We start from the raw sequence: 111,562 nt of genomic DNA, 5'->3' as shown, positions 1-111,562 counted from the left end.
ATGGATTTCGGTCTTTCGGAGGAGCAAAGGCTGATTGTCGAGACGACGCGGGCCTTTGTCGAAAACGAGCTTTACCCGCATGAAGCGGAAGTGGAGCGCACGGGTGTCCTGCGCAAGGAACTGGCGGACGAACTCAAGCAGAAGGCGATAGCAGCCGGTCTTTATGCGGCGAACATGCCGGAATCCGTCGGCGGCGCCGGTCTCGATACCGTGACATGGCTGCTGTACGAAAAGGAGCTTGGCCGCGCCAATTATGCGCTGCACTGGTCCTGTGTCGGCCGTCCGTCCAACATCCTGCTCGCCGGTACCGACGCGCAGAAGGAAAAATACCTCTATCCCTGCATTCGCGGCGAAAAATCCGATTGCCTCGCCATGACGGAACCGGGCGCCGGTTCCGATCTGCGCGGCATGAAGGCGACGGCCGTCGAAAAGGGCGGCGACTGGGTCGTCAACGGCACCAAGCATTTCATCAGCCACGCGCTGGAAGCGGATTTCGTCATCCTCTTCGTGGCGTCCGGTGAGGAAGACACGCCGCGCGGCAAGAAGAAGAAAATCACCGCCTTCTTCGTCGACAAGGGCCATCCTGGCATGACGATCCGCGAGGGGTATCGCAACGTCTCGCACCGGGGTTACACCAATGCCATCGTCGAATTCGACGATTGCCGGCTGCCTGCCGATGCCATTCTTGGCGAGGTGCACAAGGGTTTCGAGGTTGCCAATACCTGGCTCGGTGCCACACGGCTGCAGGTCGCGGCCACCTGTCTCGGTCGCGCCGAACGGGCGCTTGGCCATGCCATCGAATATGCGGCGCAGCGCGAACAGTTCGGCCAGCAGATCGGCAAGTTCCAGGGCGTCTCGTTCAAACTCGCCGACATGGCAACGGAGCTGAAGGCCGCCGATCTTCTGACCTTCGAGGCGGGCTGGAAGTTCGATCAGGGTACCGTCACCGATCAGGACATGGCCATGGCCAAGCTGAAGGCCACGGAAATGCTCGCCTTTGTCGCCGACGAGGCGATCCAGATACATGGCGGCATGGGCCTGATGGACGACCTGCCGCTTGAGCGCATCTGGCGCGATGCGCGGGTGGAACGCATCTGGGAAGGCACATCGGAAATCCAGCGGCATATCATCTCGCGCGCCCTGCTTCGCCCGCACGGAGCGTAAGTGATTATGCGGTCAGGTTTCACCCCCCTCTGTCCTGCCGGACATCTCCCCCACAAGGGGGGAGATCACATTGGCATGAATGCTTTCGCACAACAGGAAACGTTTCAAATTTCGCAGAAACGGCAATGCAGGCTGATCTCCCCCCTTGTGGGGGAGATGTCCGGCAGGACAGAGGGGGGTGTCTGACACATGCGCGCACTCGATCGTCTGCTCCGTCCCAAAACCATCGCTGTCTTCGGCGGTCTTCAGGCTGCCGAAGTCATCAAGCAATCCCAGAAAATGGGGTTCTCCGGCGAGATATGGCCGGTCCACCCGAAACATGACGAAGTGCTTGGCCTCAAGGCCTATCGCTCCGTTGCCGATCTGCCCGGCAGTCCCGATGCCGCCTTTGTCGGCGTCAACCGCTTTCTGACCCTCGATATCGTCAGGCAGTTGCGCGAACGCGGCGCGGGCGTTGCCGTCTGCTACGCCTCGGGGTTTCTTGAAGCTGGCGCCGACGACGCGGATGGCGCACGCCTGCAGGATGAACTGATCGCGGCGGCGGGCGACATGCCCATCATCGGTCCGAACTGCTATGGCCTGATCAATTACTGCGATGGCGCCCTGCTCTGGCCGGATCAGCATGGCGGGCGCAGGCTCGCCGCCGATGAGCGCGGTGTCGCCATCATCACCCAATCTTCCAACATCGCCATCAACATGACGATGCAGACGCGCGGCTTGCCGATTGCCCATGTCATGACGGCAGGCAACCAGGCGCAGACCGGCCTGCCCGACATGGCCATTGCCCTGCTCGAGGATGAACGGGTCACGGCGCTGGGCCTGCACATCGAGGCGTTTCAGTCGGCAGCAAAGTTTGAGGCATTGGCCAAACGGGCGCGGGAACTGAACAAGCCAATTGTCGCCATGAAGGTCGGACGCTCCGCGCAGGCGCGTGCCGCCACGGTGTCGCACACTGCCTCGCTGGCCGGATCGGATGCGGCATCGGATGCATTTTTGAAACGGCTCGGCATTGCCCGCGTCAATTCCATCGCCTCGTTCCTCGAAACCTTGAAACTGCTGCATGTGCATGGGCCGCTCGATGGCGATACGCTGTGTTCCATGAGCTGTTCCGGCGGCGAAGCCTCCGTCATGGCCGACAGTGCCGAGGGACGATCGATCCACTTTCCACCGCTTACACCGGAGCATCGCGCCAAGGTCAAATCCACGCTGGGGCCGCTGGTCGCCGTCGCCAACCCGCTGGATTACCACACGTTCATCTGGAACAACGAACCGGCGCTGACCGAGACGTTCACGGCCATGGTATCCGGCGGTTTTGCCCTGAGCTGTCTCGTGCTCGATTTTCCGCGCAAGGACCGCTGTTCCGATGTCGACTGGTGGTCGACGGTGCGCGGCCTTGAATCGGCCCTCAAAACCAACAGGGCCAAGGGCGCCATCGTCGCCTCGCTGCCGGAAAATATCCCGGAGGCGTACATGGCCGGGCTGATGGCGCAGGGCATTGCGCCGCTCTGCGGCATCACCGAGGCATTCGACGCGGCCGAGGCCGCCGCCTTCATCGGTAAGGCATGGAAGACACCCCTTGCCCAGCCGGTCGTCTCCCCGGAAATCCGTGACACGGACGAACAGGCGCCCGACGAAGCCGCCGCAAAGGCTCTTCTGGCGAAGCATGGCCTGCCCGTGCCCTTGGGCTGGCGCTGCCAGACGGTCGACGCCGCGATTGCGGCTGCGGAGGACCTGACGTTCCCGGTTGCGCTCAAGGCGCTCGGCGTTGCGCACAAATCCGAACACAATGCCGTGCGGCTCAATCTGCGCGATGCGGACGCCGTGCGCGCGGCGGCAACCGACCTGATTGCCATCGGCAGCGGCCTCTATGTCGAGCGCATGGTGACCGACGCCGTTGCGGAACTGATCGTCGGCATTGTCGATGATCCGCAGTTCGGGCCGCTGATGACCCTCGGAACCGGCGGCGTGCTGGTGGAACTGCTGCAGGACAGTGTCACGCTGCTGTTGCCCTCCAGCCGTGCGCAGATCGAAGCCGTCCTTCGCTCCCTGCGCATGTTTCCGCTGCTCGACGGTTATCGCGGCAAGCCGAAGGCTGATCTGGATGCGGCGCTGGATGCCATCCTTGGCATTGCCGGATTTGCGGTCAAGAATGCCGGCCGGATCGTTGAACTCGATATCAATCCGCTGCTTGTATGCCGCAGCGGCCAAGGCGCATGGATCGCCGATGCATTGTTGATCACCAGGGGAGAGCTGCATGAATGATGTTGTCAGGACGCGCCGCGAGGGCGGTATTCTTGAAGTCACGCTGGACCGTCCGAAGGCCAATGCCATTGACCTGAAGACCAGCCGCCTGCTCGGTGAAACGTTTCAAAAGTTCCGTGACGATCCGGAGCTTCGGGTCGCGATTGTGCAGACCGAAGGTGACAAGTTCTTCTGCGCCGGCTGGGACCTCAAGGCCGCCGCAGGCGGCGATGCCGTGGACGGCGATTACGGCGTCGGCGGCTTTGGTGGCCTGCAGGAACTGCGCGACTTCAACAAGCCTGTCATCGCGGCGGTCAATGGCATGGCGGTGGGCGGCGGGTTCGAACTCGCCCTCTCCTGCGACCTCATCTATGCCTCCGACCATTCGAGCTTTGCCCTGCCTGAGATTCGCGCGGGCACGCTGGCCGATGCCGCCACGGTGAAACTACCCAAGCGCATTCCCTACCACGTCGCCATGGACCTGCTTCTGACCGGCCGCTGGATGGATGTCGCCGAGGCGCACCGCTGGGGTCTCGTCAATGAGGTCCTGCCCAAGGACAAGCTGATGGAACGGGTGTGGGAGATCGCCCGGCTTCTGGAAAGCGGCCCGCCGCTGGTGTTCGCCGCCATCAAGGAAGTGGCGCGCGAAGCGGAAGACATGAGCTTCCAGGATGCCATGAACTGGATCACCAAGCGCAAATTCCGTACGGTTGACATGCTTTATGCTTCGGAAGACGGTCAGGAAGGCTTCAAAGCCTTTGCCGAAAAACGCGATCCCGTATGGAAGGGCAGATGAGCACGGATTATTCAGTCCTGATCGACGCGGAAACCTGGGCCTTCATCGAGCGGACGAACAGCTTTTATCCGCCCGATGCCGTCGACTATACCGTCGCGCAGCAGCGCGACGTCTACAACACCATGTGCAAGGCCTTTTTTGCCGGCTACCCCGCGGGCGTCTCGGCAATGGATCGTTTCATCGAGGCTGATGGCCGCAGGATTCCGGTGCGTCTCTACGACAAAGCAGGCACAAACCCGCAAGCGGTATGCCTCTATTTCCACGGCGGCGGTTTTGTCGTCGGCGGTCTCGACAGTCATGACGATGTCTGCGCCGAGATTTGCGAGAGCACCGGATTTCACCTCATCGCGGTCGACTATCGCCTTGCGCCGGAACATGCGCACCCCGCCTCGTTCGAGGATTGCCTTGCGGCATTCGAACACGTGGCGGCAACATCCAGCCTGCCGATTGTCCTGTGCGGCGACAGCGCCGGCGGCAATCTGGTGGCAGCCGTGTCGCACCATGTGCGCCATAGCGATCGCGCGCCGATCGGCCAGGTCATGGTCTATCCGGGACTGGGCGGCGCGCAGGACCAGGGGTCTTACCTCACCCAAGCGGAAGCACCGATGCTGACGACGCGCGACACCGCCTATTATGCGAAAATCCGAAGCGGCGGCCGCGACTGGTCGACCGACCCGCGCTTTGCCCCGCTGGCCGATACGGATTTTTCCGGCCTGCCCGATACTGTCGTGATCTCGGCCGAATGCGATCCGCTTTCCGACGATGGCAGGCAGTATTGTCAGCGCGTCACAGCGGCGGGCGGCAAGGCGATCTGGAACAATGAGCCCGGCCTCGTGCACGGCTATCTGCGTGCCCGCCACAGTGTTACGCGCGCGCGCTCCAGTTTCCGCCGCATCTGCACCGCCGTGCATCTGCTGGGTCAGGGGCGCTGGCCGGGTCAGCTTTAGAAGTTATCAGAAGTAATACATGCGTTCTGCTTATCTCCCCCTTTGTGGGGGAGATAAGACTACATCAGTTTCCCGCACTCGCCATACGCCGGTTCTTGACCGCACCTTCCAGCCAGCCCAGCTCCATTTCCGGAACCGATGACAGCAGCAGGTCGGTATAGGCATCGAAGGGCGGCTTCAGCACCTGCGTTTTCGGACCGTAGCGCACCACCTCGCCGCGATACATCACGGCGATGGCGTCGGCGATGGATTTCACCGTCGCAAGATCGTGGGTGATGAAGAGATAGGCGACATGTTCGTCCGCCTGCAGGTCGAGCAGCAGTTTCAGGATACCGTCGGCGACAAGCGGATCGAGTGCGCTGGTCACCTCGTCGCAGATGATCAGCTTCGGCTTGGCGGCGAGCGCCCGGGCGATGCAGACGCGCTGCTTCTGTCCGCCGGACAGTTCGGCGGGGTAGCGGTCGGCAAAGCCCTTGCCCATCTCGATCTTGTCGAGCAGTTCGGCAATGCGTGCGTCGCGCTCCTTGCCGCGCATGCCGAAATAGAATTCGAGCGGACGGCCGATGATCGTGCCGATGGTCTGGCGCGGGTTCATCGCCACGTCGGCCATCTGGTAGATCATCTGCAACTCACGCAGATCGTTGCGCGTGCGGTTGGCAAGGCGCGGCGAAAGCGTGCGCCCGTCAAAGGTGATCGTGCCTTCCATCGGCGGCAGCAGACCGGTGATGGCACGCGCCAGCGTGGATTTGCCCGAGCCGGATTCGCCGACAACCGCCAGTGTCTGGCCGAGATGCAGATCCACGGAGACGTTCTTCAATACCTTGACCAGCCCGCCGCCATAGGCCGCGGTGATGTTCTGCACCGACAGGATGGGTGTGTCAGCGCTCGTCTTTTCCTGATGCGGGATGTGATGCACCGACACCAGCTGGCGTGTATAGTCCTCGCGCGGTTCCTTGATGATCTGGCGCGTATCGCCATATTCCACCATCTTGCCGTGGCGCAGCACCATGATGTCGTCGGCCACCTGCGCCACCACAGCCAGATCGTGCGTGATGTAGAGCGCGGCTACGTTGGTGTCGCGGATGGCATCCTTGATCGAGGCAAGCACATCGATCTGCGTGGTCACGTCGAGCGCCGTTGTCGGCTCGTCGAACACGATCAGATCCGGCTCGGAACACAGTGCCATGGCGGTCATGGCCCGCTGCAATTGCCCGCCCGAGACCTGATGCGGAAAGCGCTGCCCGAAGGTTTCAGGGTTGGGCAGACCGAGCTTCTTGAACAGGCCGACGGCGCGTTTTTCCGCCTCGGCGCGCGTGGCGATCCTGTGCTGCAGCGCCGCTTCAACCACCTGGTCCATCAGCTTGCGCGCCGGATTGAAGGCAGCGGCGGCAGACTGCGCGACATAGCAGACCTCACGCCCGCGGATTTGCCGCAGGATGGTCGCACCGCCTTTGAGAATGTCGCGGCCGTTGAGCAACACCTCGCCGCCGGTGATGCGCACGCCGCCGCGGCCAAATCCCATGCCGGACAGGCCGATGGTGGATTTGCCGGCACCGGATTCGCCGATCAGGCCGAGCACCTTGCCGCGTTCAACCTTTACCGAGACATTGTCGACGATCACCACATTGCGCGGCGCTTCGCCGGGCGGATAGCTGGTGGCCTCGATCCGCAGATTGCGGATGTCGAGAAGCAGGCCGGTCTTGTCCTTCGCAGGCGCTTTAGCCATTGCCGCGTCCTCCCTTCAGGCTGGTGGTCCGGTTGAGAATCCAGTCGGCGACGAGATTGACCGAGATGGCGAGGATCGCGATGGCGGCCGCCGGGATCAGCGCGGCCGGAATGCCGAAGACGATGCCTTCCTTGTTTTCCTTGACCATGCCGCCCCAGTCCGCATCCGGCGGCTGGACGCCGAGGCCGAGGAAGGACAGCGCCGACAGGAACAGCACGGCAAAGATGAAACGCAGGCCAAGTTCGGCAACCAGCGGGGTCAGGGCGTTGGGCAGTATCTCGCGGAAAATGATCCAGATACGCCCCTCGCCGCGCAGCTTTGCCGCCTCGACGAAATCCATGACATTGATATCGACCGCCACGGCCCGCGCCAGCCGGTAGACGCGCGTGGCATCGAGCAGGCCCATGACGAGGATCAGCGTGGTGACATTGCCGGGCAGGACCGACAGCACCACAAGCGCGAAGATCAGCGTCGGGATCGCCATGATCAGATCGACGAAACGCGACATCAGCTGGTCGAACCAGCCGCCGATGACGGCGGCGGCAAAACCCAGCACCGAGCCGAGAATGAAGGACAGCGCCGTCGCCATGGCGGCGATGAAGATGGTGATGCGCGCGCCGTAGATCATGCGGGAAAGCAGGTCGCGGCCGAGATTGTCCGTGCCGAGCCAGTATTTCGCCGACATGGGCTCCCACACATCGCCAACGGTTTCGCCGACGGAATAAGGCGCAACCCACGGCGCAAAGATGGCCGCGAACAGGAAGACCGCCGTGATGATCAGGCCGATCCAGGCGCTGATGGGGATGTTCTTAACATTCAGCATGGCGCGGCCTCACTTGGGATGTCTGAGGCGGGGATTGGAAACAATCGCCACGATATCAGCAATGATGTTGAGGGTGATGTAAACAGCCGCGAAAACCAGTCCGCAGGCCTGCACGACCGGCACGTCGCGCTTGGCCACGTGATCGACCAGATACTGCCCCATGCCGGGATAGACGAAGATCACCTCGACCACGACGACACCGACGACAAGGAAGGCCAGGTTGAGCATCACCACATTGATGATCGGAGCAATGGCATTGGGGAACGCATGACGGGCGATGATCTGGAACGGCGTCAGCCCCTTCAGCTCAGCCGTTTCGATATAGGCCGACTGCATGACGTTGAGAATGGCCGCCCGGGTCATGCGCATCATATGCGCGAGAACGACGAGCGTCAGCACCGTCACCGGCAGGGCGATGGCGCTCAGCCTTTCGCCGAGCGGCATGCCGTCATAGACGGTCGAGACGCTCGGAAACCATTGCAGGCGCACGGCGACGAAGTAGATCAGAAGATAACCGGTAAAGAACTCCGGCAACGACGTCGATGCGAGGCCGAGGCCGGAGATGATCTTGTCCACCCAGCCGTTGCGGTAGCGCACGGCCAGCAAACCCAGTCCGATGGCGAGCGGAATGGAAACCACCGCCGCCCAGAAGGCGAGGAACAACGTGTTCCACAACCTCCCTTTGAGCGACGATGCGATGTCCTGCCCACTGGAAAGCGCCGTGCCGAGATCACCGGTCAATATGCCGCCGAGCCAATGCAGGTAGCGGATATAGGCCGGATCGTTCAGCCCCATGTCACGCCGCAGGTTTTCCAATGCCTCCGGTGTGGCCGACTGGCCGAGAATGGATTGCGCCACGTCTCCCGGCAATATCTGGGTGCCTGCAAAAATCAGCACCGAGACGGCAAGGAGAAGGAGAAGGCCCATCGCAATGCGCTGGGCCACCAGTTTGAGGACAGGACCGCTCATTCGCCCCGGCCTTAGGCGTTCAGCCAGCAGCGGGACAAGGCATAGCCGCCGCTCATTTCCTGATTGCCGTCCTTCACCCAGCCGCCAACCTTGGCGCTGGTGGCGTCGATGAAGTCGTTGAACATCGGCACGATGACACCGCCCTCGTCGCGCACCGTGACCGACATGTCACGGTACATCTGCTTGCGCTTGACGGGATCAAGTTCGGCGCGCGCTGCAATCAATGTCTTGTCGAACTTTTCATTGAAGAAGCGCGTGTCGTTCCAGTCGGCGGTGGACAGATAGGCGGTCGAATACATCTGGTCCTGTGTCGGACGGCCGCCCCAATAGGATGTCGAGAACGGCTGCTTGTTCCAGACTTCCGACCAGTAGCCGTCGCCCGGTTCACGCTTGACCTCGATCTTGATGCCGGCCTTGGCCGCGCTCTGCTGGTAGAGCTGCGCCGCATCGATGGCGCCGGGGAAGGCAACATCGGAGGTGCGCAGCAGTATGGCGCCGTCATGGCCGGATTTCTTGAAGTGGAAAGCCGCCTTGTCGGGATCGTAGGCGCGCTGCTCGATATCGTCCGAGAACAGCGGATAGGCCTTGTTGATCGGGAAATCATTGCCGATGGTGCCATAACCGCGCAGGATCTTCTGCACCATGTCTTCGCGGTTCATGGCGTATTTCAGCGCCAGACGCAGGTCATTGTTGTTGAACGGCGCCGTGTTGCAATGGGCGATGAAGACGTAGTGTCCCTTGCCCGCCGCGTTCTGGATGGTCACACCCGGCACGCGCTTGACCAGATCGACGATCTTCGGCTCGACGCGGTTGATCATGTGCACCTGGCCGGACTGCAGGGCAGCCGTGCGGGCGGTGGCATCGTTGATGACGATGATTTCGATCTGCGCCGCATGGCCGCGCTTGTCTCCATCCCAGTAATTGGCGAATTTTTCGCCGATGTGCCGTACGCCCGGCTCGTCCTTGACCACCTTGTACGGTCCGGTGCCGATACCGGCAGTGGGCTTGTCCTTGCCGCCGTTCGGCTGGATCATCAGATGGTAGTCATCCATCAGGAACGGCAGGTCGGCATTGGCTTCTTTCAATGTGAAAACAACGGTATCGCCGTCTTTCTTCACGCTTTCGATGCCCTTCATGACGCCAAGGGCGCCGGACTTCGAATTGGCGTCGGAGTGGCGCTCCATCGTGGCCACGACGTCATCGGCCGTCATGTCCTTGCCGTTGTGGAACTGCACGCCCTTGCGGATCTTGAAGGTCCAGACCTTGGCGTCGGGGGTTGATCCCCATTCGGTTGCCAGTTTTGGATTGAGCGTGCCGTCCGGCTGGATTTCGACAAGCTGCTCGCCCCACTGGCGGCCGAACTTGTACGGCACCTGGCTCTGCCATGTCGCGGGATCCATGCTGTCGGTCGAGGCACCGCCCTGCATGCCGGCTTTCAGCGTGCCGCCCTTGACCGGGCCTTCGGCGAGGGCCGCACTGGACAGAAGTGAATTGGCAAAAACGGTGGTGACACCGAGGGCTGCTGCACGGCCGAGAAAGTCACGCCGCGACAGATGTCCGCGGGCGACCTTGCGGCTCAGATAATCGAGTTCTCTTGACATACCCATTCCCCTTTTGTTGCTTGGAACGCATGGCGTCCAAATTCGGTTTTTGTGAATTATGCGACTTGATACCCGTAAATTTCAACCGTTAACGTGATTGTCTAACGTTCTCCTCCAGCAATCAGATGTATTGACGCGCGATCGTCTCGGCGAAATTCCGCTCGAAAACCAGTTCGTCATTTTCGTAGGCTTCGATCCGGCCGGTCAGATGAAAATTGGCCTTGTCCGACCGCATCGTGGTGAACGTTTCCGTGCGGACGCGCCATTCGTCGCGGCCGGACAGTTCCGTCCAATGCGTCTCGCCATAGGCGGACAGCGGATCGTCCGCATGGATTTCCCAGCGTTCGCGCGCCACGCTGCCGTGGACGAGCCCATGTTCCTTGTCCCGGGCTTCGCCAAAATCATCCTCGATCGACAGGATGATCCTGCCGTTGACCTGATCATGTTCGATCCGGCGGCTGTTCGTGCCCTTGCGCAGGATGTCGAGCTGCCAGGGCGATGCGGCCTCGGGCTCGGGAAAGGTCCATTCATCGCCGGTGGCGAGATCGCGCGACGGCAGGGCGAGCGCGCCCGCATGCAGCGTCAGGCTGACCGCTTCCGGCGATGGCCAGACCATCGGCCAATAGCTGGAGGAAACGGCGACGCGCAGGCGGTGCCCGGCGGGTACGCGATAAGCGATATCGTCGAGCTTGAAGCGGATTTTTACCGGTTCGCCCGGCGTGAGCGCTTGGGGTTTTTCATGGCTGTCGCGGTGACACAGGTTGAACACGCCATAGGTGATGCGCGTTGAAGCACCATCGGGATGCACGTCGCACAGGCGCACGGCAACCATGGCAACGGGCTTGTCGCTGGACACGGTCAGGCTGATTTCCGGCGCGCCGACAATATCGACTGCTTTTTCCAGGATATCGCCGTCATAGCAGACCGACAGCGCATCATCGCGGCGCTGGTCGCCGGGAAGCTCCGGCCCGAGCCAGATGGCGCAATATTCGCCGCCCATCATGCCGCAATCCTGCGGCGAGGCGACGAGATGGGAAAACGCCCCGCCCCGTCTGGCGCTCAGGGACTTGTCGGCACCGAGCTGAAGGATTTCACTGCGGATCGTTTTGGACGGCCATTGCGGCTCGGCAATCCAGTACCCCGGACGCTCCGTGTACCAGCTTTTCGGACGGACCGAATCCATGAGATAGCCGCGATAGGCCGGATCGTTCTCGACGTCCGTATCGATGTCCTTCAGCCAGCGGTCCCACCAGCGCAGTGCCTCCTGCAGGAAGCCGATGCGCGGTTCCGGCACGGCAAAATGCGGGTATTTGTGCACCCACGGCCCGACAATCCCTTTGACGGGCGCCTTTATGCCTTCCATCAGGCGCGGCACCGCGTTCTTATAGGCATCGCCCCAGCCGCCGACGGCCAGCGTGGCGGCCTTGATGGCGGAAAAATCCTCGCAGACCGAGCCGCGCTTCCAATAGGCGTCGCGCGTCTGGTGCGCCAGCCAGACGGCCGGCAGGAACGGTTCATGATCGAGCCGGTCCAGCCACATGCTGCGCCACTTGTCGCCGACCAGAGCCGGATCGGGCGAGCGGGAGGAATAGGCGAGCATGGTGGCGCCCCATCCCAGATTCTCGTTGAGCAGCAGCCCACCCTTGTAATGGATGTCATCGGCATAGCGGTCGTCAGTGGAGCAGAGCGTGATGATGGCCTTCAGCGCTTCCGGCTGCAGCGCGGCCACCTGCAACGAATTGAACCCGCCCCAGGAAATGCCCATCATGCCGACCTTGCCTGTTGACCAGGGCTGCGCCGCGATCCATTCGATCACCGCGCAGGCATCGTTCAGCTCCTGAACCGAATATTCATCCTCCATCAGACCTTCCGAATCGCCGTTGCCGCGCATGTCGACGCGCAGGCAGGCATAGCCATGCCCGGCGATATAGGGATGGGTGAGATTATCGCGCGCCGTCGTGCCGTCGCGCTTGCGATAGGGCAGAAATTCGAGAATCGCGGGAACCGGATTTTCCATGGCGTCCTCGGGCATCCAGACCCGGGCCGACAGGCGGCAGCCATCGGGCAAGACAATGCCCAGATCGGCGGTTTCTTTCACTTGGTGCTGAAATGTTTCGACTGTCCGCATTATCATCTTTCGTCCTCACAGCGGAGCTGAAAACAGATAACGCACACCGGGCAGAACACCCGGTGAAAACATCAATCCCATTTTCTCGTCTTTTGCGAGGTGTTCCTTTTTATCCTACTATGCGCATCTGTCCGGCTAAGCGGACCAAACACTTGCGACATATGTGCGGTCATTTGCGTCACGATGAAAAAGTCTCATCCGAGCCTCGATGGTATGAGCTTTTCCAGCCGCCGGAACAGGAAAACGATGATGCCGGTGATGACCAGATACCCGGCCGCCAGCAGCAGAAGCGGCTCATAGGTGATGTAGGTATCCTGCCTGACGCGCGAGGCCACGGAGTAGAGATCGACGACCGTAATCGTCGCCACCAGCGGCGTGGATTTCAGCTGCAGGACCGCCTCGCCCGCCAGTGTCGGCAAGGCTCGGTGAATGGCCTGCGGCAGCCAGATGCGGCGGAAAATCGTAAAGCGGCGCATGCCGAAGGCGCGTGCGGATTCGAGCTGTCCCTTGGGCACACCGGCGAAGGCGCCGCGCATGACTTCGCCCTCATAGCCCGCATAGGACAGGGACAGGGCGAGAACGGCATAGGGCCATGCCTGCCGCAGATAAGGCCAGAGTTCAGAACTGCGTATCCACGGATATTGCGGAAACAGCGAGCCCAGGCCGTAATAGAGCAGCCAGAGCTGCAGGAGCAGCGGCGTGCCGCGGATCACCGTGCAGAACACGCGTGCCGGCACCGCCACCACGGCGGGCCCGGCTGCCTGTGCCAGCCCAAGCGGAACCGCCAGCAGAAAGCCGATGATCACGGTGACGACCAGTATCCAGATCGTCCGCCACAGGCCCTGCAGGATCAGATCGCCGTAATTGGGCAGCCAGTCCCAGCGCATGAAGACGATAGCCGAGGCCACAAGCGCGAGGCCGATGAGGATGAGAACGATGCGGTGCGGCGGCAGTGCGCGCGCCTGACCGCTCGTGTCGCTGTCCTTGTGGATCGGGAATGTCTCGATCGGGGTTTCCAGCGGCGTCTCGGTCATTACCGCGCCTCCTTGACGGAAGGCATGCCGCGCCGCGCCCATTGCTCGACCTTGGCAAGGATGACATTGGAAAACAGCGTGATGGCGAGGTAGAGGATGCCGGCGGCGATGAAGAACAGGAAATACGCCTTTGTCGTGCCCGCCGCCTGCCGGGTGACGAGCGTCAACTCGCTGAAACCGACGACTGCCAGCAGCGCCGTATCCTTGGTCGAGATCAGCCAGAGATTGGCAAGGCCCGGCAGCGCATGCGGCAGCATGGCCGGCAGGGTGATGCGGCGCATCATCAGCGTCGGCGACATGCCATAGGCCCGCGCCGCCTCGATTTCCCCCTGCGGAATGGCCTTGATGGCACCGCGCAGCACCTCGGTTGCATAGGCGCCCTGCACGAAGCCGAGAACCACGATCCCCGCCACCAGTCCGCTGATGTCGACGCGCTGATAGCCGAGGCTTTCCAGCACCCGGTTGATCATGTCGGTACCGGCATAGTAGAGCAAAAGGATCAGCACCAGTTCCGGCACGGCACGGACGATGGTGGTGTAGATGGCGGCGATGTCGCGCACCAGCGGGCCGCCATAAAGCTTGCCATAGGCACCGACCGTGCCGATGAGCAATCCCATGCCAAAGGCGCCGACGGCGATCTGCAGCGAATTCGCCAGACCGCGCAGGAGGTTGCCGCCCCAACCCGGCGGATTGGGCGACAGAAGGTCGAACATGCCGGCTATTGCGGCGGGAGCAATCGATGCGTCGGCCAAGCGATCCTCGATTCAAAACAATGCGTTACCGTTCTCACAAGGCCCATGGTGCTGGTGCGTGGTTCGACAAGCTCACCATGAGGAAGAGTGAAGACTTCAGGGAGCCAAGTTCTGCAAGACCGTTCGGATTGCAATCTTTCCGGTTAGCCTTACAGCACCCCTCTCCCTCATGGTGAGCTTGTCGAACCACGCACCAGTACCGCGAACCACCATCAAGTGAGCGGCTTACCCCCCGTAAATATCGAAGTTGAAATATTTCTTCGAAATCTCGTCATACTTGCCGTTGGTGCGAATGTCCTTGATGGCCGCATTGATCTTGGTCTTCAGCTCCGTCTCGCCCTTGCGCAGACCGACACCGACACCCGGTCCAAGCACTTCCAGATCGGGCGCAACCTTGCCCTTGATTTCGCAGCAGGCCTTGCCCGCATCGGTCTGGGCAAAGGTCTCGAGCGCCAGCGAATCGGCCTGTGTGGCGTCGATGCGTCCGGCAGCCAGATCCTGATTGGCTTCGTCCTGTGTCTGGTATTCCTTGATCTCGGCGGCGGTCGCGGCGAAATGCTTCTTCGCATAGGCCTGGTGGATGGTCGACACCTGCACGCCGAGCACCTTGCCCTTCAGGCCTTCCGGCGAAGCGTCCATCTTGACGTCCTTCGAGCCGAGAATGACCGTTGGCGTGTTGTAATATTTGTCGGAGAAATCGATGGTCTTCTCGCGTTCCGGCGTGATCGACATGGAAGCGGCGATCATGTCGATCTTCTTGGTGGTCAGCGCCGGAATGATGCCGTCCCACGACACGGGCGTGATGACGCAATCAAGCTTGGCCTGCGCACAGATGGCAAGGGCGACATCGACTTCCCAGCCTTCCCACTTGCCCGAGGCATCCGGCGAGGCGAAGGGCGGATAGGGTTCGGCGGCAATGCCGACCTTGATCTGTTCAGCGCTGGCAACTCCCATTCCGGCAACCAGCACAGCGGCGGCAACCGCTGATTTCAAGAAAGCTTTCATTCCTATCTCCATTTCTCTTTATTGTTCCCCAGGATTATTCCCTGTATTTTTTCATGCGACTTATGAAACAGTACGGATAAACTGCTTCAAACGTTCGGATTTTGGTGATCCGAACAATTCTTCCGGCGGCCCCTCTTCTTCGACGATACCGTTGTGCAGATACATGACATGGCTCGCCACTTCGCGGGCGAATTTCATCTCATGCGTGACCAGGAGCATCGTCCGCCCCTCCTTGGCGAGGTCACCGATCACTTTCAGGACTTCTCCGACCAGTTCCGGATCGAGCGCGGAGGTCGGTTCGTCGAACAGCATGACGCGCGGCTGGATGGCGAGCGCGCGGGCAATGGCGCCGCGCTGCTGCTGGCCGCCGGAGAGAAAGGCGGGATAGACGTCGCGCTTGGCCGACAGCCCGACCCGCTCCAGCAATTGCTCGCCGATGGCCATGGCCTCGTCACGCTTCATCCCCAGCACGTGAACCGGCACTTCGATGACATTCTGGATCAGGGTCATGTGCTGCCAGAGATTGAAATTCTGGAACACCATGCCAAGCCGGCTGCGGATACGCTCGATCTGGCGCCGGTTGGCGGGGTACTGGCCGCCCTCGCCGTCGCTGACCATCTGCACGTCCTCGCCATTGATGCGGATGACGCCGCTCGTCGGGTTTTCGAGGAAATTGATGCAGCGCAGGAAGGTGGATTTGCCCGAGCCGCTGCCGCCGATCATGGCGACCACGTCGCCGTCCCTGGCTGTCAGCGAAACGCCCTTGAGAACCTCAAGGGCGCCGAACTTCTTGTGCAGGTTCCAGACGTGGATGGCTTCGGCCCGTTCGGCCGCACCGGGTTGGAGCGGGTCCGTGGCAACGGATGCGCGCAACGCCTCCGTCATTGCCGGGTTCCCATGGGTTGTCTTGCACCTGCTGTCATGACACCGTTCATTTCTGCCTGTTTTGTCAGCATGAGGCGAAACTGCCTAATTTAGGGCATCACACCACTTGCGCTCTAATTATGCAAGCGTATAAATACTCGCATATGCAATTTTTACGAGAGAGCAGTCGCATGAGCGCATTCGGTTCCCAGTCCATGGCCCTTCCCCTGAAACGCGTCATCATGCGCATGCCTGACCACGTCATGGCGGGCGCCGAACGCGACGTCTGGCATTACGGTCCGCAGTTCGATCCGCGCCGCGCCTCCGAACAGCACCGCGTCTTTGCCGGTCTCGTCGCCCAGTCGGGCGCCGACATCACCTGGATCAGGGACGGCAATGACGGATTGTCGGATTCCGTGTTCACGCACGATCCCTCCCTCGTCACCGACAAGGGTGCGATCCTGCTGCGCATGGGCAAATCCCTGCGCCTCGACGAGACGGACCTGCACCACGAAACCTACAGCCAGATGGATGTGCCGGTGCTCGGCCGCATCGTCGCGCCGGGCACCGTCGAAGGCGGCGACTGCGTCTGGGTCGACAGCAAGACGCTGGCCATCGGCCGCGGCGTGCGCACCAATCAGGCCGGTATCGAGCAGATGGCCGCCATCCTCGAGCCGCTTGGCGTCACCGTCCTCGGGTTCGACCTGCCGCTGTGGCAGGGCGAAGAGGCCTGCCTGCACCTGATGTCGATCATTTCGCCGCTGGCCGAAGACCTGGCGCTGGTGCACCTGCCGCTGCTGCCCGCCGCCTTCTACCAGCTGCTGAAGGAGCGTGGCATCCGCCTGATCGCCGCGCCGGAGGACGAATTTGCCGCCAGCAACGGCCTCAACCTCAACGTGCTGCCGACGGCGCCCTATGAAGTCATCGCCGTGGCGGGCTTCGAAAAGACCAAGGCCGCCATGGAAGCCGCCGGCTGCACCGTCACGACCTTCGAGGCGGATGCGCTGTGCATTGCCTGCGAGGGCGGCCCGACCTGCCTCACCCGTCCGGTTTTCCGGCAATGAACGCACAATCGGCTACACGCAAAACCTTTCGCCGTGAGGGCGAGGACAAGCGCCGCGAGGATCTGATCGCCGCGACGCTTGAATGTGTGGCCGAGCGCGGTCTTGCCGGTGCGACCGTGCGCGAAATCGCCCAGCGGGCCGATGTAACCGCCGGGCTGATCCGCTATTACTTCCCGACCAAGGACGACCTGATCGGCGCCGCCTACCGCGCCGTGATGAACCGCATGACCGTGCAGGCCAGCGATGCCTTGCAGAATGCCGCTGACGATCCGCGTTCGCGCCTGCAGGCGTTCGTTACCGCCAATCTCGGCGAACCGATCATGGACCCGCACAACCTCTCGCTGTGGGCGGGTTTCATTGCGCTCGTGCATGCCGACCCGGCCATGGCCTCCGCCCATCGCGACGGCTATCTCGGCTTTCGCGACGAGCTGGAAATCCTGATCCGCGAGGCGCTGCGCGCCGCCGGCAAACCGGCGGAACCGAACCATACCCGCCGCCACGCCATCGCCATCAACGCCATCATCGACGGATTATGGCTGGAAGGCTGTCTTGCCGGCGATATTTTCGACGATGGGGAATTGGCGGAAACCGGGGTTGCCGCTATTGAAGCCGTACTGGGAATTTCATTACAAGCTGAAGGAGGCGCCCAATGATGCGCTATGCGTCTGTGACCGGCCGTCTGGCCGGACTGGGATCGGATAAATGGGCCGTGCATATCCGTGCGCGCGAAATGAAGCGCGCCGGTCATGAGATCATTGAGCTCACCATCGGCGAACCGGATATTCCCACCCCCACCGACATGCTGGATGTGGCCGAACACGCCATGCGCTCCGGCCGCACCGGCTATTCCAACGGGCGGGGCGAACCCGGCGTTCTCGCGGCGCTTTCGGCAAAGTACACCGCACGCACCGGCCGGGCCATCGGTCCGGAACACATCCTGTGCTTTCCCGGTACGCAGACCGCGCTGTCGCTCGTCATGCTCGGCCTTGCCGAGGAAGGCGACGAGATCATCACGGGCGACCCGCTCTATGCCACTTATGACGGCGTCGTCCGCGCCACCGGCGCAACGCGCGTGTCCGTTCCGCTGCGGCCGGAAAACGGTTTCCGCATGCAGGCCGCCGATCTGGAAAAGGCGATCACGCCGAAATCCCGTGTCCTCCTCCTCAACACCCCGCACAACCCGACCGGGGCCGTGCTGAGCGCCAAGGAAGTGGCCGAGATCGGTGAAGTCTGCCGCAAACACAATCTGTGGATCGTCTCCGACGAGGTCTACGAACTGCTGATCTTTGACGGCAGTTTTGCCTCGCCGCTCGACCGGCCCGAACTCGCCGACCGGACGATTGCCGTTGCCTCCATTTCCAAATCCCATGCCGCACCGGGTTTCCGCAGCGGCTGGTGCGTCGGCCCGGCGGAGTTCACGCAGAAACTGCTGCCGCTGTCCGAATCCATGCTGTTCGGCGTCCAGCCCTTCATCGCCGACATGACCGCCTATGCCCTCGGCCAGCCATCGGCCGCTGCTGCGACGATGCGCGAGAGCTATTTCCGCCGCGCCCAGCTGATCTCCAAGCGGCTCGACGGCATTGCCGGCATCGGCGCCGACGTGCCGCAGGCGGGCATGTTCATTCTCGCCGACATCCGCGCCACCGGATTGAGCGGCAATGATTTCGCCATGCGTCTTCTCGAAGAGGAACACGTGGCCGTCATGCCCGGCGAATCCTTCGGCGACAATCTCGCCGGTTACCTGCGTCTCAGCCTCAGCGTCGCCGATGACAAGATCGATGCCGCCTGCGCCGGGATCGTCCGCCTCGCAACCCGCCTCCAGCAACGGAAATCCGCATGACCACGGTCGGTGAAGCCCTCGTCCATCTGCTTGAATCCTACGATGTCGATACCGTCTTCGGCATTCCCGGCGTCCACACCATCGAACTCTATCGCGGCCTTGCCGCATCGACGATACGCCACATCACGCCGCGCCACGAACAGGGCGCGGGCTTCATGGCCGACGGCTATGCCCGGGCAACCGGCAAGCCCGGCGTTGCGTTTGTCATCACCGGTCCCGGCATCACCAACACGATCACCGCGATGGGTCAGGCGCGCGCCGATTCCATTCCCATGCTGGTGATATCGGGTGTTAACCAGCGGGACTCGCTCGGCAAGGGCATGGGTTTCCTGCATGAACTGCCCAATCAGCGCGCCATGTTGCAGACGGTTGCGATGTTCTCGCATCGCATTGAAAAAGCGGACGAATTGCCCATCGTGCTCGCCCGCGCCTTTGCGCTGTTCGCCTCGCGGCGTCCCGGCCCCGTGCATATCGAGATACCGCTCGACGTGATGGCGCAGCCGCTGGATGGTGCGAGCCGCCAGTTGTCCGATGCGCCGATCCCGCAAGCATCGGCCGAAACCATGGCGGAACTCACCCGCCAGTGCCTTGCGGCGGAACGTCCGGTCATTCTCATCGGCGGCGGCGCCAAGGGCGCTGCGGCGGAACTCAAGGGTTTGGCGGAAAAACTGGATGCGCCCGTGGTGGCAACCACCAATGCACGCGGCATCCTGCACAATCACCCGCTGCTGATCCCGGCCAGCGCCAGCCTCACCGCCGTGCGCACTCTTCTTGCGGAAAGCGATCTTGTCCTCGCCATCGGCACGGAAATGGGACCGACCGATTATGACATGTATGGCGATGGCGGTTTTCCCGAGTTGAAACGCCTTGTGCGCATCGACATCGATGCCGGACAACTCGACCGGCGTCCCGCCTTCATGCCCATCGAGGCTTCGGCCAGGGAAACCGTCGAAGCGCTCGCTGCTACCTTGCCCGCGCGGCGCAACACGAAGTCCGGCGAAGACCGCGCCCTGGCAACACGCGATGCCGCATGGGCTGAGATCGGTCCGCGCACGCAAAGCCATGTGCGCTTTCTGAATATCCTGCGCGACACGCTGCCGGGCTCACTCATCGTCGGGGATTCCACGCAGGCCATCTATTCCGGCAATCTCTATTACGATCATGACCGCGTCGGCGGCTGGTTCAATGCGGCGACGGGCTTCGGCGCGCTCGGCTTCGGCCCGCCCGCCGCCATCGGTGCGGCCCTCGGCCAGCCCGAGACCTCGACGATCTGCATCGTGGGCGATGGCGGGTTTCAGTTCGTGCTGGGGGAACTCGGCGCTGCGGTCGACGAGAAAGTGCCTGTTATTTTCGTCGTCTGGAACAATCAGGGCTATCAGGAAATCGAGCGCGCCATGCGCGATGTCCACATCAATCCGGTGGGCGTGCGTCCCTCGGCACCCGATTACCTGAAAATCGCCGAGGCCTATGGCGTGGCTTCGCAGAAGCTGAAAACATTGGAGGAACTGCCCGCCGCCCTGTTGAAAGCCAACGCGAGCGGACAGTCCTATCTGATTGAAATCGATGAAACATTGATTGGTTGATGGCGTTTCGCCATCAACCATTTCTGCCCGTTACGGCCGATGGATGGTCTTGACCTCGAGAAAGTCTTCCAGCCCGAATTTTCCGCCCTCGCGGCCATTGCCGGACTGCTTGTAGCCGCCGAACGGGCTGCCATAGCGATGCGGGCCGCCATTGATATGCACCATGCCGGCTTTCAGCCTTGATGCCACGCGCTCCGCACGCTTGGCATCGCCCGTCTGCACATAGGCGGCAAGGCCGTAGGGCGTGTCATTGGCGATGGCGATGGCTTCTTCCTCCGTATCGAACGGAATGAGCGCGAGCACGGGCCCGAACACTTCTTCCCGCGCAATGCGCATATCGTTGCGCACATCGGCAAAAATGGTGGGGCGGACGAAATAACCGGTTTCATAGCCCGCTGGCTTGCCCGCACCGCCGACCAGCACCCGTGCGCCCTCGGAAATACCCGCTTCGATCAGGTTCTGCACCCGGCCATACTGGATATGGCTGACGAGCGGGCCGATATGATCGCCCTCCTCCTGCGGATCACCGACCTGTGCCTGCCTGCCGGTGGCTTCGGCGATTTTCACCGCCTTGTCATAGACCGAGCGCTGCACCAGCATGCGCGTCGGCGCATCGCAGGACTGGCCGCTGTTGTTGAAACATTCGAGCACACTGCCCGCGACGCGATCTTCCAGATCGGCATCCTCGAACACGATGTTCGGCGACTTGCCGCCCAGTTCCAGCGTGACGCGCTTGACCGTTTCGGCCGCATCCTTGCTGACGGCGATACCGGCGCGGGTGGAACCGGTGAACGACATCATGTCGACGTCCTTATGCTTGGACAAAGCCGCGCCCACCGTCGCACCATCGCCGTTGACGAGGTTGAACACGCCCGCTGGAAAGCCTGCCTCATGCACCATCTCCGCGTAAAGCAACGCATTGAGCGGCGTGAACTCGCTTGGCTTCAGCACGCAGGTGCTGCCGGTGGCCAGCACCGGGACGACCTTCAGCGCGATCTGGTTGATCGGCCAGTTCCACGGCGTGATCAGCCCGCACACGCCGATGGGCTCGCGCACCAGCAGATCGCCGTTCGGCAGTTCCTCGCGCATGTGCAGGGCTTTCAGCGCGTCGATAAAGCCCTGGAGATGGCCGACACCGACATCCGCCTGCTGCTGGGTGCTCATGGTGATCGGCGCGCCGAGCTCCAGCGTGATGGTTTGCGCCATCTCGTCATATCGGCGCTTGTAGATTTCAAGCAGCTTTTCCAGGAGCGCCAGCCGCTCCTCCACCGACGTCCGGCTGTAGGTCTGGAAGGCCGTTTTCGCCGCAGCCACGGCGCGGTCGATATCGGCTGCCGTGCCCATGGAGATGATGGCAATCGGCTTCTCCGTCGCCGGATTGATCACCTCGAGATCATTGGCCTTGAGAGGCGGCACCCACGCGCCATTGATGTAGAAATCCCGCTTGATGAGCATCGTCGCCTCCTTATGAATGCCGTTTGTCACGGAAATGGTATGGGGCTTTTCGCTTGGTTGCTAGAAGGAAAAACGACGGAAAGTTTATGTGGTGGCCGACTATCGCTATCACCCCCCTCTGTCCTGCCGGACATCTCCCCCACAAGGGGGGAGATCACATTGACATCAATGATTCCGTATCATTTTCAACGTTGAAGGTTGGCTGAAACCATTGTGAAAGCTGATCTCCCCCCTTGTGGGGGAGATGGGCGGCAGCCCAGAGGGGGGTAAAACCACTCTCACCCCGCCGAGCGCACCAGCGCCTGTGCCATGCAGTGAATGCCGCCGCCGGTTTTGGAAATCTCGCTCATATCCACCGCAGCCACCTCGAATCCGCGCGCGCGCAGCTTGTCGATCAGCGTCTTGCTCGACGACGGCGCGATGATCCGGTCCCTGCCCAGCGCCATGAAATTGCAGCCGAGATTCATCGTATCCTGAAACGGCACATCGATGATCTCGTGGCCCTTGGCTTTCAGCCAGTCGACAATGCCCGGCTCGGTGCAGGCGAGGCACACGGCGGTCAGTTTCGGCGCAATCGGCACCACCATCAGGTCGATATGCACGTAATACTCGTCGATGAAGGCAAGACGTGTCTCCCAGCCTTCCCGCCGGAACCATTCCTCCACCTGCCGCGCGCCCTCTTCCTGCGTGCGGGCACCGCCGCAGCCGATGAGGACGCAGCCCTCCTCGATCACGTTGAAATCACCGCCCTCGAAGGTGCCGGCGGTCACCATGTCATAGATCGGAATGCCAAGCTTTTCATAGGTGCGGATCGCGGCATAGTTTTCGCCGCGCCGCCACCAGTTGGCCATGGCGGTGATGATGGCGCCATAGGGCGTCATGACGCTGGAATCGCGGGAATAGACCTGCATCGGCAGTTCCGGTTCGGGCTCATGCCAGTGGATCTTCACACCGAAATGCTCATAGGCGGCGACCAGTTCCTTGTGCTGGGCCTGTGCGGTCTGAATGTTGCACGGCGCCTCGCGCAGATGCTTGCGTGACAGCGAGCTTGTCGCCATGTGGCGCAGAAAGGCAGGGGAGCCCAAAAGCACATCGGTCAGCGGGTCGGTTTCGTTGCGAAAGCCCCAGCCTTTCAGCGGTTGTGTACCGCCGTTCGGATTGCGGCGCTTCAGCGTGAAAGCATCATTGTCAAAGCCCTGTTCATGGCGTGTCATTGGTCCGTCTCCTTGTCAGGGGCGCGTGGGTATCCACCAGTCCCGCCCGCGTGCAGTGGTCACATATTCCGGCCAGCGGAAATGAATCGGCGGCTCGTAGTCGCATAGCGGTGCGATCCAGTTTGACCCGCCAATTCCGCCGCCGGTGCGCCGGATGAATTCGTCCTTTGCCTTGTCCCTCGCCTCGCCATCCTCAAGCAGGCGCAGGGCCGTCAGCGCCACCGTCCTGGCGGCTGTCAGCACCATCGGATCGATCGTTGCAGGGATACCGCCGAGCGCATTCATCACCCAGCCCGGATAGGCAAACCCTTTCGGTGCCTTCAAAGCGGGCCGCGCCACGTAGAACCGTACGGTCGGCGCGTGCCATGTCATGTCGGTATAATCGTCGGAGGTAGAATTGATCTGCGATGGTGGCAGGTCGCGGCGCAGGATCGCCTCAGCTTCCACAGGCGCGATCAATGCCTCGCATTCATCGAGAAACGGGTCCTGCATCGCATCGATCCCGGCATTCACCTGAATCTCCCGCGCAACCGCCTTTGCCGCCTCGTTCCAGCGCGGCGCACCGGCGGTCTGCAGGGCATCCCAGGTCACTTCAGCCATGGCATGGTTGGCAAGACCGGGCCGCGACTTGCACACCCAGTGCCGCTCCACCCGGCAGCCGGTCATGGCGGCAGCGTGCTCGGCGTTGCGGTCGAGCACGGCGGTGACGCGCTCGGCCATGGCGATGTCAGGCACGCGCATCATGTACTGGATTTCCGCAAGCCCGGCGGGAAGATTGTCGGCCGTCGCCTGCCCCGCCGTCAGGATCGCCTCGCTGATCGACCAGCCGCCCTGATGCGGCAGCATGGAATCGCGCAGCGCCTTCGAGGCCATGTACATCATCATCAGCGCATCGTTGGCGCCGGGGGCGCGCACCGCCGAGTGGGATTGCGGGATCGGCGCACCGTCGCTGAGCCCCCAACCCTCCGGCTGGTCGCAGACAAAGCGGTAGATCATCGAATAGGCAGCGCCGCAGTGGGTCTCCCAGCGCACCGTATTGCACAGCGGCAGCATGTAGAACGGATGGAACGAGATCATTCCGTCCAGCCCGTCATAGTAGCCCTTGGCGGCATGGATGGGTTTCGAGCCCCGCACTTTTTCGGCGGGTTCGCCGGTGAAGCGCAGCGTGCCCGCAATGCCGTGCTTCTGCATGGCGGCCTTTGTTGCCAGCAGCCCGCCGAGACTGGAAATGCCGAGCCCCGAATGCGGGTCCGTGTGGCCGCCCGCATGCTCGTTCAAGCCGGGTCTTGGCCGTTTGACCGTTGCCGCATCCTGGCAGTTGCCGGGGACGGCGTCATATTCCGCATACATGCCGATGACAGGGGATTTGCCTGTCATTCCAGCCCTGTTGGTCCAGTGCGCGCAGAATGCCGTGGGCATGCCGCCCGAGCCGACCTCGACGTCAAAACCCTCGCGGCGCAGCAGCGCCACATACCATTCCGCCGACTGATATTCGCGCCAGGCTGTTTCGCCGAAATCGAAAATGGTGCGCGTCCATGCCGACAGGTCGGCCTGATGCGCGTCGACAAAATCCAGCGCTGTGCTTCCTGCTGCCGTGATCACGATCCATCTCCCCGTTGCGGCGAGATAATCATCTGGAAGGCGGGACAAAAAGTGATATGTTTTTTCAAAACGTGCAAATTCTATTCACCTCATCAACCGGAATTCCATTCATGCGCATTCCTTCCACACAGGCCCTGCGGTCGCTCGAGAGTTTTGCCAGGCACGGCAGCGTCTGGCGTGCGGCGGAAGAGCTGCATCTCACCCGCAGCGCGGTCAGCCATCAGCTGCGCCTCTTGGAGCGCGATCTCGGCTTCGAACTCCTGCAACGTGACGGCAAGGGCGTTGCGCTCACGCCGCGCGGCCGCAAATATGCCAATGACGTGCGCAAGGCGCTGATCGTCATCGACGATGCCGGCGGCCGGCAGAGCCCGGCGGGTGTCGGCGGATCATTGTGCGTGAGTTCGACGGCGGGCTTCGCGTCGCTGTGGCTGTGCACCCATATCGCCGAGTTTCAGGAGAAATATCCCGATGTCGCGCTGCGCATCGTCACGCCGCGCAAGCTCGACGACGTGACTGATTCCACCGTCGATATTTTTATAGCCTTCGGTGACGGCAACTGGCCGAACCGCGCTGTGGAACTGCTGTGCGAGGTGGAATTCACGCCGCTGTGCAGCCCGGTGCTGCTCAACAAGATCGGCGGCATTGCCGAGCCAAGAGACCTGTTGCGCGCGCCGCTGCTGCATCTGGGCGATTTCGAGGACTGGACCCGCTGGATGGCGCTGGCCAATGTCGAGAACCCGGATTCGGAGCGCGGCATCATCTTTTCCGACATGAACCTTGTCTATTCCGCCGCCATCACGGCGCAGGGCGTTGCGATGGGCGATGAGCTCACCTGCCGCAAAGCCATGAAGGCAGGTCAACTCATCCGTCCGTTCGACCTCAGCATCAAGTCGCCGAAGTCGTATTTTCTCGTCACGGATTTCGCCAAGATCGAGCATCCGGCCCAGCTGGCGTTCACGGAATGGCTGAAATCGCGCCTGTCGCAAACGCGCAACGCATGAGGTCAGGAATAACATCTGCTCATGCTGGCGTGAATTTCATTCACGTATCGCGGCAATATATTTCAATTGTCGTCACCGGAGATTGTGCCTAGGCTTTCCCGAAAAGAAGGGGAAAGAGGTCAATCAATGCCTCAACGCATGCAACTGGGCGATGCGAAAGCCGCCGAGATCAAGGCTGTTTCCATTGGCAAGACGTTCGGTGCATTCCGTGCGCTGAAGGATTTGTCGCTCGACATCGGACGCGGCGAGTTTCTCACCCTTCTCGGTCCTTCCGGATCGGGAAAAACCACATTCCTGATGATTCTCGCCGGCTTTACCGCGCCGAGTGAAGGCCGCCTGATGATGGATGGCCGGGATATCACCGATGTGCCGGCCGAAGACCGCTCCTACGGCATGGTGTTCCAGGGTTATGCCCTGTTCCCGCACCTGACGGTTGAACAGAATATTGCCTTCCCGCTCAAGGTGCGCGGTCGCTCCGCCGCCGACATCAAGCGCTGCGTCGGCGAGATGGTCGAGCGGGTCGGCCTCATCGGGCACGAGAAAAAGCTGCCGACAAAACTCTCCGGCGGCCAGCAGCAGCGTGTTGCTCTTGCGCGGGCGCTGGCTTTCGAACCCTCGGTGCTGCTGCTGGATGAGCCCTTCTCCGCTCTCGACAAGAATTTGCGTGAGATGATGCAGGAGGAAGTCAAACGCCTGCATCAGGAAACCGGCACGACCTTTGTTTTCGTCACGCATGACCAGTCGGAGGCCCTCGCTCTGTCCTCCCGCGTGGCAATTTTCAACCATGGCGAGCTTTTGCAGGTCGGACGCCCGCAGGACGTCTATGAACGGCCGGCCAATCGCTTCGTCGCGGAGTTTCTCGGCGAGATCAATCTTCTGCCGCTCGATGCGCTGCGCCTCGATGGCGACAGGGCGGCCGGGCAGTTCGAGGACAGGACCATCGTGCTTGCCCGGACAAAGCCGCAGATCGGGCCAAGAGCCGTCGCCGCCGTGCGCCCCGAACATATGACCATCGCGGCAGCGCCGAACAACACCGGGCACAATGCCATCGCCTGCCGGGTCGAGGACGCGACCTATCTCGGCGCCGTCACCCGCTATCACCTGAAAACCCGCACCGGCGCATCGATCGCGGTGTCGATGCCGACGGTTGCAACGCCGCCCTTTGCGCACCGCGCCGATGTCTGGGTGTCCTGGCCCATAGAACAGGGGTTTTTACTGCCGCACCAGACCTAGAACCACGCATACGGCCACAGGGCCGGACATACGGAATGTGACAATAACAATCCTAGGGGAACACAATGGATCACGCATTTCAAAAAGACTGCCTGGAAATACTGGCTGAAAAGGTGGAACGCGGCGAAATCAGCCGCCGCCGTTTCACCCAGATGGCCGCGATGCTGCTGGCGGGTGCGCCGGCCCTCATGCGCTCGAACCGGGCACTGGCACAGGCGAAAGACCTCGTGCTGGTCAACTGGGGCGGCGATGCCATGACCGCCTATGACAAGGCCTATGGCCAGCCCTTCACCAAGGAGAGCGGCATTGCCGTCAAGATGGACGGTTCCGGCCCGACGGAGGGCGCCATCACCGCCCAGTTCAAGAGCGGCAAGCCCAGCTGGGACCTGATGGACATCGATCCCTTCTCCGGTATCACCTTGGGCAAGCAGGGCATGCTCGAGCCCATCGACTACGCCATTGTCGACAGGAAAAAGATGCGCCCCGGCTTCGGCTGGGATCATGCGGCATCGACCTATTTCTTCTCCTACATCATCGCCTATGACTCGTCGAAATTCGGCGATCACGTGCCAACGGGGATGGCCGACTTTTTCGATGTGAAGAAATTCCCCGGCAAGCGCTCCCTCTACAAATGGGGCTCGGCGATGTGGGAAGCGGCGCTGATGGCCGATGGCGTGGCGCCGGAAAAACTCTACCCGCTCGACCTGAAGCGCGCCCATGACAAGATCGCCGCCTTCAAGGAAAACGTCGTGGCCTATTGGGGCGGCGGCGCCGAGAGCCAGTCCGTGCTCATGGACGGCGAGGCCTCCATGGCGCTGATCTGGTCGACCCGCGCGCAACTGCTCGAAAAGGATTCCGGCGGCAATATCAAATTCGTCTGGGATCAGGGCCTGATTTCACCCGGTGCTCTCGCCGTGATGAAAAACAATCCCGGCGGCAAGGACAATGCGATGAAGTTCATCGCCAGCGCGCAGACGCCGGAACGCCAGCTGCAGATGTTCGAACTGCTCGGACAGGGCCCGGCCAATCCGGCCACCGATGCGCTCATTCCAGCCGACAAGAAGCGGGTCAACTGCGTCGACCCGGCCAATATGGCCAAGCAGATCCCGCTGAACATGGAATGGTATGCCGAACACTATGCCTCGGCTTTCGACGAATACACGAAAGTCATCTCGGCTTGAGCATGGCTTGGTGATCTTCCCCTTGCGGGGGAGATCACCGGCCGCATTTTGACAGCAACAGGGATTTTGAATGGGAAAGTCGGCGACATCACGAACAATCCTGCTGCTTGCGCCGCTGCTGCTGTTTCTCGGGCTTGCCTATGTGGTGCCGTTTCTCGGTGTCGTCAGATGGAGCGTCACCCTGCCCGAACCGGGGCTTGGGCAATATCGCGCCGTGCTTACCGATCCGCTCGTCCAGTCCGTGTTCATACGCACACTGCGCATCTGCCTGATCGTCACCGCCGCCGTGCTGGTCATGGCCTATGCCATCGCCTATGTCTGGGTGCGCGGAACGCCGGTGCAGCGCATGCTGGCGGAATTCTGCATTCTCGTGCCCTTCTGGATTTCCGTGCTGACCCGCGCCTTCGGCTGGCTGGCGCTTCTCTCCAATCGCGGCCTGATCAACACCTGGCTGCAGGCGGCCGGTATCATCAGCGAACCGCTGGCGCTGGCCCGCAACGAGTTCGGCGTCATCGTCGGCATGACGCATTTTCTTATTCCCTTCGCGGTCTTTCCCATTGCCTCGGCCATGCGCGCCATTGACGAGCGCGTGCTTCTGGCGGCGCGCGGCATGGGCGCATCGCGCAGCCGCATCTTCTGGAGCGTCTTCGTGCCGCTGACCTATGGCGGCCTGATCGGCGCGGCGCTGATCGTCTTCGTCTTCGCCCTCGGCTTCTTCGTCACCCCGGCCATTCTCGGCGGCGGCCGCAGCGTCATGGTGGCAGAACTGGTGTATCTGCGGATCTTCCAGAGCCCCGACTGGGGGCTCGGTGCGGCGATCAGCGTGGTGCTGGTGCTGTTCATCGGCATCCTGCTCGCACTCATGCGCCGCTTCATCAAACCCGCGCATCTGGTGGGCTGACCCATGCAATCATCCCGTCCCGGTCCCGTCCTCCTGATCATTGCCACCGCCGTCGCGCTGTTCCTGCTGATGCCGCTTCTGGCCGTCGTGCCCGTGTCGTTCACGCCGCAACGGTTTCTGTCGATGCCGACGGGCACGCTGTCGCTGCGACATTACCAGGCCCTCATCGACAATCCGGCATGGGGACAAAGCGTGCTGCTCAGCCTGCGCATCGGCATTCTTTCCAGCGCCATCGCCACGGTGCTCGCCACCCTGTTCGGCCTCGGCATCTGGATGTTCCAGCCGCGCTTTTCCGCGCTGCTCATCGGCTTCGTGCTGCTGCCGCTGATCGTCCCACCCGTCGTATCGGCCATGACGCTGTATTTCCTCATGACGACGCTTTCCGCCTTCAACAGCTTCATCGGCTATGACACGTGGATCGGCGTGGCGCTGGCCCATGCGGTGATGATCACGCCCTTTGCCGTGGTTCTCATCCTCGTGGCGCTGTTCCAGGTGGACCGGCGTATCGATCTCGCCGCCCGCGGCCTCGGTGCGAACCTTACCACCCGCGCCTTCCGCATCATCATCCCCAACATCAAATTCGGCATCGCCACGGCGGCGCTGCTGTCCTTCGTGCTATCCTGGGAGGAGATCGGCGTTACCCTGTTCATCACCAGCGTCAATGCCATTACCCTGCCGCGCCTGATGTGGATGGGCCTGCGCGACAATATTGATCCTGCCATCGCCGCCATTTCCGTGCTTCTGATCATCGTCACCGCGGTCATCCTCGCCCTGAGGATTTTCATCGAACGGCGCGGGACATCGGAGACAAAATGATTGCAGACCATAGTGTAGCAGCGCTTGAGGCGATAACCGGCGCGGGCGGAATCAAGACGGGCGACGCCTTGCGGGCCATTCATCCGGGCTCCGATCCGTACAATCTCGATGCGGGGCTGATGGCCATCCCCCGAAATGTCGAACAGGTCTGCGCCATCGTCAAATTCTGCAACGACAACCGGATCGCCATTGTCCCGCATGGCGGGCGCACCGGCCTTGCCGGCGGCGCCGTCTCGCAGAGGGACGAAATCATTCTGTCGCTGGCTGCGCTCAACCGGATCGAATCCGTGCAAGCGGCGGCGGGAACCGCCATCGTCGAAAGCGGCGTCACCCTGCAGGCGCTGCAGGAGGAAGCCGCCAAGGTCGGCCTTACCACCGGCATTGACATCCCCTCGCGCGGCAGCGCCACCATTGGCGGCATGATTTCCACCAATGCGGGCGGCATGGAAGCATTCCGGCTCGGCGTCATGCGCCAGCGCGTGCTGGGGCTCGAAGTGGTCCTGCCCGACGGCTCCATCATGAGCGATCTCGCCGAAGTGACCAAGAGCAATGAGGGATATGACCTGAAGCAGCTTTTTATCGGCGCGGAAGGCACGCTCGGCATCGTCACCCGCGCCGTCCTCGCACTGGCGCCGGTCGACCGGTTTACCGCCACCGCACTTGTCGCCTGCCCGTCCGCCGCAACGGCGGTGTCGCTGTTCCAGACGCTCCGGCAGGATCGCGCGCTGCGTCTGCTGCGCACCGAATTCATGGCGCAGAACTACTTCAGCCTTGCCGTCGAAGCCCTTGGTCCCGCATCGCTCACCGCATTCACCGCAGCGCCGGTCTATCTCATTGTCGAAACCGAAGGCCTCGACCAGCAATCCGCACAAACAGCGCTGGAAGAGGCGCTTGGCGCTGCCATCGAAAACGAACTGGTGCTCGATGCCATCATCGCCCAGAGCGGCAAGGAACGGAACGACATCTGGAATATCCGCGAAGACAGCAATGTCATCACCCGTGCCTATCCGCATGGCTACTGGTTCGACATCTCGGTGCCGCTGCAGCATCTGGATGCCTATCTCAGGCAGTTCGACAGCGGCGTTGTGGCGCTCGGCGCCGATGTCAGGGGCTTTGCCTTCGGCCATCTCGGCGATGGCAATCTGCATATCTGCGTGGCCGGCGAAGATGAGAACCCGCACAAGGATGCGGTCAAGGACATCGTCTATGCCAACCTGCGGCAGATGGGCGGCTCCTTCTCCGCCGAGCATGGAATCGGCCTGGAAAAGATGCCGGAACTGCAGGCGCTGGCCGACCCGGTGAAACTCTCCCTGATGCGGACGATCAAGCGGACCATCGATCCGAACGGCATCATGAACCCGGGTAAAATTATTGGTTAGCCATTCAAATAACACATGGCATTACTGGTGTGCGTGGTTCGACAAGCTCACCATGAGGGAGATTGGTGCTTTGCAGGGAGCCATATTCTGCAGGAGTGTTCAAACTCAACATTTCCGATTGGCCTTGCAGCCCGCCATCTCCCTCATGGTGAGCTTGTCGAACCACGCACGATATCATTGCAACAAGCGTATTCTGCTCTTCCCAGCCATGTCGCTGAGAACAAAGCATGTGGCGCGTTCGGGCTTCTCGGGCACCCCATGCAGGGTTATCGTTTCAGCCATGGTCCAGCCATTCTCCTATCGGCTTTGTACAGGCCGGGTGCAGTCCCTGCGTCCGGTGCTGCTGCGAACGGCCATTTCCACCACCATAAAACCAACAAAAGGGGTTCTCACATGAAGACACTATTGATGAGCAGCGTCATGGCCTTTGCCCTGATGGGTGCCGCGGGCGCGGCATCGGCAGCCGAGTGCGGCGACGTGACCATTGCCAGCATGAACTGGCAATCGGCGGAGGTTCTCGCCAATCTCGACAAGATCATTCTCAACAAGGGCTATGGCTGCAATGCCGACATCGTGCAGGGCGATACGATCCCGACCCTGACATCGATGACCGAAAAGGGCCAGCCGGACATCGCTCCCGAAGGCTGGGTCGATTTCATGCGCGATATCCTCGACAAGGCCGTTGCCGATGGCAAGCTCGTTTATACCGGAAAATCGCTGTCGGATGGCGGCGTGCAGGGCTGGTGGATTCCGAAATACATCGCCGACGCCCACCCCGACATCAAGACCATCGACGATGCGCTGAAACATCCCGAACTGTTCCCGGCACCGGAAGACGCTTCCAAGGGCGCTGTGTTCAATGGTCCTCCCGGCTGGGGCGGCACGCTGGCGACCGCACAGTTCTTCAAGGCCTATGATGCGGAGAAGAAGGGCTTTACCCTGGTTGACACCGGGTCAGCCGCCGGCCTCGACGGGTCGCTCGCCAAGGCCTATGAACGCAAGCAGGGCTGGGTCGGTTACTACTGGGAACCCACCGCCCTCCTCGGCAAGTACCAGATGGTCAGGCTTGATCACGGCGCGCCTTTCAACGCGGCGGAATGGAAGCGCTGCAACACCGTGGCCGATTGCGCCGACCCGAAAAAGAACGCCTGGGAACTGGCCGAAGTCGATACGGTCGTCACCAAGAAGTTCAGCGAAAAGTCCGGCCCGGTCATGGACTACCTGAAGGCGCGGTCATGGTCCAACAAGACCGTCAATGAACTGCTCGCCTGGATGACCGACAATCAGGCAACCGGTGAAGACGGTGCAAAATACTTCCTCAAGAACCACGAGGACATCTGGACCAAATGGGTCAGCGCCGACGTGGCAACAAAGGTGAAGGCTTCGCTGAAGTAAACTTGAAATGGATCGCAGTGATTATCTCCCCCTCATTGGGGGAGATAGCTCTAACATCACGCATATGCTCTCAAAACCGGATGGCGTAACGCAACCCGTCATAGATGGCGGCATGGATATTGCGGGCATGCACCGCATCGCCGATGCGCAACAGATCGAATTGCCCCTCCGCCAACCGCTGCGGGAAAATGGCGCCGCCATTGACCAGATTACCGTAATCCACCGCCCCGCCATTGCGCGACAGCGGCTTCAACTCGCGGTAGAGATCATCGATCGGCAAAGTGCCGTGCTCGACAACCACCTGATCCACCAGCCGTTCCTCGTGATAGTCCGGATCGAAATCCGAGCCCAATGTCGCGACAAGCTGGTTGCCGTTGCGGGCGACGCTCATCAGCCGCGTGTTGATGGTCACCCGCACCCCGTGCTCGTGGAACGCGCGCATGTAAGGCACGTGGTTCATGCCGCCCATTTCAGGCGCGAAAAACCGTTCCGGGCTGACGAGTTCGAGCTTTGAACCGGCGCGCGCGATCATCTCCGCCGCACTCATGCCCTGATGGCCGCCATTATCGTCATAGAGCAGCACCGTTTCGCCCGGCTTCACCGCGCCTGCCAGGATATCCCAGCTCGAGGTGACCAGATCATCGCCCGCCGCCAGGGGCGGATTTTGCGGCAGTCCGCCGGTGGCGATCACCACCACATCGGGTGAAAGCCCAAGCACATCGCCGGATTCGGCCCAGACATTGTAGCGCAGGGAAACACCCAGCCGCTGCAGCTCCTCGAGCCGCCAGTCGACAATGCCGATCATCTCCTTGCGCCGCGGATTCTGCGCGGCAAGGCGCACCTGCCCGCCCGCATGGTCCGAAGCCTCCAGCACGGTGACGCTGTGCCCGCCTTCGGCCGCAACACGCGCCGCCTCCAGTCCGGCAGGCCCTGCCCCGACGACGACCACATTCCGGCTGGTTGCCGCTTTGGCAATGGCATGCGGCATGGTGCCTTCGCGCCCGGTCGCCGCATTGTGGATGCAGAAGGCCTCACCGCCCTCATAGATGCGGTCAAGGCAGTAGGTCGCGCCGACGCAGGGGCGGATGCGATGCTCCTCGCCCGCCTCGATTTTCCGCACGATATGCGGGTCGGCGATATGGGCGCGGGTCATGCCGACCATGTCGAGCTTGCCCTCGGCAATGGCGTGGCGGGCGGTGGCCACATCGGCGATGCGCGCCGCATGGAAGACCGGAAATTTTGTTTCCTGCCTGACATCCCCGGCAAAATCGAGATGCGGCGACGAGCGCATGCCCTGCACCGGAATGACCTCGTTGAGCGCCGCATCCGTATCGATATGGCCGCGAATAATGTTGAGGAAGTCGAATTTGCCCGATGCCGCGATGCGCCGGGCAATCTCGACGCCCTCCTGCCGCGACAGGCCCTTTTCCCAGTCCTCGTCGGCGACCATGCGGATGCCGACGATGAAGTCCGGGCCGACGGACCGGCGCACGGCCTCGATCACTGCCCAGGTGAAGCGCAGGCGATTGTCGAGCGAGCCGCCATATTCATCGTCGCGCCGGTTGGTGGCGGGCGACCAGAACCCGTCCATCAGATGGCCGTAGGCTTCGAACTCGATGCCGTCGAGCCCCGCCGCCTGCATGCGCTGCGCCGCCGCTGCATAATCGGCAATGATCCGCTCGATATCCCAGTCTTCCGCTTCCTTGGGAAAGGCCCGGTGCGCAGGCTCGCGCACCGGCGAAGCCGAAACGACGGGCAGCCAGTCCGCCTTGTTCCAGCTGGTGCGGCGGCCAAGATGCGTCAGCTGGATCATCACGGCGGCACCGTGTTCATGACAATCGTCGGCAAGTTCGCGCAGCCAGGGCACGATCTCGTCCTTATAGGCATGCAGATTGCCGAAGGCCGGCGGCGACTCGCGCGACACGACCGCCGACCCCGCCGTCATCGTCAGGGCGATACCGCCCTTGGCCTTCTCCGCATGATAGAGCCGGTAGCGCGTCTTCGGCATTCCGTCTTCCGAATAGGCCGGCTCGTGGCTGGTCGACATCAGACGGTTTTTCAGGCGCAGATGTTTCAGCTGATAGGGTTGCAGAAGCGGATCGGCATGTGAGGGCAATGGTCTGGGTTCCCGTTGTTTTCCGCGATCCTACAGCGGGAATCACCCGACGGGTTTCTCCCGCGCGACCTATTGTGGTGCGGATTCGTCAGATGCGCATCGCGGCCCGTCCAGCCTTGCGATTTCAGTGCAAATCGTACCGGCATTCACAACCGCTTGATCGCAAAGAAATTCCCTAAATCCGCTCGGCCGCGCCGCGTCTACATCCTGGATGAAAATTTTTCATGCCGTATTTCGCATGGGTGCAACCAACAGCGGAGAGATCGCCCCGATGATCAGTGAAATCACCTGCCCTGACAACAAGAGCGCCCTGTGCGCCGACATCATGAGCGGCCTGCCGGAATGGTTCGAGGAACCGGATGGCATTGCTGCCTGCGCCAATCTGGTGACCGGGCTGCCCGTTCTCGCCCATTCGGACGGCGGAACCTGCACCGGTTTGATCGCGCTCAAATACCACCCGCCGGCGGCGGCGGAAATCCTTGTGATCGCCACACGCCGGGAATTCCATGGCCGGGGGATCGGCCGTTCCCTCCTCCAGGCCGCCGAAGCCCATGCGCGCCAGTCCGGCTGTTCGCTGCTGACGGTCAAGACGCTGGCGCCGCGCGGCCGGCATGAACCGCATCTCGACAGCACGCGCGCCTTCTATGACCGCAACGGTTTTCTCAAGGCGGAAATCTTCCCCACATTGTGGGCGGAAGGCCATCCGTGCCTCTTTTTGGTCAAACCGCTGCACTAGGCGATCACCGCAAATCTCCTGTCCAGAGCCGGTTTTGCTCGACCCATCGTCATGCTACCGCGCTTCTACCGTGTTGATGAAATACGATGCGGCTTGGAATTGTTCTGCCAACCGGTGTATAGGCAGGTCCGGCAGGGCCTTGCCCGCATGCTAAAGCCCGCATTGTAAGGAAAGACGCGCGTCGACATGACCATAGCGAATTCGCAGAAAATCACCGCATGGGAAGATATCACGGCTGCCGTGAACAATTTTCATCTCGCCGCGCTTCTGGGCTGGCAGGACGTGGCGCAGCGCTACCGGCGCTCCAGCGTGGGCGCCTTCTGGCTGACCATCAACATGGGCGTGCTCATCGGCGCCCTGGGCCTGATATTCGGCACCATTTTCCGCTCGCCCATGTCCGAGTTCCTGCCCTTCATCTGCGTCGGCCTCATCATGTGGGGGTATTTTTCGCAGCTGATCAACGAGGGCTGCCTCAGTTTCATCTCCAATACCGAGACGATGCTGCAATTGCCGCTGCCGTTCTTCACCTATGTCCTGCGCACCTGGTGGCGCAACTCCATCATCCTGTTCCACAACATCGTCATTTTCCCCATCGTGCTCCTGCTGTTCGGCAAGTTCATGGGATGGACCGCCCTGCTGGTCTTCCCGGCGTTTATTCTCGTCTCGCTCAACCTTCTGTGGATGATGGTGGTGCTGGCGGTGGTGTGCACGCGCTATCGCGACCTGACGCAGATCATCCAGAACGTCATGCAGGTCGGCATGTATGTGACGCCCATCATGTGGCAGCCGCACCAGCTGCCGGCTGACAAATCCATGCTGATGCTGGATCTCAACCCGTTCTATCATCTCATCAGCGTGGTCCGCGATCCGCTGCTCGGACAGACGGGCACCGCGCTCAATTGGGGCGTGGTTGCCGGCATGGCCATCATCGGATGGATCATCGCTCTGCTCTTCCTCAACCGCTACCGCTCGCGCATCACCTATTGGCTCTAAACCCTTTCGGCACGCCCCACCATTTTCCTGCGAAGGCCAACATGACTTCTATGATACTCGATAACGTCACTGTGGATTTTCCGATCTACAATGCGAAAAGCCGGTCCCTCAAGAACCAGGTCATGAGTCTGGCGACGGGCGGCACCATCGGCTCGAACGCCGAAGGCCATGTGATCATCCGCGGCCTGGAATCGATCAGCCTGAGCCTGAACGACGGCGAACGGCTCGGCCTGATCGGGCACAACGGCTCGGGGAAAACCACGCTCCTGCGCGTGATGAGCGGCGTGTACTATCCCTCCGGCGGGCGCATCGCCATCAACGGCAAATGCACCTCGCTGATCAACATCTCGCTGGGCATCGATGCGGAAGCCACGGGGCGGGAAAACATCCGCATCCGCGGCGCGCTGCTCGGCTTTTCCAAGCGCGAGATGGCTGCCAAACAGGCGGAGATCGAAGAATTCTCCGAGCTCGGCAACTTCCTCGACATGCCGGTGCGCACCTATTCGACCGGCATGCAGCTGCGTCTGGCCTTTTCGATCTCGACCGTCATCCAGCCGGAAATCCTGATCATGGACGAATGGCTGGCAGCGGGCGACGAAAGCTTTCAGAACAAGGCCAATGAACGCCTGCACGACCTTGTCAACAAGACCAAGATCCTGATCATCGCCAGCCACTCCAGACAGTTGCTCCTCGCCAATTGCAGCCGTATCGTCTGGCTTGAGCATGGCAAGGTCAAGATGGATGGCGATGCCGAAACCGTCGCGAACGCGTATTTCGGCCACCAGTAACGTCAAGCGCGAAACATGCTGGAGACATCCGGGTCGCTCTTGACCCGCGCGGAGGGACAATGCCTCCTGACACGAGGCTGTCAGGAGGCCTGCTGTATGCGGGACCATCGCGATGAAGGATCCATTCCATGCATGACACAGAGATGAACCGCCTTTTCGACAGATTATGGCGCGGCGAAGCGGCCATGGAAGAATGGAGCGCGGCGGTTGCCGGCGGTTCCGCGCAGGCCGTCTGCGACGATATGATTGTTGTCTCCACGCATTACGTCGTCGGCAATGTCACGGCAATCCGCACCGGCGCCGGGCTGGTGCTCATCGATACGGGCGGCAGGGAGACCGCGCGGGAAACGCTTGACGTGATCCGCCGCTGGGACAGCAGCCCGGTCCACACGGTCATCTATACCCACGGCCATATCGACCATACCTGGGGTGCCCGACTGCTGGACGAGGAGGCTGATGCCAACGGTGTTGCCCGCCCGCGGATCGTTGCACACCGCAACGTCTTGCGGCGCTTCGCACGCTATGACCAGTCGCAGGATCTGAACAGTCTCGTCATGGGACGCCAGTTCAACAAAGCCGGCTATGTCTTCCCCGGCGAGCACCGCCGCCCCGACGACGTCTATGACGATCGGCTCAGCCTCGATATCGGCGGCCTGCGCATGGAACTGACGCACGGGCGCGGCGAAACGGACGATGCAACCTTTGTCTGGCTGCCGCAGAAGAAAATTCTGGTCAGCGGTGATTTCGTCATTTGGGTGTTCCCGAATGCCGGCAATCCGCGCAAGGTGCAGCGATATCCGCAGGATTGGGCGTCAACGCTGCGCAACATGCATGCGCTCGAACCCCACATCCTGGTTCCCGGCCATGGACCGGTCGTTGCCGGCGCCGCGCGCGTGGCGCAGATGCTGGATGACGCTGCCAGTGCCCTGGAGAGCCTCGTCCGCCAGACACTTGAGCGGATGAACAGGGGAGACACGCTGAATTCAATCCTGCAGAGCGTCCGCGCGCCCTCGGAGCTTCTCGGCAAACCCTATCTTCTGCCGAAATACGATGATCCCGCCTTTGTCGTGCGCAGCGTCTGGCATCTCTATGCCGGCTGGTTTGACGGAAACCCCGCGCATCTCAAGCCGGCGGCTGACCGGGACCTCGGCCGGGAAATCGCGCACCTTGCAGGCGGCGTTGAAAACGTCACGCAACGAGCCGAGGCGCTGCGGGCCGCGGGCCAGGCGCGCGTGGCCGCACACCTGATCGAATTTGCCGTGGCAGCCGCGCCGCAGGACAAGGCGGTTCACCGCGTGCGCGCGGCCATCTATGCCGACTGCATCGTCGATGAGACCTCCTTGATCGGCAAGGCGATCCTGGCCTATTCGCAGCGCGAGTCCGAAGAACACCTGCCATAGCAGGCTCAGGCGGCAAAGCGCCGGACCTTGCATGCTTCGCCGGCACAGGGCCGGGATGGCCGCCATCCAATCATTCTTATCTGGCTTCGTTTCTCCTGCCGGCGGGTGTGCACCCGGCAGCCTTCTGGCGCCCGCGCGACCCAAGTAGGGACATCGTCGTCACCTTGATTTCCTGATGCAACCGTTGTTGGATACTTCAGGGATATTGGAGGAAAAAAGCAAATGACAAAGCACAAGTCATCATCTCCAGCACTGTCGAACGAGATCACAACCGATCAATACTACGATCGCGGAGATTCCGTGAAGGTCAGATGGCCCTTTGGCATCGAAGTAATCAGGATCCATATTCCACGTGACTGTCATTATAAAGTAAAACTGGCACCCACCGACGAGAACGAATACAATGTCGACGTCATCACCAGCCGCGGGCTGACACGCGCCGAAAAAGATTGCATTGCAACCGCATATTATGAAACGACGCCCTTTGTCCTGGAGTCCGACATCACGTTCGTGGTTGCGCAACGCGGCTTTACCGATGGTGTACCCGATGCGGAGTGGACGACCAACAGCGGCCCGAGTTTTTGACCTGATCCGCGACGCCCCGGGCTTTCCCCCTCTTTCCGCCCGGGGATGACCGCTATTGTTCTGGTATTGCCAGCGGCATCCACGCGGATGATGACGGGTCTGATCCCCGGAGCCTTATTCTGCCATCGCCGCGTTCAGCAATCCTTGGATCAGCCTGGAGTTCACACCATCAGGATTGTGCAGACCGTAATGATCATACCATTTCTGGGGCGCTTCAGGGTGCGGCCCGACCAAAGTCGCGCTGCCTTTGCCAAATGCGTAACGAGCGGCCGCCAGATCGCCATTCTGATAATGGGCAAGTTCCCGGAAACCTGAATTCGCATGATTTCTGGGCAGATGCGGACCATCCTGAAAATATGTCCACAATGACGCCCCTGCCCATTGAACCGGCACCACGTGATCGCGGATATCGGACACGGAAAACCCCGGCCTCCCGACCTCGGAATCCGTTTCTCCTTCGACGATGTCAAAGCCCAAATCCGTACCGAGATACGCGCCCATGCAAATTCCAAAATACCGGCCGCCTTTGGATACAAAATCCCGGACGGCCTGGATGCCCGCCTTGCCCAGGCTTCTCCTTGCGCCGTCAATGTCCTGTCCGCCGCCGGGTTGTACATATAAGGAAGCTCCAATGAAACTGGATGGCACCAGCTTCAGCTGCTCATTGGGGCCGATGAATTTAACATCAAAATGGAAGGTGCTGTTCCTCAGGGCTTCGGCGGCCGCCGATGAACAATCATCACAACCGGCAGGCCCGCGATATACGAGCGCAACGGCGGATTGCGATGCATTGGCGGGAGCATTCAACACGAGAAAACATGCGAGAAGTGCGTATTTTGCAGCGCTGAACATCAGAACAATTCCTTTAGAGTGATGTGGTGCGATCTACCCTAAATCGAATTGCGGTTTAATTTTGAGAAGGAACCAGCCAGCGCAAGCTGCACGGAGCGACGGCGCCTAGAACCTCAGGCCGGCCTTTGCGTTGAAGCCATGACGAATGGCGCCGCCTTCTCCAAGCGTGGTGTTGTAGGCAAGGCCGAGATTCAGCCCCTGGTCGAGCACGACGTCGAAACCCAGGCCCAGCCGGACCGCGTTGCGCACCGTGCCATCGCCCTTGAGACTGAACAACGGGCCGCCGGACCAATCGATATAATTCAGGTCAATGTCGCTCGCATTTGCCATGTCGTAGCGCCATTCGGCTTTCAGGTTCGGCGTGAACGTGTAGCCGGTGAAACGATAGGTATAATCCGTCTCAAAACCCACCACGGCAACGAGTGAATTCACCGTCTGGCTGCCGAAGCGCAGGCTGTTCGATCCGCCGTCCCTTTCGTTGAAGGCATCGAGCTTCGTCCAGGATGCGTCCATCCCGACATAGGGGGTGAAGTAAAGGGCATCCCGGCTAATTTCATAACCGGCCTTCACGCTGCCGAACACCTGCTGCCCATCGCGGGAACCATTGGCGAAACCGCCATCGTCCGTCAGATAGCGCTTGCTGTCGAAGGAGAGCGCGCCATAGCCGAGCACGGCTTCAAGATAGGTGTTCCTGATCGGCCGCCAGCTCGCATAGGTTCCGATGCTCCAGCTTTCACCTTCGCTGCGCGTACCATTGCTGCCAATATCCGTCCTGTCCCTGCCGTAACCAAGACCGATACCGGCGGTCAACCGTTCGTTGAAACGGTAATCCAGCCCGGCACTCACACCGGAGGTTGTAAAATCCCGGGCCGATCCGGAGGATTTGCCGGATGTGTCGCCAATGTCGACCTGACCGGCCGTCCAGACGCCGAAGCGGGACGGAGCGGGCTTTTCCGCGACCACTCTGTTGAACGGCTCGGCAGGCCGGGTCCGTCTCGGCTCGGTAAAAAACCCGAGCGGCGTTGCGTCGGCCGGGTCGCGCCGATCCTTTGCCCCGTCGTCACGGCGCGGCGTGTTCAGGCTGATGCCCTGGCTGGACTCATTGCCGCCGCCCCGGCGCAGCTGGCGCAACCGGTCGCCATAATTCGACAGCTGGGCATCGGCAAACCGCCGTGCGCCTTCCGCCTGGGCATTGACGATGCCGATGACTTCCATGTCCTTTGATGGGTCGGCCCTTGCCATCACCGTAATCGTAACATTGGCGGGAGCCGATGTGGTGAATGCATTGCCAAGGGTATAGCTGACCGTAGCAACACCGCTGAACGTGGCGGAGGGCGTGAAATCCAGCTGGAAAGCCCGGCTGCCACCGTCCCCGCTGTCGCGAATGGTTGCGGTGCCTGACCCCGATGGACTGAGCGACACCATGGTCGCGGCGGTAAACGGACCGCCGGTTGCACCTTCTGTCAGGTTTACCGTCACCGGCGTTCCCGCCCTTGTGGTGACGGAATGGGCAGCGGCCACCGGCAGCGGATTGACCGTCAGCGTGATCGTGGCCGGCAGCGACGTTCCGAACACGTTGCTCAGCGTATAGCCGATGCTGACCGCGCCTGACGCCCCTGCTGGCGGCGTGTAGATGATATTAGTGCCCGATATGGTCGCGTTGCCAAAAGCCGGAGGGGTAACAATGGCGGCGCCCGTGAAGGGACCGCCGGTGGCGCCCGCCGCCGTGTCAATGGTGGTGGCATGTCCAGCCATCGTTGCAGCGCTATGCGCAGCGGCGACCGGGACAGCCAGCGGCGATACGGTAATGGTGACCGTCGCCGGGGCAGACGTGCCGCCGGGCCCGGTGACGGTGTAGGTGAAGATATCGGTGCCGAAGAAGTTTGCGGCCGGGGTATACACGGCGTTAAGACCGTTCACGGCCACCGCGCCGTGCAAAGGCGTGCTGGTGACGGCAATGGAGGTTATTATACCGCCATCGTTGACAGTCACGGGAATGGTGACGGCCTGGTTGGCCAAGGTTGCGGCGGCATCGTTGACCGCAACCGGCACGGCCTGATTGATTACCAATGTGTAGGCCTGAGTGCCTTTCATACCCAGATCGTCGGTGGCGGTTACAGTGAAATTGAACGCTCCAGCCTGAGTCGGTGCACCAGACAAAACGCCCGCGCTGCTTAACGTTATGCCGTTGGGCAACGCCCCGGATGTAATCGCAAACGTATAGGGGCCCACCCCGCCGGTCGCCACCATTGTTTGGGAATAGTTGACGCCCGATGTGCCGTTGGGAAGGGTTGAAGGCGACAGGACGATGATGACCGGCGGCGCATTGACCACCAGCGAATAATTATTCGTGGCGGAAAACGGCGTGCCGGGGCCCGTGCTGCTGTCCGTCGCCTGCACGCTGAAAGGGAAAGTACCGCTGGCGCTTGGCGTTCCCGTTAGGGCTCCCGTCGCGGTGTTGAATGTCATGCCCGCGGGAGGTGCGCCGCTCACAATCGTGAACCTATAGGGGGCTGTGCCACCACTGGCAGAGAATGTCTGGCTATAAGCGGAACCAGAACTGGCATCCGGCAGCGTCGGCCCTACCGGACTTAACGTCACTGTCGATGGCGATACATTCAGCGTGAAAGCGCCGGTGATTGTGAAAGGGCCGCTACCGGTGCTGCTGTCCTGCGCACTCACGGTTATGCCAAAGCTGCCGGCAACCTGCGGAGTCCCGGAGAGGGTAACGCTGTTGCCTGTCACTGACGTGACGGTCACGCCATGCGGGACGCCGCTGATGAAAGCGATACGGAAAGGCGCTTGGCCGCCAGCGAAAGTGTAGGTCTGCGTATATGGGGCGCCAACCTGGGCGGTATGGGACGACGATGGTGTGACGGTAAAACTAGGTGGTGAGATCGTCACTGTAACAGTGGCTGGAGCCGACGTTCCGCTCGAATTGGTGGCGGTATAGGTGAAACTGTCAGCTCCGGCATAGCCGCTTGCCGGCGTGTAGGTGATCGTCGTTCCGGATGCTGACGCAGTCCCATGCGCTGCAGCGCTTGCGACCGCCACAAATGTCGGCGCGCCGCCGCCAATACTGAGCGTTACAGGGTTGCCAGTGCTGCCATAGGCGACAGTGACAGTCGTGTCGGCTGCAACCGGCGCTGTCTGGGCCTGCGACAGGGCGGGCCAGAATACGGCCAAACAGACGAAGAACAGCCATGCCGCCAATAGTGTTGGGCGCGCACCACCTGTCCGCCTGGAGGAAGTGAGCCCCTCCGGCCAATTCGATCTCGACATTATTCCCCCGCCCCATAGCATTCCCAACGCAATCAGTACCCGTAATGTGCGCTGTTCATTCCATCAATACGGCAGATGCCGTAGTTCTTGAGGATTTTGATCATGGCCGGGGAGACCATGTCGATGGCAGGCGGACTGCCGGCCAAAAATGCAACAGGGCAGCCGTTAGGCTGCCCTGTTATGCAATGATTTCAATCTATAAGAGAAACCAGATGGTGCGGTCGAGAAGACTCGAACTTCCACGTCTTGCGACACAGCGACCTCAACGCTGCGCGTCTACCAATTCCGCCACGACCGCACTGTGGTAGAAGCCGAACGTGTCGGCTCGCGGCATGTAGCAAATGAATTTCAGTGAAACAAGCCCTGTCGGCAATAAACCCGAATGTTTTTCACAAAGCCGGGTGAAAGTTATGCCGCACCCCGCACACTGGAAATCTTCCAGGAAAAAGTCCATATGCGGCTCACCATCTTTATCCCAATGGAATCGGCGCTTTGATGGCCGCAAACGGCCCATTCGCCGCCATTCATCCGGGATGAAGCGACAGTCGAAAGTTTGGTTTCCGATCATGAAGAACAACCGCGACGATCTCGTCTCCGCGTTTTTTGCCCAAAGCGATTCCCCGAAAGTGGAGTGGCGCGTCGCCGACGGGCTGACCGATTACGATACCGCCCTCACCTTCATGGAAGACCGCGTCGCGGCGATTCGCGCCGGCACGGCCGCAGAACTGGTCTGGCTGGTCGAACATCCGCCGCTCTACACCGCCGGCACCAGCGCCAAGGAGGGCGACCTTCTGGCTGCCGACCGCTTTCCCGTCTATGCCACGGGGCGCGGCGGCGAATACACCTATCACGGCCCCGGCCAGCGCGTGGCCTATGTCATGCTCGACCTGAAGCGGCGGCGCGAGGATATCCGCGCCTTCGTGGCGGCACTGGAGCAATGGATCATCGCCACGCTTGGCGCGTTCAACGTGCGCGGCGAGCGGCGCGAGGACCGCGTCGGCGTCTGGGTGACCCGGCCGGAACGCCCGCCGCTGCCGGACGGGTCTCCCGCCGAAGACAAGATCGCCGCCATCGGCATCCGCCTGCGCAAATGGGTGAGCTTCCACGGCATCTCGATCAATGTGGAACCGGAGCTTGCCCATTTCGACGGTATCGTGCCGTGCGGCGTGCGCGGCCATGGCGTGACCAGCCTCGTCGATCTCGGCCTGCCCGTCGGCATGGACGATCTCGACCGGGCGCTGCGGGACGCATTCGAGCCTGTGTTCGGGCCGGTCGAGCGCTAGAGGATTTGGCAGAACCGATCTGCGTGGTTCGACAAGCTCACCATGAGGGAGCTTGCTGGCTGCAATCACCCCACATCCCTCATGGTGAGCTTGTCGAACCACGCACGATGGTCATGCAACCAGATCAGGCGAACTCCATAATCACCGCATCCACGGCCAGGCTGTCACCCTGCTTGGCATTGATGGCCGATACGGTCAGATCGCGGTCGGCGCGCAGCACGTTTTCCATCTTCATGGCTTCGACGATCGCCAGCGTTTCACCCGCCTTCACCTCCTGACCCTCCGCCACGTTGATCGAGACGATCAGACCGGGCATCGGGCACAGCAGCATCTTGGATGTGTCCGGCGGCAGTTTCACCGGCATCAGTTTTTCCAGCGCCGCCACATGCGTCTGCATGGCATGGCCGATCACCGACATGCCTTTCCAGTCGATGCGCACGCCGTTGAGCACGGGACGCAGCTGCGCCTTTATCGCGCGGTCGTCGATATAGCCGTCCCAGACCGCATCGCCGGGCCGCCAGTCGCTGCGGATGGTGATGGCTTCGCCGCCATGCAGCGACAGTTCGATCTTGACCGGCGGCTTGGCCACGCTGCGGTGAATTTTCGCCGGCACGTATTCATCGTTGATCCGAACCTCCCATTCGGCGCGGATCCTGCCCGTATGCGGCCGCAGGCGGTCGCTGAGGCCGTCGAGACGGCCCTTGCGCACCAGTTCCACCACAAGGGCAATGGCAGCCAGCACGTCCCTGTCCCCGGCCGTTGGTGCAATCGGGTGGAAACCGTCTGGAAATTCTTCCGCGATGAAGCCGGTGGACAGCCGCCCTTCCCGCCAGCGCGGATGCTGCATCAGTGCGGCCAGGAACGGGATGTTATGCTCGATGCCGTCGACCACGAAGGTATCGAGCGCATCGGCCATGGCGTCGATGGCTTCCAGCCGGGTCGGCGCCCAGGTGCAGAGCTTTGCCACCATGGGGTCGTAGAACATCGAAATTTCCGACCCTTCCGTCACGCCGGTATCGTTGCGGATGATGGCCTTGCCGATCGGGCCTTCGCTTGGCGGGCGGTAGCGCGTCAGGCGGCCGATCGACGGCAGGAAATTGCGGTAGGGATCTTCGGCATAAAGGCGGCTTTCGATGGCCCAGCCGTTCAGCTTGATGTCCGACTGCTTCAGCGCGAGCTTTTCGCCCGCCGCCACGCGGATCATCTGCTCGACCAGATCGATGCCGGTGATCAGTTCGGTCACCGGATGTTCTACCTGCAGGCGGGTGTTCATCTCGAGGAAATAAAAGTTGCGGTTCTTGTCGACAATGAACTCGACTGTTCCGGCGCTCTGGTAGTCCACCGCCTTGGCCAGGGCCACGGCCTGCTCGCCCATGGCCTTGCGGGTGGCCTCGTCGAGGAATGGTGACGGGGCTTCTTCCACCACCTTCTGGTTGCGGCGCTGCACCGAGCACTCGCGCTCACCGAGATAAATGCAGTTGCCAAAACTGTCGCCCAGCACCTGGATTTCGATGTGGCGCGGCTCGACCACGAATTTTTCGATGAAAACCCGGTCATCCCCGAACGAATTGCGCGCTTCCGAGGTGGCGCGTTCAAAGCCGTCGCGCACTTCGCTCTCGTCCCAGGCAATGCGCATGCCCTTGCCGCCGCCGCCGGCGGAGGCCTTGATCATCACGGGATAACCGATCTCACCGGCGATCTTTTCCGCATGCGCCGCATCGGTGATGATGTCGAGAAAGCCCGGCACGGTGTTCACCTTGGCGGCATTGGCGAATTTCTTCGATTCGATCTTGTCGCCCATGGCGATGATCGCCCTGGGTTTCGGCCCGATGAAGACGATGCCCTGCTTCTCCAACGCTTCGCAAAAGGAGGCGCGCTCGGACAGGAAGCCATAGCCGGGATGAACGGCCTCAGCGCCGGTCGCCTTGCAGGCGGCAATGATCTTGTCGGCGACGAGATAGCTCTCGGAGGCCGCCGCCGGACCGATATGCACCGCCTCGTCAGCCATCTCGACATGAACAGCATCGCGATCCGCATCGGAATAGACCGCCACCGTGGCGATACCCATTTTCCTTGCCGACTTGATCACGCGGCAGGCAATTTCCCCACGGTTGGCAATCAGGATTTTCTTGAACACTTTTATGGACCTCCCGCACAAAATGCGCCTCTGGTTCTATTGCCAATGGCTGATTTGCTCAACTGCTATTGTCAGTGCTTGCATGGAAAGCAGGCCGGTTAATTGAAAGCGGGCTCCGGCGTTTTCTGCTTTTTCCCCTCGCGCCAGACCACATAGGCACCCGAGGCAATGATGATGGCAATGCCCAGCCATTTCGATGCGGTCGGAAACTCCTGGAATACGAACAGGCCGATGATGACGGCCATGACGATTTCCAGATATTGGAACGGCGCCAGCAGCGACGCCGGCGCAAGGCGCGAAGCCTGCACCACGAGGAGATGCCCGCCCGTGGCGATCGCGCCGATGGCAAACAAAAGGAACCAGGACATGCCGGTTGCGGGCGTGCCCAGCGTCATATCGCTGACGCCGAAGGCTGCACCGAAGAACAGCGCGACGATCACCGTCACCGTGCCGCCGATGCCCGCATAGAGCTGCATGACCAGCGGCGTGTCGTGCACGCCCAGGCGGCGGTTGAGAACGAGATAGACGGCAAACAGCGCCGCCGTGCCCAGCGGCAGCAGCGAAACCCAGCCGAACAGCTCCCAGCTCGGCTGGATGACGATCAGTGTCCCGATGAACCCGACCGCAACGGCAATGCGCCGGCGCCAGCCGACGGTTTCCTTCAGCACCACGGCCGAGAGCAGCGTCAGCATCAGCGGCTCGACGAAAAACACCGCCATGGCATCGGCAAGCGGCATGTATTTGACGGCGGCAAAGAAGCACAGGCTGCCGATGCCCATCAGAAAACCACGCAGCAGATTGCCCCAGAGGTTGTGCGGCTTGAGCGAGCGCATGCCGGTCAGCGCCACGATGATCAGCATGGTCAGGATCGTCTGGACGACGAAGCGCGACAGCGTCACCGTGGCCGGCGGCAGGCTGTCCACCGTCGACAGCCATTTGGCGATGGCATCCATCATCGGCAGGATAAACATCGCACCGGCCATCGTTCCGACGCCCCTCATTTGCGGCGAGGTTGTGTTTTGCATGGTGCGGCCTTTCCGGGACAAATGGCTCAGGTGGGACCCCAGCCATATCGGCTCTGCGGAAAAATGCAATCATCCGCATAATGCAAAATGGAAGCAAAATGCCGCCGGATTTGACTTTTCTGCTTCCAAATGGTGCAAAAGCTTTCGTCTACACTTTAAAAACAAGAAAAAGATGGAGAAAGCCATGAATTTCATCTCCAACATCATCACTGCCATGCCCGACACGGACACGCTGGGTGGCCGCCTTTCCCGCGCGCGCGATGCCAAGTCGATGACGGTGGCGCAGCTTGCGGTGCGTGTCGGCGTCAAGCCGGAAACCATCGCCGCCTGGGAATCCGACCGGTCGGAGCCCGGTGTCCACCGCCTGTTCATGCTGGCCGGATCGCTCGGGGTCACGCAGACCTGGCTCATACACGGGGTCGGACAATCGCCCGACGAGAGCGACACGGCGGACGAAAACCGCCTGCTGAAAAGCCAGATCGCCAATCTCAAGGCTCTGCACCAGGAGCTGGGCGAGCGGATCGAAGAGCTCGAAAAAGCCGTGTCGCGCCTCAAAGCCGCTTGAAACTTGGGTTTTAACCGCATAGTTCTGTGGTGAATCCCGGAACAGATCACGAACGCCCATCGCGTTTCCCGGCGAAGCATGTCAAGATTGCCGGTGATTCGCAGCCCCTGTAGCATTGGCCAAAATACGATATGGATGACAATAACGACCTCTTTTCAGCGGTAGTCAAAACAGCCCGGGAACGCCAGGCAGCGGTGGACCAGACCAGGGTCGAACCTGCCGCGACGCCGGTGGCACCGCCTGTGAAAATCGCACCGGTTGCGGCAGCGAAGGCCCCGGCACGGGCCGCCCCCGACAGCAGCGGCGGCTACAATGCGGCACAGATCCAGGTTCTCGATGGTCTCGAACCCGTTCGCCGCCGTCCGGGCATGTATATCGGCGGCACCGACGAGCGGGCGATGCACCATCTCTTTGCCGAAGTCATCGACAACTCGATGGACGAGGCGGTTGCTGGACACGCCAACTTCATCGATATCGAACTGGACGAGAACGGCTATCTCTCGGTTACCGACAATGGCCGCGGCATCCCCGTCGATCCGCATCCCGATCCCAAGCAGCTTGGCAAATCCGCGCTCGAAGTCATCATGACCACCCTGCATGCGGGCGGCAAATTCGATTCCGACGTCTACGAAACATCGGGCGGTCTGCACGGCGTCGGCATATCGGTGGTGAACGCCCTGTCCGATCACGTGGAAGTGGAAGTGGCCCGCAACCGGCGCCTCTACCGCCAGCGGTTCTCGCGCGGCCATCCGCTCGGACCGATCGAGGATGTCGGCGAGGTGCACAACCGTCGCGGCACGCGCGTGACCTTCCATCCGGACCCGGAGATTTTCGGCCAGGGCGCCAAGTTCGATCCGGCCCGGCTTTTCAAGATGGCCCGGTCAAAGGCCTATCTCTTCGGCGGCGTTGAAATCCGCTGGAACTGCGCGCCATCCCTGCTCGACCCGAAGGACCCGACACCCGACAAGGCGGTGTTTCACTTCCCCGGCGGGTTGAAGGATTATCTGGCGGCATCGCTCGGCAAGGATTTTCAGGTCACGCGCGACATGTTCGCAGGCAGGACGGAAAAGTCCGGCGGGCACGGCGCGCTGGAATGGGCGGTTGCCTGGTATGGCGGCGACGGCTTTGTCCATTCCTACTGCAACACGATTCCCACAGGCGAAGGCGGCACGCATGAGGCGGGCCTGCGCATCGCCCTCACCCGCGGCCTGAAAGCCTATGCGGAACTGACCGGCAACAAGCGCGCCTCGATCATCACCACCGATGACGTGATGATCTCGTCGGCGGCCATGCTCTCGGTGTTCATCCGCGAACCGGAATTCGTCGGCCAGACCAAGGACAAGCTTGCCACGGTCGAAGCGCAGCGCATTGTCGAAAATGCCATCCGCGATCCATTCGATCATTGGCTTGCCGCCTCGCCGCAGGAAGCATCGAAGCTGCTGGACTGGGTGGTGGAGCGTGCGGACGAGCGCGTGAAGCGCCGCCAGGAAAAGGAAGTCAACCGCAAGTCGGCGGTGCGCAAGCTGCGCCTGCCGGGCAAGCTTGCCGATTGCACCCAGACCGGTGCGCTCGGCGCCGAACTCTTCATCGTCGAGGGTGATTCCGCCGGCGGCTCGGCCAAGCAGGCGCGGGACCGCGCCACGCAGGCGGTGCTGCCGCTGCGCGGCAAGATTCTCAACGTCGTCAGCGCCGGACGGGAAAAGATGACGGCCAACCAGCAGATCGGCGACCTGATCCAGGCGCTCGGCTGCGGCACGCGGTCAAAATACCGCGATGAAGACCTGCGCTATGACCGCATTATCATCATGACCGATGCCGACGTCGACGGTGCGCACATCGCTTCGCTGCTCATCACCTTCTTCTATCAGGAAATGCCGGAACTCATCCGCAACGGCCACCTGTTCCTCGGCGTGCCGCCGCTCTACCGCATCGCCCAGGGTGGCAAGGTCGCCTATGCCCGCGATGATGCGCACAAGGATGAACTGATGCGCACGCTGTTCACCGGCAAGGGCAAGATCGAGATCGGACGGTTCAAGGGCCTCGGCGAAATGCGCGCCGACCAGCTCAAGGAAACGACGATGGACCGCAAGAAGCGCACGCTTTTGCGGGTGCAGATCGACGAGGAGTGGATCGAGGAAACAAAACTCGCGGTCGATGATCTGATGGGCACGAAACCGGAAGCCCGCTTCCGCTTCATCCAGGACCGCGCCGCGTTCGTGGAAGAGCTGGACATCTGATATTCGGCGATGAAACCTGTTTCAAATGGCGGTGCTTTGCATCGCCATTTTTTGTTTAATCCCTTTTCACCCCCCTCTGGGCTGCCGCCCATCTCCCCCACAAGGGGGGAGATCAGCTTTCACAATTGTTTCGGCCAACCTTCAAGGGTGAAAGCTAAGCGGGATGAGTGATGCCGATGCGATCTCCCCCCTTGTGGGGGAGATGTCCGGCAGGACAGAGGGGGGTGAAAAGTGATCTCGCTGAAACTTATCCACCACGTCCCAAGCCGGGATATTCTCATCCCTGTCCTTTCCGGCGGGAATGCTTCCGGAAACCTTCGAAAGTCGGGAAAGGATCGGCACTTCGTCCCGCAGGGAAAACCTGCGGGGCGAGGAGGTTGCGCTGACGCTGTGCGCGTTTCCGATGAGGAAACAAGGCAGAACAGGCAAGACCTGAAATCGCCGGGGCGGGTGGTCCGAGGATCGCAAGCATCGCATACCGCATACCCCAAGACCCGCGTTCCAGGGACCGCCCGTCTTTCCTCTTTTGCAATGGCCAGATGCGATCGCGGGCGTGGCAAGGCAATGCCGCGCCCGGCGCATGCAAAGAGCGCCGTTTCCGGCGCCCTTGATACGAAGGCAAGTTGTTCTAGATGTGCAGCGCGTGGCCCAGCGCCTTGAGCGCGGCTTCCTGAAACCCCTCGCCCTGCGTCGGATGCGCATGGATGGTTCCGGCGATGTCTTCCAGCCGCGCGCCCATTTCCATGGCCAGCGCAAACGAGGCCGACAGTTCGGAGACGCCATGGCCGACGGCCTGAATGCCGAGGATGAGATGATTGCTGGCGGCAGCCACCACCCGGACAAAGCCCTCCTCGCCTTCCTTGGTCATGGCGCGGCCATTGGCGGCAAAGGGAAACATCCCGATCTTGACCTCATGCCCGGCCTGCTTGGCCTCATCCGGCGACAGGCCCACCGTGACGATTTCCGGATCGGTGAAGCAGACAGCGGCAATGGCGCGCTTGTCCCAGCTGCGGTTCTCGCCCGCAACGATTTCCGCCACCATCTCGCCCTGCGCCATGGCGCGGTGCGCCAGCATGGGTTCGCCGGTGACATCGCCGATGGCATAGACGCCGCGCATGGAGGTGCGGCACTTGTCGTCAATGCGGACAAAGCGGCCATCCATGTCGATGTCGATCTCTTCCAGCCCCCAGCCTGAGGTGACAGGCTTGCGCCCGACCGTAACGAGGATCTTGTCGGCGGCAATGCGCTCGTCCTTGCCGTCGGCGGTTTCGATCAACAGCGCATCGCCCTTGCTGCTGACCCCCTTGGCCTTGGCGCCGGTCAGCACGGTGATGCCGAGCGTGTTCAGGTGCTTGACCACCGGGCGGGTCAGCTCCGCATCATATTGCGGCAGCACCTTCGGCTGGGCTTCGACAACCGTGACCTTGGACCCCAGCTTGGCATAGGCCGTGCCGAGTTCGAGCCCGATATAGCCGCCGCCAACCACGACGAGCTTTTCCGGAACGTCCGGCAGCGAAAGCGCTTCGGTCGAGGAAATGACATTGCCGCCGAACGGCAGCGAGGGCACCTCGACCGGCGCCGAACCGGTGGCGATGACGACGTTTTCGGCGCGGATGATCTGCAGGCCGGTCAGGGTTTCCACCTCGATGGTCTTGCCGTCACGGAAGCGGGCCTTGCCGGTGACGATCTTGACGTTTGCCTTCTTGAGCAGGCCGGCAACGCCGTTGTTGAGGCGGCTGACGATACCGTCCTTCCAGGCGATGGTTTTGCTGAAATCGATGGCCGGTTCGGCAACCGAGATGCCAAGCGGCGTCTGCCGGGCGGCGAAATGCGCCACCTTGGCGAATTCATCGGCCGCGTGGATCAGCGCCTTGGACGGAATGCAGCCGACGAGCAGGCAGGTGCCGCCGACCTTCGCCGCCTCGACGATCACCGTATCGACATTGAGCTGTCCGGCGCGGATGGCGCAGACATAGCCGCCGGGGCCAGCGCCGATGACCAGCAGCTTGCAGGAAATATCTTTCATCGGATCAACCCTCCACGAATATCAGCGCTGGCGTTTCGAGCAGCGTCTTGATCCGCTGAATGAAGACTGCGGCGTCCCAGCCGTCGATCACGCGGTGATCGAAGCTTGAGGACAGGTTCATCATCTTGCGCGGAATGAAGGCCGCGCCATCCCACACTGGCCGGGTCATCATCTTGTTGACGCCGATGATGGCGACTTCGGGATAGTTGATCACCGGGGTGGTGACGATACCGCCCATGCTGCCCAGCGAGGTGACGGTGATGGTCGAACCGGTCAGCTGCTCGCGCGTTGCCGTGCCCGTCTTGGCCGCTTCGGCCAGAAGATTGACTTCCGCGGCGCAGCCCCAGAGATCGCGCGCTTCTGCATGTTTGACCACGGGCACCACGAGGCCGGACGGCGTCTGTGCGGCGATGCCGATATGCACCCCGCCATGCTGGTGGATGATGTTGGCATCATCGTCATAAAGCGCATTCAGCTGCGGCTGTTCGGCGATGGCTTTCACCATGGCGCGCATCAGGAACGGCAGCAGCGTCAGTTTCGGCTGGTCGGCGCGCTTTTTGCCGTTGAGCAGGGCACGCAGTTCCTCCAGCGAGGTAACATCGATCTCCTCGACATAGGTGATGTGCGGGATGTGCGATTTGGCTATCGCCATCTTTTCCGCAATCTTGCGGCGCAGGCCCACCACCTTGATTTCCTTGACCGATGTATCCGGCGCAAGACCGGAGACCACGGGCTTTTGCGAACCACGGGCAAAGAAGGTGTCGAGATCTTCATGGGTGATGCGTCCGGCGGGACCAGTGCCGGTCACCTGACGCAGGTCGACACCCGCCTCCCGCGCCCGCAGGCGCACCGCCGGCGGGGCCAGCGGCTTGTCGCCCTCGGCGCGCGGCGCGCCAACGGTGACTGGCGCGGATACCGGTGCATGGACAACCGGAGCAGCGGGCTTTTCAACCTTGATCTCCGGCTTTGGTTCCGCCTTGGCAGGCTGAGGCTTCGGCTCTTCAGCCTTGACCGGCTTCGCCGGTTCCGCCGCGGGCGCATGGCCCTCGCCTTCGACCTTCAGGCGGATGATCGGCGAACCGATGGCAATCACCTGCCCGATCTCGCCGCCCAGCCAGAGGATTTCACCGTCTACAGGAGACGGAATTTCAACGGTCGCCTTGTCGGTCATGACGGCGGCGAGGATCATGTCCTCGCGCACGAGATCACCGACCTTCACATGCCATTCGACGAGTTCGGCCTCTGCAACGCCTTCACCGACATCCGGCAGCTTGATGACAAATTCACCCATCGTCTGCTCCTACCCTTCCAGCGTTTCAAGAAATGCACGGCCAACGCGCGCGGGACCGGGGAAATAGTCCCACTCCTGCGCATGCGGATAGGGCGTATCCCAGCCCGTCACCCGCGCCACCGGCGCTTCCAGATTGTAGAAGCAATGCTGCTGGACGAGTGCGGCGAGTTCCGCGCCGAAACCGGAGGTCAGCGTTGCCTCATGCACGATGACGCAGCGGCCCGTCTTGGTGACGGATTCGACGATGGTTTCCAGATCGAGCGGCAGCAGCGTGCGCAGATCGATGATCTCCGCATCGATGCCGGTCTCCTCGGCGGCAGCTTCCGCCACATAGACCATGGTGCCATAGGCAAGCACGGTCAACTGTTTGCCCTCGCGGCGCTTGATGGCCTTGCCCAGCGGCACCGTGTAATGCCCGTCCGGCACCTCGCCCAGCTCATGCTTCGACCACGGCGTCACCGGCCGGTCATGATGGCCGTCGAACGGACCGTTGTAGAGCCGCTTCGGTTCGAGGAAGATCACCGGGTCCGGGTCTTCGATGGATGCAATGAGCAGGCCCTTGGCATCGTGCGGATTGGACGGCACGACGACCTTCAGACCGGATACATGCGTGAACAGCGCTTCCGGGCTCTGGCTGTGGGTCTGGCCGCCGAAAATGCCGCCGCCCGCCGGCATACGGATGACAAGCGGCGCGGTAAAGCCGCCATTGGAACGGTAGCGCAGGCGCGCCGCTTCCGAAACGATCTGGTCATAGGCCGGATAGACATAGTCGGCGAACTGGATTTCGACGCAGGGTTTCAGGCCGTAGGCCGCCATGCCGATGGCGGCACCGACGATACCGCCTTCGCTGATCGGCGCATCGAAACAGCGGGTCTTGCCGTATTTGGCCTGCAGGCCGTGGGTGCAGCGGAACACACCGCCAAAGAAACCCACGTCTTCACCGAACACGACCACATTGTCGTCGCGTTCCATCATCACATCCATCGCGTCGCGGATGGCTTCAATCATTGTCTTACGCGGCATCGCTCACACTCCCGCCTGCTGGCGCTGACGACGCAGATGCGGCGGCATTTCCTCATAGACACCCTCGAACATGTCGCGCGCCGACGGCTTGCCGCCCGCATGCAACGTGCCAAAACTTTCGGCTTCCTTCTGGGCGGTGATCACGCTGTCGAGAATTTCCGCTTCGGCCTGGGTGTGGCGCTCCTCCGACCAGACGCCGCGCCCGATCAAGTGGTTCTTCAGCCGCATGACGGGATCGCCAAGCGGCCAGGCATCGGATTCGGTTTTCGGCCGGTAGGCTGACGGATCGTCCGAGGTGGAATGCGCCCCGGCACGGTAGGTGACATATTCGACGATGGTCGGGCCGAGATTGCGCCGCGCCCGCTCGATGGCCCATTTGGCCACGGCGAAAACGGCGAGATAGTCATTGCCGTCAACCCGCAAGGCAGGCATGCCGAAGCCGAGGCCGCGCGCGGCGAAGGTGCCGGCACCGCCGCGGGCAATGCCCTGGAAGGTGGAGATCGCCCACTGGTTGTTGACGATGTTGAGGACAACCGGAGCCTTGTAGGTGGAGGCAAAGACCAGTGCGGCGTGGAAATCCGATTCCGCCGTCGATCCGTCGCCGATCCAGCCAGCCGCGATCTTGGTGTCCTTCTTGATCGCCGATGCCATGGCCCAGCCGACGGCCTGGATATACTGCGTCGCCAGATTGCCGGAAATCGAGAAGAACCCATGTTCTTTCGAGGAATACATGATGGGAAGCTGGCGGCCCTTGAGCGGATCTCGTTCGTTGGAATAGATCTGGCACATCATCTCGACCATCGGGTAGCCGCCGGCAATCAGAAGACCGGCCTGACGATAGGTTGGGAAATTCATGTCGCCCGGCGACAGCGCCATGCGGAACGCGCAGCTCACGGCTTCTTCGCCCAGATGCTGCATGTAGAAGGAGGTTTTGCCCTGCCGCTGGGCGATCTGCATGCGCGCATCGAAGGTGCGCAGCGTCATCATGTGGCGCAGGCCTTCAACCAGCTGCTCGTCCGTCAGTTCGCCAGCCCAGGGGCCGACAGCCTCGCCATCGCGGTTGAGAACACGGATGATCGAAAACGCCAGATCGCGGATTTCCTCCGGATTGGCATCGACGGGCGGACGGCGCACCGAACCCGCTTCGGGAATGTTCACATTGGAAAAATCCGGCTCGCCGCCGGGACGCACGGCCGGTTCCGGCACGTGCAGGCTTAGTGGACCAAATTCACTCGTGGAATCATCGGGCATTCAGCAGACCTCCCAGTCACGCGACGTTTCCGCACTCTACCATGAAATATTAGGTCAGTAATACTGTCTTATTATTCCGCCCTGCTCTCTCAAAATGCCTGCAAGCATCAATATCCGGCGCCAACAATATGAAATCTATGATCATTCCGGTGTAGCCTCGCGACCGGGCCACGGCGCTGCACCGGAAAAAAGCAATTTTGCATCACCGAACATGCGGCGCGCATATTCATTCGTTCACACGGGCATCGGATTTTGTAATCAAATGCGTGCTCATGGCGAAAAAAGCCGGGTCAGGCGGCGGCGATGGCCAGGGCGTGGCTGCGCGCATTCTCCCGAATCGCTTCCAGATAAATCTTGCGCAGGAGCGACTGCATGCCGTCATTGGCCGCGGTCAGGTCGTGCGCCGATACTGGCTTTTCCGGCGCCAGACGCTCCATCATACGACGCGTGACTTCCTGCGGCCCGATGGCCAGCTTGCCATTGGCGACATCGCGCCAGGCATGCAGCGCGACGCGCAGCGGCTGGTGTGTGCTGTCGGGCAGTCCGGCGGCACTGAACAGCGCGCCGAGCGCCGCATCGCGGCCATCGATCAAAAGGTTGCGCACCCGGGCAAGGTTGTGCCCGGACAGCGCCACCAGAATGGCACCGAAGAAATCGATCTTGCCGGAAGCAACAATGCGGATGACAAAGGCGGTGGTCAGGTCGCCGCGCAGCTGCAAATGCTCGATCAGCGCCGGATATTGCGCTGGCGGCGTTTCGGCAACCAGACTAATCGAGGCCTTGACGCAGGCTTCACTGGTGACGCGCCTGGCACGGCGCTCGCCCATCAGGGCCATGACCATATCCATCTGACACAGGGCTTCGGCCACCTTGATCGCCAGCGCATGGCGGCAATCGGCGGGCAAGCGGTCATCGTCGGCGAGCAGCGACCGGATATCGGCGACATGGCCAAGGCGCTCGACCAGACGACGGAAACTGATATCGGCAATCTCGGCGCGGCTGTTGGCCAGCAGTTCGAGAATGGCAACCGGTTCGGCGATCTCGATGAGGGCAGCGCTGACGGCAAAGGACACCTTGGCCCTGCCCGCAATCACCCTCTGGCTTTCCGCGCAGCCGCCGGCAATGCAGTCGATGAGGTCAATATCGGTCAGCACCGTCGAACGCGCCAGCATGTAGGCCGCGATTTCCGCCTGATCGCGCGCCAGCCCGGCGACGATGTGAGCGGGCGCATGGGCGCTGGTGGAGAAAGCTTCGGCCAGGGTGAGGCGCACTTTTGGCGACGGGTCGTCCAGCAGCAGCGTCAGCGCCGCCTCCGCCGCACAGCGATCCTCGAAGGCGCGTCCGGTTTCGAGATAGACATGGGCCAGCGCGCCTGCGGCATGGCAACGCTGCGCCGCAGAAGCATGTCCGACCATCGCCAGATAATGCTGTATTGTCATGAATTTTATACCCCAAGCCCTTATTGCAACCGAGGCTAGCGGCAAAAGGTTTACGATCGGTTCACCATGTCGATTAACCATGTTCAATCAGTCACAAAGCAGAAGTTTATGCTGCCGTGTTGCGAACCTGCCGAAGCCGACCTAGTCTTTTGCAAAAATTCGCATTGAGGAGACGCCAGCACATGGCCGGACTGTATCTGGAAGAATTCGAAGTCGGGCACGTGTTCAATCACAGCCTGCGCAAGACCATCACCGAGAGCGACAACATGCTGTTTTCGGTCATGACGCTCAACACGCAGCCGCTGCATATCGATTTCGACTTCGCCGCCAAGACCGAATGGGGCAAGCCGCTGGTCAATTCGCTGTTCACGCTCGGCCTGATGATCGGCATCTCCGTCAACGACACCACCATCGGCACGACGATTGCCAATCTGGGCATGACCGACGTGACCTTCCCCGCGCCGTTGTTCCATGGGGATACGGTGCGGGTGGAGACAACGGTGCTTTCAACGCGGCCGTCCCAATCCAAGCCGGATCGCGGCATCGTCGTGTTCGAGCACCGCGCCTACAATCAGAACGGTGTTCTCGTCGCCAAATGCACGCGCCAGGCGATGATGAAATCCCGGAGCGCTGCCTGATGCGCTCGCTTTTGTTCGTGCCGGGCGATTCGGAAAAGAAGCTGGAAAAGGGACTCACCAGCGGCGCCGATGTGCTGCTGATTGATCTGGAGGATTCGGTCAGCGCCGAGCGCAAGGCTGCGGCCCGGCAGATCGCGGCGGATTTCCTCAAATCGAATCGCGATCAAAATTCGCCGCGCCTGTTCGTGCGCATCAATGATCTGACCAGCGGATTGGCCGATGCCGATCTGGATGCGGTGATGCCGTCGCTTCCCCATGGCATCCTGCTGCCGAAATCCAACAGCGGCAAGGATGTAACGCGCCTTTCGGCCAAGCTGAACGTGCATGAGGCTCTCGCCGGCGCTACGGAAGGCGTGACGCAAATTCTTGCAATCATCACGGAAACCGCCTTGGGCACGCTTTCGACGGCAAGCTATCCCGACGCATCGTCCCGGCTGATCGGTCTCACCTGGGGTGCGGAAGACCTGTCGGCGGTCATCGGCGCGCGTGCAGTGCGCGATGACAACGGGCGTTATACGGATGTTTTCCGGCTGGCGCGGGCCCTGACCGTTCTCGGCGCTTCGGCCGCCGATGTCGCCGCCATCGATACGGTCTACATCAACTACAAGGACGATGCCGGACTTGCCCGCGAATGCGCCGAAGCGGAACGCGACGGTTTTACCGCAAAGCTTGCGATCCATCCGGCGCAGGTCCCGGTGATCAACGCCGTGTTCACGCCCTCGGCCGAAGCGGTGGCACAGGCGCAAAAGATCATCCGGGCCTTCGCCGAGGATCCCGCAGCTGGCGTCATCGGCATTGACGGGCTGATGTTCGACCGCCCGCATCTGCGCCGGGCGGAACGGCTGATGGGGCGGGTTGGTGCTGCTTAGGCCGTTCGACGGCATGCCTGACAGTGCGTGGTTCGACAAGCTCACCATGAGGGATGAAGCGAGTTGCAGGGCGGCTGTATTCTGCAAGGCCTGTGATGAGCCTTGCAATCAACCACTTCCCTCATGGTGAGCTTGTCAAACCACGCACTTCGGTAAGTGCAAGGCTTTTTACCTCACCCCTCCCATTTCGGCCGGAACATCTGAAACGTTTCCGACACCGTAGCAAAGTCCATGTAGCCAAGCCGCGACACCGGCTGCGCCTTGGTCATGTCGACAAGGCCGTTGGTCAGGATCGCCTCGTCAATGTGAACGCCGACGACTTCGCCGGTGACCATGATTGCCTGCACCGGATTGCCGTGACGGTCGGTCGGATGGCGGATGTCGGTGACGACGCATTCCAGCGTTGCAAAGGCTTCCGCCACGCGCGGCGCGCCGATCAGCCGGCAGTCGGCGGCATTGAGGCCGGCATAGTCGAACTCGCTGACGCCGCGCGGCGCATTGACCGAGGTCTTGTTCATCGCCACTGACAGATTGGCGCTGACGAGATTGGCGGCAAATTCCCGCGTTTCCTCGATGAACGTGACGCTGTCCTTGCGCCCCTCCGAGGAAAACATGATCAGGCAGGGTTTCGTGCTGATCATGTTGAAGAAGGAATAAGGCGCCAGGTTGATTTTGCCCTCCGCCGAACGGCTGGATATCCAGCCGATGGGACGGGGCGAAACGATGGCCTTCAAGGGATCGTGCGGCAGGCCATGGCCATCATCGAACTTGTAGAACATGGCGGCTCAGCCCTTCCACGGTCCGGCATATTCGGACAGGATATCCTTTACCTCCGGACGCGGGCGCTCCGGCACTTTCGTGTCGCAGCTGCCGATATGGACAAAACCCGCCACCCGCTCATGCGGCGCCAGCCCGAGCAGCGCCCGGCCCTTCTCATCGGATGAATACCAGTTGCTGATCCAGTTGGTGGCATAGCCAAGGCCGTTGGCCGCGTGGACGAGGTTCATCGCCGCCGCGCCGGAGGACAGGAACTGCTCCCATTCCGGAATGTGATGATCAACCTTGGAGAAGATCACGCCGATGACCAGCGGCGCGCGGGCAAAGCGCTTCAGCTCCTGCTCGCGCCGCTGTTCGGTCAGCGGCCCTTCCCGCTCCTCGGCCAGATCGGCGAGATATTTGCCGACCTCGACGCGCGCATCGCCGCGATAGAGGACAAAACGCCAGGGTGTCAGGCGGCCATGATCGGGCACCCGCGCGGCGATGCGGACCATGGTTTCGATCTCCGCATCGCTTGGACCGGGAAGGCCAATGGCGGAAATGGGGGTTGAGCTGCGCTGCGACAGAAATTCAATGATGGGAGAAGGCATGAAACGGGGTACCAGATGCTGTTTTTCGAATGGGCGGACAATGTCGCGGTTTCACCGGCCGTGTAAAGTCATGATCGCGTGAAAAAGCCTTGAAATTGCCACCGGCTTCGGATCAAAACAGTGCATGGGCATATTCGACACTCAGAAAGCGGGCTTCGGCTCCGGCACATCCTGGATTTTGCCGGCGGCACTGGCAGCAACCCTGTTGACCACGGGCCTGCTGACCACGGGTGCCCGGGCGCAGGCGCTTGCACCCGATATCGCCACGCCCGATGTGGAATTGCCGTCGATCCCCAACCTCAACCAATATGCCAACCCGAAAGCCCCGGCCAACAATCCGCTTGCCACGGAAGCCGAGCTGGTCCTGTCGGCGAAACTGGCGGAGAACGGCGAAAACATCGGCCGCGGCCTCGTCTGGCGCGTGTTCTCACCGGACGCCGATGCGGATGGCAAGCTGCCCCTGCTGGCAACGGCCAAGGGTGGCACCACCGCGTTCAACCTCGCCCCCGGCAGCTATCTCGTGCATGTGGCCTTCGGCCGGGCGGGCGCCACCAAGCGCATCACCATGACCCGCGCCAAGCGCAACGAGACGATGATTCTCGACGCGGGCGGCGTCAAGCTCAACGCGGTTCTGTCCGGCGGCGCGCGCATCCCGCAGGACCAGCTGCGATTCTCCATCTATGAGGACCACGAGGACGCCAGCGGCGAACGGGCGCTGATCATCCCCGACGTCAAGCCTGAAAGCGTGGTGCGGCTGAATGCCGGGACCTATCAGATCGTCTCCAATTACGGCACGGCCAATGCGGTCATCCGCGCGGATATCCGCGTCGAGGCCGGCAAGATCACCGAGGCCAATGTGGAGCACCGTGCCGCGCAGCTGACGATGAAACTGGTGCGCGAGGCGGGCGGCGAAGCGCTTGCCGATACCGCCTGGTCGGTGCTGACGACCTCGGGCGACATCGTGCGCGAAAGCGTCGGCGCCTTCGCCTCCATGGTGCTGGCGGAAGGCGAATACGTCATCATCGCCAAGAACAAGGACAAGATTTACCAGCGCGATTTCAAGGTCGTTGCCGGGCGCAACCAGGATGTGGAACTTCTGGCGACCAACGGCGCCAGCGCCGCCTCCACCGCCAATCAGCCCGCCAGCGGCGACGATCCGCTGGACTGAGCCAGGACTGGGGCTCAGCGGCGCGTTGCGGCCGGAGCCAGCGCAAACACTGCGCCATACATATAATCCAGCAAATTCTTGCGGTCGGCCAGCGGCGCCAGTTCCGACCAGTCCATCGTGCGGCCGATGCGCACGGTGATGGCCTTACCGGACAGTTTGCGAAATTCGCGGATGAGCAGCGAAATGCGCAGCGTCATCGAAATCTTGCTGGCGAGATGGAAAACCCGGCCGTTCTGCCCGCCGAAATACACCGGGATGACCGATGCCTTGGCCTGCTGCACCAGCTTGGCCGGAAAAATCTTCCAGGGCAGATCCTCCGCCCGGCCAAAACCCTTGGGCGCCGTGGCAACGCCGCCCGCCGGGAAGACGACGATGGTGACGCCTTCTTTCAGCAAACGCACCGCCTCATGGCGGGTGGCCATGTTCATCGCCACCGCTTCCTTGGTTTCGTCGAAGCAGACCGGCAGCGCATAGGGGCGGATTTCCGGCACCTTCATCAGGTCGTTGTTGATGAGCACGCGGAACGGCCGGCCGAGCTGTTCGGCCAGCGCCAGCGCGGCAATGCCGTCGCCGATACCGAAAGGATGGTTGGCGACAATCACCAGCGGCGTGTCGGGCAGATGCTGCGGCGGCCACTGATCCTGAACATCGAGCTTGATGTTGATCAGGTCCATCATGCGGCAGAACACGTCGATCCCCGCCGGGACGATGTCGGTGCGCCAGGCATTGTAGAGCCGGACATAATGGTCGCGGCCGGACAGGCCTTCAATCGAACGGATCAGCCATTGGGTGATGCGCGACTGGGTGTCATTGGCGTAGGAGAGTTCTCTGAACTGCACGATCGCATCCCGGCAAATAATGAAACGGCTGAATAGTCACGCAACTCCATGACAGCGTGATGAAAGTCACCACGCTGTCACAAAGCGATGTGCGGGCCTACTCCGCAGCAGCGCGCAACAGGTCCGGCGGCGTGGCTTCCTCGCCGAGTTGCCGGATCGCATCATCAAGGCTGAGCGACGTCTGGTTCTGCGAACCCAGACGGCGCATGTTCACCGTCCGCTCCTCCGCCTCGCGCATGCCGCAGACGAGAATGACCGGTACCTTCTGCAGGGAATGCTCACGCACCTTGTAGTTGATCTTCTCGTTGCGGAAGTCGGTGATGACCTGCAGCCCCGCCGCCTTCAGTTCCTTGGCGACCTGCCTGCCGTAATCGTCGGCTTCCGTGGTGATGGTGGCCACAACCACCTGCACCGGAGCAAACCACAGCGGCAGATGACCGGCGAAGTTTTCGATGAGAATGCCGAGGAAGCGCTCCATCGAGCCGCAGATGGCGCGGTGGATCATGACAGGCTGCTTCTTCTCGGAAGTCGAGTCGATGTAGAAGGCACCGAACCGCTCGGGCAGGTTGAAATCGACCTGCGTCGTGCCGCATTGCCATTCGCGGCCGATGGCGTCCTTCAGCGTGTATTCGAACTTCGGGCCGTAGAAAGCACCCTCGCCCGGCAGAATGCCGGTCTTGATGTCATTCGACTGCTGCTGGATCTGCTCCAGCACACCCATCATCACGCTTTCAGCCCGATCCCACAGCGCATCGGAACCGACACGCTTTTCCGGGCGCGTTGACAGCTTGATGGTGATCTCGTCGAAACCGAAATCCTTGTAGACGGACAGGATCAGGTCATTGATGCGCAGGCATTCGGCCGCCATCTGCTCGTCCGTGCAGAAGACATGCGCATCGTCCTGCGTGAACCCGCGCACGCGCATCAGCCCATGCAGCGCGCCCGACGGCTCATAGCGGTGCACATTACCGAATTCCGCAAGGCGGACAGGCAGATCGCGGTAGGACTTCAAGCCATGCTTGAAGATCTGCACGTGGCCGGGACAGTTCATCGGCTTGAGTGCGAAGACGCGCTCGTCATCGGTTTCATCGCCAGCGACCGTGACCTTGAACATGTTGTCGCGATACCAGCCCCAGTGACCCGACGTCTCCCACAGGGACTTGTCGAGCACCTGCGGCGCGTTGACTTCCTGATAGACGCCGTCGAGACGGCGGCGCATATAGCTGACCAGCGTCTGGAACATGCGCCAGCCCTTGGCGTGCCAGAACACGACGCCGGGGCCCTCCTCCTGGAAATGGAACAGGTCCATTTCGCGGCCGAGCTTGCGGTGATCGCGCTTTTCCGCCTCCTCCAGCACATGCAGGTAGGATTGCAGCTCGGCATCGGTGGCAAAGGCGGTGCCGTAGATGCGGCTGAGCATCGGGTTGTTGCTGTCGCCGCGCCAGTAGGCACCGGCCACCTTCATCAGCTTGAAGGCATTGCCGACCTGGCCGGTCGAGGCCATGTGCGGGCCGCGGCACAGGTCGTACCACTCACCCTGCGCATAAATCTTCAGGTCCTGCCCTTCCGGGATCGCATCGACCAGCTCGACCTTGTAGGCCTCGCCCTTGTCGGCGAAGACCTTGCGGGCCTTTTCGCGCGACCAGATTTCCTTGGTGAACGGCTTGTTGCGGGCGATGATCTCGCGCATCTTCTTCTCGATGAGCGGCAGGTCATCGGGGGTAAAAGGCTCGTTCTTGGCAAAATCGTAGTAGAATCCGTTCTCGATCACCGGTCCGATGGTGACCTGGGTGCCCGGAAACAGCTCCTGCACGGCCTCGGCCAGGACGTGGGCGCAATCGTGCCGGATCAGCTCAAGCGCGCGCGGGTCGTCGCGGGTCAGGATCTCGATGCTGCCGGACTGCTGCAGCGGGTCGGAGAGATCGCGCACGACGCCGTCGACCGCATAGGCCACGGCCTTCTTGGCCAGGGATTTCGAAATGGATTCGGCAAGTTCCGCACCGGATATGGCCGCGTCGTATTCGCGCTTCGAGCCATCGGGGAATTGCATGGATACAGTTTTGGAAACTGTCTGTGACATCAGTTGCTCCTATCCAGTCCCGCCAACAATCGCGGGTGGTGTTTCATGACCGGAACGGCTCCGGCGAGCGGACTTTTATGCGCAGATTGATCCGGCGTAAAGTGGCGGTTGCGGAAAAGCGGGTTTTGGCCGCTGCAAGTGGGTGGTGCGTGGTTCGACAAGCTCACCATGAGGGAGTTGGGTGGGCTGCAAGGCCAATCGCGAACGTTGCAGAACTTAGCTCCCTGCAATCATCCTCCTCCCTCATGGTGAGCTTGTCGAACCACGCACCACAGCACTGCGAATGACACAGCAGAAAATCCCTAGCGTGGCTTGCTCACACCCCAATACCGCCACGGCATGTACCAGACAAAACGCTTGTCCAGCGTTGCCGGCACGGGATCGTGACCGCTGGTGCCGCCCGGCCCGCAGCGGACGAACCGGAACAGGCCCATCCACCCCCCGGTCCACAGGCCGTAACGGGCAATGGATTCATAGGCATATTCGGAACAGGTCGGCAGGTGGCGGCAGGAATTGCCGATGAAGCCGGACAGCGTCAGCTGATACAGCCGGACGAAGGCCGTGCCGAACAGCCGTCCTGGCGTTTTACGCCATGGTCCGTTCCAGTTGCGGGAATATTTCTTTCCCGCCGCACGGGAATGGTTGTGGGCGGGGTCAGCGCACATCGGCGGTTCAGGCGGCCGCTTCAGCGTTTTTCTTCTCGATCTGGTCGAGACAATCCACCACCGCCTCGAAGGTCAGCATGGTGGAATTGTGCCGGGCCTTGTAGTCGCGCACCGGCTCGAGAAATTTCAGGTCTTCAAAGCGCCCCTGCGGCGGCGCTCCATTCTCTTTCAGCATTTTGAACATGGCATCGCGCACAGCGTGCAATTCCTCGCTGGTCGCGCCGACCACATGCCGCGCCATGATCGACGACGACGCCTGGCCGAGCGCGCAGGCTTTGACGTCATGGGCGAAATCCGTCACCACGCCGTCCTTGACCTTGAGATCGACGATCACTGTCGAACCACAGAGTTTCGAATGCGCCGTGGCGGTTGCATCGGGATTGTCCAGACGGCCAAGGCGCTGGATATTCCCGGCAAACTCCAGAATGCGCGTGTTGTAGACGTCATTGATCATAATGAGCTTCCGCTGGTGACACGGCCCGAAGCGAAGCGCAAACAGACAATTGTCCATCGCTTTGGCCCTATGAATCCCGAATTCACTCTCTATATAGTATGTGAGCGGGCGAGCACAAAGCGCCATGGCGTAAATTCTGCGTCAATGGTAGATGTAGTCGCCCAGGTTCAGCCTCAGGGCCAAGCCGGCTTCAATACACCACGTATTCGTTTCGGAACGACTATCGTGTATTGCCGTTTAACTCGTCGCTCCCTTGAGGGCGACTACGGGAGATCGCGATGGATGCGGTAATAAAAAGTTTGCAGTCACCGACTGGCAATCAGAATAATCTACGACGCCCAACCCAGGAAGAAGCGGAAGCTGCCGTTCGTACACTGCTGCTTTGGGCCGGCGACAATCCGGACCGTGAAGGCCTGCTCGACACGCCGCAGCGCGTGGCAAAAGCGTATAAGGAACTGTTTTCGGGCTATGATGAAGACCCGGAGGAAGTGCTTGGACGCACCTTTGAAGAAGTTGCCGGTTATGACGACATCGTCTTCATCAAGGACATACCGTTCTTTTCGCACTGCGAGCATCACATGGTTCCCATCATCGGCAAGGCGCATGTCGCCTACCTGCCCGATGGCGAGAAAGTGGTCGGCCTGTCGAAGATCGCCCGCGTCGTGCATATCTATGCCCGCCGCCTGCAGACGCAGGAGAGCATGACAGCCCAGATCGCCAATGCGATCCAGGGGTCGCTGCGCCCGCGCGGCGTGGCCATCATGATCGAGGCCGAGCATATGTGCATGGCCATGCGCGGCATCCGCGTGTCCGGTTCGACGACGACCACCACCACCTTTACCGGTGCCTTCAAGGGTGATGTCAACGAACAGGTCCGCTTCATGACCCTCGTCAAGGGTCGCTAAACCAGTCTTTTGCAGAATTGGCAGTCATGTCCAACGGTTCCTTTTCGTCGCCCCTTGCCGACACACATGCAAACGAAGAAGGCGCGGTGTTCGCACCGCGCTTCGATGCCGCCGGTCTCGTGACCGCCGTCGTCACCGATGCGCGTGACGGCCATCTCCTGATGGTGGCGTACATGAATGCGCAATCGCTGCGCCTGACTTTGGAGACCGGCATCGCCCATTACTGGTCGCGGTCGCGCCAGTCCTTGTGGAAGAAGGGCGAGACCTCCGGAAACCTGCAGACCGTTGTCCGAATGCGCACCGATTGCGATCAGGATGCGCTTTGGCTGGAGGTAACGGTGGCTGGAAACGGCCCGACGTGCCATACTGGCCGCCGATCATGTTTCTACCGTCAGGTCGTCAGCGAAAATGGCACATCCCATCTGGTCATGACGCCGGAGGCGTAGCATATTTCTGCTCTCCGGTGCCGTTGATCGGCTGCTCGCGTTTTCGTTGGTTGGCTAAGCGGCCATAATTCCGCAATATTCATCCTTTGGATACCAAAGTGAGGGGATAATGTGCGAATACGACTTTAGGAGTGCATGCCATGCTCGAATGGGCATCGCGACGGCTACGTGCGGCAGAACCGATTGGCGTTACGAACGGTCCTGAAACACCTGTCATGGATCCGTCCCCCCACAGTGACAAGAGAGCCCCCATCGCGCTGGCCCTGGGCGGCGGCGCGGCGCGCGGCTGGGCGCATATCGGCGTTCTGCGCGCGCTCGACGAAGCCGGTATCGAGATTTCCATGATTGCCGGCACGTCGATCGGCGCGCTGGTCGGCGGCTGTTATCTCGGCGGCAAGCTCGACCAGCTGGAGGAATTCGCGCGCAGCCTGACCAAGCGCGGCATTTTCTCGCTGCTGGACCTGCGGTTCGGCGGCAGCGGCCTGTTCGGCGGCATGAAGCTTGACAAGCGCCTGCGCGATCATCTCTCCGAGCTGTCCATCGAAGACCTGCCGAAACCGTTCATCGCGGTGTGCACGGAGATCAATACCGGCCACGAAATCTGGCTGACGCGCGGCAACCTTATCACCGCCATGCGGGCATCCTATGCCCTGCCCGGCGTGTTCGAGCCGGTCGAGTGCAACGGCCGCATCCTGGTGGACGGCGCGCTGGTCAATCCGGTGCCGGTTTCCGTCTGCCGTTCCTACGAGCAGCCGCTGGTGGTGGCGGTCAACCTACACTACGACCAGTTCGGGCGTGCCGCAGTGATCAAGCATTCCGCCGGAGCGACGCTTGCCGCCGATGCCGAACGCGAGGGCGCGGTGGCGCATTTCCGCGCGGCGCGCGCCACGCGGCTTGGCATTACGGGCGTGATGATGGAATCGTTCAACATCATTCAGGACCGGATTTCCCGCGCCCGCATGGCCGGCGATCCGCCTGACATCGCGCTGCTGCCGAAAATCGGCCATGTGGGGCTTGCCGAGTTTCACCGCGCCGACGAGGCGATCAAACTCGGCTATGAGGAAACCATGGCCCGGCTCGGCGAGCTCGAGCGCATGCAGAAGGTCGTGTTCTGACCCGATCCGTCAGCGCAACCGCTTCAGGCGGTTGCGATATAACTGCGAATTTCCTGGGACTCGCGCTCCACTTCCTCGATGCGCAGCTTCACCACGTCGCCGATGGACACGATACCGTGCAACCGGCCATCCTTTTCGACCGGCAGGTGACGGAAGCGGCCGCGGGTCATCATTTCCATGACCTGGTTGACCGTATGCTTTTCCGTGCACACGCTGACCTTGATGGTCATGATTTCAGAAACGGGACGCCAGAGCACATCGGCGCCATCGGCAGCAATGGCGCGCACGACGTCGCGCTCGGACAAAATGCCCTTGATGGCCTTCTTGTCATCGACGATGACAATGGCGCCGATCTTGTGTTTGGCCAGTGCGGCGACCGCGTCACCAAGGGTCGTTTCGGGTGCTGCGCTAAAAACGTCGTAGCCTTTGCGTTCCAGTATCATTTTGACTGTCATGTACGTCCTCCTTGCACATAAGTCCCAACGCTGACCGCCGCGATCCTCCTTTATCCCGGCGATCAATACGCCATGGTGCGCGTATGTTGCCCCCAATGCAACAGCTTTGCAATCATACCAACAATTCAGCGCCGGTCGCTGCGATCAAACAAGGCAATGCCCAGAAACCCGATGAGAAAGCCGCCAATATGCGCTTCCCAGGCGATCGTTGCGGCATCTCCCGGCACGACGGCGAAAAGGCCGGTGCCGATATTGGTAATGAACCAGACGGCGACGAAAACGAGAACCGTGCGGGTCCGCAGCGCAACGGCAATCGGCAGGATCGGCCCGGTAAACGCAGCGGAATTGCGCTGGGTCGAGCGGCGGAAACCGAAGCGCGCAGCCGCCCCCATCATGCCGGATATGGCGCCGGAGGCACCGACCAGCGGGATCGGGCTGGCGGGGTAAATGGCAAAGTGCATCATGACGGCGGCAACGGCGGTGACGATCCAGAACAGCGACGTGCGCAGCGGCCCGATGCGCGCCGCCAGCGGCGAGCCGAAGGCGGCAAGCCAGACCATATTGAGCGCTATATGGGCAAAACTGCCATGCATGAAGGAATAGGTGATGGTGGTCAGCCAGGCGGCGGGCGAATAAAATCCGCCGAACTGGGAAAACCGCGCGGGAATGAAGGCGTAGTCCAGCAGGAAATTGTTGTCCTGCGCCTCGGTCAGCACGTAGTTTTCAACCAGGAACACCGCCGCGCAGATGGCGAATATGGCGAGGATGACGCCGGGAATGTTGAAGATCGGCTCGCGTGCCGGTGATTGATCAGGGGTGCTCATAGGTCTGTCATTCTTCCCGCAACTGATTCATTGCAATGCGTGCTTAGCAGCAAACTCTCCAAACAAAAATAAGGCCGTTCAATGATGTTGAACGGCCCCAAGCTGGATACATGAACATAGAACTCTACTCGCGCCCCTTGTCGCACACCGGCACCGCCCGCTCAATCTAAACCATTTGTTAACCTTAATCGCCCCCTGCGGTGGACGCAGCCGCTTCGCCAATGGCGCTTCCCGCCTGCCGGTGCCAAAGTCAGCGCTCGTGGACAGCGGGTGGTGCTTGGTTCGTGGCGCAAGACCGGAATATCAACAGGAAGCAGCATATGCGGCACGACGGAACCAGCGAGATCTTCGCCTACTGGAACGATCTGCGCGGAACCCGCGCAGCGCCGGAACGGCGGGAGATTTCGCCCGCGCTCATCCGCTCGCGCCTGTCCGAAACCTTCATCCTGCGCGCCAGCGGCCCCGGCGAAGCGCGGTTCCGGCTGGCGGGAACGCGCATCTGCTCGATCTATGGCCGCGAACTGAAAGGCCAGAGCTTCAGCTCCATCTGGCAGGCCAAGGACAAGGCCGTCATCGCGCGCATCGTCGCCAGCAGCCTGACCAGCAAGACTGTCGTCCAGTCGACCTATGAGGGCAAGAGCAGCCGCGGGCGCAAGATGCTGTTCAACCTCATCCTGCTGCCCCTCGCCAACGAGGTGCATGAACGGCACCTGCTCGGCATGATCGCACCGGCCGGCAAGCCGTTCTGGCTGGAATCCGACGCGATCATCGAAAACAGCCTGCGGTCCATCTCGATGATCGATCCGCGCAATCCAGCCAATATGCCTGCCGGCAGCGTCCGGGCTGAAGATCACAAGCCCCTGATTTCCAATATACTCCTGCCTGCTCCCAATGGCAGCCGCCGGGTCAGGCATCTCATGGTCTTCGACGGCGGGAAAATCTTGGATTAGGTTAGTAAAACCTAAGCAAGATCTGCATCTGTTACATCGCCGTTAAGACTTGTGTTCTAATCTTCAGAGATAAAGAGTCATTTTAAGCCTTCGGACACACTTCATGCATCTGACCCGTGACGATTCAACCCAGACTATCGCCACGACGGGAAAATTCCATCGCGTGAAGGTCGAACTTTACGGCCGCTTCATGCTGGAAGACCGAAGCGAGCATGTCGGCCAGATCAGTGAAATGTCGCCGGGCGAGGCCCTGTTCACCACGGAAGTCATGGCCGGCACGGGCGAGCGCATCATCGCATATGTCGATCATATCGGCCGCATCGAAGGCACGGTGGAGCGCCTCGTCAGCAACGGCTTTTACCTTTCGCTCGTCGCATCGGAGCGCAAGAAGAACAAGATCGCGGCGCAGCTGACCTGGCTTGCCAACAAGCATGAGCTGGACATGCCGGAAGACCGGCGCCACCAGCGTATCGCGCCGCGCAACCCCATTGCCAAGCTCGGCATGGCGGATGGCCGCGAATATCCCTGCCGCATCATCGATCTGTCGATCTCCGGCGCGGCGGTCGAAATCCGCATGCGCCCTGCCCTGCACAGCCAGGTCGTTCTCGGCTCCATGCGCGGACGTGTCGTGCGCCATTTCGAGGAAGGCATTGCCATCGAGTTCGCGACGGTCCAGAGCCGCGAAGCCATCGAAATCTCCCTGCAGAATTAAATATCCTTCGCTTGGTTACCAAATGACTTCAGCGTGCAAGCCATGCAGCAGCACGCTTTAAGCGATCATAAATAATTACCTTCCGAGAAAAACCAAACTTTAACCGAAATATACTTCGTATACTTTGTGAAATTCACGCTTTAAACAAAACAGTAATATTCAATAATACTTTGCAACGGGTGATAGTTTATTTTTTGCTACCCGTTTTGTTCAGATTTACTGCTTCAGATTTCCGTCAGATCAAGGTCTCCCTGTCATTGTCACCTCAACCGGGGAGACGACGGTATGATAAAAAGCATAATTCTTGCGGGCGCAGCCCTTCTGTTGATGAGCATAGGCACCCAGGCGGGCCCGGCGCGGTCCACGGCGACGGTGATGCAGACCGGCGGGCGCACTTCACAGCCCATCGGCCACTACGATTTCTGCCAGATCTACCAGGACGAATGCCGCATCCGCAGCATCAGCGACACGCCGGTGTCCCTGACGCCAAAAGTCTGGGCGCAGCTGGTTCAGGTCAACACCCAGGTCAACACGGATATCAAGCCGGCCACCGACATGGAAATCTACGGCGTCGAGGAATATTGGGGCTATCCCGACAAGGTCGGCAATGTCGGCGACTGCGAAGACTATGTGCTGCTCAAGCGCCGGATGCTGATGCAGCGCGGCCTGCCCGTCAGCGCGCTGCTGATCACCGTTGTGCGCCAGATGAACGGCGAGGGCCATGCGGTTCTGACCGTGCGCACCGACCGGGGCGACTATGTCCTCGACAATCTGGAACCGCAGATCAAGCCGTGGAACGAAACGAGCTATGACTATCTGAAGCGCCAGTCGACGCATTATACCGGCGCATGGGTGTCCATCACCGACGACCGCCAGGTTCTGGTCGGCAGCATCGGGAAATAATGCCGGACAGGATCAGCTGACCTCAAGCCCCCGCATGAAACGCCTGGCGTTCTCGACATAATGGGCGGCGGAAAGCCGGAGCTGCTCGATGGCAGCCTCGTCCAGCGTGCGGATGACCCGTGCCGGCGATCCGACAATCAGCGCATTGTCGGGGAACTCCTTGCGCTCCGTCACCAGCGCCCCGGCACCCACCAGCGAATTCCTGCCGATTTTCGCACCGTTGAGAATGATGGCGCCGATGCCGATCAGCGTGTTCTCGCCGATGGTGCAGCCGTGCAGCATGGCGCGGTGGCCGATGGTGCAGCCCTCGCCGATCGTCAGGGGATAACCCATATCCGTGTGCATCACCGTATGTTCCTGCACATTGGTGTTGCGGCCGACATGGATCAGTTCATTGTCGCCGCGCAGAACGGCACCGAACCAGATGCCGGCATTTTCACCGAGAAAGACCTTGCCGACCAGCGTCGCATCGGGCGCGATCCAGTTCGATTTCCCGTGTTCAAATTCAGGCGCGTGGCCGTCGAGCGTGAATAGGGGCATCGTTCCTCCTCAGATTCCTTGCGCTCAGCTTAGCGACCCGCCGCCCGCTTGGCGATGCCGATGCGAATACAACTTTCACGTGTGGTTAACCATAAATCAGCACTTTGAGGTTAGCCTTCCTGTCAACCGAGGCAACAGGACCCGAAGGTTGATGCAAGCTTCCGCACAGCGCGTGGAATCGATAACGGGCAGCCCCTTTCTGCAGCGCATTTTCTATGGCGTCGCGGCGCTCGCCCTCCTGACCATCGGGCTTGTCGTTGCCGGGCATTATTTCGGCCATACGATTTCCCTCGGCGGGCATACGGAAGACACCGATGTGCATGAGGTGGTGATCGGCAACAGCGTGCTGGCGCTGCCGGCCAACACCATCCGCTTCCGGGCGCAGCGGCGCGACGGCGTGGCGCAGCGGGTTGACCTTTACCTGCACTGGCCCGACATGCAGGGCTACCAGCCGGAATTCATCCGGGATTTCAACGGTGCGGGGGAAAAGAAGGCGCTGCTCTTCCTGACGTTTGAGCCACGTGCAACCTCGCGCGACATGTCCGGCCGCTACGGTCCGGTCTACAGCACGTTGACGGACGGCCCCGGCATCAAAGGCCCGGCGGGCCTGACCATCCAGACCTTTCGCGCCACCAGCGGTTTCGTCAGTGAACAGCTCGTCTCCTCACCGGAAAGCAAGGGCCGCAGCTTCTTTGTCGCGCGCTGCCTCGACGAGGCCACGTCGAAAAGTAACCTCGCCTCCTGCCAAAGGGATGTTTTCATCGGTGAGGATTTGCAGCTGACCTACCGATTCCCGCGCGAATTTCTCGCCAACTGGCAGGAATTGGAGCAAAAGGTCCTGGCCTTTGCGCAAGGCCATCTCAAGACACCGAAGTGACGCCGAATGCGGGCGGCACTTCCATTCCAAACGGCGTTAACCGTTAGAGATCCATGTCGAGAATGGCCATCGAGAAGTTGTAGGACAGTTCGCCCTCGTCTTCATCCTTGTAGATCAGGCCGAGAAATTCATCGCCAAGATAGAGTTCAGCCGAATCGTCCTTGCGGGGACGGGCCTTTACCGTGAGTTCCGTGTTTCTGAATGTACGCTTGAAATAGCTGTCGAGTTTTTTCAGTTCTTCGGGTTTCACGCGGTTTCTCCTGTCGAATGCAAAATTGTGAAGCGGGCTTGTGGCATGCAGCAACCGGCCCTGTAAAGGGCCGGCATGTTCGTTTCAATCACTGAAGCGCCCGGTTTCAGTCGAAATTGGTGATGAGCTGGTCCATGGCGCGGGACGGTTCGGCGCAGCCGGTTTCGCCAACGACGCGGGCGGGAACCCCGGCGACGGTGACATTGTGCGGCACGGGCTTGAGCACCACGGAACCGGAGGCAACTTTCGAGCAATGGCCGATTTCGATATTGCCAAGGATGCTGGCCCCGGCGCCGATCAGCACGCCGTGGCGAATTTTCGGATGACGGTCGCCGGTTTCCTTGCCGGTACCGCCGAGCGTAACGCCCTGCAGGATCGACACATTGTCCTCGATGACGGCGGTCATGCCGACGACGATGCCGGTGGCATGGTCGAAGAACACGCCCTGCCCCATCGGCACGGCAGGATGGATATCGGTCTGGAAGACGGAGGATGAGCGGCTCTGCAGGTAGAGGGCAAAGTCCTTGCGGCCCTCGTTCCACAGCCAGTTGGCCAGCCGGTGCGTCTGGATCGCCTGGAACCCCTTGAAATAAAGGATCGGCTCGATGAACCGCGTGCAGGCGGGATCGCGGTCATAGACGGCCTGGATGTCGACGCGCAGGATCTGCGACCAGGACGGCGTGGCGTCCATCATCGCGGTAAAGGTCTGGCGCAGCAGTTCCGACTCGACATCCGGATGATCGAGCCGCTGTGAAATGCGGTGAATGACCGCCTGCTCCAGCGACTGGTGGTTGAGAATCGTGGTGTACAGGAACGTCGCCAGCAGCGGCTCCTGGCGGATGGTTTCCTCGGCTTCGGCACGGATGGACAGCCAGATCGGATCCATCTGCTTGACCGATCCGGTCATTTTCATCGGGTTGCTTGCGGACATGTCCTACTCCAGGCAATCAGCCAATAGTCTTGCGTTGCCACCAGCATACGGCAAAAGCGATGTGTTGACACCCCAAATTCACCGGGCTGAAACAGTGTCACGGTTTGCGCGTGGTTCGACAAGCTCACCATGAGGGGCGTTGGCGCTGTAACGCTCATCGGAACCATTGCAGCATAGAGCTCCCTGCAGCCCACTCCATTCCTCATGGTGAGCTTGTCGAACCACGCACCACACATCTTCTTGCGGTTTACGCGCACCGTCAGAGCGGATGGGCTTTCAGGAACCGGATCACCGCTTCCTTGAACACCTTGTCGCCGACGGCCAGCATGTGATCACGGTTGGGGATGTCGATGGCTTCGCCCTGCGGCATCAGCGCCGCAAGCCGGTGCGGGTTGCCGCCGATGTCGTCCTTCGTTCCCACCGCAACCAGCGCTGGCTGGGTGATGCGCGCCATATTGGCTTCGCTGATTTCCTCCTTGGAGGTGATGACACAGGCGGCCAGGGCGATCTTGTCGCTTCTGGTCTTGTCGGCGAACATGCGGAACATTTTTCCGCGCGGATGCGTCACCGTTTCGGCGTCTTCCGCCAGCAGCGCCTCGGCGATGGGATTCCAGTCGCCGGCGCCTTCCACCATGCCGATGCCAAGCCCGCCGAAAATGACGTCGTGCACCAGTTCGGGATGTTCCAGCGCCAGGAAAGCGGTGATGCGCGCGCCCATGGAATAGCCCATCACATGGGCTTTCGCGATGCCGAGGTGCCTGAGCAGGGCCGCGGCATCCCCGGCCATCAGGGTCGGCGTATACAGCGATTTCTCGTGCGGCTTGTCCGACTGGCCGTGGCCGCGATTGTCGATGGCGATGGTCCGGTAGCCGGCGGCGGTCAGGGCCGGCACCCAGCCGGGCTGCACCCAATTGTAGAAGTGCGACGAGGCAAAGCCGTGGATCAGCAGGACCGGTTCGCCCGCGCCCTCATCGAGATAGGCGAGCTTCAATCCATCATTCTCAAAAAACTGCATGGGGTCGGGACTCATTGATCTGGTCAAAAATGGTAAGGGGCTTTTTTCCTGGAAACAAGGCGCAATGCTATGGGTCATCGTGCGTGGTTCGACAAGCTCACCATGAGGGAGGTGGTTTGGCGCAAGGCCAATCTGATGGGTTGCAGAATATAGCTCCCTGCAATCCTCCACCTCCCTCATGGTGAGTTTGTCGAACCACGAACCACGCGTATGCAGCCTATTTTTTGGTGCAGGTGCCGCAGACCGCGGCAATCGCGGGGTGGCGGACCTTGTCGCCGACCGCAACGCCGAGCCGCCGGGCCGTGCCCGCCTTGACTTCGATGACGAACCGCGCGGGACCGCCGGAGGAAATCGTCGTCCGGGAAAACGGCACCGCATTGGCGCGAATCGCCGACACACGGCCGTTTTCATCGAGGAAAATCATGTCGAGCGCCGAAGGGGTATTCTCCATCCACATGGTGACGAGACGGCTGTCCTCGAACACGAACAGCATGGCGCTGTTGTCCTTAAGGTCGGTGCGGAACATCAATCCCCGCTCGCGCTCCTCGTCGGTATCGGCCACCTCCACCTGAAAGGGAACATCGCCCCTGGCGGTGTTGATCACCAGCGGCGCCGCATCGATGGGCAGATGCATCGGCTGCTGATCGGCGGCGGGCACGGCCGATGTGGCAAGGACCAGCGCAAGAAGGCCGATCAGCAAAGACCGGCACCCGCGCAATAGCCTGTTCATGGGATGTCTTAGTGGGATGCCGGCAGCTGCGTGCCGATATCCGGGTGAATTTCCGAAGCCATCAGGCCCTTGTCACCATTGCCGAAGCGGACCAGCACCACCTGTCCCGGACGCAGTTCGGTCAGGCCGAAGCGGCGCAGGGTTTCCATGTGGATAAAGATATCCTCGGTGCCTTCGCCGCGGGTAAGAAAGCCAAAGCCCTTGGTACGGTTGAACCACTTGACCAGAACGCGCTCGAGACCGCTCGACGGCGTGACGGTGACATGGGTGCGCACCGGCGGCAGTTCGGTCGGGTGAACGGCGGTGGAACTGTCCATCGAAAGCACGCGGAAGCACTGCATGCCGCGCTCGCCCTGCTTGACTTCGCACACGACACGCGCGCCTTCGAGCGCGGTCTGGAAGCCGTCGCGGCGCAGGCAGGTCACATGCAGGAGGATATCAGGCAGATCAGCATTGTCAGGGATCACAAAGCCATATCCCTTGGCGACATCGAACCATTTGATAGCGCCCGAAACCTCGATGAGGTCGAGGCCATCGGCTAATTGTTCATCATCGGGGGAATGCCGGGCTGATACTGGTCTGTCTGACATGAAGCGAGCCCCTCCTCTCCTGAAAGCAACCACTGATTCTCTGGAGTCAGAATAACACCTGTCCAATGGATGAGGGCAAGTATCATCTGGCTGTTTTTGTTGAAAAACAGGTGCAAATCTTGTGATGACCGGTTCAACCACCCGTTGTAAGCCTGTCAATTTGTGGCGTCATGAAAATAATGTTACCAAAAAGATGTAGGCGCCTAGCCCGGCGATCGCGTGATCGCCCCGGGGCAATGATACGATTGCCCCGGGCAATTGCACAATTGCCCGGGGCAATCGTCCGGTTGCTGCCGCCTTTCATACACTGACGCACACATCAAGGGAAAACGATGCGCTATCTTCACACAATGGTCCGCGTCCGCGATATCGATGAATCGCTGGATTTCTACTGCAACAAATTCGGCCTTGAGGAAATTCGGCGTACGGAAAACGAAAAAGGCCGTTTCACGCTGATTTTCCTGGCCGCTCCCGATGACAAGGGCCGCGCCGTGGCCGAACGGGCGCCGGAATTGGAACTGACCTACAACTGGGACCCGGAAACCTATACGGGCGGGCGCAATTTCGGTCACCTCGCCTATGTCGTCGATAACATCTACGCCACCTGCCAGAAGTTGCAGGACAGCGGCGTCATCATCAACCGCCCGCCCCGCGACGGCAACATGGCCTTCGTCCGCTCGCCCGACGGCATTTCTATCGAAATCCTGCAGAAAGGCGCACCGCTGCCGCCGCAGGAACCCTGGTTGTCGATGCAAAACACCGGCAGCTGGTAAATTTTATGCCGATGTCACCGCCGCCTGAGAGGCGGCGGTGATGGATGGTGCTTCATGCAAGGTGCGTGGTTCGACAAGCTCACCATGAGGAAAGTGGGCTGTAAAGTTAGCCGAAATGATAGCTGCCAAGCCAATCAGAAATGTTGCAGAATAGAGTTTCTTGCACTCCTCGTCGTCCCTCATGGTGAGCTTGTCGAACCACGCACCGCACGCCTTGCAAATGGCGACCGGAAGGAAAGGAAGCTGATCTGATGGCTGTCAAACGCGAATTGCAGAAAGCATTCCAACCGGGTCGCGGCTATACCAGAGAAGACTGGGAGGCCGTCGACAGTCCGGAACTGACCAAGGACGAAATGCAGCAGATGCGGCCGTTCAGGGAGGTGTTTCCCGAACTCGCCCGCGAAATCGACAAAGAGATCGCCGCGCGTGGCCGCCCGCCTCTGGCCGTGACCAAGACGCCGGTCACCCTGCGGCTCGACCCTGATGTCCTGGCAAAATTCAAGGCCACGGGCAAAGGCTGGCAGAGCCGCATCAACGACGCCCTCAAACAGGCCAAGGTGAAATAATCATCCGCCCGCTGCGGATGGATTCAAACCGGCTCCTGGCGCACATCGTCCAGCGCCGCATTGATTGCGGCAATCCGCTCATCGGCAATATCGCAAATGCACTGGATTGCGCATTGCTGCCGCTCATCGTGGATATCGGACGCGGCCATGCACAGCACTTCGACAAGGTTCTTGAGTTCAATCAGCAGATTGCTGGCATCCACCAGCTGGGTTGATCGACTGCTCATGAGGGAGTCTCGGTGGGTTGATGATTCTTTGCAATCTGGGCATTACGATTTAATAGTAACAAATTATGTTTTGCATCTGCATTGCAGTCAATAATAAACTATGAATTATTACTAGTAAAATAGTATTAGGAGAACGCATTGCTAACGACGGGAAACCAGCTTCGCGCGGCGCGCGCGCTTGTTGATATGGATCAAACAACCCTCGCAAAGGGTGCAGGCCTGAACATCAATACGATCAGCGCCATGGAGAAGAAAGGCCCTGCCGTGCTGACAAGCGGCCTCGACAAGATACGGGCTGTCATGCGCGTGCTTGAGGAAGCGGGCGTCGAATTTCTCAATCATGGCCAGCCGGGCGTACGGCTCCGGAAGCAATAAGCCACTGACAAGTAGAAAACTGGTTACCAAGCCATGATTACTCCTGAACAAATACGCGGTGCACGAGCGATGCTGGGTCTGACCCAGGCAGGGCTTGCAACGCTGGCTGGCCTGTCGACAACCGGTCTCAACAATATCGAACGCGGTCTGGCCGACCCCAAGGCGTCCACTTTGCGGGCTATTCAAGCGGCGCTTGAAGCCAAGTCCGTGATCTTCCTCGCCGATGGCCAGACCGTCGATGGCGGGCCGGGTGTCAGGCTGAAATAGAGTGACACTCTCCCCCGCACAGTGCCGTGCTGCACGCGCCCTGATTGGCTGGTCGCAATCCAAGCTTGCGGAGGTGGCAAAGGTTGCGCCGGCGACCATTGCAACCTTCGAAACCGGCAAACGCGTCCCCTATGACCGGACGCTTGACGATCTCAAGGACGCCTTGACGGCGGCTGGGGTGGTCTTTCTCGACAAGGGCACCGAGCGCGCCGGCGGCGCCGGTGTCCGGCTGGCGGATTAGCGCATTTCACTTCTGCACCTAAAACAGTTTGCCAAATGGAAAACTTTTTACTATAGTTCTCCATATGGAAAACTATCAGATATCGCTGGATGCCGCCTTTCACGCCCTCGCCGACCCCACCCGCCGGGCCGTGGTCAGCCGCCTGACCCGGGGCCCCGCCCCGGTCAAGGAACTGGCGGAACCCTTTGCCATGGGATTGCCCTCCTTCATGAAACACCTGCGGGTGCTTGAGGCCGACGGGTTGATCCATTCCAGAAAGATCGGCCGCGTGCGCACCTGCTGGGTGGATACCGAAAGGCTCGCGGCCGCCGAAAGCTGGCTCGCCGAGCAGCGGGCCCTCTGGCAGGGCCGGGCGGACCGGCTGGCCGATTATGTCGAAACCCAGATGAACGGGAGTGCGGAAGATGCCGGTTGACCCATCCGAACTGACGATTGCGCGTTTCATCAAGGCGCCGCCCGCCCTCGTCTGGAAGGCCTGGAGCACGCCGGAGCATCTGGCGAAATGGTGGATACCCGCCCCCATCGAATGCAAGGTGGTCAAGCTTGACCTTCACCCCGGCGGCGCGTTCGAGACGCGCATGCGCGAGGACGGCGGCGATTTCCAGCCGCACGTCGACGGCTGTTTCCTGGAGATCGTGCCGGAAGCGAAACTGGTGTTCACCACGGTCATGACCGGCGGCTGGAAACCGGCCGAACCCTGGCTGGCCCTGACCGCGATCATCACCTTCGAAGCTGAGGGCAGCGGCACCCGCTACGCCTCGCGCGTCCTGCACAAGGACGCCGCCGACGCCCGCAAGCATGATGAAATGGGATTCGACGAGGGCTGGGGCACCGCCATCGGCCAGCTGGCGGCCTTCGTCCAGCGACTGGCCTGACCCTATTTAGCCGTCCCGGCCCTCGCCTTCAACGCCCCGGCATAGTCGAGCACCATTTTCCGCCGCTCGGGCGTACCGGGATGGGTTTGCAGCATGCTGGTGGGGCTGTGGTCGTCGAGCTTGTCTTCCACCAGCGCGAAGAAGCGGGCAATGGCCGCGGGATCAAAACCGGCCTTCTGCATCAATTCGACGCTGTGCCGGTCGGCGGCGCTTTCGTCGGCGCGTGAATAGGACAAGGCCAGCAAACCACCGCCCTGCACCAGCACGTCATGGGTGCTGCCGCCGATATCGCCGCCGATCAGCATGATCAGCCCGGCAACCCCGGCGGCGCGGTAGAGCTGGCGCAGGCTGTGTTTCAGCTCCACATGGCCGATTTCATGGGCAAGCACGCCGAGCAGCATGTCCGTGTCGCCATCCGCCAGCCTGACCAGCTGGTCGGTGATGACGACCGTCCCGTCCGGCAAGGCGAAGGCATTGGGGCCGATGATGCCGCCATCGCGAAAATTCAGGTTGAAACCGCCAGCGCCGAGGCTGGATTTGGCCGCGAGTTTGCCGAAGCCCTCATTCAGCTTGACCTTGTCGGCATCCGGTAACGTGCTGGGCGAGAAAACCGTCGTGTCGAGCGTTTGCAGCGTCCCTTTCGACATGAGGGCGGGGACAACCGGTGGCGTCACCACGACGGCGACTTCGACCAGCGCGGGCAAGGCAAAGCGGTAGATCGAGAAGGCGAAGACGAAGGTCAGGAGGACAAGCACCAGCAGCCGGGGATGGAACCGCTCCAGCCGGTGCACCCACCCGGCGCTGCGCCCCTTCTGCGCCGCCACCAGCGCATCGATGGCGTCATTGTCCATCGTCTCGAAACTGGTTCTGTCGGGATAGGTCAGGCGCCGCGGTATCGACCCGACACGGTCGCTGATGCCGATCTGATCGAAGGCGGCGGCGGACAGGACCGTTCCGTCCACGGCAACGACGGATACGGCATCGTCGGCGAAAACCAGACTGGCGCCCCGGCCCGCGCTCGATCCTTCGCGGTACCAGAGACCTGTCGTCAGTTTTCCCATGTCAGAAGCCAAAGTCGATACCTTCGATATCCATGAATTCCGAACCGACAGCCGAACCGCTGTCCTTGATATCCGAGAAAATCTCGCCGACATCGCCGTCAAAGACAATGGCCGTATAGTCCGCGTGGAAGCGCGCCAGCCGGACGGCGGCCCAGGGCCGCATCAGCCCGAGAGTGACGATGGTGACAACCAGATTGGAAATCATCACCCAGGCATAGGTCCAGCGCGGCATGTCCGAATAGAGATAGTGCCTGTCATCGAATGTCGTGGCACTCAGACCGGCGTTGCGTATGCCGGCGGAATAGAGCAGTCCCGTGACGGCATAGATCAGCAGCACGGGCACGAACAGAAGATATATGAGCAGAATGAATGCCACTTCGCCGCTCGAAGCCTCCGCCTTCATTGCTGCAAGCCCGGCCGATGCGCCGGCGATCAGAATTCCGAAAAGAAAAAGCCCGGCAACCGTGAGTACGGCAGGTAAAACCCAGACGCGATAAAGCGCGCCGATCGTCGGGTCCGGCGAAAACACCTTGCCGCCATAGCGCAGGTTGCCGAGCGTGTAGCGCAAGGTCCACCGGCTGGCGATGGGCGCGAGCAGGCCAAAGGAAATCCCCGCCACAAGGCTGCTGAGGAAGAAAGCCCTGACCGCACCCCAATAACCTCCGGTGAAATCGAAGCGCACATTGCGGTAGCTGGTAACGCGGGCGCTGAACCGCAGGCCGCGCGCAATCAGCCAGGGGATCGCGGCGATGAACACCAGGCCGAGCAGCCCGCCGAGGAGCGGCGAAAACCGGAGCAGTATATTGTAGAGGATGAGATAGCCGACAACGAGGATGCGGCCGATCAGAATCTGCTTCGGCCGGGCATGATAATCGAACCGGCCATCGGCCAGTTTGGTATTGCCGTAGAAATAGCGATTGCGCCGCACCTTTGCCCAGGCGGAATAGATGCCGAGCGTCACAATCGTCAGCAGTACATTGACGATCCAGATTCCGAAATATTCCTTGGCGGTGCCGGAGAACGCAAACCGGTGACCGGTATATTCAGCCGGACGGCCGAACCGTGGTTGTGGCGAGCCTTCCATGTTTCCCCCGAAACAGTTTTGTCCGACAGGACTCCAGGAACAGGCTTAGCCCGACTTGGGACGGGATAGCAATCACGCGACCGGAATTTCGCCGCGACGGCCGTTTGATATCGCCGACAAACCGCTTTCGCAGGCGGGTTTGTCCTGATATCAGAAATGTCACAATGAGGAGGATGCCATGAAGGATGTGCTGATCGAGCTGGAGCGCCGCAGGACCATTGCGCGGGAGGGCGGCGGCAGGGCGCGGATCGAGGCCCAGCACAAGCGCGGCAAGCTGACGGCGCGCGAGCGCATCGACATTTTCCTCGACGAAGGCTCCTTCGAGGAGTTCGACATGTTCGTCGAACACCGTTCCACCGATTTCGGCATGGAAGAGACAAAATTTGCCGGCGATGGCGTCGTGACCGGCTGGGGCACCATCAACGGGCGCACGGTTTTCGTCTTCGCCAAGGATTTTACCGTGTTCGGCGGCTCGCTGTCCGAGGCGCATGCGGAAAAGGTGCAGAAAATCCAGGACATGGCCCTGCGCAACCGCGCGCCTGTGATCGGGCTTTACGATGCAGGCGGCGCGCGCATTCAGGAAGGCGTGGCGGCGCTCGGCGGCTATGCGGAAATCTTTCAGCGCAACGTGCTTGCGTCCGGCGTCATCCCGCAGATTTCGGTGATCATGGGACCGTGTGCGGGCGGCGACGTTTATTCCCCCGCCATGACGGATTTCATCTTCATGGTGCGCGACACGTCCTACATGTTCGTCACCGGGCCGGATGTGGTGAAGACCGTGACCAATGAAACGGTGACGGCCGAGCAGCTGGGCGGCGCGTCGATCCACACCACCAAATCGTCGATTGCCGACGGCGCCTATGACAATGACGTGGCCGCCCTGTTGCAGATGCGCCGCCTGATTGATTTCCTCCCGGCATCCAACACCGCCGATATTCCCGAGATCGAATGTTTCCAGGACACGGACGAGCCGGATTACTCGCTCGACCGGCTGGTGCCGGACAATGCCAACAAGCCCTACGACATCAAGGAACTGATCCGCAAAACCGTTGATGAGGCCGACTTTTTCGAGATCCAGGAAAGCTTTGCCAAAAACATCGTCGTCGGCTTCGGCCGCGTCGAGGGCCGCACCGTCGGCATCGTCGGCAACCAGCCGATGGTTCTGGCGGGCGTGCTGGACAGCGATGCCTCGCGCAAGGCGGCGCGCTTCGTCCGCTTCTGCGACTGCTTCAACATTCCCATCGTCACGTTCGTCGACGTGCCGGGCTTCCTCCCCGGCACGGCGCAGGAATATGGCGGCCTGATCAAGCATGGCGCCAAGCTCTTGTTCGCCTATGCGGAGGCAACGGTGCCGAAGATCACCATCATCACCCGCAAGGCCTATGGCGGTGCCTATGACGTGATGGCCTCCAAGCATCTGCGCGGCGACATCAACTATGCCTGGCCGTCGGCGCAGATCGCTGTGATGGGTGCCAAGGGCGCGGTGGAAATCATCTACCGCAAGGATATTGGCGATGCGGAGAAAATCGCGGCGCACACGAAGCGCTACGAGGATCGCTTCCTGTCGCCGTTCGTGGCGGCCGAGCGTGGGTACATTGATGAGGTGATCATGCCCCATTCCACGCGCAAGCGGGTTTCACGGGCACTGCGCATGCTGCGCAACAAGGATCTCGAAAATCCCTGGAAGAAACATGACAATATCCCGCTTTAGGGCGGGATATCGGTATTCAAGACAAAAAGAATATCGGGGAATTAACGGCGGAAGCTGAAGCCGCCGCTGGATTCGCGAAGGATCTGCGAAATGGTGCGCTTGTCACATGGCTCTGCCAATTTGGCGGCGGCCTTGACCATTGTCGCGCTCGACTTCACGCCGACCTTCGGCATTTTGATGACACGTGCTTCAGACGGCGACGACGTTTCTTTATTTATTGTTAGCATTGTTCACACCTCTAGTTAAACTACTCTCGCCAAGAGAATAATCCTGTTTCAGCATGCGTCTGTATTTCGGATGCATTGTGACATTAAGAAAATTCAAACGATTTAACAAATCACTATTTGTATCCGATTTTGACTCTCGTTTGAATAAAACCAACAAATCGTAAAAAGGTTCCCCGTCCGTAAATATCACGTAAATATTACACTATGAAACAACAGTAAAAGCCCGTTTCGGCCGGGATGATCCCGCTCTTATGGTTAACGCAACAGGCGTGGCAGAGGCTGAGTGCATAGTTGTGGTGCGTGGTTCGACAAGCTCACCATGAGGGAGGTCGTGGATTGCAGGGAGCGATATTCTGCAACGCCTGCGATTGGCATTGCAGTCAAACCACATCCCTCATGGTGAGCTTGTCGAACCACGCACCAAGGGCTTTGCAACCGGGGTGATCGTGTGGCGGCCTAGATGGACTCGATGCCGACCTTGCGCTGGATCTGGTCAATCGTTTCCTTGACGAAGAAGGTCAGGCCAGCGGTGACGGTCACGATGTGCGTTCCCGTCCCGTAAGGGTTGAACGATACGACATGGGCAAAGTTGAGTGTGATGAGATCGCCGTTGACGTCGGTCAGTTTGATCCACATGGCTGTCTTCCCTCCCAGTTTGACTGCACAGCGGCTTCAACAGACACGCTGTGCCGTCAGGGAAGCAGGTTTCCCGGCATCAGGCAATTCGATTAACGGCATTGCCGGAGATTCTTGCCGACTATGGTTTCCGGCGATAGTGATAGCTGTGCAGTTCGCGGTCAAAACCCAGCGAGGCATAGAGCGCCCGCGCCGGCTGATTGTCGGTGAGAACCTGCAGACAGGCACCCTCGGCGCCTTCGTCCCGCGCCCAGTCGAGCAAGGTTCCAACCGCCCGCTGGCCATAGCCGCGCTTGCGGTAATCCGCATCGGTGGCGACGGATTCCAGCACCAGCAGGCCGTTGCTGATGGCACCATAGGCTTTGGCGATGATCCGGCCGTCCATGGTGACGGACGCAAAAGCCTTTGGCAAGACGATGGAGGCGATCATATCGGTGAAAACCGCCTGCTCATCATCCGACCAGCCGGAGATGCGCTTGCCGTCACGCGACCAGCCCGGCGTCATCTCGCGCGACAGTTCGACGGCAGCAGCGCCGCCTGGGCGATGGCGGCGCAGGTCGCAATGCAGAACCGTGCTGCCGCCCTCGAAGCGGTAACCGCGCTCGACCAGATGCGACTCCATTTCATCGGCGATGGTCGGTACCCGGAAAATGTAGTCGCGGCCGAGCGCGCCATAGAGTTTTTCCGCCGCATCGATCACGCCGGCGGGTTCGGCGCGCGGTCCGCGCAAAGGGTTGACCGAATTGGTGCGGCGAACGCCGCCACCGGAAAACCGCATCAGCCATCCGCCATGCAGAACCTGCCGCGGCGATGGCCACGCATTGAAACACGCTTCCTCGACACGCCAGTTCAGATCATCCATCACTGCTTTCTCCTAAACCGCCTGCCCTGCCACCCAGCCGGATGACCAGGCCCACTGAAAATTATAGCCGCCGAGCCATCCCGTCACGTCGACCACTTCACCGATGAAGTAGAGACCCTTGACGGATTTGGCTTCCATCGTCTTCTGGTCGAGCCCGTCCGTGTCGACACCGCCCAGCGTGACTTCCGCCGTGCGGTAGCCTTCGGACCCGGCGGGCTTGACCTGCCATTCATTGATGGCCTTCTCGACGCCGAGCAACTGCTTGTCGGAGACATCGGCGAGATGGCTGTGGATGCCGCTGTTTTCGGCGATCAACTGCGCCAGCCGCTTCGGCAGAAGCTCCGACAGGGCTGTCTGCAGCGCCTGCCGCCCATTGCGCGCACGGGCGGCGCGCAGCGCGTCAAGAATTTTGACGCCCGGCAGCATGGCAACGCTGATCGTGTCGCCCTCGCGCCAATAGGACGATATCTGCAGGATCGACGGGCCGCTGAGACCGCGATGGGTGAAGAGCATGGCTTCGGCAAATTTTGTCTTGCCGTGGCTGATGACGGCATCGACGGAAATACCGGACAGGGGTTTCAGCGGCGCCAGCGTGTTGTCATCGAAGGTCAGCGGCACCAGCGCCGGGCGGATGTCGGTCAGCGCCAGGCCGAACTGTCTGGCAACATCGTAGCCAAAGCCGGTTGCACCCATTTTGGGAATGGATTTGCCGCCACAGGCGACCACCAGCGAGGTACAGCGCACGCGCTCGCCGGACAGCGCAACGGTATAGCCATCCGCCGTTGCTTCAATGGACTCCACCACCGTCTGCAACCGCAGCTCGACATTGGCCTGTTTCATCTCCGTGACCAGCAGATCGATGATCTGCTTGGCCGAACCGTCGCAGAACAGCTGGCCCAGCGTCTTTTCATGCCAGGCGATGCCATAGCGGTCGACCAGCGCGATGAAATGGCGCTGGGTATAGCGGCGCAGCGCGGAAATGCAGAAATGCGGGTTTTTGCTGATGTAGTTCTGCGGGGCGGCGTTGAGATTGGTGAAATTGCAGCGCCCGCCGCCGGAAATGCGGATCTTGTCGCCGGGCGCCTTGGCGTGATCGACAATGAGAACCGAGCGGCCGCGCCTGCCCGCCTCGACAGCGCACATCATGCCTGCAGCGCCCGCCCCGATAATGAGAACGTCCACCTGCTTCATCATGGCGACGGCAACAGTTCATCGGTGCGGCCGGTCGCCCAATAGGCGAAAAGCCCGACCCATTCCTTCAGAACGATCGTCAGGTTCTGCAGGGAATCGATCGGGTTGTCCTGGGCAAATCCGGGATACTCGATGCCGGACGTGCGGTAATCGGCAGGCCACGGCACCACGTTGAAGCCCACCTTGCGGAACAGCCCGACCGAACGGGGCATGTGGAAGGCTGACGTGACGAGCAGCCACGTCTCGCCGGGTTTGATGTCGAGCAGCTTTTTGGTGAACTGGGCATTCTCGTAGGTGTTGCGCGATTCATTTTCGAGAACCAGCCGGTCGGCGGCAACGCCGAGCGCCGTCAACAGGCGCGGCGCCGTGGCGGCATCGCCCTCGCCCTCCAGCACCAGCGTGCCGCCGCCGCCGGTGACCACAACCTTTGCCTCGGGGTAACGCCGCGCCAGCACCGCCGTTTCAACGAAGCGGTCACCGCTGGCATTGAGCTCGTAGCCGCCGCGCACCAGATTGACCCCGCCTTCGAAACCGCCGCCAAGGACGATGATGCCATCGACATGCGACGGTGCGGGCGACGGGCGCTGGAACCGGTCTTCCAGCGGATGCATGAGAAGCGCGCCCAGCGAACTCCAGACGGCCAGCCCCAGGATCAGAAATGCCCCGGCGGATGCGGTCATCGCCATGCGCCGCCAGGAGAACCACACGGCAAAAAATGCGAGGCCCATCAGCAGAATGGAAAAATTCAAGGGTTGAGCAACGAACCAGAACACCTTGGAAACAAAGAAAAACATTGAAAGTTCCTACGTCAGGTTCGCCAGCATTTTGACCTTCTCGATCTCGCGTTCGAGGCTCTCCGACCATTCGAGGCTCCGGTGCACGATTTCAAAGCCCTCGCGCTCATACAGGCGTATGGCACCCGCATTGCGCGCATGGGATTCAAGCCGGGCGTTTGCATATCCCGCCGCGGCAATGTCGGCTTTCAACGCCTTGAGCAGGAGCGAACCGATGCCCTGCCCCTGATGGCCGGGATCGACCCACATATCCGAGATGTAGTCATCGTTCTTTTCGCGCGCGCCCCAGCCGAGAATGACACCATCCGCCTCGGCAACCAGCACGCGGGCAAAATGTTCCTCGGCAAAGGCTTGGTAGGCACGCTCGACATGCGCGCGCATGCCGGGCAGTTCCGGTTCGAACGAAAAGATATTCGAAGCCCAGGCCCGTGAGCCGACCGCGGCCAGTGCCGCGATGTCGGCTTGCGTGGCAGGCCTGATTACCACCATTTCGGCGCGTTGAACCTGCCTGCGGCCTGTTCGATGACATAGGCGGTCTGGAACAGGGTTTCCTCGTCGAACGGGCGTCCGATCAGCTGCAGGCCGAGCGGCAGGCCCCGGCTGTCCAGTCCGGCAGGCACGGCGATGCCGGGAAGCCCCGCCATGTTGACCGTGACCGTGAAAATGTCGTTCAGGTACATTTTCACCGGATCGGACGCCAGATCCTGATCGGCGATGCCGAAGGCTGCCGACGGGGTTGCGGGTGTCAGGATCGCATCGACACCGGCATGGAAGACGTCCTCGAAATCCTTCTTGATCAGGGTGCGGACCTTTTGCGCCTGCAGGTAATAGGCGTCGTAATAACCGGCTGACAGCACATAGGTGCCGATCATGATGCGGCGCTTGACCTCGTCGCCGAAACCGCTGGCGCGGGTCCTTTCATACATGTCGACAATATCCTTGCCCGGCACGCGCAGGCCGTAACGCACGCCGTCATAGCGGGCAAGGTTCGACGAGGCTTCCGCCGGGGCCACGATGTAATAGGCCGGCAGCGCGTATTTCGTGTGCGGCAGCGAGATATCGACGATGGATGCACCGGCGTCCTTCAGCCAGGCAATGCCCTGCTGCCAGAGCTTTTCGATCTCTTCCGGCATGCCCTCGACACGGTATTCCTTGGGAATGCCGATCTTGAGGCCGGTCAGCGGCTTGCCGATGATGGATTCGTAATCGGGAACGGCGATATCGACCGATGTGGTGTCCTTGGTATCGACCGAGGCCATGGATTTGAGCAGGATCGCCGCATCGCGCACATCGCGGGCAATCGGTCCGGCCTGGTCCAGCGACGAGGCGAAGGCGACAATGCCCCAGCGCGAGCAGCGGCCATAGGTCGGCTTGATGCCGACGGTACCCGTGAAGGCGGCGGGCTGGCGGATGGAACCGCCGGTATCGGTGGCCGTCGCACCGGCGCACAGGCGGGCGGCGACCGCAGCGGCCGAGCCGCCGGACGAACCGCCGGGCACCAGATCGGCATTGGAGCCGTTGGCGCGCCACGGGTTTTTCACCGGACCGTAATAGGAGCTTTCGTTGGACGAGCCCATAGCAAACTCATCCATGTTGAGCTTGCCGAGCATCACGGCGCCATCGGCCCACAGGTTGGAGGTGACGGTGGATTCATAATGCGGCTTGAAGCCGTCGAGAATATGCGAACAGGCCTGCGTGTGGATGCCTTCGGTGCCGAACAGGTCCTTGATACCCAGCGGTATGCCTTCCAGCGCACCGGCCTTGCCTGCAGCCAGACGGGCATCGGATGCCTTGGCCATGTCAAGCGCCTTCTCCGGCGTGACGGCGATATAGGCGTTCAGGGCCCCGTTCGCAGTCTCGATTGCCTTGAGATAGGCACTGGTCAGCTCAGTGGCGGTGATCGCCCTGGCTTTCAGCTGGTCGCGCGCCTCGGCAATGGTGAGAGCGGTCAGATCGGTCATATCAAGTCCTGTTTATTGGGCTGGCGCGAGGGCGAGCCGCTTTTCGTAAAATGCACTGTGTTCCGAATCCGGATAATCGAGGAGCGCACCGCAGCGGGTGAAGCCGGAACGCTCATACAGCCGCCATGCCGCGTCAAATCCGGGGCCGACGCCCGTCTCCAGCACAAGCCGGGACATGCCCTTGTCGCGGGCGAGCCCGGTTATGGCCTCGAGCAGGATCGAACCGACGCGTTTGCCGCGCACGGACGGCAGGGTGAACATGCGCTTGATCTCGCCGGTTTCCGCGTCATGCTGCTTGAGCGCACCGCAGCCCACCGCCTGTCCGGTTTCGTCGCGGGCGATGAACACCGTGGTGTCGTCGCCCGCCATCTCTTCCACCGTCATCTTGAACTGGAATTCGACCGGCGACAGCGGCAGAAGATGCGCATTCAGCGCATCCACAAGGGCGCGGACGTCATCCTGCAGGGGCGTTTCGATGGCGACCGTGATCGTCATGGCTGCGCCTTACTCCACCACTTTCGGAACGACGAAGAAATTCTCTTCGGTGACCGGCGCATTGGCAACGATATCGGCTGCCTTGCCGCCGTCATTGACGACGTCCCGGCGCTTCTTCATGGCCATGGGTGTGACCGATGTCATGGGCTCGACACCCGCCACATCGACTTCGTTCAGCTGTTCGACGAAACCGAGGATGGCATTCAGTTCGCCGGTCATGCGGGTCGCATCATCCTCACTCACGGCAATACGGGCAAGACGCGCAACGCGTTTGACGGTGGAAATATCGACAGACATTGGGATTCCCGAAAATTCAATTCTTGATCAAGCAGCTATAGTGTCCGTTGCGGGCAAGCGCAACGGACAAGTCGGCATGCCGGGCGCCGATTACTGCGCCTTGTCCGCCTGCGCATCCGGATTGTCTTCTTCATCATCGGGTGCAGGTACGTCGATGACATCCTCGCTGCCGGGTTCAACAACCGGGTCCGGACCTTTCACGGGATTGCCATTGATCGCAACGGAACCGTCGGCCTGCTGATCGACGACCCACCGGATCCGTCCGCCGTCGACTTCCGTACCGAAATCCTTCGCCAGCTTGACGAAGGTGATGTAATTCTGGATTTCGGCGTCGGTTTCCGCCGCCTTGTTCAGGCGCTCGACAACCTTGTCAAAACCGGCCATTTCCCAGGTGGTGTGACTTGCAGGCTTCAGGCCGGCAAAGGTCATCTCGCCTTCGACCGTCAGCTCCGCGTCGGCGGTGCGCACCAGGCTCTTCGAAATCACCAGCTTGGGCGGCGCAACCAGGAACTGGGCGGCCGTTGCCGCTTCAAATTCCTCGGAGAGAACCTTGTCGCGGTTCAGGTCCATATCGTCGATGGCGCCCTTGACGACCGTATCGAGATCGACACCGGCCGTCCCGATGACCAGTTCCACATCGGTCGGAAGGAAAGGCACACCCCATTCGGGGATCGGCAGGGCCGGATATTTCAGGCCATTGGTGCGCATGGCGTAGTGATAGGCGCCATCCTTGCTGATGCCGTCGAGGTTGGTTTCCTGCGAAATGTTCTGGGCGGCGAAATTGCCCAGCGGCGTTTCAACGTTGAAGTCCTTGAAATGGTACTCGCCCTTGAGCTTGTCCCAGAGCGGCAGGGCCGCCCGCAGCTTCAGCTTGAGCTCGTCCTGTCCGGCCTTGTTGAGCTTCTTCTCGTCCATATGGGCGACGACGAATGCCCACAGGTCCAGGAGCTCCCGGTTGCGGAAGCCCTTGCCCTCGGCAACGCTGCCGAGTTCGCCGCTGCGCAGCGTCACCTTCACTGGTTCACCGGCAGCCGGCGTTTCGGTCTTGGCTGCTTCGCCTTCTTCGGAGGCCGCATCAGGCGTGGGGAGCTTCGTGACGATCGTTTCGCTGAAATTTGCGAGGGATTGCGTCATGTTGATATCGATGCCGCCCGATGCAGCGGCCTTGGCAAGCATCTGCCCCTTTGCCCCGCTGGCACTGGCGTCGATATCCTGTTCCGCCGACTTCAGCGACAGCTTGAACGCATCATAGGCGAAGGTCGAGGTCGAGAACGTGCCGATCTTCGGATCGAACAGTCCGGTCCAACTGCCGCCATCAACCGACCAATGGAACGACTCTGGGCCCTTGGGCCCGCTCACGTCGAAGGCCGCCGCAGGTATATTGCCCGATGTCACATTCCATGTTCCGTCGGCCAGCGGCTTGGTCAGGATGCTGTAATCCCCCAGGCTGCCCTTCAGCAGGTCCTGCTTCGGCATGGTTTTGAGGAAAGCATCGGTGCTGAAGGTAACGCGGTAGCCGTCGGCCTCCGGCGTTACCTTGAGAATGCCGTTGCTGAGTGCGGTCTTGCCGACATATTTCGACAGGGTATTGGCAAGCTCATCGGCGCCCTTGGCATCGATTGTCTGGGCGAAAGCCGGTGTCGACAACGCCATGACGCAGGAAATCAGGAATAGTTTACGCACAATACCTCCAATAGCTCAGCCTATCGTCGTGGTGACGACCAAAATCACAACGGCTTTAGCAACCCAAACTCAAACCGTAAACTGATCATTTGTCCCGGCGACAAAGACCTGCGTCTTGCTGCCTTCCATCGCGGCGACAAATTTGTCGGCGGTCTGGTCGATGATCGGGAACGAGCCGTAATGGCATGGGATCGCCCTGGCGAATTTGAAATAGCGCTGCGTTGCCAATGCGGCGACGGCACCGCCCATGGTGAAGCGGTCGCCGATCGGCACGATGCCGATCTCCGGCTGGTGCAGTTCGTTGACCAGCGCCATGTCGGAGAAGATGTCCGTATCGCCCATGTGATAGAGCGTCGGCTCATTGTCGAAATGCAGCACGACGCCATTGGCCGAACCCAGCGAATGCGACACGCCATCCTCGGTGATCTGTGCCGAGGAATGCAGCGCGTTGACATAGGTCACGGTAAAGCCATTGTGCGATACGGTCCCGCCGGTATTGGTTGGATCGACCCGGGCGACACCGCGGTTGTTGAGCCAGGTCACCAGATCGGCATTGCCGATCACCACCGCGCCCGTATCCTTGGCAATGGCGGCGGTATCGCCGACATGATCGCCATGACCGTGCGTCAGGATGATGTGGGTGGCGCCGCGTGTCGCTTCCTTCGGGTCGACACCGCGCGCACCCGGATTGCCGTTGAGGAAAGGGTCAATCAGAATCGTGCTCTGGGCGATTTCAATGCGAAAGGCCGAATGGCCAAGCCAGGTAATCTTCATGGGGTTTTCCCTTCCATTGTCAGTCTTTGCTCGCCACAACCGTCTATTGCAGCTATGTGACATTCATTCGAATTACAACGGCGAAATACAACGGCCTTTCGCCAGCCAATTCAAGTGCAGGAAACACCCTTGACGGTTCTGACCATTGAACAGCTCGAAGATCGTGTCGCCGACGGCCAGACCGTCGCGGGGCTCGACCTGGGCACGAAAACTATCGGCATCGCCATTTCAGACCGGGGTTTTTCCTTTGCCAATCCGCGCCCGGTGCTCAAGCGCAGCAAGTTCACCCACGACGCGCAGGATCTGCTGAAGGCGCTGAAAAGCGACAATGTCGGTGCCATCGTCATCGGCCTGCCGGTCAATATGGACGGCAGCGAAGGCCCGCGCGTGCAGGCCACCCGCGCCTTCGTGCGCAACATGGAAAAGCTGACCGACCTGCCCTTCGTCTACTGGGACGAGCGTCTATCGACGGTTGCGGCCGAGCGCGCGCTGATCGGCATGGATGTATCACGGCAAAAACGCGCCGAGCGGATCGATTCCGCTGCGGCGGCGTTCATCCTGCAAGGGGCATTGGACCGCCTGCAGAGCCTGCGTCAGGACGCGGACGGCAATTCCTTCGAATAGGCCAGCGCCGTATTGGCCGATGCCGCGGCGGCGGCACGGTTTGCCCGCCACACCTTGACCCAGGCGATGATCTGCTTGCGGCGGCGGAAGGCGATCAGGCAGAAAACCAGCCCCGTATCGACGATGCAGGCACGGGCGACAAGCGGCGGAATGCTCTCCGGCGCGATCCCGAGAATATTGCCGTAAATGGTGAAGACCAGATCGTGCATTTCACGGCTGAAGAAGTACATCCCCATGCTCAGATCGTAGTACGACAGAAAATACCAACCCCACAGAAAGCTTAACGGGCCTGCCCAGAATATCAGGAAGCTGCGCATTCATTTCTCCTAGCGGGGAAGACGGTGGCGGTTGTGTAACCCCGTGAAATCACGAGGTATTTTCGAATCACATTGATATCTGCTAAGAGTTTAGGCGCAACGTAAACCGTTTGTTAAGGTTAATTTAAAAAAATTTTATTAAAATTGAAGGTATTAGCCGGGGCAGTTTTTGGACTTGAAAGAGGGCTGATCCACGGTCGATGGGAATATTTGACAAAAGCGGTGTGCAGGCGCGCAGAAAAACAGCGGGCACTGTGCGTTATGCGTGGTTCGCCCTTCGACAAGCTCAGGAAGCTCACCGTGAGGGAGATGAGTGGGCTGCAAAGCCAATCGGAAACATTGCAGGATAAAGCTCCCTGCAATCCTCACCCTCCCTCATGGTGAGCTTGTCGAACCACGCACGACGGCTATGCCCGCAGAAACGGCGCTCAGTTGGCCGGGGGATAGAGCGAGTTGACGATGCTCTTGGCGTTGTGACGGGCATCGAGCATGCCGTAGGTGGTGCGCCACTGCCCGCCGAGGCGGGTTTCGATGAACGCATCGGCGATATCTTCAGAGTGCAGGTGCCGCAGTTCCGCGCCCGCTGCGGCCAGTGCCAGTTGTTCGGTCAGGATACGCGCAGCGCCCTCGTCGTTTTCCGCAACACGCATGGCGGCGCGCAGCACCTCGACCGTGCCCTGCCCGCCACGCCCGAGCTGGGCGCCGATCCAGTTCAGCACCTCGTCGAACAGCTGCGGCCCGCGCTTGAGAACGCGCAGCACGTCCAGCGCCATGACATTGCCGGAGCCTTCCCAGATGGCATTGACCGGGGCTTCGCGGTAATGGCGGGCGAGATTGCCCTCCTCGATATAGCCATTGCCGCCGAGGCATTCCATCGCCTCGTACAGCAAGGCGGGGGCGATCTTGGCAACCCAGTATTTCACCACAGGGGTCATCACCCGGGCAAAGGCCGCCTCGCCGCGATTCTGCGCCGCATTGTCGAAGGCGCGGGCCAGCCGGAAGGTCAGCGCCGTCGCGCCGGCCACATCCAGCGCCATGTCGGCCATGACGCGCAGCATCAGCGGCTTGTCGAACAGCGGCCCGTCAAACACGATGCGATGGCGTGCATGGTGCACCGCCTCGGCAAGACCGGCACGCATCATCCCGGCCGAGGCGATGGCACAGTCCAGCCGCGTCAGCGTCACCATGTCGATGATGGTTTTGACACCGTCGCCCGGACCGCCGACCATCTGGCCCAGCGCATTGTCGAATTCGACTTCGGACGATGCATTGGAGCGGTTGCCGAGCTTGTCCTTCAGGCGCTGGAAGCGGAAGCCGTTGGATGATCCGTCGGGCAGGATGCGCGGCACGAGGAAACAGGACAAGCCTTCCCGCGCCTGCGCCAGCACCAGGAACGCATCGGACATCGGCGCCGACATGAACCATTTGTGGCCGGTAATCCGGTAAAAACCGCTGCCGGCGGGTTCGGCGCGCGTCGTATTGGTGCGCACATCCGTGCCGCCCTGCTTCTCCGTCATGCCCATGCCGAGCGTCAGGCTTGCCTTCTTGGCCGGGGACTTGTTGCTGGAATCATATTTGCGCGGCAGGACCAGCGGTGACCACTCGCGGTACAGGCTTGGCGACGACATCAAGGCCGCCAGCGACGCGCTGGTCATGGTAATCGGGCAGAGATGCCCGCATTCCAGCTGCGCTGCCGTATAGAAGCGCGCCGTGCGCGCCTGATGGCGCAGGCCGTTTTCCGTCGGGCCATCCTCCCAGATCGATGAATGCAGGCCCTGCGCCACGGAACGGCGCATCAGCGCATGATAGGCCGGATGGTAATCGACGACATCGACGCGAAAGCCCTGGCGGTCATGGGTGCGCAGCTTGGGCGTTTCCGTATTGGCGAGCCGCGCCAGATCCTGCGCATCACCGGACAGGACAAACCGACCGCTTTGTTCCAGCTCCGTCCGGGTCGCCTGCGGAAACCGCTTGGTGATCTGCATCAGCAACGGATCGCCGAGATAGGCGTTGAGGCCGATCATGGAGGGTGTCTGGTTGAGAACGTCGTGGGTTTTCAAGAAAATATCCTGATCCAATATGAGCTGTCTTTACGGCATGGCCCGTTTCATCCGAACACGTCAGCGCCGCAATCTTGAGTCGCGCATTTATGGAATGAAGGTTCTGACAAGCGGTTAACCGATCCATCTTCTTCTAGCCGAATGACGGCGCCGATGCAAAATGTCTCAGGCAGCTTTTTCTGTATCCGGGTGCAAGCTTATGTCTAGACAAATGAAAAGCTGCCTGCCTATCATGCCTCTATATTCATCGTGCCAAAAAAATGAACAAAGGGGTCAATCAGATGAAATTCAAATGGTATCTCGGCGCTGCATGCGCGGCACTTCTGGCATCCGCCGTCCCGTCACAGGCGGACACGGCGGTTTCCGTCGGCCTGTCCGGCTGGACCGGCTTTGCCCCGCTGACGCTGGCCAAGGAGGCCGGCATCTTCAAGAAGAACGGCCTTGACGTCACGCTGACCAAGATTCCGCAGGCAAGCCGCCATCTGGCGCTGGCATCGGGCGACGTGCAGTGCGCCGCCACCACGGTGGAAACCTGGATCGCCTGGAACGCCAATGGCGTCGCCACCAAGCAGATTTTCCAGATGGACAAGTCATTCGGCGCCGACGGCATGGTCGTGCGCAGCGATGTCGCCAAGATTTCCGACCTCAAGGGCAAGGCCATCGCCGCATCGGCGCCCGGCACATCGCCCTATTTCGTCCTGGCATGGATGCTGAAGCACAACGGCCTGTCGCTGAAGGACGTGAAGGTCGTCAATCTCGAGCCGGGACCGGCGGCCCAGGCCTTTGTCGCCGGGCAGAACGACGCGGCGATGACGTATGAGCCCTATCTGTCCACCGTGCGCGCCGCCCCGGACAAGGGCAAGATCATCGCCACCACGCTGGATTATCCCGTCGTGATGGACACTTTTGGCTGCACCAATGCATTCCTCGAAAAGAATCCGGAAGCGGCCAAGGCCTTCGCCAAGAGCTATTTCGACGCGCTCGAGCTGATCGCAGCCGACAAAGACAAGGCCTACGCGATCATGGGTGCCGACGTGAAGCAGACGGCAGAGGTGTTCGGCAATTCCGCGCAATATCTGCGCTGGCAGGACAAGGCAGCCAACCAGGCCTTCTTCGAGAAGGATTTTGCCAAATTCTCCGACGAGGCGGCAGACCTTTTGCTTGAAATCGGCGTCATCAAGAAGAAGCCGGATATCAGCACCATCGTCGATACCAGCTTCATCAAGTAATCCGCCGTTTTTCAGGAGAACGCGGGCAACACCGCGTTCTCCTTTCTCATTTGCATCGGAACACTCATGGTTCAACCTCTCCAGCCGATCGGGGCGTCGTCACGCGTCCTGCTTGGCGTCCTCTTCTTTATCCTGTTCATTGCGGCATGGTCCGCCGCAACCTTCGGCGGCTTCGTATCCAGCACATTCCTCGCCGATCCCCTGACCATGCTGCATGACGGCTGGCTCCTGTTGTCCCAGCAGAATTTTCTCTACGATATCGGCATGACGATCTGGCGGGTTGTCGGCGGCTTTGTCATCGCTGCCATCATCGCCGTTCCCCTCGGCATTGCCATGGGCGCCTACAAGCCCATCGAGGCCATGCTGGAACCCTTCGTCTCCTTTGCCCGGTATCTTCCCGCCTCGGCCTTCATTCCGCTCCTGATCCTGTGGGCAGGTATCGGCGAGATGCAGAAGCTGCTGGTGATTTTCATCGGCGCGGTGTTTCAGATCATCCTGATGGTGGCCGTGGCCGTCGCCAATACGCGCCGCGATCTGGTGGAAGCCGCCTATACGCTCGGCGCCAATGATCGCGGCATCGTCAAGCGTGTCCTCATTCCGGCCAATGCGCCGGATATCGCCGAAACATTGCGGCTGGTGCTCGGTTGGGCGTGGACCTATGTCATTGTCGCCGAAATGATCGGTGCATCCTCCGGCATCGGCTACATGATCATCAACAGCCAGGCGCTGCTTGCCACCGGACAGATCATTTTCGGCATCATCGTTATCGGTGTCATCGGCCTGATTTCGGATTTCATGTTCAAATCGGTCAATCGCCGGCTTTTCGCCTGGAGGCTCGCATGAGCACGCTCGTCATCAAAGGCGTCAGCCGCATTTTTCCGGGCGTGCACGGCGGCAAGCCGACCGAGGCGCTGCAGCCCACCGACCTCACGGTTGCGCATAACGACTTCGTCTCGATCCTCGGACCGTCCGGATGCGGCAAGTCCACGCTCCTGCGTATCGTCGCCGGGCTCGACCGGCCGACCAGCGGCACCGTGACACTCGACGGGCAGGAAGTGACGGGCCCAGGCGCGGATCGCGGCGTTGTGTTCCAGTCCTATACGCTGTTTCCGTGGCTGACGATCGAGCAGAACATCGGCTTCGGCCTGCGCGAACGCGGGATCGGCGAAAAGGAAAGGCGCGACATCGTCGCTTCCTATATCGACAAGGTGGGCCTGCGCGGTTTCGAGAACCACTGGCCGAAGCAGCTGTCGGGCGGCATGCAGCAGCGCACGGCGATTGCCCGGGCGCTCGCCAACAATCCGAAAATCCTGCTGCTTGACGAACCCTTTGGCGCGCTCGACAACCAGACGCGCGGGCTGATGCAGGAACTGCTGCTTGGCATCTGGGAGCACGAGCAGAAGACCGTCATCTTCGTCACCCACGATATCGAGGAAGCAATCTTCATGGCGTCGCGGGTGGTGACGATGTCGGCGCGGCCGGGCCGGATCAAATCCATCATGCCCGTGCCGCTCGGCCATCCCCGGCATTATACGGTGAAGGCGAGCCCCGAGTTCACCGGGATGCGGCTGAAGCTGACGGAAGAAATCCGCAGCGAGGCCATTCTGGCCGCCGAGGCGCATTGAGCCGGATTTTTTAGGGGGAACAGGGCGGGATATGCTGCCAAACGCTTGCGGGGCGGCGGCATCAAGCCTATAGGGGGGACTTGATATGACATCAAAAACGCTCCCCCTGCTGTTTCCCCACCGCCATTTGCTTGGCATCAAGAACCTTTCCCCCGAGGACATCAATATTCTTCTCGACCTTGCCGACAGCGAGATCGCGGTTTCGCGCCAGTCCGAGAAGAAAAAGAGTGTCCTGCGCGGGCGGACGCAGATCAACCTGTTCTTCGAGGCATCCACCCGAACACAATCATCCTTCGAGCTGGCCGGAAAACGGCTCGGCGCCGATGTGATGAACATGTCGGTCGGCAATTCCTCGGTGAAAAAGGGTGAAACGCTGATTGATACCGCCATGACGCTGAATGCGATGCGGCCGGATATCCTGATCATCCGGCATGGCTCCGCCGGTGCCGCCGCCCTGCTGGCGCAAAAGGTGGGCTGCTCGGTGGTCAATGCCGGCGACGGCGCGCATGAACACCCGACGCAGGCCCTGCTCGATGCGCTGACCATCCGGCGCGCCAAAGGCAAGGTTGCCCGGCTGATCGTCGCGATCTGCGGCGACGTGCTGCATTCGCGCGTGGCCCGCTCCAATATCCTGCTGCTCAACGCCCTCGGGGCGCGGGTGCGCGTCATCGCCCCCTCGACCCTCCTGCCCGCCGGGATCAGCCAGATGGGCGTCGAGGTTTTCAACTCGATGGAAGAGGGTCTGAAAGACGCCGACGTGGTGATGATGCTGCGCCTGCAGCGTGAGCGCATGGCGGGCGCCTTCGTGCCGTCGGTGCGCGAATATTTCCACTATCACGGCCTCGACCGCGAAAAGCTCAAACATGCCAAGCCCGACGCGCTGGTCATGCATCCCGGCCCGATGAACCGAGGCGTCGAAATCGCCTCGGATGTGGCCGACGGCTCGCAGAGCGTCATTCAGGAACAGGTTGAAATGGGCGTTGCCGTGCGCATGGCGGTGATGGAAGCGCTGCTGGACCCGCGCCGCAACGCGGAAGGAGTAGCGGGATGAGCACGACCGTTCTGCACAATGCCCGGATCGTCGATCCATCCCGCGGTCTCGATGAGACCGGAACAATCATCGTCAGGGATGGCAGCATCGTTGCCAGCGGCGCCGATGCCCGCAACCAGGGTGCGCCCGAAGGGGCGACCGTTATCGACTGCACGGGAAAAACCGTCTTGCCGGGCCTCGTCGATGCCCGCGTCTTCATCGGCGAGCCCGGTGGCGAACACCGCGAAACCATCGCCTCGGCCAGCCATGCGGCAGCGGCCGGCGGCGTGACCTCCATCATCATGATGCCGGACACCGATCCGGTGATCGACAATGTGGCGCTGGTCGAATTCGTCCGGCGCACGGCGCGCGATACGGCCGTGGTCAATGTCTATCCGGCGGCAGCGGTCACCAAGGGGCTGCAGGGCCAGGAAATGACCGAAATCGGCCTGCTGCGTGCGGCGGGTGCGGTGGCGATCACGGAAGGGCGCCATTCCATCGCCGATACGCAGCTCTTACGCCGCGCCCTCACCTATGCCAGGGATTTCGGGGTTGTGCTGTCGCACGAGACGCAGGATCCCTATCTCGGCATATCGGGTGTGATGAATGAAGGCCTCTATGCCAGCTGGCTCGGCCTTTCCGGCACGCCGCGCGAAGCGGAAGTCATCCCGCTCGAACGCGACCTGCGTCTCGCCGCGCTGACCAAGGGCACCTATCACGCCGCGCAAATCTCGACGGCCATGTCCGCCGAGGTGGTGGCCCGCGCCAAGCAGAACGGCGTCAATGCCACTGCCGCCGTCTCCATCAACCATCTTTCACTTAATGAGAATGACATTGGCGAATTCCGCACCTTCTTCCGCTTGCAGCCGCCGCTGCGGCTCGAGGAAGACCGGCTGGCCATGGTCGAGGCGCTGCGCAACGGCACCATCGACATCATCGTCTCGTCGCACGATCCGCAGGATGTCGACACCAAGCGCCTGCCCTTCGCCGATGCGGCGGCCGGGGCCATCGGCTTGGAAACCCTGCTCGGCGCCGCCCTGCGGCTCTACCACAATGGCGATGTGCCGCTGATCCGCGTCGTCGAAGCGCTTTCCAGCGGCCCGGCTAAAATTTTCGGCCTCGATGCGGGCACGCTCAAGCCGGGCGCGCGGGCGGATATGACCATAGTCGATCTTGACGAGCCGTGGATTGTGAAGGAAGAACAGCTGCGGTCGCGCTCCAAGAACAGCTGTTTTGAAAGCGCCCGTTTCCAGGGCCGCGTTCTGCAGACATTTGTGGCGGGCAAGTCCGTTTTCACCATCTGAAGAGAAAACCGGGGAAGAGAGCATGTCGGATTTCATCAACGGGCAGGCAGGATATCTTTTCGCCGCGCTGGTCCTGGGCTACCTGCTCGGCTCCATTCCGTTCGGGCTGATCCTGACACGGCTCGCGGGCCTCGGCGACGTGCGCAGCATCGGCTCCGGCAATATCGGCGCCACCAACGTGCTGCGCACCGGCAACAAGAAGCTGGCGGCGGCAACGCTGCTGCTCGACATGTTCAAGGGAACCGCTGCCGTGCTGATTGCCGGCGCCATCAGCCCACAGGCCGCCATTGTCGCCGGTCTCGGCGCCTTTCTCGGGCACATCTTTCCGGTCTGGCTGAAATTCAAGGGCGGCAAGGGCGTCGCCACCTATCTCGGCGTCCTGCTCGGCCTTGTCTGGCAGGTGGCGCTGATCTTCGCCGCCATCTGGCTGATCATTGCCTACACCACCCGCTATTCCTCGCTGTCGGCGCTGATCGCGGCGGTTGCCACCCCGATCATTCTCTATGTCATGGGCTACCACGCCATCGCCCTGCTCTTCCTCATCCTGACGGTCATCGTCTTCATCAAGCACCGTGCCAACATCGAGCGCCTCATGGCCGGCACCGAGGGCAAGATCGGGTCCAAGGGGTGACGGAGGATCAGAAAGGCATCCGCCTTTCTGACAGCCAGCGACTGAGCTGGCTTCGGTTGATCCGCAGTGAGAATGTCGGCCCGGTCACCTTCCGCCATCTGATTGCGCGCTACGGCTCGGCTTCCGACGCTCTGGAAATGCTGCCGGAACTGGTACGGCGCGGCGGTGGCCGCCGTCCTATCCGGATTGCCAGCCTCGATGAGGCCCGGCGCGAAATGGCGATGGCCGCGCGCATGGGGGCCGTCTTCACCGGTATCGGCGAACCCGACTATCCCCGCTATCTGCGCCATGCCGACAATCCGCCGCCGCTGGTGGCGATCAAGGGCGATGCGGCGGTGTTTCGGCTTCCGGCTGTCGCCATTGTCGGCGCGCGCAATGCTTCGCTCATCGGGATCAAGCTGACGCGGATCATTGCACGGGAATTGGGACAGGCGGGTTATGCCGTCATCTCCGGGCTTGCCCGCGGCATCGACAGGGCGGCGCATGAGGCAAGCCTTGACAGCGGCACCGTTGCCGTCATGGCCGGCGGCCTGGACAAGCCCTATCCGCCGGATAATCTCGACCTCTTCGCAGCGATCCCCGCAAGCGGCGGCGCCGTCATCAGCGAAATGCCGTTCGGCTGGGAGCCGCGTGCCCGGGATTTTCCGCGCCGCAACAGGATCATCGCGGCGCTTTCCCTCGGCCTGCTGGTTGTCGAGGCGGCGGAGCGATCCGGCTCGCTGATCAGCGCCCGGTTCGCCGGAGAACTCGGCCGCCTGGTTTTCGCCGTCCCCGGTTCGCCGCTCGATCCGCGCGCCAAGGGCACCAATGCCCTCTTGAAGAACGGCGCAATTCTCGTGACTGAAACCGCCGACATCCTGTCGGCCATCGGACCGCTTGTGGACCGGCCCTCCCTCGACGATAAGGCGTTTTTCGCGCCGGAATCCGCCTTTCCGTCCATTCCCCCGCCCAACGAGACAGACCGCGACCGGATCGTCACCCTTTTGGGTCCAACGCCCGCCGATGTCGACGACCTCATCAGGACAAGCGGAATTCATCCGGCGGCCATATCGCTTATTCTGCTCGAACTCGATCTGGCCGGCCGGCTGCAGCGTCACTCAGGTGGAAGTGTTTCGCTTCTTTAGAGGGGCGACAATATTTGTCTCTTTTGCCAGAAGATCATTGCTTTCGATGTAAGCGATCTCGATCAGATAGGCCAGCATGTCCAGGTCATTCAACTTGGCCATACTGCGCAATTCTCCCAGCATTTGCTGAATATATCTTATGTTTTCTGTCCGACTGAACTTGTTCTCACCCATGACTTCGTCCTTAAATACGCATTTATACAGAAATAAATAAAGTTATATTATATAGGTCTTTAATCCGGTGGATTTCACAGTTTGCCAGTCCGAACCTCCACAAAAACAATCAAATAGTGATTCGCTTTCTTAAAAAAGGCGGGACTCGCTGCCTTTCTCAATAAAGCGCCTGAGACGCATGGATAATATCATTAATTGCAATATTTCAAATAGCAACTTTAAGTTGCATTTAACGATTTTTCACGCACAGGCCTTGACGTTCCGAGCAAGCCTGTTCATTTCACAAGACCTGTTTCGAAGTGAAAACTGTGCTTTTGTAATGTGACAAGAGCAGGAAAGCCCAATTCAATAATGAACGTTGTCGTCGTCGAATCGCCCGCCAAGGCTAAAACAATCAACAAATATCTGGGTTCAGGCTATACGGTTCTGGCCTCGTTCGGCCATGTCCGTGATCTGCCTGCCAAGGACGGGTCCGTTCGCCCGGACGAAGATTTCGCCATGTCGTGGGAAGTCGACGGGGCATCCGCCAAACGTCTCGGCGATATCGTCAAGGCCCTGAAGGACAGTGACGGCCTCATTCTCGCAACCGATCCGGATCGCGAGGGTGAAGCAATCTCCTGGCACGTCCTGGAAGTGCTGCGGCAGAAAAAGGCCATCGGCACCAAGCCGGTCAAGCGCGTGGTGTTCAATGCGATCACCAAGAACGCCGTGCTCGACGCCATGGCCAATCCGCGCGACATCGATATGCCGCTGGTGGATGCCTATCTCGCCCGGCGTGCGCTTGACTATCTCTTCGGCTTCACCCTGTCGCCGGTGCTCTGGCGCAAACTGCCCGGCGCCCGCTCCGCCGGCCGCGTGCAATCGGTCGCCCTGCGGCTCGTCGCCGACCGCGAAGCCGAGATCGAACGCTTTGTGCGCGAAGAGTACTGGAACATTGCAGCGCTCTTGAAGACACCGCGCAATGACGGCTTCGAAGCGCGGCTGATTTCCGTCGACGGCAAGAAGCTCGCCAAGCTCGACATCAAGAACGCCGAACAGGCCGGTGCGCTGCGCACTATGCTGGAGGGCGCAAGCTTCAAGGCGGCATCCGTCGAAGCCAAGCCGACCAAGCGCAATCCCGGACCGCCCTTCACCACCTCCACCCTGCAGCAGGCGGCATCCGGCCAGCTCGGCTTCTCGGCCTCGCGCACCATGCAGATCGCCCAGCGGCTGTATGAGGGTATGGATCTTGGCGGCGAGACCGCCGGTCTGATCACCTATATGCGTACGGACGGCGTGCAGATGGCGCCGGAAGCGGTTCAGGCCGCCCGCCAGACGATCAGCAAGGTATTCGGCGAAAAATACGTGCCGGAGAAGCCGCGCTTCTACTCGACCAAGGCGAAAAACGCCCAGGAAGCGCACGAAGCCATCCGCCCGACCGATTTCAACCGCCACCCGAAGGATGTGCGCCAGTTCCTCGATGCCGACCAGGCGCGGCTCTATGAGCTGATCTGGAAGCGCGCCATCGCCAGCCAGATGCAGTCGGCCGATATCGAACGGACCGTCGTGGACATTGACGCGCAGAACGGTTCAAATTTTGCCCAGCTGCGGGCCAATGGCTCCGTGGTGAAGTTTGACGGGTTCCTCGGTGCCTATGTGGATCACCGCGAGGAAGAGGATGTCGATGAGGACGGTGCCCGCCTGCCCGAAATCCGTGCCGGCGAGGCCCTCGCCCGCGAAAAGATCAACGCGACGCAGCATTCGACCGAACCGCCGCCGCGCTATTCGGAAGCCACGCTGATCAAGCGGATGGAAGAGCTCGGCATCGGCCGTCCCTCGACCTATGCGGCGACCCTCGCCACCCTGCGCGACCGCGAATACATCACCATCGAAAAGCGCAAGCTCATTCCCGAAGCCAAGGGCCGTCTGGTCATTGCCTTCCTCGAGAGCTTTTTCCAGCGTTACGTGGAATATGATTTCACCGCCGATCTGGAGGAAAAGCTCGACGAGATTTCCGACGGCAAGCTGCGCTGGAAGGATGTCCTGCGCGACTTCTGGACCGATTTCTTCGGTTCGGTCGACGGCATCAAGGAACTGCGCGTCACCAATGTTCTCGATGCGCTGAACGACCAGCTCGGCCCGCTCGTCTTCCCGCCGCGCGAAGACGGCAGCGACCCGCGCATCTGCCAGGTCTGCGGAACCGGCAATCTCTCGCTAAAGCTCGGCAAGTACGGCGCGTTCGTCGGCTGCTCGAACTATCCGGAATGCAAGTTCACCCGTCAGCTCGGCGGCAGCGAAGCCTCTGGTGAGAACGGCAATGGCGACGAGCCGAAGGTGCTCGGCAAGGATCCCTATACGGACGAGGACGTCAGCGTGCGCAACGGCCGTTTCGGCCCCTATGTGCAGCGCGGCGACGGCAAGGAAGCCAAGCGCGCCAGCCTGCCAAAGGGCTGGACCATCGACGCCATGGACCATGAAAAGGCGCTGGCGCTGCTGTCCCTGCCACGGGATGTCGGACAGCATCCCGAATCGGCCAAGATGATTTCGGCGGGTATCGGCCGGTATGGCCCTTACCTCTCGCATGACGGCACCTATGCCAATCTGGAAAGCGCAGAGGACGTGTTCTCCATCGGCCTCAACCGCGCTGTCACCGTGCTGGCGGAAAAGCTGGCCAAGGGCCCGGGCCGCGGGCGCGGCACACCGGCGGCGCTAAAAGAGCTGGGCGAGCATCCCGATGGCGGGCCAATCACCGTGCGCGACGGCAAATACGGTCCCTATGTCAATTGGGGCAAGGTCAATGCGACCCTGCCGAAGGGCAAGGACCCGGCAACCGTCACCGTCGAGGAAGCCTTGCTCCTGATCACCGAGAAGGCCGGGGCCAAGGGCACCAAGAAAGCCCCTGCCCGCAAGCCCGCGGCGAAAAAGCCCGCCGCCAAGAAACCAGCCGCCAAAAAGGCGGCGACGAAAAAAGCTAGTTAAGGACCCGAACATTGGCACGCCGTATCTCTCCACCCAAAGGAAAAAAGCGGCCTGCCAGTTCCGCAGACACCGGTCGCGAGCCCTATCTGCCGGGCCGCGAGGAAATTCTCCAGTTCATCAAGGAGAATCCGGACCGCGCGGGCAAACGCGATATTGCCAAGGCTTTCAACCTCAAGGGCGATGCACGCATCGGCCTGAAAGACATTCTGCGCGATCTGGCCGATGACGGCCTGGTGGAAAAGCGGGCAAAGCGCCTTGCCGTTCCCGGCAGCCTGCCGAGCGTTGCGGTTCTTGATATCACCGGACGTGACGGCGATGGCGGGCTGATTGCCAAGCCGGCCGAATGGCCGGCTGATCACGAGGATCGGCCGCCTACCGTTTTCATCCGCGCCTCGCGCAACCAGAAGGGCCCGACGCCCGGCGTCGGCGACCGCGTTCTCGCCCGCATTTTCCAGGGCGCCGATCCGAGCGGTCCGGCCTATACGGCCCGCATCATCAAGCGCATCGAACACCGCAAGGATGCGGTGCTGGGCGTACTGCGCCATCTCGACAATGGCGAATGGCGGATCGAACCGGTGGAGCGGCGGCAGGCCGAGCTTTCCGTCGACCCGGCCCAACTGAACAATGCCAAGGCGAACGACCTCGTTGAAGTCGAAGTAAGCAAGATCGGCCGCTACGGGCTGGCGCTTGCCCGGATCAGCCAGATCATCGGCTCCGTTGCCAGCGAGCGGGCGCTGTCGATGATCGCCATCCACGAGCACGAAATTCCGCATGTGTTTCCCGACAGCGTCATTGCCGAGGCGGAAAAGGCCAAGCCCGCCACCATGGCGCACCGGGAGGACTGGCGGCACGTGCCGCTCGTCACCATCGATCCGGCCGACGCCAAGGATCACGACGATGCCGTCTGCGCCGAAGCGGACACGGACGAGAAGAATCCCGGCGGCTTCATCGCAACCGTCGCCATCGCCGATGTCGCCGCCTACATCACGCCGGGTTCGGCGCTGGACCGGGAAGCATTGAAGCGCGGCAATTCGGTCTATTTTCCCGACCGCGTCGTTCCCATGCTGCCCGAGCGCATTTCCAACGACCTGTGCTCGCTGAAGGAACTGGTCGACCGCCCCGCCCTTGCCGTGCGCATGATTTTCGGTGCCGACGGGCGCAAGATTTCGCACACATTTCACCGCATCATGATGCGCTCGCATGCGCGCCTGTCCTATCCGCAGGCACAAGCCGCCATTGATGGTGCGACCGACGAGAAGACAGCGCCCATTCTCGACAGCATCCTGAAGCCGCTCTGGGCAGCCTATGCCGTACTCAAGCGCGGGCGCGATTCACGCGAACCGCTGGAACTCGACCTGCCGGAAAAGAAAATCCTGCTGACGCCGGAAGGCAAGGTCGACAAGGTGGTGATTCCGCCGCGGCTCGATGCGCACAAGCTCATCGAAGAATTCATGATCCAGGCCAATGTCGCCGCCGCCGAAACGCTGGAGCGCAAGCGCCAGCCGCTGATCTTCCGCATCCACGATGCGCCCTCGCTGGCCAAGCAGGAAATTCTGCGCGAGTTTTTGCGCACGCTGGATATTTCGCTGGCGCGCGGCGCCGAACTGCGCCCGAACCAGTTCAACCATATTCTCAAGCGCGTCGAAGGCAGCGAACAGCAGGAACTGGTCAACCAGGTCGTCCTGCGCTCGCAGTCGCAGGCGGAATACAACCCCGAGAATATTGGCCACTTCGGTCTCAACCTGCAGAAATATGCGCACTTCACTTCGCCGATCCGCCGTTACGCCGACCTGATCGTGCATCGCGCGCTGATCGCGGCGCTGGCGCTCGGCCCCGACGGCATAACCCATAAGGAAGAGGAAGATCTTCCGGAGATCGCCGCGCTGATTTCCACCTCGGAGCGGCGCGCCATGGCGGCCGAGCGTGACACGGTCGACCGGCTGATCGCCCATCACCTCGCCGGACAGGTCGGCAGCAGTTTCCAGGGGCGGATTTCCGGCGTGACCAAGGCCGGGCTGTTCGTTGCCCTTGCGACATATGGTGCCGATGGCTTTATTCCCATTTCAACCCTCGGCGATGATTACTATCTTTACGACGAAACCAACCATGCCCTTTCGGGCGAAAGAAGCGGCAAGGGCTTCCGGCTGGGCGATATCGTCGATGTGCGCCTGATCGAGGCCCTGCCGGTGGCGGGTGCATTGCGGTTCGAAATGCTGACCGAACCGCATGCCGTTCCAAGCGGCGTGCGCTCGCACCACAAGGCCAAGCGTTTTGCGCGCGGAAGCCAGAAACGTCCGGGCGGGTTTTCCCGCGGCGGGCGAAGAGGTAAGGGATGACGGAACATATTTTTGGTGCGGATACGGCCCCGGCAAGACCCGCCCGCCCGGTCGGTCAGGCCATGTGGCGCGGCTTTCGCGGCCGCTGCCCGCATTGCGGCGAAGGAAAACTGTTCCGCGCCTTCGTCAAATCGGTCGACCGCTGCGCCGTCTGCGGCGAGGACTATACCCACCAGCAAGCCGATGATTTTCCTGCTTATATAACCATCACAATTGTAGGCCATATTGTGCTGGGCGGATTCCTCGCGGTGGAAACGCTCGTCCTGCTTTCAAGCTGGGTGCATCTGGCAATCTGGGCACCCCTCACGGTTGCCATGTCCATCGCCCTGCTCCAACCGATAAAGGGCGCGATCATTGGATTGCAATGGGCCAACTACATGCATGGTTTCGGCGGCGAAACCGATGAGCTGGAACCGCCGGAACGGTGACACGATGCCATTGAGCGACCTCGACAAATCCGCGCCTGCCAAAGCCGCACATGCCCGCCTGCGGCCGCGCGATGCCGCATCGCTGCTGCTCGTTGACCGCACGGGCAAGGATGTGCGCATCCTCATGGGCCGGCGCCACATGCGCCATGTCTTCATGCCGGGGAAATTCGTGTTTCCGGGCGGGCGCACCGAACGGGCCGACGGCCGGATTGCCGCCTTCGGCGAGCTGACGCCGGCCGACGAGGGCAATCTTTTGAAGGGCATGGGCACGCGCCCCAGCACCCAGCGCTGCCGCGCCCTCGCCCTTTCCGCCATCCGCGAGACGTTTGAGGAAGCCGGGCTGTTCCTCGGCCGGCACGCACCCGCCGCCATCGGCCACCCCGACTGGGCGGCCTTTGACCAGCGCGGTATCCTGCCCGACCTTTCGGCCATGCGCTATTTTGCCCGCGCCACCACGCCGCCCGGCGGCTCGCGCCGCTTCGACACGCGCTTTTTCATGGCCTTCCGCGAAGCGGTGGCCGACAGCCTGCCGGAAGGCACCGGACCGTCGCTGGAGCTCGAGGAGTTGTGCTGGCTGCCCTTCAACGACGCCCTGAAGCTCGATATTCCGACGATCACCCGCGCCATCATCCAGGAGGCGCAGGCGGTGCTGGAGACCAATCCGGCCCTGGAACCCGGCCACACCGTCGTTGAATACCGCATGAAATACGGGCGCTTCGTCCGAGAGGTCTTCTAGTTCATGGATGCAATGCAGAAGACGTCCGACCAGATCGTGGTCCGGTCATCCTGGCGCGCCCTTGTTGCGGCCATCGCGACGATCAGTGCCGTCGGTGTCGCCATCGGCCTCGGCATCCCGCTGCTCAGCGTCATCCTGGAAAATCGCGGCCACTCCGCCACGATGATCGGCCTCAATGCGGCGGTTGCCGGCATCGCCTCCATCGTTGCCGCGCCCTTCGCCGCCTCCATCGCCGCGCGGCTCGGCGTGGTGCCGACCCTGCTGCTGATGCTTCTGATCGGCGCCTGCTCCTTCTTCGGCTTCTATGTCTTCAGCGATTTCTGGGTCTGGGTGGTGCTGCGCGTCTTCCTGCATTTCGCCCTGACCATGCTGTTCATCCTGTCGGAATACTGGATCAACACCGCCGCGCCGCCAGAAAAACGCGGGCTGGTGCTCGGCGTCTACGCCACGGTGCTGTCCATGGGCTTTGCGCTCGGGCCCTGGCTGTTTTCGCGCATCGGCAGCACCGGCATCACGCCGTTCGCCGTCGGCTTCGGCATCATCATCTTCGCCATGCTCCCCGTTCTCCTTGCCTGGAAGGAAAGCCCCGATTTTCACGAGGAAGAACATGTGCCCTTCGCGCCCTTCATCTGGGCGGTGCCGACGGCGACGGCGGCCGTCTTCGTGTTCGGCGCGGTGGAAACCGGCGGCTTTGCGCTGTTTCCGGTCTACGGCTCGCGCATCGGCTACAGCGAGGCGGATGCCGCCCTGCTCCTGACCACGATCGGTCTTGGCAATGTGCTGATGCAGATCCCGATCGGCCTGCTCAGCGACCATGTGCAGGACCGCCGCAAGATCCTGCTTGTCTGCGCGCTGGTCGGCCTTGCCGGCATGTGCATCCTGCCCTTCATCACCGCCAACTGGTATCTGGTGGCCGGCCTGTTCTTCATCTGGGGCGGTGTGGTGGCCGGGCTTTATACGGTCGGCCTTGCGCATTTGGGCTCGCAGCTCACCGGGCGCGAACTCGCCTCGGCCAATGCGGCGTTCGTGTTCTGCTACGCCGTCGGCATGCTGGTGGGTCCGCAGGCGCTGGGGCTTGGCATGGATGCGATGGGCCCCGGCGGATTTGCGGTGTCGCTGGCAATATTCTTCGCCGGTTACGCGCTTCTGGTCGGTTCGCGGCTGATAAGACGCAGGAATTAGGGCGTACATTGTTCTCTTCTCGGAGAATCACCCAGGGATACATTGCAAAGTAGAACTCGCTTGCCATTTCTATTTATGAGAGAAAAACGGACAGTGCTTCGTAATACTTTAGTCAAATTTGCTGTCAAAATTTGCAACTGAAAGCTTTGCCCATATATTTTGCACTTGACTATTAAGCGTCATTGCAACTCTATTTGTCTCACATTTTCTTTTTGATTTTTTCATTTCAAACGACGTTTATATCGGGAACCATATTTCATGTCTTTTCATGCCACAGCTGCGACGATTTCCGCGCGTTCTGATCGTTTGTCCAAATTCCGTATTCATCTGATGAGCAGCGTCTGCGCCGCCCTGCTTGCCGGTTCGCTTGTGCTGGCGGCAGGCCCGGCGCTTGCCGAAGCGGTTCTGCACCGCGGCAATTCCGGCGAGCCGCAAACGCTGGATCCGTCCCAGACCTCGCTTGAAATCGAGGCATTCATCCTGAAAGACCTCTATGAAGGTCTGACCAGCTATGATCCTGCCGGCAAGATCGTGCCGGGCGCGGCCGAGAGCTGGACTGTCTCCGACGACGGCACGGTCTATACCTTCAAAATCCGCGCCAATGCCAACTGGTCGGACGGCTCGCCCGTCACCGCGGA

At 61.2% G+C, this 111,562-nt stretch carries 108 protein-coding genes, 1 tRNA gene and 1 pseudogene; 56 read left to right on the top strand and 54 right to left on the bottom strand.

All coding sequences use genetic code 11. The annotated features are described in order from the left end of the window. The 4 genes from ACP7B1_RS07300 (at window position 1) to ACP7B1_RS07285 (ending at window position 5,148) form a co-directional block, all read left to right on the top strand. Window positions 1-1,164, top strand: a complete 1,164-nt coding sequence (locus ACP7B1_RS07300) for an acyl-CoA dehydrogenase family protein (RefSeq protein WP_130269263.1) — start codon at window positions 1-3, stop codon at window positions 1,162-1,164. A gap of 189 nt (window positions 1,165-1,353) precedes the next feature. Continuing rightward, window positions 1,354-3,426 carry an acetate--CoA ligase family protein gene (locus ACP7B1_RS07295; RefSeq protein ID WP_346307281.1) on the top strand — a complete coding sequence of 691 codons (2,073 nt, stop codon included), beginning with the start codon at window positions 1,354-1,356 and terminating at the stop codon, window positions 3,424-3,426. Continuing rightward, window positions 3,419-4,201 (top strand): carnitinyl-CoA dehydratase, encoded by a 783-nt coding sequence (locus ACP7B1_RS07290; protein ID WP_223615064.1) that lies wholly within the window; start codon window positions 3,419-3,421, stop codon window positions 4,199-4,201. The genes ACP7B1_RS07295 and ACP7B1_RS07290 overlap by 8 nt, the downstream gene beginning before the upstream one ends. After that, window positions 4,198-5,148 carry an alpha/beta hydrolase gene (locus ACP7B1_RS07285; RefSeq protein WP_346307280.1) on the top strand — a complete coding sequence of 317 codons (951 nt, stop codon included), beginning with the start codon at window positions 4,198-4,200 and terminating at the stop codon, window positions 5,146-5,148. Before ACP7B1_RS07290 ends, ACP7B1_RS07285 begins: the two co-directional genes overlap by 4 nt. Window positions 5,149-5,212: 64 nt before the next feature. Here the strand turns inward: ACP7B1_RS07285 and ACP7B1_RS07280 are convergent, their stop codons facing one another. From ACP7B1_RS07280 to ACP7B1_RS07240, 9 genes are all read right to left on the bottom strand, one after another. After that, window positions 5,213-6,874, bottom strand: a complete 1,662-nt coding sequence (locus tag ACP7B1_RS07280; protein ID WP_346307279.1) for an ABC transporter ATP-binding protein — start codon at window positions 6,872-6,874, stop codon at window positions 5,213-5,215. Further along, window positions 6,867-7,697 carry an ABC transporter permease gene (locus ACP7B1_RS07275; protein WP_288193685.1) on the bottom strand — a complete coding sequence of 277 codons (831 nt, stop codon included), beginning with the start codon at window positions 7,695-7,697 and terminating at the stop codon, window positions 6,867-6,869. Before ACP7B1_RS07275 ends, ACP7B1_RS07280 begins: the two co-directional genes overlap by 8 nt. 9 nt (window positions 7,698-7,706) lie before the next feature. Beyond that, window positions 7,707-8,666 (bottom strand): ABC transporter permease, encoded by a 960-nt coding sequence (locus ACP7B1_RS07270; RefSeq protein ID WP_223615068.1) that lies wholly within the window; start codon window positions 8,664-8,666, stop codon window positions 7,707-7,709. An 11-nt stretch (window positions 8,667-8,677) separates the two neighbouring features. Then, window positions 8,678-10,267 carry an ABC transporter substrate-binding protein gene (locus ACP7B1_RS07265; RefSeq protein WP_346307278.1) on the bottom strand — a complete coding sequence of 530 codons (1,590 nt, stop codon included), beginning with the start codon at window positions 10,265-10,267 and terminating at the stop codon, window positions 8,678-8,680. Between the two features lie 121 nt (window positions 10,268-10,388). Further along, window positions 10,389-12,395 (bottom strand): CocE/NonD family hydrolase, encoded by a 2,007-nt coding sequence (locus ACP7B1_RS07260; RefSeq protein ID WP_346307277.1) that lies wholly within the window; start codon window positions 12,393-12,395, stop codon window positions 10,389-10,391. Window positions 12,396-12,589: 194 nt separating this feature from the next. Continuing rightward, entirely contained in the window at window positions 12,590-13,429 is an 840-nt protein-coding gene (locus tag ACP7B1_RS07255) for an ABC transporter permease (RefSeq protein WP_346307276.1), read from the bottom strand. Beyond that, window positions 13,429-14,142, bottom strand: a complete 714-nt coding sequence (locus ACP7B1_RS07250; protein ID WP_346307282.1) for an ABC transporter permease — start codon at window positions 14,140-14,142, stop codon at window positions 13,429-13,431. The genes ACP7B1_RS07255 and ACP7B1_RS07250 overlap by 1 nt, the downstream gene beginning before the upstream one ends. Window positions 14,143-14,406: 264 nt before the next feature. Beyond that, a complete protein-coding gene (locus tag ACP7B1_RS07245) occupies window positions 14,407-15,186 on the bottom strand; it encodes a transporter substrate-binding domain-containing protein (RefSeq protein ID WP_403173655.1) in 780 nt (259 codons plus the stop codon). Between the two features lie 60 nt (window positions 15,187-15,246). Beyond that, window positions 15,247-16,071, bottom strand: a complete 825-nt coding sequence (locus tag ACP7B1_RS07240) for an ABC transporter ATP-binding protein (protein WP_105732939.1) — start codon at window positions 16,069-16,071, stop codon at window positions 15,247-15,249. Window positions 16,072-16,241: 170 nt separating this feature from the next. Here ACP7B1_RS07240 and ACP7B1_RS07235 point away from each other — a divergent pair, with 170 nt between their 5' ends. Genes ACP7B1_RS07235 through ACP7B1_RS07220 form a run of 4 tightly spaced genes read left to right on the top strand, consistent with a single transcriptional unit; the run spans window position 16,242 to window position 20,537 of the window. Beyond that, on the top strand, window positions 16,242-17,114 hold the full coding sequence (locus ACP7B1_RS07235) for a dimethylarginine dimethylaminohydrolase family protein (protein ID WP_346305227.1): 873 nt from the start codon (window positions 16,242-16,244) through the stop codon (window positions 17,112-17,114). After that, complete coding sequence (locus ACP7B1_RS07230) at window positions 17,111-17,767, top strand: TetR family transcriptional regulator C-terminal domain-containing protein (protein ID WP_346305228.1); 657 nt, start codon at window positions 17,111-17,113, stop codon at window positions 17,765-17,767. The genes ACP7B1_RS07235 and ACP7B1_RS07230 overlap by 4 nt, the downstream gene beginning before the upstream one ends. Then, a complete protein-coding gene (locus tag ACP7B1_RS07225) occupies window positions 17,767-18,954 on the top strand; it encodes a pyridoxal phosphate-dependent aminotransferase (RefSeq protein ID WP_346305229.1) in 1,188 nt (395 codons plus the stop codon). The genes ACP7B1_RS07230 and ACP7B1_RS07225 overlap by 1 nt, the downstream gene beginning before the upstream one ends. Then, on the top strand, window positions 18,951-20,537 hold the full coding sequence (locus ACP7B1_RS07220) for a 5-guanidino-2-oxopentanoate decarboxylase (protein ID WP_346305230.1): 1,587 nt from the start codon (window positions 18,951-18,953) through the stop codon (window positions 20,535-20,537). The genes ACP7B1_RS07225 and ACP7B1_RS07220 overlap by 4 nt, the downstream gene beginning before the upstream one ends. Window positions 20,538-20,567: 30 nt before the next feature. Here the strand turns inward: ACP7B1_RS07220 and ACP7B1_RS07215 are convergent, their stop codons facing one another. From ACP7B1_RS07215 to ACP7B1_RS07205, 3 genes are all read right to left on the bottom strand, one after another. Next, entirely contained in the window at window positions 20,568-21,992 is a 1,425-nt protein-coding gene (locus ACP7B1_RS07215) for an aldehyde dehydrogenase family protein (protein ID WP_346305231.1), read from the bottom strand. Window positions 21,993-22,270: 278 nt separating this feature from the next. Further along, a complete protein-coding gene (locus ACP7B1_RS07210; RefSeq protein WP_346305232.1) occupies window positions 22,271-23,206 on the bottom strand; it encodes a dimethylarginine dimethylaminohydrolase family protein in 936 nt (311 codons plus the stop codon). A 15-nt stretch (window positions 23,207-23,221) separates the two neighbouring features. Beyond that, the gene (locus ACP7B1_RS07205) at window positions 23,222-24,805 is read right to left on the bottom strand and encodes an amidohydrolase (RefSeq protein ID WP_426136892.1); all 1,584 of its coding nucleotides are present in this window, start codon (window positions 24,803-24,805) and stop codon (window positions 23,222-23,224) included. Between the two features lie 113 nt (window positions 24,806-24,918). On the opposite strand from ACP7B1_RS07205, the gene ACP7B1_RS07200 reads away from it, so the two are divergent. The 7 genes from ACP7B1_RS07200 to ACP7B1_RS07170 all read left to right on the top strand — a co-directional run bounded on the left by ACP7B1_RS07200 (window position 24,919) and on the right by ACP7B1_RS07170 (window position 32,714). Further along, window positions 24,919-25,809 carry a LysR substrate-binding domain-containing protein gene (locus tag ACP7B1_RS07200; protein ID WP_346305234.1) on the top strand — a complete coding sequence of 297 codons (891 nt, stop codon included), beginning with the start codon at window positions 24,919-24,921 and terminating at the stop codon, window positions 25,807-25,809. Window positions 25,810-25,935: 126 nt separating this feature from the next. Beyond that, the gene (locus tag ACP7B1_RS07195) at window positions 25,936-27,042 is read left to right on the top strand and encodes an ABC transporter ATP-binding protein (protein WP_426136848.1); all 1,107 of its coding nucleotides are present in this window, start codon (window positions 25,936-25,938) and stop codon (window positions 27,040-27,042) included. A 65-nt stretch (window positions 27,043-27,107) separates the two neighbouring features. Further along, complete coding sequence (locus ACP7B1_RS07190) at window positions 27,108-28,223, top strand: ABC transporter substrate-binding protein (RefSeq protein ID WP_223615081.1); 1,116 nt, start codon at window positions 27,108-27,110, stop codon at window positions 28,221-28,223. 70 nt (window positions 28,224-28,293) lie between these two features. Then, entirely contained in the window at window positions 28,294-29,124 is an 831-nt protein-coding gene (locus tag ACP7B1_RS07185) for an ABC transporter permease (RefSeq protein WP_346307238.1), read from the top strand. Window positions 29,125-29,127: 3 nt separating this feature from the next. Next, on the top strand, window positions 29,128-29,940 hold the full coding sequence (locus ACP7B1_RS07180; RefSeq protein ID WP_346307237.1) for an ABC transporter permease: 813 nt from the start codon (window positions 29,128-29,130) through the stop codon (window positions 29,938-29,940). Next, complete coding sequence (locus ACP7B1_RS07175; protein ID WP_346307236.1) at window positions 29,937-31,319, top strand: FAD-binding oxidoreductase; 1,383 nt, start codon at window positions 29,937-29,939, stop codon at window positions 31,317-31,319. The genes ACP7B1_RS07180 and ACP7B1_RS07175 overlap by 4 nt, the downstream gene beginning before the upstream one ends. A 393-nt stretch (window positions 31,320-31,712) precedes the next feature. Beyond that, on the top strand, window positions 31,713-32,714 hold the full coding sequence (locus ACP7B1_RS07170) for an ABC transporter substrate-binding protein (RefSeq protein WP_223615085.1): 1,002 nt from the start codon (window positions 31,713-31,715) through the stop codon (window positions 32,712-32,714). A gap of 70 nt (window positions 32,715-32,784) precedes the next feature. On the opposite strand, the gene ACP7B1_RS07165 is transcribed toward ACP7B1_RS07170, so the two are convergent. Then, window positions 32,785-34,830, bottom strand: coding sequence for an NADH:flavin oxidoreductase (locus tag ACP7B1_RS07165; RefSeq protein WP_346307725.1), 2,046 nt, complete (start codon window positions 34,828-34,830; stop codon window positions 32,785-32,787). Window positions 34,831-35,101: 271 nt separating this feature from the next. Here ACP7B1_RS07165 and ACP7B1_RS07160 point away from each other — a divergent pair, with 271 nt between their 5' ends. The 5 genes from ACP7B1_RS07160 (at window position 35,102) to ACP7B1_RS07140 (ending at window position 39,332) form a co-directional block, all read left to right on the top strand. Further along, window positions 35,102-35,566, top strand: coding sequence for a GNAT family N-acetyltransferase (locus ACP7B1_RS07160; protein WP_346307724.1), 465 nt, complete (start codon window positions 35,102-35,104; stop codon window positions 35,564-35,566). 186 nt (window positions 35,567-35,752) lie between these two features. Continuing rightward, window positions 35,753-36,559: an ABC transporter permease gene (locus ACP7B1_RS07155; protein ID WP_346307723.1), complete on the top strand. Its 807-nt coding sequence runs from the start codon at window positions 35,753-35,755 to the stop codon at window positions 36,557-36,559. 41 nt (window positions 36,560-36,600) lie between these two features. After that, window positions 36,601-37,347: an ABC transporter ATP-binding protein gene (locus ACP7B1_RS07150; protein WP_223615090.1), complete on the top strand. Its 747-nt coding sequence runs from the start codon at window positions 36,601-36,603 to the stop codon at window positions 37,345-37,347. Between the two features lie 128 nt (window positions 37,348-37,475). Then, window positions 37,476-38,747: an alkyl sulfatase dimerization domain-containing protein gene (locus tag ACP7B1_RS07145; RefSeq protein WP_346307722.1), complete on the top strand. Its 1,272-nt coding sequence runs from the start codon at window positions 37,476-37,478 to the stop codon at window positions 38,745-38,747. A 222-nt stretch (window positions 38,748-38,969) separates the two neighbouring features. Beyond that, window positions 38,970-39,332, top strand: a complete 363-nt coding sequence (locus ACP7B1_RS07140) for a hypothetical protein (protein WP_346307721.1) — start codon at window positions 38,970-38,972, stop codon at window positions 39,330-39,332. Window positions 39,333-39,446: 114 nt separating this feature from the next. Here the strand turns inward: ACP7B1_RS07140 and ACP7B1_RS07135 are convergent, their stop codons facing one another. The 4 genes from ACP7B1_RS07135 to ACP7B1_RS07120 form a co-directional block, all read right to left on the bottom strand. Next, complete coding sequence (locus ACP7B1_RS07135; protein ID WP_346307720.1) at window positions 39,447-40,184, bottom strand: BPL-N domain-containing protein; 738 nt, start codon at window positions 40,182-40,184, stop codon at window positions 39,447-39,449. A gap of 105 nt (window positions 40,185-40,289) precedes the next feature. Further along, on the bottom strand, window positions 40,290-43,466 hold the full coding sequence (locus ACP7B1_RS07130; protein WP_346307719.1) for an autotransporter domain-containing protein: 3,177 nt from the start codon (window positions 43,464-43,466) through the stop codon (window positions 40,290-40,292). A 213-nt stretch (window positions 43,467-43,679) separates the two neighbouring features. After that, window positions 43,680-43,764, bottom strand: a tRNA-Leu gene (locus ACP7B1_RS07125). Then, window positions 43,729-44,034 carry a hypothetical protein gene (locus ACP7B1_RS07120; RefSeq protein WP_426136842.1) on the bottom strand — a complete coding sequence of 102 codons (306 nt, stop codon included), beginning with the start codon at window positions 44,032-44,034 and terminating at the stop codon, window positions 43,729-43,731. Before ACP7B1_RS07120 ends, ACP7B1_RS07125 begins: the two co-directional genes overlap by 36 nt. Here ACP7B1_RS07120 and lipB point away from each other — a divergent pair. Beyond that, complete coding sequence (gene lipB / locus ACP7B1_RS07115) at window positions 44,033-44,749, top strand: lipoyl(octanoyl) transferase LipB (RefSeq protein WP_426136840.1); 717 nt, start codon at window positions 44,033-44,035, stop codon at window positions 44,747-44,749. The two genes, ACP7B1_RS07120 and lipB, sit on opposite strands and share 2 nt — an antisense overlap. Window positions 44,750-44,873: 124 nt before the next feature. On the opposite strand, the gene ACP7B1_RS07110 is transcribed toward lipB, so the two are convergent. Both ACP7B1_RS07110 and ACP7B1_RS07105 read right to left on the bottom strand, forming a co-directional pair. Beyond that, window positions 44,874-46,886, bottom strand: coding sequence for an acetyl-CoA carboxylase biotin carboxylase subunit (locus ACP7B1_RS07110; protein WP_426136838.1), 2,013 nt, complete (start codon window positions 46,884-46,886; stop codon window positions 44,874-44,876). Window positions 46,887-46,984: 98 nt separating this feature from the next. Next, window positions 46,985-47,911, bottom strand: a complete 927-nt coding sequence (locus ACP7B1_RS07105; RefSeq protein ID WP_346305110.1) for a DMT family transporter — start codon at window positions 47,909-47,911, stop codon at window positions 46,985-46,987. Window positions 47,912-48,095: 184 nt separating this feature from the next. On the opposite strand from ACP7B1_RS07105, the gene ACP7B1_RS07100 reads away from it, so the two are divergent. Together ACP7B1_RS07100 and parE are read left to right on the top strand one after the other, a co-directional pair. Further along, window positions 48,096-48,476, top strand: coding sequence for a helix-turn-helix domain-containing protein (locus tag ACP7B1_RS07100; protein ID WP_223615098.1), 381 nt, complete (start codon window positions 48,096-48,098; stop codon window positions 48,474-48,476). A gap of 131 nt (window positions 48,477-48,607) precedes the next feature. After that, entirely contained in the window at window positions 48,608-50,713 is a 2,106-nt protein-coding gene (gene parE / locus ACP7B1_RS07095) for a DNA topoisomerase IV subunit B (protein ID WP_346305109.1), read from the top strand. Window positions 50,714-51,341: 628 nt separating this feature from the next. On the opposite strand, the gene lpdA is transcribed toward parE, so the two are convergent. The 5 genes from lpdA to ACP7B1_RS07070 all read right to left on the bottom strand — a co-directional run bounded on the left by lpdA (window position 51,342) and on the right by ACP7B1_RS07070 (window position 57,743). Beyond that, entirely contained in the window at window positions 51,342-52,739 is a 1,398-nt protein-coding gene (gene lpdA / locus ACP7B1_RS07090) for a dihydrolipoyl dehydrogenase (RefSeq protein WP_346306053.1), read from the bottom strand. 4 nt (window positions 52,740-52,743) lie between these two features. Beyond that, window positions 52,744-54,030, bottom strand: coding sequence for a dihydrolipoamide acetyltransferase family protein (locus ACP7B1_RS07085; protein WP_426136835.1), 1,287 nt, complete (start codon window positions 54,028-54,030; stop codon window positions 52,744-52,746). Between the two features lie 9 nt (window positions 54,031-54,039). Continuing rightward, window positions 54,040-55,053 carry an alpha-ketoacid dehydrogenase subunit beta gene (locus ACP7B1_RS07080; RefSeq protein WP_403173524.1) on the bottom strand — a complete coding sequence of 338 codons (1,014 nt, stop codon included), beginning with the start codon at window positions 55,051-55,053 and terminating at the stop codon, window positions 54,040-54,042. Window positions 55,054-55,056: 3 nt separating this feature from the next. Continuing rightward, a complete protein-coding gene (locus ACP7B1_RS07075; protein WP_346305911.1) occupies window positions 55,057-56,304 on the bottom strand; it encodes a 3-methyl-2-oxobutanoate dehydrogenase (2-methylpropanoyl-transferring) subunit alpha in 1,248 nt (415 codons plus the stop codon). Between the two features lie 290 nt (window positions 56,305-56,594). After that, a complete protein-coding gene (locus tag ACP7B1_RS07070; protein ID WP_346305912.1) occupies window positions 56,595-57,743 on the bottom strand; it encodes a DUF2336 domain-containing protein in 1,149 nt (382 codons plus the stop codon). Window positions 57,744-57,925: 182 nt separating this feature from the next. Between ACP7B1_RS07070 and ACP7B1_RS07065 the strand changes: the two genes are divergently transcribed. Continuing rightward, a complete protein-coding gene (locus ACP7B1_RS07065) occupies window positions 57,926-58,381 on the top strand; it encodes a MaoC family dehydratase (protein WP_130269227.1) in 456 nt (151 codons plus the stop codon). Beyond that, window positions 58,381-59,250, top strand: a complete 870-nt coding sequence (locus ACP7B1_RS07060) for a CoA ester lyase (RefSeq protein WP_346305913.1) — start codon at window positions 58,381-58,383, stop codon at window positions 59,248-59,250. The genes ACP7B1_RS07065 and ACP7B1_RS07060 overlap by 1 nt, the downstream gene beginning before the upstream one ends. 173 nt (window positions 59,251-59,423) lie before the next feature. On the opposite strand, the gene ACP7B1_RS07055 is transcribed toward ACP7B1_RS07060, so the two are convergent. Both ACP7B1_RS07055 and ACP7B1_RS07050 read right to left on the bottom strand, forming a co-directional pair. After that, window positions 59,424-60,029, bottom strand: a complete 606-nt coding sequence (locus ACP7B1_RS07055; RefSeq protein WP_346306630.1) for a flavin reductase family protein — start codon at window positions 60,027-60,029, stop codon at window positions 59,424-59,426. A gap of 6 nt (window positions 60,030-60,035) precedes the next feature. Then, on the bottom strand, window positions 60,036-60,617 hold the full coding sequence (locus tag ACP7B1_RS07050) for a nitroreductase family protein (protein ID WP_223615112.1): 582 nt from the start codon (window positions 60,615-60,617) through the stop codon (window positions 60,036-60,038). A 124-nt stretch (window positions 60,618-60,741) separates the two neighbouring features. Between ACP7B1_RS07050 and ACP7B1_RS07045 the strand changes: the two genes are divergently transcribed. Beyond that, window positions 60,742-61,785: a hypothetical protein gene (locus ACP7B1_RS07045; RefSeq protein ID WP_346306629.1), complete on the top strand. Its 1,044-nt coding sequence runs from the start codon at window positions 60,742-60,744 to the stop codon at window positions 61,783-61,785. 14 nt (window positions 61,786-61,799) lie between these two features. Here the strand turns inward: ACP7B1_RS07045 and ACP7B1_RS07040 are convergent, their stop codons facing one another. From ACP7B1_RS07040 to ACP7B1_RS07025, 4 genes are all read right to left on the bottom strand, one after another. Continuing rightward, the gene (locus ACP7B1_RS07040; protein WP_346306628.1) at window positions 61,800-62,624 is read right to left on the bottom strand and encodes a lysophospholipid acyltransferase family protein; all 825 of its coding nucleotides are present in this window, start codon (window positions 62,622-62,624) and stop codon (window positions 61,800-61,802) included. A gap of 97 nt (window positions 62,625-62,721) precedes the next feature. Further along, window positions 62,722-64,704 (bottom strand): threonine--tRNA ligase, encoded by a 1,983-nt coding sequence (thrS, locus tag ACP7B1_RS07035; RefSeq protein WP_346306627.1) that lies wholly within the window; start codon window positions 64,702-64,704, stop codon window positions 62,722-62,724. Window positions 64,705-65,006: 302 nt separating this feature from the next. Then, entirely contained in the window at window positions 65,007-65,369 is a 363-nt protein-coding gene (gene yidD / locus ACP7B1_RS07030) for a membrane protein insertion efficiency factor YidD (RefSeq protein ID WP_346306626.1), read from the bottom strand. A 7-nt stretch (window positions 65,370-65,376) separates the two neighbouring features. Further along, window positions 65,377-65,823, bottom strand: coding sequence for an iron-sulfur cluster assembly scaffold protein (locus ACP7B1_RS07025; protein WP_288193931.1), 447 nt, complete (start codon window positions 65,821-65,823; stop codon window positions 65,377-65,379). A gap of 278 nt (window positions 65,824-66,101) precedes the next feature. Here ACP7B1_RS07025 and folE point away from each other — a divergent pair, with 278 nt between their 5' ends. From folE to ACP7B1_RS07010, 3 genes are all read left to right on the top strand, one after another. Beyond that, window positions 66,102-66,728 carry a GTP cyclohydrolase I FolE gene (gene folE / locus ACP7B1_RS07020; protein WP_223615120.1) on the top strand — a complete coding sequence of 209 codons (627 nt, stop codon included), beginning with the start codon at window positions 66,102-66,104 and terminating at the stop codon, window positions 66,726-66,728. 26 nt (window positions 66,729-66,754) lie between these two features. Continuing rightward, window positions 66,755-67,174: a phosphoribosyl-AMP cyclohydrolase gene (gene hisI, locus ACP7B1_RS07015; RefSeq protein WP_346306625.1), complete on the top strand. Its 420-nt coding sequence runs from the start codon at window positions 66,755-66,757 to the stop codon at window positions 67,172-67,174. A 215-nt stretch (window positions 67,175-67,389) separates the two neighbouring features. Next, window positions 67,390-68,289 (top strand): patatin family protein, encoded by a 900-nt coding sequence (locus ACP7B1_RS07010; protein ID WP_288193934.1) that lies wholly within the window; start codon window positions 67,390-67,392, stop codon window positions 68,287-68,289. A gap of 23 nt (window positions 68,290-68,312) precedes the next feature. Here ACP7B1_RS07010 and ACP7B1_RS07005 read toward each other — a convergent pair whose 3' ends face one another. Continuing rightward, window positions 68,313-68,744: a CBS domain-containing protein gene (locus ACP7B1_RS07005; RefSeq protein WP_223615123.1), complete on the bottom strand. Its 432-nt coding sequence runs from the start codon at window positions 68,742-68,744 to the stop codon at window positions 68,313-68,315. A gap of 125 nt (window positions 68,745-68,869) precedes the next feature. Further along, entirely contained in the window at window positions 68,870-69,568 is a 699-nt protein-coding gene (locus ACP7B1_RS07000; protein WP_288193936.1) for a rhomboid family intramembrane serine protease, read from the bottom strand. Between the two features lie 320 nt (window positions 69,569-69,888). Here ACP7B1_RS07000 and ACP7B1_RS06995 point away from each other — a divergent pair, with 320 nt between their 5' ends. The 3 genes from ACP7B1_RS06995 (at window position 69,889) to ACP7B1_RS06985 (ending at window position 72,133) form a co-directional block, all read left to right on the top strand. Beyond that, a complete protein-coding gene (locus tag ACP7B1_RS06995; RefSeq protein ID WP_346307593.1) occupies window positions 69,889-70,518 on the top strand; it encodes a PAS domain-containing protein in 630 nt (209 codons plus the stop codon). A gap of 103 nt (window positions 70,519-70,621) precedes the next feature. After that, a complete protein-coding gene (locus tag ACP7B1_RS06990; protein ID WP_346307594.1) occupies window positions 70,622-71,230 on the top strand; it encodes a PilZ domain-containing protein in 609 nt (202 codons plus the stop codon). Between the two features lie 285 nt (window positions 71,231-71,515). After that, a complete protein-coding gene (locus ACP7B1_RS06985; RefSeq protein WP_403173460.1) occupies window positions 71,516-72,133 on the top strand; it encodes a transglutaminase-like cysteine peptidase in 618 nt (205 codons plus the stop codon). Between the two features lie 12 nt (window positions 72,134-72,145). On the opposite strand, the gene ACP7B1_RS06980 is transcribed toward ACP7B1_RS06985, so the two are convergent. Next, window positions 72,146-72,673 (bottom strand): gamma carbonic anhydrase family protein, encoded by a 528-nt coding sequence (locus ACP7B1_RS06980; protein WP_346307595.1) that lies wholly within the window; start codon window positions 72,671-72,673, stop codon window positions 72,146-72,148. A gap of 151 nt (window positions 72,674-72,824) precedes the next feature. On the opposite strand from ACP7B1_RS06980, the gene ACP7B1_RS06975 reads away from it, so the two are divergent. Next, on the top strand, window positions 72,825-73,550 hold the full coding sequence (locus tag ACP7B1_RS06975) for a hypothetical protein (protein WP_346307596.1): 726 nt from the start codon (window positions 72,825-72,827) through the stop codon (window positions 73,548-73,550). A gap of 43 nt (window positions 73,551-73,593) precedes the next feature. Here ACP7B1_RS06975 and ACP7B1_RS06970 read toward each other — a convergent pair whose 3' ends face one another. From ACP7B1_RS06970 to ACP7B1_RS06950, 5 genes are all read right to left on the bottom strand, one after another. Continuing rightward, on the bottom strand, window positions 73,594-73,800 hold the full coding sequence (locus ACP7B1_RS06970; RefSeq protein WP_105733161.1) for a DUF3126 family protein: 207 nt from the start codon (window positions 73,798-73,800) through the stop codon (window positions 73,594-73,596). Window positions 73,801-73,906: 106 nt separating this feature from the next. Further along, window positions 73,907-74,731, bottom strand: a complete 825-nt coding sequence (gene cysE / locus ACP7B1_RS06965) for a serine O-acetyltransferase (RefSeq protein WP_223615130.1) — start codon at window positions 74,729-74,731, stop codon at window positions 73,907-73,909. A gap of 259 nt (window positions 74,732-74,990) precedes the next feature. Beyond that, a complete protein-coding gene (locus tag ACP7B1_RS06960) occupies window positions 74,991-75,761 on the bottom strand; it encodes an alpha/beta fold hydrolase (RefSeq protein ID WP_346307597.1) in 771 nt (256 codons plus the stop codon). 202 nt (window positions 75,762-75,963) lie between these two features. Then, window positions 75,964-76,476, bottom strand: coding sequence for a DUF192 domain-containing protein (locus ACP7B1_RS06955; RefSeq protein ID WP_346307598.1), 513 nt, complete (start codon window positions 76,474-76,476; stop codon window positions 75,964-75,966). 8 nt (window positions 76,477-76,484) lie between these two features. Then, on the bottom strand, window positions 76,485-77,066 hold the full coding sequence (locus ACP7B1_RS06950; RefSeq protein ID WP_223615133.1) for a cold-shock protein: 582 nt from the start codon (window positions 77,064-77,066) through the stop codon (window positions 76,485-76,487). Window positions 77,067-77,398: 332 nt separating this feature from the next. Here ACP7B1_RS06950 and ACP7B1_RS06945 point away from each other — a divergent pair, with 332 nt between their 5' ends. Both ACP7B1_RS06945 and ACP7B1_RS06940 read left to right on the top strand, forming a co-directional pair. Next, window positions 77,399-77,839 carry a VOC family protein gene (locus tag ACP7B1_RS06945; RefSeq protein ID WP_223615134.1) on the top strand — a complete coding sequence of 147 codons (441 nt, stop codon included), beginning with the start codon at window positions 77,399-77,401 and terminating at the stop codon, window positions 77,837-77,839. A gap of 251 nt (window positions 77,840-78,090) precedes the next feature. Next, a complete protein-coding gene (locus ACP7B1_RS06940) occupies window positions 78,091-78,405 on the top strand; it encodes a BrnA antitoxin family protein (protein ID WP_346305674.1) in 315 nt (104 codons plus the stop codon). A gap of 23 nt (window positions 78,406-78,428) precedes the next feature. On the opposite strand, the gene ACP7B1_RS06935 is transcribed toward ACP7B1_RS06940, so the two are convergent. Then, window positions 78,429-78,632 carry a hypothetical protein gene (locus ACP7B1_RS06935; protein ID WP_346305675.1) on the bottom strand — a complete coding sequence of 68 codons (204 nt, stop codon included), beginning with the start codon at window positions 78,630-78,632 and terminating at the stop codon, window positions 78,429-78,431. Between the two features lie 138 nt (window positions 78,633-78,770). On the opposite strand from ACP7B1_RS06935, the gene ACP7B1_RS06930 reads away from it, so the two are divergent. The 5 genes and pseudogenes from ACP7B1_RS06930 (at window position 78,771) to ACP7B1_RS06910 (ending at window position 80,390) form a co-directional block, all read left to right on the top strand. Then, window positions 78,771-79,007: a hypothetical protein gene (locus tag ACP7B1_RS06930; protein ID WP_346305676.1), complete on the top strand. Its 237-nt coding sequence runs from the start codon at window positions 78,771-78,773 to the stop codon at window positions 79,005-79,007. A gap of 33 nt (window positions 79,008-79,040) precedes the next feature. Then, window positions 79,041-79,274 carry a helix-turn-helix transcriptional regulator gene (locus ACP7B1_RS06925; RefSeq protein WP_346305677.1) on the top strand — a complete coding sequence of 78 codons (234 nt, stop codon included), beginning with the start codon at window positions 79,041-79,043 and terminating at the stop codon, window positions 79,272-79,274. Between the two features lies 1 nt (window position 79,275). Next, window positions 79,276-79,509: pseudogene (locus ACP7B1_RS06920) on the top strand (helix-turn-helix domain-containing protein); the annotation flags it as partial. A 70-nt stretch (window positions 79,510-79,579) separates the two neighbouring features. Beyond that, the gene (locus ACP7B1_RS06915) at window positions 79,580-79,930 is read left to right on the top strand and encodes an ArsR/SmtB family transcription factor (RefSeq protein ID WP_346305679.1); all 351 of its coding nucleotides are present in this window, start codon (window positions 79,580-79,582) and stop codon (window positions 79,928-79,930) included. After that, a complete protein-coding gene (locus tag ACP7B1_RS06910; protein WP_346305680.1) occupies window positions 79,920-80,390 on the top strand; it encodes an SRPBCC family protein in 471 nt (156 codons plus the stop codon). The genes ACP7B1_RS06915 and ACP7B1_RS06910 overlap by 11 nt, the downstream gene beginning before the upstream one ends. A 2-nt stretch (window positions 80,391-80,392) precedes the next feature. Here the strand turns inward: ACP7B1_RS06910 and ACP7B1_RS06905 are convergent, their stop codons facing one another. Together ACP7B1_RS06905 and ACP7B1_RS06900 are read right to left on the bottom strand one after the other, a co-directional pair. Beyond that, window positions 80,393-81,451, bottom strand: a complete 1,059-nt coding sequence (locus ACP7B1_RS06905) for a M48 family metallopeptidase (protein WP_346305681.1) — start codon at window positions 81,449-81,451, stop codon at window positions 80,393-80,395. A 1-nt stretch (window position 81,452) separates the two neighbouring features. Next, window positions 81,453-82,535, bottom strand: coding sequence for a YjgN family protein (locus tag ACP7B1_RS06900; protein ID WP_426136824.1), 1,083 nt, complete (start codon window positions 82,533-82,535; stop codon window positions 81,453-81,455). A 178-nt stretch (window positions 82,536-82,713) separates the two neighbouring features. On the opposite strand from ACP7B1_RS06900, the gene ACP7B1_RS06895 reads away from it, so the two are divergent. Further along, entirely contained in the window at window positions 82,714-84,246 is a 1,533-nt protein-coding gene (locus tag ACP7B1_RS06895; protein ID WP_346305682.1) for an acyl-CoA carboxylase subunit beta, read from the top strand. 90 nt (window positions 84,247-84,336) lie between these two features. Continuing rightward, window positions 84,337-84,492, top strand: a complete 156-nt coding sequence (locus ACP7B1_RS06890) for a hypothetical protein (protein ID WP_346305683.1) — start codon at window positions 84,337-84,339, stop codon at window positions 84,490-84,492. A 437-nt stretch (window positions 84,493-84,929) separates the two neighbouring features. Here the strand turns inward: ACP7B1_RS06890 and ACP7B1_RS06885 are convergent, their stop codons facing one another. From ACP7B1_RS06885 to ACP7B1_RS06840, 10 genes are all read right to left on the bottom strand, one after another. Continuing rightward, window positions 84,930-85,109: a hypothetical protein gene (locus ACP7B1_RS06885; protein ID WP_346305684.1), complete on the bottom strand. Its 180-nt coding sequence runs from the start codon at window positions 85,107-85,109 to the stop codon at window positions 84,930-84,932. A 121-nt stretch (window positions 85,110-85,230) separates the two neighbouring features. Beyond that, window positions 85,231-85,971, bottom strand: coding sequence for a GNAT family N-acetyltransferase (locus tag ACP7B1_RS06880; protein WP_346305685.1), 741 nt, complete (start codon window positions 85,969-85,971; stop codon window positions 85,231-85,233). A 12-nt stretch (window positions 85,972-85,983) separates the two neighbouring features. Continuing rightward, on the bottom strand, window positions 85,984-87,162 hold the full coding sequence (locus ACP7B1_RS06875; RefSeq protein ID WP_426136891.1) for an NAD(P)/FAD-dependent oxidoreductase: 1,179 nt from the start codon (window positions 87,160-87,162) through the stop codon (window positions 85,984-85,986). Next, window positions 87,162-87,956: a YdcF family protein gene (locus tag ACP7B1_RS06870; RefSeq protein ID WP_346307123.1), complete on the bottom strand. Its 795-nt coding sequence runs from the start codon at window positions 87,954-87,956 to the stop codon at window positions 87,162-87,164. The genes ACP7B1_RS06875 and ACP7B1_RS06870 overlap by 1 nt, the downstream gene beginning before the upstream one ends. A 9-nt stretch (window positions 87,957-87,965) precedes the next feature. Further along, window positions 87,966-88,445 carry a GNAT family N-acetyltransferase gene (locus ACP7B1_RS06865; RefSeq protein ID WP_346307124.1) on the bottom strand — a complete coding sequence of 160 codons (480 nt, stop codon included), beginning with the start codon at window positions 88,443-88,445 and terminating at the stop codon, window positions 87,966-87,968. Continuing rightward, window positions 88,436-89,917, bottom strand: a complete 1,482-nt coding sequence (gatA, locus tag ACP7B1_RS06860) for an Asp-tRNA(Asn)/Glu-tRNA(Gln) amidotransferase subunit GatA (protein ID WP_346307125.1) — start codon at window positions 89,915-89,917, stop codon at window positions 88,436-88,438. Before gatA ends, ACP7B1_RS06865 begins: the two co-directional genes overlap by 10 nt. A 12-nt stretch (window positions 89,918-89,929) precedes the next feature. Then, window positions 89,930-90,412, bottom strand: coding sequence for a GNAT family N-acetyltransferase (locus tag ACP7B1_RS06855; protein ID WP_346307126.1), 483 nt, complete (start codon window positions 90,410-90,412; stop codon window positions 89,930-89,932). A gap of 9 nt (window positions 90,413-90,421) precedes the next feature. Next, complete coding sequence (gatC, locus tag ACP7B1_RS06850; RefSeq protein ID WP_223615153.1) at window positions 90,422-90,709, bottom strand: Asp-tRNA(Asn)/Glu-tRNA(Gln) amidotransferase subunit GatC; 288 nt, start codon at window positions 90,707-90,709, stop codon at window positions 90,422-90,424. A 90-nt stretch (window positions 90,710-90,799) separates the two neighbouring features. Next, on the bottom strand, window positions 90,800-92,392 hold the full coding sequence (locus ACP7B1_RS06845) for a hypothetical protein (RefSeq protein ID WP_403173354.1): 1,593 nt from the start codon (window positions 92,390-92,392) through the stop codon (window positions 90,800-90,802). A 69-nt stretch (window positions 92,393-92,461) separates the two neighbouring features. Then, window positions 92,462-93,166 (bottom strand): metal-dependent hydrolase, encoded by a 705-nt coding sequence (locus ACP7B1_RS06840; protein WP_223615155.1) that lies wholly within the window; start codon window positions 93,164-93,166, stop codon window positions 92,462-92,464. A gap of 129 nt (window positions 93,167-93,295) precedes the next feature. On the opposite strand from ACP7B1_RS06840, the gene ruvX reads away from it, so the two are divergent. Beyond that, entirely contained in the window at window positions 93,296-93,790 is a 495-nt protein-coding gene (gene ruvX / locus ACP7B1_RS06835) for a Holliday junction resolvase RuvX (RefSeq protein ID WP_346307014.1), read from the top strand. Here ruvX and ACP7B1_RS06830 read toward each other — a convergent pair. Both ACP7B1_RS06830 and ACP7B1_RS06825 read right to left on the bottom strand, forming a co-directional pair. Further along, on the bottom strand, window positions 93,760-94,107 hold the full coding sequence (locus ACP7B1_RS06830) for a DUF6105 family protein (RefSeq protein WP_346307013.1): 348 nt from the start codon (window positions 94,105-94,107) through the stop codon (window positions 93,760-93,762). The two genes, ruvX and ACP7B1_RS06830, sit on opposite strands and share 31 nt — an antisense overlap. A 428-nt stretch (window positions 94,108-94,535) precedes the next feature. Next, on the bottom strand, window positions 94,536-96,167 hold the full coding sequence (locus ACP7B1_RS06825; RefSeq protein ID WP_223615157.1) for an acyl-CoA dehydrogenase family protein: 1,632 nt from the start codon (window positions 96,165-96,167) through the stop codon (window positions 94,536-94,538). Between the two features lie 281 nt (window positions 96,168-96,448). Here ACP7B1_RS06825 and ACP7B1_RS06820 point away from each other — a divergent pair, with 281 nt between their 5' ends. From ACP7B1_RS06820 to dprA, 7 genes are all read left to right on the top strand, one after another. Next, the gene (locus tag ACP7B1_RS06820) at window positions 96,449-97,396 is read left to right on the top strand and encodes an ABC transporter substrate-binding protein (RefSeq protein WP_346307223.1); all 948 of its coding nucleotides are present in this window, start codon (window positions 96,449-96,451) and stop codon (window positions 97,394-97,396) included. A gap of 66 nt (window positions 97,397-97,462) precedes the next feature. After that, the gene (locus ACP7B1_RS06815) at window positions 97,463-98,239 is read left to right on the top strand and encodes an ABC transporter permease (protein WP_346307224.1); all 777 of its coding nucleotides are present in this window, start codon (window positions 97,463-97,465) and stop codon (window positions 98,237-98,239) included. Continuing rightward, window positions 98,236-99,021, top strand: a complete 786-nt coding sequence (locus tag ACP7B1_RS06810) for an ABC transporter ATP-binding protein (RefSeq protein ID WP_346307225.1) — start codon at window positions 98,236-98,238, stop codon at window positions 99,019-99,021. Before ACP7B1_RS06815 ends, ACP7B1_RS06810 begins: the two co-directional genes overlap by 4 nt. 85 nt (window positions 99,022-99,106) lie before the next feature. Continuing rightward, window positions 99,107-100,072 (top strand): aspartate carbamoyltransferase catalytic subunit, encoded by a 966-nt coding sequence (locus tag ACP7B1_RS06805; protein ID WP_403173316.1) that lies wholly within the window; start codon window positions 99,107-99,109, stop codon window positions 100,070-100,072. Continuing rightward, complete coding sequence (locus tag ACP7B1_RS06800; RefSeq protein WP_346307226.1) at window positions 100,069-101,355, top strand: dihydroorotase; 1,287 nt, start codon at window positions 100,069-100,071, stop codon at window positions 101,353-101,355. The genes ACP7B1_RS06805 and ACP7B1_RS06800 overlap by 4 nt, the downstream gene beginning before the upstream one ends. Before the next feature lie 22 nt (window positions 101,356-101,377). After that, the gene (plsY, locus tag ACP7B1_RS06795) at window positions 101,378-101,986 is read left to right on the top strand and encodes a glycerol-3-phosphate 1-O-acyltransferase PlsY (RefSeq protein WP_346307227.1); all 609 of its coding nucleotides are present in this window, start codon (window positions 101,378-101,380) and stop codon (window positions 101,984-101,986) included. Next, on the top strand, window positions 101,983-103,110 hold the full coding sequence (gene dprA, locus ACP7B1_RS06790) for a DNA-processing protein DprA (RefSeq protein ID WP_426136815.1): 1,128 nt from the start codon (window positions 101,983-101,985) through the stop codon (window positions 103,108-103,110). Before plsY ends, dprA begins: the two co-directional genes overlap by 4 nt. Here the strand turns inward: dprA and ACP7B1_RS06785 are convergent. Further along, window positions 103,084-103,284 (bottom strand): hypothetical protein, encoded by a 201-nt coding sequence (locus tag ACP7B1_RS06785; protein WP_346307229.1) that lies wholly within the window; start codon window positions 103,282-103,284, stop codon window positions 103,084-103,086. The genes dprA and ACP7B1_RS06785 overlap by 27 nt on opposite strands. Before the next feature lie 351 nt (window positions 103,285-103,635). Here ACP7B1_RS06785 and topA point away from each other — a divergent pair, with 351 nt between their 5' ends. The 6 genes from topA to ACP7B1_RS06755 all read left to right on the top strand — a co-directional run. After that, complete coding sequence (gene topA, locus ACP7B1_RS06780; RefSeq protein WP_346307230.1) at window positions 103,636-106,242, top strand: type I DNA topoisomerase; 2,607 nt, start codon at window positions 103,636-103,638, stop codon at window positions 106,240-106,242. Window positions 106,243-106,253: 11 nt separating this feature from the next. After that, window positions 106,254-108,578 carry a ribonuclease R gene (rnr, locus tag ACP7B1_RS06775; RefSeq protein ID WP_426136813.1) on the top strand — a complete coding sequence of 775 codons (2,325 nt, stop codon included), beginning with the start codon at window positions 106,254-106,256 and terminating at the stop codon, window positions 108,576-108,578. Beyond that, the gene (locus tag ACP7B1_RS06770; RefSeq protein ID WP_346307231.1) at window positions 108,575-109,006 is read left to right on the top strand and encodes a DUF983 domain-containing protein; all 432 of its coding nucleotides are present in this window, start codon (window positions 108,575-108,577) and stop codon (window positions 109,004-109,006) included. The genes rnr and ACP7B1_RS06770 overlap by 4 nt, the downstream gene beginning before the upstream one ends. Next, window positions 108,981-109,742 (top strand): NUDIX hydrolase, encoded by a 762-nt coding sequence (locus tag ACP7B1_RS06765; protein ID WP_426136811.1) that lies wholly within the window; start codon window positions 108,981-108,983, stop codon window positions 109,740-109,742. Before ACP7B1_RS06770 ends, ACP7B1_RS06765 begins: the two co-directional genes overlap by 26 nt. Before the next feature lie 3 nt (window positions 109,743-109,745). Beyond that, window positions 109,746-110,924: an MFS transporter gene (locus ACP7B1_RS06760; RefSeq protein ID WP_346307232.1), complete on the top strand. Its 1,179-nt coding sequence runs from the start codon at window positions 109,746-109,748 to the stop codon at window positions 110,922-110,924. 330 nt (window positions 110,925-111,254) lie between these two features. Then, on the top strand, window positions 111,255-111,562 hold a 308-nt coding region (locus ACP7B1_RS06755), incomplete at its 3' end, for an ABC transporter substrate-binding protein (RefSeq protein WP_426136890.1).

The organism is Phyllobacterium sp. SL163 (assembly GCF_049896885.1).
Lineage (GTDB): Bacteria > Pseudomonadota > Alphaproteobacteria > Rhizobiales > Rhizobiaceae > Phyllobacterium > Phyllobacterium calauticae.
Note: the sequence above shows the minus strand (reverse complement) of the source record. Positions and strands in the feature narration are given on the sequence as shown.

What these genes read in the sequence shown, in the direction of transcription:
- ACP7B1_RS07300 (WP_130269263.1), top strand. Translation starts at nt 1, where the DNA reads ATGGATTTCGGTCTTTCGGAGGAGCAAAGGCTGATTGTCGAGACGACG.
- ACP7B1_RS07295 (WP_346307281.1), top strand. Translation starts at nt 1,354, where the DNA reads ATGCGCGCACTCGATCGTCTGCTCCGTCCCAAAACCATCGCTGTCTTC.
- ACP7B1_RS07290 (WP_223615064.1), top strand. Translation starts at nt 3,419, where the DNA reads ATGAATGATGTTGTCAGGACGCGCCGCGAGGGCGGTATTCTTGAAGTC.
- ACP7B1_RS07285 (WP_346307280.1), top strand. Translation starts at nt 4,198, where the DNA reads ATGAGCACGGATTATTCAGTCCTGATCGACGCGGAAACCTGGGCCTTC.
- ACP7B1_RS07280 (WP_346307279.1), bottom strand. Translation starts at nt 6,874, where the DNA reads ATGGCTAAAGCGCCTGCGAAGGACAAGACCGGCCTGCTTCTCGACATC.
- ACP7B1_RS07275 (WP_288193685.1), bottom strand. Translation starts at nt 7,697, where the DNA reads ATGCTGAATGTTAAGAACATCCCCATCAGCGCCTGGATCGGCCTGATC.
- ACP7B1_RS07270 (WP_223615068.1), bottom strand. Translation starts at nt 8,666, where the DNA reads ATGAGCGGTCCTGTCCTCAAACTGGTGGCCCAGCGCATTGCGATGGGC.
- ACP7B1_RS07265 (WP_346307278.1), bottom strand. Translation starts at nt 10,267, where the DNA reads ATGTCAAGAGAACTCGATTATCTGAGCCGCAAGGTCGCCCGCGGACAT.
- ACP7B1_RS07260 (WP_346307277.1), bottom strand. Translation starts at nt 12,395, where the DNA reads ATGCGGACAGTCGAAACATTTCAGCACCAAGTGAAAGAAACCGCCGAT.
- ACP7B1_RS07255 (WP_346307276.1), bottom strand. Translation starts at nt 13,429, where the DNA reads ATGACCGAGACGCCGCTGGAAACCCCGATCGAGACATTCCCGATCCAC.
- ACP7B1_RS07250 (WP_346307282.1), bottom strand. Translation starts at nt 14,142, where the DNA reads ATGTTCGACCTTCTGTCGCCCAATCCGCCGGGTTGGGGCGGCAACCTC.
- ACP7B1_RS07245 (WP_403173655.1), bottom strand. Translation starts at nt 15,186, where the DNA reads ATGAAAGCTTTCTTGAAATCAGCGGTTGCCGCCGCTGTGCTGGTTGCC.
- ACP7B1_RS07240 (WP_105732939.1), bottom strand. Translation starts at nt 16,071, where the DNA reads ATGACGGAGGCGTTGCGCGCATCCGTTGCCACGGACCCGCTCCAACCC.
- ACP7B1_RS07235 (WP_346305227.1), top strand. Translation starts at nt 16,242, where the DNA reads ATGAGCGCATTCGGTTCCCAGTCCATGGCCCTTCCCCTGAAACGCGTC.
- ACP7B1_RS07230 (WP_346305228.1), top strand. Translation starts at nt 17,111, where the DNA reads ATGAACGCACAATCGGCTACACGCAAAACCTTTCGCCGTGAGGGCGAG.
- ACP7B1_RS07225 (WP_346305229.1), top strand. Translation starts at nt 17,767, where the DNA reads ATGCGCTATGCGTCTGTGACCGGCCGTCTGGCCGGACTGGGATCGGAT.
- ACP7B1_RS07220 (WP_346305230.1), top strand. Translation starts at nt 18,951, where the DNA reads ATGACCACGGTCGGTGAAGCCCTCGTCCATCTGCTTGAATCCTACGAT.
- ACP7B1_RS07215 (WP_346305231.1), bottom strand. Translation starts at nt 21,992, where the DNA reads ATGCTCATCAAGCGGGATTTCTACATCAATGGCGCGTGGGTGCCGCCT.
- ACP7B1_RS07210 (WP_346305232.1), bottom strand. Translation starts at nt 23,206, where the DNA reads ATGACACGCCATGAACAGGGCTTTGACAATGATGCTTTCACGCTGAAG.
- ACP7B1_RS07200 (WP_346305234.1), top strand. Translation starts at nt 24,919, where the DNA reads ATGCGCATTCCTTCCACACAGGCCCTGCGGTCGCTCGAGAGTTTTGCC.
- ACP7B1_RS07195 (WP_426136848.1), top strand. Translation starts at nt 25,936, where the DNA reads ATGCCTCAACGCATGCAACTGGGCGATGCGAAAGCCGCCGAGATCAAG.
- ACP7B1_RS07190 (WP_223615081.1), top strand. Translation starts at nt 27,108, where the DNA reads ATGGATCACGCATTTCAAAAAGACTGCCTGGAAATACTGGCTGAAAAG.
- ACP7B1_RS07185 (WP_346307238.1), top strand. Translation starts at nt 28,294, where the DNA reads ATGGGAAAGTCGGCGACATCACGAACAATCCTGCTGCTTGCGCCGCTG.
- ACP7B1_RS07180 (WP_346307237.1), top strand. Translation starts at nt 29,128, where the DNA reads ATGCAATCATCCCGTCCCGGTCCCGTCCTCCTGATCATTGCCACCGCC.
- ACP7B1_RS07175 (WP_346307236.1), top strand. Translation starts at nt 29,937, where the DNA reads ATGATTGCAGACCATAGTGTAGCAGCGCTTGAGGCGATAACCGGCGCG.
- ACP7B1_RS07170 (WP_223615085.1), top strand. Translation starts at nt 31,713, where the DNA reads ATGAAGACACTATTGATGAGCAGCGTCATGGCCTTTGCCCTGATGGGT.
- ACP7B1_RS07160 (WP_346307724.1), top strand. Translation starts at nt 35,102, where the DNA reads ATGATCAGTGAAATCACCTGCCCTGACAACAAGAGCGCCCTGTGCGCC.
- ACP7B1_RS07155 (WP_346307723.1), top strand. Translation starts at nt 35,753, where the DNA reads ATGACCATAGCGAATTCGCAGAAAATCACCGCATGGGAAGATATCACG.
- ACP7B1_RS07150 (WP_223615090.1), top strand. Translation starts at nt 36,601, where the DNA reads ATGACTTCTATGATACTCGATAACGTCACTGTGGATTTTCCGATCTAC.
- ACP7B1_RS07145 (WP_346307722.1), top strand. Translation starts at nt 37,476, where the DNA reads ATGCATGACACAGAGATGAACCGCCTTTTCGACAGATTATGGCGCGGC.
- ACP7B1_RS07140 (WP_346307721.1), top strand. Translation starts at nt 38,970, where the DNA reads ATGACAAAGCACAAGTCATCATCTCCAGCACTGTCGAACGAGATCACA.
- ACP7B1_RS07135 (WP_346307720.1), bottom strand. Translation starts at nt 40,184, where the DNA reads ATGTTCAGCGCTGCAAAATACGCACTTCTCGCATGTTTTCTCGTGTTG.
- ACP7B1_RS07130 (WP_346307719.1), bottom strand. Translation starts at nt 43,466, where the DNA reads ATGTCGAGATCGAATTGGCCGGAGGGGCTCACTTCCTCCAGGCGGACA.
- lipB (WP_426136840.1), top strand. Translation starts at nt 44,033, where the DNA reads ATGAAGAACAACCGCGACGATCTCGTCTCCGCGTTTTTTGCCCAAAGC.
- ACP7B1_RS07120 (WP_426136842.1), bottom strand. Translation starts at nt 44,034, where the DNA reads ATGATCGGAAACCAAACTTTCGACTGTCGCTTCATCCCGGATGAATGG.
- ACP7B1_RS07105 (WP_346305110.1), bottom strand. Translation starts at nt 47,911, where the DNA reads ATGCAAAACACAACCTCGCCGCAAATGAGGGGCGTCGGAACGATGGCC.
- ACP7B1_RS07100 (WP_223615098.1), top strand. Translation starts at nt 48,096, where the DNA reads ATGAATTTCATCTCCAACATCATCACTGCCATGCCCGACACGGACACG.
- parE (WP_346305109.1), top strand. Translation starts at nt 48,608, where the DNA reads ATGGATGACAATAACGACCTCTTTTCAGCGGTAGTCAAAACAGCCCGG.
- lpdA (WP_346306053.1), bottom strand. Translation starts at nt 52,739, where the DNA reads ATGAAAGATATTTCCTGCAAGCTGCTGGTCATCGGCGCTGGCCCCGGC.
- ACP7B1_RS07085 (WP_426136835.1), bottom strand. Translation starts at nt 54,030, where the DNA reads ATGGGTGAATTTGTCATCAAGCTGCCGGATGTCGGTGAAGGCGTTGCA.
- ACP7B1_RS07080 (WP_403173524.1), bottom strand. Translation starts at nt 55,053, where the DNA reads ATGCCGCGTAAGACAATGATTGAAGCCATCCGCGACGCGATGGATGTG.
- ACP7B1_RS07075 (WP_346305911.1), bottom strand. Translation starts at nt 56,304, where the DNA reads ATGCCCGATGATTCCACGAGTGAATTTGGTCCACTAAGCCTGCACGTG.
- ACP7B1_RS07070 (WP_346305912.1), bottom strand. Translation starts at nt 57,743, where the DNA reads ATGACAATACAGCATTATCTGGCGATGGTCGGACATGCTTCTGCGGCG.
- ACP7B1_RS07065 (WP_130269227.1), top strand. Translation starts at nt 57,926, where the DNA reads ATGGCCGGACTGTATCTGGAAGAATTCGAAGTCGGGCACGTGTTCAAT.
- ACP7B1_RS07060 (WP_346305913.1), top strand. Translation starts at nt 58,381, where the DNA reads ATGCGCTCGCTTTTGTTCGTGCCGGGCGATTCGGAAAAGAAGCTGGAA.
- ACP7B1_RS07055 (WP_346306630.1), bottom strand. Translation starts at nt 60,029, where the DNA reads ATGTTCTACAAGTTCGATGATGGCCATGGCCTGCCGCACGATCCCTTG.
- ACP7B1_RS07050 (WP_223615112.1), bottom strand. Translation starts at nt 60,617, where the DNA reads ATGCCTTCTCCCATCATTGAATTTCTGTCGCAGCGCAGCTCAACCCCC.
- ACP7B1_RS07045 (WP_346306629.1), top strand. Translation starts at nt 60,742, where the DNA reads ATGGGCATATTCGACACTCAGAAAGCGGGCTTCGGCTCCGGCACATCC.
- thrS (WP_346306627.1), bottom strand. Translation starts at nt 64,704, where the DNA reads ATGTCACAGACAGTTTCCAAAACTGTATCCATGCAATTCCCCGATGGC.
- yidD (WP_346306626.1), bottom strand. Translation starts at nt 65,369, where the DNA reads ATGTGCGCTGACCCCGCCCACAACCATTCCCGTGCGGCGGGAAAGAAA.
- ACP7B1_RS07025 (WP_288193931.1), bottom strand. Translation starts at nt 65,823, where the DNA reads ATGATCAATGACGTCTACAACACGCGCATTCTGGAGTTTGCCGGGAAT.
- folE (WP_223615120.1), top strand. Translation starts at nt 66,102, where the DNA reads ATGGATGCGGTAATAAAAAGTTTGCAGTCACCGACTGGCAATCAGAAT.
- hisI (WP_346306625.1), top strand. Translation starts at nt 66,755, where the DNA reads ATGTCCAACGGTTCCTTTTCGTCGCCCCTTGCCGACACACATGCAAAC.
- ACP7B1_RS07010 (WP_288193934.1), top strand. Translation starts at nt 67,390, where the DNA reads ATGGATCCGTCCCCCCACAGTGACAAGAGAGCCCCCATCGCGCTGGCC.
- ACP7B1_RS07005 (WP_223615123.1), bottom strand. Translation starts at nt 68,744, where the DNA reads ATGACAGTCAAAATGATACTGGAACGCAAAGGCTACGACGTTTTTAGC.
- ACP7B1_RS07000 (WP_288193936.1), bottom strand. Translation starts at nt 69,568, where the DNA reads ATGAGCACCCCTGATCAATCACCGGCACGCGAGCCGATCTTCAACATT.
- ACP7B1_RS06995 (WP_346307593.1), top strand. Translation starts at nt 69,889, where the DNA reads ATGCGGCACGACGGAACCAGCGAGATCTTCGCCTACTGGAACGATCTG.
- ACP7B1_RS06990 (WP_346307594.1), top strand. Translation starts at nt 70,622, where the DNA reads ATGCATCTGACCCGTGACGATTCAACCCAGACTATCGCCACGACGGGA.
- ACP7B1_RS06985 (WP_403173460.1), top strand. Translation starts at nt 71,516, where the DNA reads ATGATAAAAAGCATAATTCTTGCGGGCGCAGCCCTTCTGTTGATGAGC.
- ACP7B1_RS06980 (WP_346307595.1), bottom strand. Translation starts at nt 72,673, where the DNA reads ATGCCCCTATTCACGCTCGACGGCCACGCGCCTGAATTTGAACACGGG.
- ACP7B1_RS06975 (WP_346307596.1), top strand. Translation starts at nt 72,825, where the DNA reads ATGCAAGCTTCCGCACAGCGCGTGGAATCGATAACGGGCAGCCCCTTT.
- cysE (WP_223615130.1), bottom strand. Translation starts at nt 74,731, where the DNA reads ATGTCCGCAAGCAACCCGATGAAAATGACCGGATCGGTCAAGCAGATG.
- ACP7B1_RS06960 (WP_346307597.1), bottom strand. Translation starts at nt 75,761, where the DNA reads ATGAGTCCCGACCCCATGCAGTTTTTTGAGAATGATGGATTGAAGCTC.
- ACP7B1_RS06955 (WP_346307598.1), bottom strand. Translation starts at nt 76,476, where the DNA reads ATGAACAGGCTATTGCGCGGGTGCCGGTCTTTGCTGATCGGCCTTCTT.
- ACP7B1_RS06950 (WP_223615133.1), bottom strand. Translation starts at nt 77,066, where the DNA reads ATGTCAGACAGACCAGTATCAGCCCGGCATTCCCCCGATGATGAACAA.
- ACP7B1_RS06945 (WP_223615134.1), top strand. Translation starts at nt 77,399, where the DNA reads ATGCGCTATCTTCACACAATGGTCCGCGTCCGCGATATCGATGAATCG.
- ACP7B1_RS06940 (WP_346305674.1), top strand. Translation starts at nt 78,091, where the DNA reads ATGGCTGTCAAACGCGAATTGCAGAAAGCATTCCAACCGGGTCGCGGC.
- ACP7B1_RS06935 (WP_346305675.1), bottom strand. Translation starts at nt 78,632, where the DNA reads ATGAGCAGTCGATCAACCCAGCTGGTGGATGCCAGCAATCTGCTGATT.
- ACP7B1_RS06925 (WP_346305677.1), top strand. Translation starts at nt 79,041, where the DNA reads ATGATTACTCCTGAACAAATACGCGGTGCACGAGCGATGCTGGGTCTG.
- ACP7B1_RS06915 (WP_346305679.1), top strand. Translation starts at nt 79,580, where the DNA reads ATGGAAAACTATCAGATATCGCTGGATGCCGCCTTTCACGCCCTCGCC.
- ACP7B1_RS06910 (WP_346305680.1), top strand. Translation starts at nt 79,920, where the DNA reads ATGCCGGTTGACCCATCCGAACTGACGATTGCGCGTTTCATCAAGGCG.
- ACP7B1_RS06905 (WP_346305681.1), bottom strand. Translation starts at nt 81,451, where the DNA reads ATGGGAAAACTGACGACAGGTCTCTGGTACCGCGAAGGATCGAGCGCG.
- ACP7B1_RS06900 (WP_426136824.1), bottom strand. Translation starts at nt 82,535, where the DNA reads ATGGAAGGCTCGCCACAACCACGGTTCGGCCGTCCGGCTGAATATACC.
- ACP7B1_RS06895 (WP_346305682.1), top strand. Translation starts at nt 82,714, where the DNA reads ATGAAGGATGTGCTGATCGAGCTGGAGCGCCGCAGGACCATTGCGCGG.
- ACP7B1_RS06890 (WP_346305683.1), top strand. Translation starts at nt 84,337, where the DNA reads ATGGTGCGCTTGTCACATGGCTCTGCCAATTTGGCGGCGGCCTTGACC.
- ACP7B1_RS06885 (WP_346305684.1), bottom strand. Translation starts at nt 85,109, where the DNA reads ATGTGGATCAAACTGACCGACGTCAACGGCGATCTCATCACACTCAAC.
- ACP7B1_RS06880 (WP_346305685.1), bottom strand. Translation starts at nt 85,971, where the DNA reads ATGGATGATCTGAACTGGCGTGTCGAGGAAGCGTGTTTCAATGCGTGG.
- ACP7B1_RS06875 (WP_426136891.1), bottom strand. Translation starts at nt 87,162, where the DNA reads ATGAAGCAGGTGGACGTTCTCATTATCGGGGCGGGCGCTGCAGGCATG.
- ACP7B1_RS06870 (WP_346307123.1), bottom strand. Translation starts at nt 87,956, where the DNA reads ATGTTTTTCTTTGTTTCCAAGGTGTTCTGGTTCGTTGCTCAACCCTTG.
- ACP7B1_RS06865 (WP_346307124.1), bottom strand. Translation starts at nt 88,445, where the DNA reads ATGGTGGTAATCAGGCCTGCCACGCAAGCCGACATCGCGGCACTGGCC.
- gatA (WP_346307125.1), bottom strand. Translation starts at nt 89,917, where the DNA reads ATGACCGATCTGACCGCTCTCACCATTGCCGAGGCGCGCGACCAGCTG.
- ACP7B1_RS06855 (WP_346307126.1), bottom strand. Translation starts at nt 90,412, where the DNA reads ATGACGATCACGGTCGCCATCGAAACGCCCCTGCAGGATGACGTCCGC.
- gatC (WP_223615153.1), bottom strand. Translation starts at nt 90,709, where the DNA reads ATGTCTGTCGATATTTCCACCGTCAAACGCGTTGCGCGTCTTGCCCGT.
- ACP7B1_RS06840 (WP_223615155.1), bottom strand. Translation starts at nt 93,166, where the DNA reads ATGAAGATTACCTGGCTTGGCCATTCGGCCTTTCGCATTGAAATCGCC.
- ACP7B1_RS06830 (WP_346307013.1), bottom strand. Translation starts at nt 94,107, where the DNA reads ATGCGCAGCTTCCTGATATTCTGGGCAGGCCCGTTAAGCTTTCTGTGG.
- ACP7B1_RS06820 (WP_346307223.1), top strand. Translation starts at nt 96,449, where the DNA reads ATGAAATTCAAATGGTATCTCGGCGCTGCATGCGCGGCACTTCTGGCA.
- ACP7B1_RS06815 (WP_346307224.1), top strand. Translation starts at nt 97,463, where the DNA reads ATGGTTCAACCTCTCCAGCCGATCGGGGCGTCGTCACGCGTCCTGCTT.
- ACP7B1_RS06810 (WP_346307225.1), top strand. Translation starts at nt 98,236, where the DNA reads ATGAGCACGCTCGTCATCAAAGGCGTCAGCCGCATTTTTCCGGGCGTG.
- ACP7B1_RS06805 (WP_403173316.1), top strand. Translation starts at nt 99,107, where the DNA reads ATGACATCAAAAACGCTCCCCCTGCTGTTTCCCCACCGCCATTTGCTT.
- ACP7B1_RS06800 (WP_346307226.1), top strand. Translation starts at nt 100,069, where the DNA reads ATGAGCACGACCGTTCTGCACAATGCCCGGATCGTCGATCCATCCCGC.
- plsY (WP_346307227.1), top strand. Translation starts at nt 101,378, where the DNA reads ATGTCGGATTTCATCAACGGGCAGGCAGGATATCTTTTCGCCGCGCTG.
- ACP7B1_RS06785 (WP_346307229.1), bottom strand. Translation starts at nt 103,284, where the DNA reads ATGGGTGAGAACAAGTTCAGTCGGACAGAAAACATAAGATATATTCAG.
- topA (WP_346307230.1), top strand. Translation starts at nt 103,636, where the DNA reads ATGAACGTTGTCGTCGTCGAATCGCCCGCCAAGGCTAAAACAATCAAC.
- ACP7B1_RS06770 (WP_346307231.1), top strand. Translation starts at nt 108,575, where the DNA reads ATGACGGAACATATTTTTGGTGCGGATACGGCCCCGGCAAGACCCGCC.
- ACP7B1_RS06765 (WP_426136811.1), top strand. Translation starts at nt 108,981, where the DNA reads ATGAGCTGGAACCGCCGGAACGGTGACACGATGCCATTGAGCGACCTC.
- ACP7B1_RS06760 (WP_346307232.1), top strand. Translation starts at nt 109,746, where the DNA reads ATGGATGCAATGCAGAAGACGTCCGACCAGATCGTGGTCCGGTCATCC.